This window comes from Acinetobacter sp. ANC_7504 (assembly GCF_056779995.1).
In genome coordinates this window covers 1-115,343 of sequence record NZ_JBWYIZ010000005.1, presented here as the reverse complement: position 1 = coordinate 115,343, position 115,343 = coordinate 1, and the positions used below count along the sequence as shown (strand labels likewise).

Genomic DNA, 115,343 nt, shown 5'->3' with positions numbered 1-115,343 from the left:
TTTGCATCTGTACGTAAACCTGCATGGATGAGGTAATGGTGGATAGCACCCGTTACCATCGCTGCATTGGCTGGTAAGAACCCTTCACGGATTTTCTTATCTGAAATCACCAATAGGGTTTTGCCATCACGAATTGCTTGCGCTGCTTCTTCACAAATACGTGTAATCGCGGCTTCTAGACCTTCAGTCTCTGCATAGTTTAGATCAATATCTGCAATCTCATAGCCCTTACGACCTAAAGTGCGAATTTGATGCATTTTAGAGTTTGACAGTACAGGACTTGAAATAATTAATCGATCCGCATGCTCTGGACCTTGTTCAAATACATTTTGTTCACGACCCAAACATGTTTCTAAAGACATTACGATCGATTCACGTAATGGATCGATTGGTGGGTTAGTTACTTGAGCAAACTGTTGACGGAAGTAATCTGTTACATGGCGTACTTGACGAGACAATACTGCCATCGGCGTATCATCGCCCATCGAACCTACTGCTTCTTGACCACTTTCAGCGATTGGACGTAATAACTGATCTCGCTCTTCAAATGTCACCATAAACATTTTTTGCGCTGCTTTTAAAGCATCGCCTTTTAAGCCTTGATCACATAGATATTCTTCTAACTCAGGGCTGCCTTGGATACGCACTGAATTTTCACGCAACCATTGACGATAAGGACGCATTTTTTTCAGATGATTACTGACGTCTTTAGTATCCAGCAATTTACCAGTGAAAGTGTCAATGACTAAGATCTGACCTGGTCCAACACGACCTTTAGAGACCACATCTTCTGGTTCATAACCCCAGACACCAATTTCTGATGCAAGTGTGATGTAACCATTTTTAGTAATTACCCAACGTGCAGGACGTAAGCCATTACGGTCAAGCATACAAATCGCATGACGACCATCTTGAATCACAAGACCTGCTGGCCCGTCCCATGCTTCCATATGTTTAGAGTTGAACTCATAGAATGCACGTAAATCAGCATCTAAAGTTTCAACGTTTTGCCATGCTGGTGGAACGAGCATGCGTAGTGCACGGAATAAATCCATACCTCCACCAACCAAGATCTCGAGCATGTTGTCTAAACTTGAAGAGTCAGAGCCAGTACGATTTACGATTGGGTTGAGCTCAGTTAAACCAGGTAAGAGCGGGTTTTCAAACTTTGGTGTACGTGCCATCGCCCAGTTACGGTTTGCTGTAATGGTATTAATTTCACCATTGTGCGCTAAGTAACGGAAAGGTTGTGCCAATGGCCAACGTGGCAATGTATTGGTTGAGAAACGCTGATGGAACACTACAATGTGTGATTCCAAACGTGGATCAGCTAAATCTGTATAAAAATCTGCAATCGCTTCAGGCATCATTAAGCCTTTATAAGAGATCACAGTTGAACAAAGTGTTGTAACGTAGAATGAACTATCTTGACTTAATTTTTGTTCAGCACGACGTCGAGCCAAGAATAACTTACGGTTAAACTCAACTTCTTCAACACCCATTGGACAGTTAACAATTACTTGTTCAAAAGCTGGCAAAGACTGCATCGCAATTGAGCCTAATGCTTTATTATTGGTTGGCACTAAGCGCCATGCAATTACACGCAAACCTTCTGATTCGATTTCTTTAGTCAGCACTTGTTTTGCATGTGCAGCAATTGCAGGATCTAGGCTAAGAAAAACTGTACCTACTGCAAAAATTTCACTGAGTGTAATATCACTTAAACGTTTTGCTTCTTCACGGAAGAATTGCTTAGGCATAGCCAACAGTAGACCACATCCATCACCCGTCTTACCATCTGCAGCAATACCACCGCGGTGCGTCATACAACTTAAACTATGAATCGCGGTCTTGACCAAGTCATGACTCGCATCACCTTGCATATGGGCGATTAATCCGAAACCACAGTTATCTTTAAACTCATCCGGTTGGTATAGACCTTTAGCGGGAGCTACAGTATTAGGCGATGGCATGTGCATAGCGTACCCTTCATCAACATGGCCCTCATTGGGCAAAACTTATCTATTCTTCAAATACGATTTCTTTATAAAACAAAGACATGATTCTGTATGTCTTTCGTTATTGAACGTCTTTTCTGATTTAATTTCACAAATGTACGAGACGATTTGCACCCATTTAAAGCAGATCAATTTGACTAAATCGCACACTAAATTAAGGTCTTCGCTCCAAAATAGGGACAATTTACTTAATCAGCGCACCAATAAAAGCAAAATCTATGCCAATATTTATTTATTCCGTGCAAGCGTTTTATTTCAATTATTTTGTCATTATTAACCGAAAAGGCACCAAATTAGAACCACTTTATCGCACCAATGATGTGCAAATTTATTATGCTTTCGTTTAATTTTGCGCCATTTTATACCATTTTAATTAAATGGATCACTAATTTGAGCCTCTTGATTCCGTTTATCCGTATTATTCTTTGAATTATCGCTCGAAATAGGGTCAACATTCGATTGCGAACGTCTCACATCAACCACATTTCCTGACTGATCTTTTCTTGTAATAGTCACATTGGTTGTTGCCTTAGCAGGATCAGCCACAGGGGTTGGCTTAGGACGAACCAGCAATGACTCATCAATCAATGGTACCGCTGCAGGTCGTAATTTAATTTCGTATAATTTTGCAGTTGTTAGTTCTTCAGAACCCATGTCATTGACTTGACCCACAAACTGATTAAAGCCAGCAACTTTAGGCGCTACAGAAGGTGGTAACTTTAAATCCAATCCATTTAAAGTTGTCTTGGCAGCACCTTCCCCCATAAACAGCCCATAACCCAAAATGTACTGTTCAACTTGATCCTCACCACTCAAACGAAAATAAATGTATGGTTTACGATCAGTTTGCTTATTAAGAAAACTTTTAATTACATCTTCATTGGTAACGCGAAATAGTTCGATAAAATAATTATTTTTATTGTCTTGAATAAACTTTGTGCCTCTAAATTCAGGCAAATGGTTTCCTGAAGCCACTTTACGCGCAGTTAATTCCAAAGGTCGCACTTGATCAGTCAGCCCGCCCAAATAATTTGTTGCTGCCACCTTTTCAGGTTGAATCTGGACTTGAGTTTCTTCAATTTGCTTAGACTGAGTAACCAACTCTTTGCTATCAGTCAAAATCCAGAATACAAAAGATGCGACTAAAAACAGTATGCCACCGATCAACCAAATATATTGTTGCGCTGTGCGTGGGGATGAGTGGCGTACCGTCATGAGAAAACCTAAGATTATGCTTGATTACGTAAAATCGCTTGTTTCATTAATTCCACATCAAACTCTTTGGTAATTACTGCTTGCCCTAGCGACTTCAAGAGCACTAAACGTAATTGACCATTCAGGACTTTTTTGTCATGAGACATATATGCCAAAAATTCATCAAGTGGAATTTGAGGACATTTTATCGGTAATTTCGCACGTTGAATGATAATTTTTGTACGTTCAAGGTCAGCTTCTGTGATCCACCCCATTAAATAAGATAAATCTGCCGCCATCACCATTCCCGTCGCCACAGCCTCACCATGTAACCACTCACCATATCCCAGATAAGATTCAATTGCATGTCCAAAGGTATGACCTAAATTCAGTAATGCACGCTCACCCTGTTCTTTCTCGTCATTGGCCACAATTCGCGCTTTGTGTGCACAAGAGCGGTAGACTGCTTCAGCAAGTAATTCTGGATGTTGGGCAACGAGTCCATCCATGTTTTCCTCAAGCCATGCAAGAAAATCAACATCTCCTAATAGGGCATACTTAATGACTTCAGCCAAACCTGCTGATAACTCACGCTCAGGCAATGTTTTAAGTTGCGCCATATCCGCAAGTACGACCTGTGGCTGCTGGAATGCGCCAATCATGTTTTTGCCTAATGAGTGGTTGATTCCAGTTTTACCGCCAACGCTCGAATCGACTTGCGATAGCAGCGTGGTCGGGACTTGAATAAAATACACTCCGCGTTGGAAACAAGCTGATGCAAATCCAGCCATGTCACCAATCACCCCTCCACCCAAGGCAAGCACTGTACAATCGCGGTTAAATCCTGCCTCAAGCAAGGCATCAAAAATTAAATTCAAATGTTCAATATTTTTATAACATTCACCATCAGGTAGAACACATGTCCCAACTTTTTTACCTAAACCTTTCACAGCTGATACATAGTGATCTAAATACAACGGTTTAACCGTTTCATTGGTGACAATCATGACCTGTTGCCCATGAATATAGGGTTCAAGTAATTGTTGCGGATCTAAATCACTACCAATGAAAATAGGATAACGGCGTTCACCGAGTTCAACGAATAAGGTTTGCATGATGTTATAAGCCAATAAAACAAATTTAATTCAATTCTTTTGCGACAATCACATTAAGAATACGTTGTGCCAAATCACGCGCTGCGCCTTGATTCGTTTCAATAATATGATGTGCAACTTCACGATACAGCGGATCACGAATATTCAATAATTCACGTAATTTCTGTTCAGGATTTTCGACTTGTAATAAAGGTCGATTTTTATCACGGTAGGTTCTTTGAAGTTGTATTTCTACGGGAGTATAAAGGTAAATCACAATACCTCGATCTTTTAGATAAGATCGATTAATCGACTGAGTAACTGCACCGCCACCCGTCGCAACAACTAAATTTTGTTTTGATGTTAAATCATCAATTACCAGTGATTCACGATGTCTGAATCCCTGTTCACCCTCTTTCTCAAAAATCCATGGGATGGTCGCCCCAGTTTTTCTTTCTATCTCATGATCACTATCAAGAAACTCTCGATGAAGTAAATCTGCAAGATGTCGACCAACGGTTGTTTTACCAGCTCCCATGGGCCCTACCAAATAAATATTCGGTAGGGTTTCAAACTCTTTGCTTGGCAAGGAGTCACCTATTGAATTGCTTTCATTGAAACTATATTAATTGTTTCTAGTTTGCCTGTCATTAACAATTCTTGGTGTCACAAAGATTAATAACTCACGCTTATTCTCTGTTTTACTGTCTTTTCGGAATAGACGACCAACAGCAGGAATATCACCAAAGAAAGGCACCTTGGTTTGGTTAAAAATCGTTTCTTGCTCGAAAATACCACCTAGCACCACAGTTTCACCGTTGTTCACAAGCACATTGGTATCAATTTGATTTTTATTCAAAATGATTTCCCCATTCTGTGCATAACCTGCTGGTGAATCACTGGTAATGTTCAATTTCATTTGAATTTTACCATCAGGCGTAATACTTGGTGTTACCTCTAAGCTTAACAACGCTTCTTTAAAGGAAGTCGTCGCCGTTGCAGCACCACCTGCAGTTTCAGTGGTTTGGTAAGGGATTTCCTGACCTGAAGCAACTTTCGCTTGTTGCTTATCAGCAGTGAGAACTTTAGGGGTAGAAATAACTTCACCGTAGCCATCAGCTTGTAGTGCCGACAACTCAAGGTCCAGCATAAAATCAGACATATTGATTAAACCAAATGCAATTTTACCTGCAGCCCCAGCCACACCTAAATCCACATTTAAGTTATCAGGACGTTGAATATTATAACGACCATCCTCACTTGGTGATTTTAAATCCCACAGCGTTTGATCACTACCACCAACCAAAAGATCATTATTGGTTGCAACACCTTTCGATACTACCCCCCATTTCACACCCATTTCTTTAGTGAAATCTGTTGTCGCGCGTACAATACGAGCTTCGATCATGACTTGTTTTACAGAAACATCCAATAAATCAATCATCTTGCGAATTTGATCAATTTTTTGAACTGTATCATTAATGATCAATGTATTAGTGCGTGGATCAATTGAAACTGTACCACGTGGACTTAATAATGACCCGACACTGTCCCCCAATGGGTCAGTTGTTGAGTTTGTATTATTACCATTGGATGAACGGCTGTTACGACCTTCAGTAATCAACTTTTCAATATCTTCAACTTTGGCATAGCTCAATTGAATATATTCGGTTTGTAATGGTGCTAATTTCACACTTTGTGCAATGGCTTTCGCCTCTTCTTCTTCGGCTTTAATCAATTCTGGAACAGGTGCAATCCAAATCACGTTTCCGTTGCGACGCTTATCCAAGTTCTTGGTTTTCATTACAATATCAAGCGCTTGATCCCAAGGCACATCTTTTAAGCGTAATGTAATATTCCCTTGAACTGAATCCGAAGTCACCATATTAATGCCGGTAAAATCAGCCAACAATTGTAATACGCGGCGCACTTCAATGTCTTGGAAGTCGAGAGAAATCTTGTTACCTGTATATTTAGGTGTACGATTTTGGCTGCTTAAGCCTTTTTTCTCTTCTGGGCGTTTTAAACTGATCGTTAACTTACCATCTGTTTGATAAGCCATATATTCGAAGCTACCACTCGACTGAATGGAAATTACACCATTCGATTTATCATTATAAGCGTCTACTGTAGAGACAGGCGTGGCAAAATCATTAACGTTTAAACGGCGCACCAAATGCGATGGAATTTTGTTACCGAGGAAACGCACCACAACTTTGCTACCTTGCTGTTGTACATCTACTGGTGTATCTGCTGTTTTTAAATTCAGTACAACTTGTCCCTCACCTGCACTACCGCGCTCAAAACCAATATCTTGCAGTCCTTGTTGTACTGCTTGATAAGCGACAGGTGCTGGCGGTGTATACGCAACAGGCTGCTGATAAACAGGAGCTACTGGAGGTGGTACAGGTGCTGCAACTTGCTGACGAACCACTGGTGCAGGTGGAGCGGCAGGTCTTAAAACCGTAGGCGTTGGTGCAGTTGGTTTCAATACCTGCTGTGCTGCAACAGGAATCACAGGTGTTGGCGTTACAGGTGTCGTTGCCACAGTTGTAGCCGCAACAGGTGTAACGTTATTCGTCAGATTAGGACGTATGACTGGCTTTAAAACACTTGTTTTAGGCGCTGGTTCTGCTGCTTTGGCTTGTGTAACCTCTGGCGCCGCTGGTGTTGCCACTTTCGCAGAGTTTGGATTATTTATTTTTAAAATAAAGGTATTGCCTTCAACACGTGTCGTGTAGCTCCCCTTCTGCGTTAAATTGACAGTTAACCGTGAACGCTGATCATTAGAAATGACTTCCACTGAGTTTGCTTCAGTGGTCGACACAGGTATTTTAGTATTCGCCAGTGTTTGACCTGCCTGCATAAAATCCAAAACGAGTCGAGATGGATTTTCCAATTGATACGACTGTGGCTGTGGAGGTAATCCGTTAAACATGACACGGATTTCTGTTCCTTGACCTGGCACCTGCAAAGGCACAATATTGGTCATCGTAGTTTTAGCCGCCGCTGCCTGCATAACAGCTATAGAAACAGTGGTCATAGCGAATTGACGAAGAAAACGGTTCATATACTGTCGATCCCCACCCCAAAAATTTTGCATACTCTTTTTCATTGTTATTCCTTAACTCGTCTTAACCAACAGGCCCAAGCAACACTAAGCTTCTCGGTCTTTCGATATAACCATCTCGACCATCTGAAACAATTTCAATCAGATCGATTTGAGTCGGCGTTATCTTCACGATGCGCCCTTGGTTCATCCCCATGTAATTACCACGTTGCACACGCTCAATCTCACCATCAGGGGTTTGAATCAAAGCGAGAATCTGGCCATTGTTACGTTTTAAACTTCCTTTGAAGTTTAACGTTTCCAATGCATAGCTTTCTAAAGGCTGTGGTTGACGATTAAAATTAGGATAAACACGTTTACCCGACATGATTCTTAGCTCTGTTGCCAATGAGTTTGGCAAGAATGGACTTCGAAGTTGATGTGCCGAGTAAAGAAAGTTTGGAACTGGATTAAATACAGGTGCCGGTTCTATGGGTAAAGGCGGCTGGCTACGAATATTCGCCATTTCTTGATTGACCGCATCAATACGCGAATCACATCCCACCAAAGTCGTTGCAATAATTAATCCGCACAAAAGCTTAAATGATTTCATTATTGTCCTCCTGCTGGCATATCAGCTGGTGGAACAACCGCTGAACCTACCGTATCTTCAGTCGATGCAACATAACGATATGTTTTGGCTTTTAATGAATAATTGATCAGTGGAATATCAGATTTTTTATCTGTACTTGGCGTCGCTGTAATCACAAAATCATGTAAGGTCACGATACGCGGTAAAGACGCAATTCCACTCACAAAACGCCCAAATGAATGATAATCACCTGTCGTTTCTATCGAAATTGGCTGCTCAATGAAGAATTCTTGAGCCACTTCATTTTCGAGACGGATATTTTTAAATTTGAGCCCTGAATTCACACCTGTTAAGTTGATGTCCTCAACTAAACTTGGAATTTCTGTTTCTTTTGGCAATTGTTGTAATTGCTCATTGAAATTCATTTCCATTTGTTGCAACTGTGCTTGGTATTGCTGCAAATTACGGAGCTTAGAATCCTTTTCTTTAAACTCTGTCAGTAAATTTGCCTCTTGTGCTTTAGCAAGATCAATGGATTCAAGTTTTGGTTTAATCACCAAAAAGTAACCAATAGCACAAACAAATAGGAAAATAAAAATCCAACAGGTAATTTTTACAGACAGTGGCCAACTACCGTAGTTATTGGAGTCCAAAGTATTAAATTGCTGAAAGAACTTTTCAACAGTCATGGACTTCTTTTTAGGTACAGTGACATCTGAATCAAAATCATTTAAATCATTACGACTCATGGTGCACCTCCCACATTATTCGCGTCCATCTCTGATGTCGGTTGAGCAATTGTACCCAAGTCGACAGTCACGATAAATGTACCGTAAGACTCTTCAACTCGAGGGATTACCGAACTTGGTGCTTTTTCCTTCACTTCTGGCGCAGCCAAGAATGAATTCATAAATGCATTTCGGTACCACTGGGAAGCTTCTAAACCACGTAATAACTCTGCTACCGCATTCGGACTTTCAGCTTTACCTTCGATGGTAAATTTATTACCAGTACGGGTAAATTTCGTCAGATACACTGTTTCAGGAACAACACGTACCAATTCATCTACTAAACGCACAGTAACAGGTCGTTGACCTTCAAGACCTTGAATCAGTTTCATCCGCTCAATCACTGCATTTCGACGTTCTTGCAATCCTTCCAAGGATTTTAATTGAACGTCTAAACTTTGATTGGTGCTTACAATAAGTTGGTTTGCTTGTTCTTGGTCTTGCAATTTATGATTCAAGAAGAACCAAGCTGCTAAAACCGATAAAATCGCAAGTAATACCACTGCGATACAGATATAAACAAATTGCTTTTTTCGCTGTTCTCTTAGCTCTTCGCGCCAAGGGAGTAAATTAATTTTAGCCATTAATCAAAACTCCTCAATGCCAAGCCACACGCCACCAATAATGATGGTGCATCATTTTCTATTTTTTTCAGGTCGATTTGAGGAGAAAAGCCCATTTGTAAAAATGGATTAGCAATAGTGACGCGATATCCCAATTTTTGTTGCATCATTTTTGCAAGACCTGGGATATTGGCATTACCACCCGCCAATAAAATATGATCAATCTCGTTAAATTGAGAAGAAGAGAAAAAGAACTGTAATGAACGCGCTGCTTGTTGAATCACTGCATCAAGGAATGGCATTAAAACTTCTGTTTCAAAGTCATCTGGTAAGGTGTTGTCTTTTTTAGCACGCCCAGCTTCATCATAAGATAAGCCATAACGATTTTGCACATCTTGAGTCAATTGCTTACCGCCAAACACTTGTTCGCGCGTGTAAATAATTTTGCCATTTTGCATAACGGATAAAGTCGTCATGGTATGACCAATATCAAGAACACCAACAAGATTTGCACCAATCGGCAATGTATCTGCAAAGACTTCAAAACTACGTTCCAGTGCATAGCTTTCAACATCGGCAACTTTTGGGGTAAGCCCGACCAAATCCAATACTTCAATACGAGAGTCCACGTTTTCAGTACGTGTCGCAACGAGTAAAACGTTCACTCTGTTTGGATTGTTTAATCGCTCAGGAAGCACTTCAAAGTCTAAACTGACTTCGTCAAGTGGGAATGGTATATATTGCTCAGCATCCATACGAATCTGAACTTCACGCTCATCATCGCTCATGTCGGCATCCATCTCGATGACCTTGTGAATCACCATAGACGTAGGCACTGCAAAAGCAGCATTCGTTGATTGCGGATTTGCAATATTAATCGCGCGCTCTAAAGCATCAGCCACGTTATCCTGATTGAGGATGTTTTTTTCAACAACACTCCCATCAACCAATGGACTTAACCCGTAACTTTCAACCCAATAGCGACCGTTTTTAACTGATAGCTCTAATAGCTTAACAGAGGTCGAACTAACATCTACCCCCACTAACCCCTTATTTGGCTTACGATATAGTCTAAGCACAATGCAATTCCTATTATTTTTTTGTCCCCAACAACAGCACAATACAAACTAACTACACTTGGTCTAATTTTTTTGCGGATATAATAACTCAACTAACATTCTGTTAAATGAGAAGCTATACTGACCTTCTATTAGTTTGCCTTTAGCACCTATTAAAACTTACTTGTTATGAAAAAGCTATCTTGTTGTGGACAGATTCACCCTTTTTTTTTGCTGATTATCATTATCTTAGTCACAATTCCAATGGGCTTTTATGGAATGTATCTCTATATTGCACCATCTTTGCCAGAGATGACTGCTTTTAAGAAGGCTCCATTATTAAAACCGCTGCAAGTTTATACAGCAGATAACCAATTAATCGCAGAATATGGTGGCAAACTTTCTGTTCCAGTTGAATATGAGCAAATCCCACAAGATTTTATTCATGCTTTTTTAGCTGCAGAAGACTCTTCTTTTTTTGAGCATAGCGGTATTAGTTTTAAAAGTTTAGGACGTGCAGTCAGTGAATCGATCACGGGTTCTGACATTCAAACTGGTGGTTCTACAATTACCATGCAGGTGGCTAAAAACTATTATTTAACACCAGAACGGACTCTCAAGCGCAAACTCACCGAAATTTTCTTAGCACGTAAAATTGAACAAAAATTATCTAAAGAAGAAATTCTTACTCTCTACGTCAATAAAATTTTCCTCGGTAAAAATGCTTATGGCATCGCCGCAGCAGCAAAAATTTATTACAACAAGAATTTAGACGATCTTTCAATTGCCCAAATGGCAATGATTGCAGGATTACCTAAAGCACCCTCTAAGTATAATCCTGTGGCCAATCCTGAACGTGCGTTAGAACGTCGCAATTGGATTTTAGGTCGTATGCTACAGTTGGGTTATATTAGTCAAATTGAATATGAAGATGCAGTATCAGAGCCTATCGCTTTGGACATGCCTGATCGCGGTATTAACAATAAATTCCCTTATGTCGGTGAAATGGTTCGTTCTGAACTCGTCAAAAAATTTGGCGATCTCGCGATCGATTCAGGATATAAGGTTTACACCACTATTGATTACAATCGTCAAGCCTTTGCCGAAGAAGCAGTTCGTATTGGTTTAGAAAGTTATGACCGTCGTCATGGATGGCGTGGCCCAGAAGCCCATGACAAACCCTTAAAAGACTTTGTACCATTTGCAAACACCTACCCTGCTGAAGTCACTAAAGTTTTAAGTAATTCTTTTGAAGCAACTTTACAAGATGGTTCATCAGTCACTGTTCCTTGGTCTGGCATGTCTTGGGCGAGAAGCTATCGCAATGCCAATAGTGTGGGTGGTGCACCTAGCAATGCCTCACAAATTGTAAAAGTCAAAGATATTGTTCGTCTACGTCCAAATCAAAATCGTAGTATGTGGTCCTTGGTACAGGTGCCTCGTGTACAAGGTCAGTTAATTGCACTTAACCCAAATGATGGTTCCATTGTCGCGATCGTTGGTGGATATAATTTTTATCAATCGAAATTTAACCGTGCACTGCAAGGTTGGCGTCAACCTGGCTCTATTATCAAACCATTTGTCTACTCGCTTGCACTTGAACGAGGTATGACACCGCATACCATGGTTAGTGATAATCCCATTACCATTGGTAAATGGTCACCACGCAATTCTGATGGGCGCTATCTGGGGATGATTCCATTACGTCGGGCTTTATATTTGTCACGTAATACTGTCTCTGTTCGCCTTTTACAAACAGTCGGTCTAGAACGTACTCGCCAATTGTTTATGGATTTTGGTTTGCAAGATGATCAGATTCCACGTAACTACACGATTGCATTAGGAACACCTCAAGTACTCCCTGTTCAAATGGCAACAGGCTATGCCGCAATTGCCAATGGCGGTTTCCGCGTGCAACCTCACTTCATTAGCCGTATTGAGGATGCTTACGGCAAAGTGATTTATCAAGCCAATCCTGAATACGCATGTATTTCATGTATTAAATCTCAGAAGCAAGATACAACCTCTGCTGAAGCAACAACACCAGACGACGAAATTATTGAAGTTACCAATCAGTCTTTAGAGGATAAGCAACCCACTTTAACCGATGAAGAGCGTAGCCAATATCGTCAAGCACATCGAATTTTAAAATCCAGTTCAGCATTTGATATGGCGAATATTTTACGAGACGTAATTCAGCATGGTACTGGTCGCGCAGCATTAAAAATTGGTCGTGGTGATTTAGGAGGTAAAACAGGAACAACCAATGATGCAAAAGATGCTTGGTTCGCTGGCTTTAACGGCAATCTAGTCGCAGTTTCATGGGTAGGTTTCGACCAACCGACTACGCTAGGTCGTCGTGAATATGGGGGTATCGCTGCTCTTCCAATTTGGAGTGACTTTATGGAGAAGTCGCTTGCCAATACACCATATGCTTGGGTAAGTTTAGATAAAAATGCAAAAGCTCCTTTAACTCGAGAACAACGTGGTCGTGTACATACATTAAACCATGAGCAAAAAGATAAAACTCCACCTTTAGCTCGTCCAATTTATCGCCCTGCTCCAGTGGTAGCACCAACGAATGATCGCGATTTTGATGATCTACCAGATACCGATCAACCGTTAACTCCGACGTCGTCGACACCACCGGATATGAATTCAACACCACAAGTTAAACGAGATTCAATCGAAAATTTGATTGATCAAGTTCAATAACCAAAATAATGCCCTCTAAAAGAGGGCTTCTTTTAACTTTTCTTTTTTAAAATATAGATCTGAAACTCTGCACTCAGTTCAAATTTTTCAACTTGCTCTAATTTCTCACGCCGTTCAGGCTTGGCCTTATAAGCATATGGCGTCATTTCGATAAGACACTTTAGGTCATTTTGGTTCAACACCAATGGTGCCTGAATTAAGCTTTCATCAATTAACTCAAAGTGCTCGCTCAACTGCTCTACAAATTTATGTGGCTCATGTGCCTTAACTTCTTCAAATAGTGCTTCTCGCATTTTATATAAATGTTGTGGACCTGGGGTAACAACCATTAAATACCCCGATGGTTTTAATACACGTAATATTTCCGCCTCGGGAATAGGACTAAATAAACTGGTACATAAATCGATAGTCTCGCTTAAAACAGGCAACACAGCCCCCGTACCCACAACCCAAGTGACATTTTGATTTAATTTTGCTGCTACCTGAACTGCAGTTTTAGCAATATCTACCCCTACAACTTGTATCGCTTCAGCTTCCATTGCATTGGTGTAATATCCTTCACCGCAACCAATATCTAGAAGATTTTCAATACGTAATTCTCGTATTTTAGCAACGACAGCTTGCTGTAATGGCGCATAGAATCCCGCTGATAAAAATGACCGTCTAGCTTGAACAGACTCGGGGGTATCCCCAGGATTTTTACTATGTTTATGCTGTACGACATGCAAATTCACATAACCTTGCTTTGCAATATCGTAACTATGATTACTCTTGCAGCGCCATGTTTTCCCCTCAAGCGCCAATGCCTCGCGACAAACAGGACACATCAACAGATTCATCATTTTCTCCAAAAAATTTTAGCGATGAAAAAAGCCGGCATAAGCCGACTTGATCTCATTTGATTCTTGCTTAGCGCAATTTTAAGGTCATTAGACCTAAAACTACCAGCATAATTGTGATAATCCAGAAACGGATGACCACCTGTGTTTCACGCCATCCTTTCTTTTCATAGTGATGATGTAACGGCGCCATAAGGAAAACACGTTTATTTCGCATACGAAGCGAACCGATTTGTAAGAATACAGAAACTGCTTCGACTACAAATACACCCGCCATAATTGCAAATACAATTTCCTGACGTACCATCACCGCAATAGTTCCCAACATCGCTCCAAGCGACAAGGCACCAACATCTCCCATAAATACTTGTGCAGGATGCGCGTTATACCAAAGGAATGCTAAACCTGCACCTATCATTGCAGCACAAATAACAACGAGTTCAGATGAATATTTCACATAGGGAATATGTAAATAATTTGCAAAACGAACATCACCCGCCAAATAAGCAAACACCCCTAGGCCCGCCGCAACCAATACAATTGGCATAATTGCAAGACCATCTAAACCGTCAGTCAGGTTAACAGCATTCGACGCACCGTTAATCACTAAATAAGTGAATATGATAAAACCGATCCCTAAAGGGATTACCGATAAAGGAATTGTAAGATCTTTAAAGAAAGGGATCAGCAAATCCAACATATTCGCAGTGTGTACAGGATTAGTTTGCTGAGTCGCAATTACGTAGAGTGATATCCCTGCACCCAAAGAAGCGACAGATGTCCAAAAAAACTTCTTACGCGCTGGCAAACCTGCATTGTCTTTATAACGGATTTTAATCCAGTCATCAGCCCAACCTACGGCACCAAATATCACCATCACGCCAAGCACAATCCAAACATAAGGGTTTGAAAGGTCTGCCCAAAGTAAAGTTGAAATCCCAATAGAAAGCAAAATAAGGAGACCACCCATGGTTGGTGTTCCCATTTTTTTGGCATGGTTTTCCGGAGCGAAAGAACTTACCGCTTGGCCATATTTTAAAGCTTGTAACTTACGGATCATAACAGGACCAAGAACTAGGCCTATCGTGAGTGCTGTCAAGACACTGAGCAGCGCACGTAATGTTAAATAACGAACCACTTGGAACGAGCTGTGATAGCCGGAAAGTTGTTCAAATAACCATAACAGCATTTAGAGTTTCTCCATCAAATCTGCCATCAACGTTTCCATATGGGTATAACGAGAACCTTTGAATAAGAAACTCATTTTTTGCGGTTGATGTGTTTCGATTAGACTAATTAAAAATGGTAGAGCTTGCTCTTGATTGAGGAAAGCTTGTAACTTTTTCCCGTACTGAGTACTACGTGCGCCTTCCTGTGTTGCTGGTGCAAACTCACCAACAGCAACGACAAAGTTGAGTCCGCGAATCGAAACCAAATCTCGCCCGAGTAAATAATGTTGTTGAGCAGCAGTCGGACCTAACTCACCAATATCCCCAATCACCATGACACGAATACCTTCTTGCTGTGCAAGCACTTCACCCGCTGCACGCATCGACGTCGGATTGGCATTGTATGTATCATCGATAAATAAAAAATCATTTTTTTGAATAAAATTCAAACGCCCCTTTGCACCCACAGCTTGTTCTAAACCCGTGACAATATCATCCAAGCTGATATTTAATGACAATGCAAATGCAGCAGCTGCCAAAGCATTTTGAACATTATGCTCACCAGCAAAAGGTAAATCCACGGGTTGGACACCTACAGGCGTATGTAATTTAAATTGAGCACTTTTTGGATTCAGCTGAATATCTGAAGCATAGACATCGCCACCTTCTCCAAAACTTAAGGTTTTTGTTGTTTTTACACTTTGACGGATCTGGTCTATATAATCATCAGCTGCTGGCACGATCGAAGTTTCTGAAACATGACCATAGATTTCAGATTTAGCTTTACAAATTCCGTCACGCCCACCGAACTCACCAAGATGAGCCGTACCGATATTAATAATACCCGCAACATGAGGTTGAACAAGCTGCGAGGTATAGTCAATTTCTCCTTGATGACTAGCTCCGAGCTCCATCACTGCATATTCATGATCTGGTCGAAGCTCCAATAGCATCATAGGCACACCCAGATCATTATTGAGATTACCTCGCGTGATCAATGTCGGTGCTTTGCGAGCAAGAATACTACCAAGCATTTCTTTAGTCGTCGTTTTGCCACTACTACCAGTCAGCGCTATAACTTTTAATTGCGTATGCTGAGCGCGACGAAATGCACCAAGCATACCTAATGCTAATCTCGTATCTGTTACCACCAACTGATAAATATCGATATCTAAAGGCCGCTCAACAATCGCAATCTGACAGCCTTTTTCAGCCACTTGTTGAACAAAGTCATGCGCATCAAAACGCTCACCTTTCAAGGCTAAAAAAGCATCCCCCAACTCCGCATGACGTGAATCTGTCAAAATACGCTTTACTTCTCCAGTCGGTTTTTTATCATTCAACCAATACCCTTGAGTTGCGGCAACAAGATCAGACAAAGTCCATGGGACAAGTGTCGCAGTACTTGTAGTAGATGTGTGCATAATGATTCCTTAGTCTGCTGGATAAGATGCTGGCTCAGTCGCATGCTGACCCTTAATGGCTGCTTGGACTTCTACCACATCATCAAACCAATGACGAACACCATCAATCTCTTGATAATTTTCGTGGCCTTTGCCTGCAATCACAACAATGTCACCTGCTTTTGCTGTTTTCACTACAAACTTAATCGCTTCACGACGATCATGAATTTCATGAACCTCTCTGTTCGAAAATTCAATTCCAGCCTTCATGTCAGCAAAAATTTGTTCTGGGTTTTCAGTACGTGGATTATCTGAGGTAAGCAATACAACATCTGCATGATCTAAAGCAGCCTGTGTCATTAATGGTCGTTTACCGCGATCACGATCACCACCGCACCCAAACACAGCCCACAATTGCTGTGAAATATGACGTTTTAATGTTTGAAGAACCTGAATTAATGCATCAGGAGTGTGGGCATAATCCACGACAAACAAACGATCTCGATCACGCAATACTTGCATACGCCCTGGCGCGCCTTTTAACTGAGGAACTAAAGCGACTAACTGAGATAAATCTAAACCCGCCTGTTCAACAGAGATTAAGCTCGCAACGACATTTTCAATATTAAAGTGACCTAATAACGGACTATGCACTAAATAGCTTTGGGTCTTGGTCACCAATTTAAAATGAACACCGTCTAAACTATATTGAATCTCTTCAACATGGTAATCCGCGGGTCGAGTGGTGGAATAAGTCAAAATTTTAGGTTTTGCTGGATTTTGCTCCGCCGCTTTGAGCATGATATTTGCGTAAGCATCATCGATATTGATAATTGCAACTTTAAGACTCTCAAACTGAAATAAGCGTGATTTTGCCTCAGCATAGGCCTCTAAAGTCTTGTGATAATCCAAATGATCGCGACTTAAATTACTGTAAGCTGCAACTTCAATTGGCGTTCCATTGAGACGCCCCTGTTCAAGACCATGGGAGCTGGCTTCAATAGCAGCAAACTTAGCCCCCTGCTGAGCATAAGCATGCAATTGATTTTGCATATGCAATGCATCTAACGTGGTATGTGTAGATGCTTCAAGGTGGGGCAAAATCCCATTCCCTGTCGTCCCCATCACAGCACATGGGTACTTACTTAACATCAGTAGCTCTGCAACAAGCCTTGAAATGGTCGTTTTACCATTGGTTCCCGTGACAGCCAATACTCGAAGTGGATTTACTGGCTGTGTCTGTTGCAAATAATCTTTCTGCCATTGTCCCATGAGCATACGCACATTCGGAACGATCAAACTTGGCGTTAAACCTAAGTCTTGTTCTGAAATAATAGCCAAAGCACCAAGATCTAATGCCTTCTGTGCATACTCTGCAGTTTTTTCAGGTTGAGAAAGACTAGTCAAAGCAATAAACACTTGTCCCGCTTCAACTTTACGACTATCTAATTGGAAGCCATTAAATGCTTGTTGCATCCATTCTGCTGGATGATCTACAGCGTAGATTTGTTGAAATGTAATCGACATTCATCACCTATGGAATGGATTTTGGAGTATCTAAGGGTTTATCCAATGGTACGTTTAATAGTCTCAGCGATTCCTGCATTACTTTTGCGAAAACAGGTGCTGAGACAGTACCACCGTAATATGTGCCTTTTGGATTTTCGACCACGACGACCATCGCCAAACGTGGATCACTTACAGGTGCAACACCTGCAAATAAAGCTCGATATTCATTGGTCGAATAACCTTTACGGTCAGCACGTAATTTGTGTGCTGTACCCGTTTTACCTGCAACGCGATAACCTGGTATTTGAGCACGAGTCGCTGTACCGCCTGGTAATGTTGCTGTCTCCATCATTAACAAGACTTGATCCGCAATTTTAGGATCAATCATTTGTTCACCTTGAGGAGCTTCATCCAACTTGTACAAACTTAAAGGAACTTTCTTCCCTTTGTTTGCCAACATGGCATAAGCGTCTGCCAATTGTAGTACCGTGGCATTAAGACCATATCCATAGGACATGGTTGCAACTTCTGAAATATTCCATTTACTTGGCGGTAAGATCAGACCTGGACTTTCACCAGGGAATTTGACAGCCGAACGCTGTCCAAAACCAAGACGCTTATAGAACGTTGGTAAAGTCGGATAAGGCAAAGATAAGGCAATTTTCGCTACACCTACGTTGGAGGATTTTTGAATAATGCCACCTAAAGTAAGCGCTCCATAATTATGTGTATCACGAATCGTATGATTACCGACACGCATCGACCCTGGCGTGGTATTAACGACTGAGTTTGCAGTGTACTTACCACTTTCAAGCGCCATCGCCACCGTTAATGGTTTCATCGTCGAACCTGGTTCAAACGAATCAACTGCACCGCGATTTCGCATTGCATCTTTATTGGATAAACTTTTTTTATCATTCGGGTTATACGACGGCCAACTGGTCATCGCTAGAATTTCACCGGTTTTGACATCGACCGCAATTGCTGTAGCAGAACGTGCATTATTTGCCACACCCACCGCGGTAAGCTCTCGATACATAATGTATTGCAGTCGAGAGTCAATACTCAGTGTAATATTTTCCCCAGCTTCAACTTCTTTAATAACTTCTGGAACTTGAACACGGTTACCATGCTTATCACGTACAATTTTCTGTTCGCCATTGACCCCTGCAAGCCGCTTATTCAGCTGCATCTCCAAACCTTCAATCCCTGTTCCCTCGGTATTGGTTAAACCAATGATTTGAGAGTTGGGTTGTGGTTGTGGGTAATAACGTTTATATGATTTTTCAGAATATACGCCAGCAAAATTGCGTTGTGCTAACAGAGCCGCTTGAGCAGGTGGTACTTCTTTTTTCAATACTAAATAACGTGAACGAGCTCGATCTTGAACACGCTTTTTGAGGTCAGCTCGATCCAGCCCAACTGCATCTGCTAGCTCATCTAAATTCAGGTTTTCCTGTGGTAACTGATTTTTTAATTTTCGACTGGTTGGATTCTTTTTTAACTCTTCAGTAATTTCATCAAAAGTTGCTTTAGTTTCAAAATAATGTTGAGGATCAATCACCACCTTCATAATTGGTGTACTAATTGCCAAGGGAACGCCATTACGGTCGCTAATAACCCCTCGCATCGCACTTAATTTTTCAGTACGTAAAATTTTTGCGTTGGCTTTATTTTGCAAAAAGTCTTTATTCACAATTTGAACATAAAAGGCACGTGCAACCAATACCACAAAAAATGTCAGGACTAAGCCCCACATTAAATAGAAACGCCACATATCTACAGCAACGGTTCTTTTCTGTGTAATGGGCTGCTGTTTTTTACGTGTTTGTTTTGTTTTGCTTTTATCAACCATTCAGCGTGCCTATTGATTTTTCGCGGTTTCAGCAGGAAGTGAAATCACCACAGTCTGTGATGTTGGTGGTGAATACATACGTAATTGTGTCACTGCACGTGTCCCAATCTGTGCAGTCGCTCCAAATGTCTGTTGCTCAATAAGTAGACGACCCCATTCAGCATTAATGTCTTCAAGCTCACGCATATGCGTATTAAATTCACGAAAATCTTGACGATAAGAATAGACCTGATAGACCACCATAAATGCGCTCACCATGACCATAGCGGTTAAAATGCTATAGATCAGTATTTTTTTTCGCACCAAGGGCGTTGCTACAGGTTCCTGTTGTTCTACATCTTTTTCCTTTTTCATTATTCGCCTTTAAAATTTATTCGCTCTGCAACTCGCAACCAAGCACTTCTAGAACGCGGATTTTGTTTCACTTCTTCTTCACTCGCACGTACGCGATCAATTTTTTTCAAACGACGAGTTTCTTTAGGTTTCTGAGGTAAGCCCCAACCATCATCCTCAGCTAAAGTCGACTCTTTTTGAATAAATTGTTTAATAATTCGATCTTCTAAGGAATGGAAACTGATGACCGCTAATCGACCTCCATTATGAAGCATATCCAGTGCTTCAGGTAAAAAAGCATGCACATCTTCTAATTCTTTATTGATTTCAATTCGAATTGCTTGGAATGTACGTGTCGCAGCATGCTTATTCTTTTCCCATTTCGGATGGGCAACTTTTACAATTTCAGCCAATTGACTTGTACTCTCAATATAACCTGCTGCTTTAATCGCTTTCGCAATGCGGCGGCTATATCTTTCTTCACCATATTGAAAAATAATATTCGCTAAATGCTCTTCATCAACTTCAACCAACCATTGCGCTGCAGTTAGGCCTTGAGAGTTGTCCATTCGCATATCCAATGGACCGTCTTTCATAAAGCTGAAACCACGTTCGGCCTGATCAAGTTGTGGCGATGACACACCCAAATCTGCCATAACACCATCCACAGTTTCAACACCACGTTGATTTAAGGCTGTTTTAATATCTGCAAAACTTGCATGAATAATGGTAAATCTTGGATCTTCTTGTTCTAACTGAGCAGCCACAGCCAAAGCCTGCGGATCTTTATCAAAGGCATAGACACGAGAATGTTCATCTAATTTGGACAAGAGAAGTCGAGTATGACCTCCTCGACCAAAGGTGCCATCTACATAAATCCCTGTATTACGCCCACCCAATAGGGCATCTACAGTTTCATGAAGTAATACAGAAATATGCGACATAATAACGTTTCAGAACATCTAAAAATTTAACTGCACATTATTACCTTGTTTTAATAAAGCTCCAAACGACTTTTTGTAGGTAAATTTTACTTTCTATAGGCAAAACCGTTTCATTCACTGGAATGTTCAAATAAAAAAGCCTCACTTGGAGGCTTTTTTATTAATTTTCAATTACTTCAGTATATTAACGACGACTGTTATAAATCTGATCAAAAATCGCACCATTCACAAAATGTGCTTGTTGTGCTTTTGCCCAACCACCGAAAACCTCATCAATGGTGAATGTTTTTAACTTAGGAAATTGTTTTGAGTATTTTGCTAACACTTCAGCATTACGCGGACGATAGAAATGCTTAGCAGCCATCTCCTGACCTAATGGTGAATATAAATAGTTGATATAGCCAGTTGCCAACCATTTATTGCCATTTTTATCTACAGTACGATCAACGATGGCAACAGAAGGCTCTGTCAAAATAGAAATAGATGGATAAACAATATCAAACTGATCTTTGCCCAAGGCTTTTTGAGTGACCAGTGCTTCATTTTCCCAAGTGAGCAACACATCGCCAATTTTACGCTCAGCAAATGTCGTCATAGAAGCGCGCGCCGCAGAGTCCATCACTTTGACGTTATGGTACATCTTGCCAACAAAGTCTTTTGCTTTCGCTTCATTACCACCTGGTTGTTTGAGTGCATAACCCCAAGCTGATAAATATACCCAGCGTGGTAGTCCACCTGTTTTAGGGTTTGGTGTGATGATTTCTACACCCGGCTTAACAAGATCTTGCCAATCCTGAATTTTTTTAGGGTTACCTTTACGCACCATAAAAACAATGGTTGATGTATAAGGTGCAGAGTTATAAGGGAACTCTTTTTGCCATCCTTTATTGATTTGACCCGATTTCACGATCTCTTCAATATCATTTGCCAAAGCCAAAGTGACAACGTCGCCTTTCAAGCCATCAACCACAGAGCGTGCTTGTTTACCTGAGCCACCATGAGATTGTTTAAAGTTGACTTTCACTCCAGTTCTTGACTGCCAATATTGACCAAATGACTGATTAAACTCATCATAAAATTCACGAGTCGCATCATAAGATACATTCAGGAAATCACGTTGTGCTGCTTGAGAAGATACGCTGAACGATAAACCTGTTGCGAGTAAGCCCGCTGTAAGCAAGGCTTTAAATTGAGTTTTCATAGTCAAAAAATCTAGATATACATAATTAATCTAAATATATGAAATAAAATCATATTCATCAATTTAATTTGGACATGTGATTTACGTTATATTGCTACCATTTTTCTTTCAAGATTATGAATTAATTCATAAATCATCTTAAATACAGTCTATATTCAAATATATAGTATTTTATGGATTTCTTATAATTAAAAATGGATAGCATATCGCTATCCATTCACATAAGTTCTAAAAATAGATTATTTTTCTGCTGAAATTTGGTCGTAAATAGCGCCATTTACAAAGTGCGTTTGCTGCGCTTTCGCCCAACCACCAAATACTTTATCGATGGTAAATAATTGTACCTTTGGAAATTTAGTACTGTATTTAGCTGCGATTTTTTCATTACGTGGTCGAAAATTATGTTTAGCAGCTAATTCCTGCCCCAAAGGTGAATACAGATAGTTAAGATATCCTTTTGCGAGATTACGATTCCCATTTCTATCTACGGTTTTATCTACGATGGCAACAGAAGGCTCAGCTAGAATTGAAATTGATGGATAAATAATTTCAAATTTATCTTGCCCCAAACCTTGCGTCGCTAAGAGCGCTTCATTTTCCCAAGACAGTAAAACATCACCAATTCCACGTTCAGCAAAAGTCGTGAGTGATCCACGGGCTCCTGAATCTAACACTTTGACATTTTTGTATAATCGTTTGACTAACTCACGAGCTTTGGCATCATTTCCGGCAGGCTGTTTAAGTGCATAGCCCCATGCAGATAAATAAATCCATCGTGGCGCACCACCTGTTTTTGGGTTCGGGGTAATGATCTCAACACCTGGTTTGACTAAATCACTCCAGTCTTTGATATTTTTTGGATTGCCCTTTTTTACTAAAAAAACAATGGTAGATGTATAGGGTGCTGAATTATTGGGAAATTCTTTTTGCCAATTTTTATTGATATAACCTGCTTTTACAATTTCTTCAATATCATTTGCAAGTGCCAAGGTCACAACATCTGCTTGTAATCCTGTTGCTACAGCACGTGCTTGTTTCCCAGATCCACCATGAGATTGCTTAAATTGCACGTCTTGACCAGTACGTTTTTTCCAAAACTCACCGAAACTTTGGTTATATTCTTGATAAAATTCGCGAGTGGGATCATAAGAAACATTTAAAAATGATGTATTCGCCTGTGCAGTCATACTGAACAACAATGCCCCAATACTCATTGTGCCCAATAATTTATTGAAAAAGTGCTTATTCATTAAAATCTCTTTTTTATTACATTTATGAATTGCACTATATTTTTTATTTACTTCAGTCACAATGTTTTCAATAGACGAATTAAATCATTGTAAATATCTAAATTTTATATACATTTTCTTCATATGAATTGCATTTTTATCACTTATACTCTCTTTAAAATTTACCGCATAACATCATATCTTCACCAAATCTCCATATTTTATTGATAAAAAGAGGCAAAATTTATTTCAGCTACAGGTTGAGTAACTTAAGGATTGTTGAATAACAAATTGTAAGAAAGTGTGATGAATTTGTACTTTTGTGAATTTTATGTTTAAAATGTAAACCTAATTACTCTTACAATAAATTCAAAATAGGGGAAAATTGAAATGAATTTGTGCTATTTACAAGCGTTAAGCTTAACTTTATGTGTTTTTGGTATGAGCCAGACACATGCAGCAGCGTTACAAAACCCTGCTAAATCACTACAAAACTCTAGTGTTGCTGAAAAGTCTTTAACACCTATCGAACGCGCATTGACTCAACAAAAACGTGAACGTGCTGAGAACAAACCTTCTTCAGAGATGGATCAGATTAAAGTGATCACCTCTATTAAGAATGCTCCAACGCAAAACTTCCTAGCATCGCAACACCAACAGTTTTCGCGTTTTTTACAAAGTTTATTTCCTCAGCACACATCTTAAGCACCATTTTTCTCAATCTCCCCAATTGAGCCAAATTTAGCCCAGTCCGATTTAATGAATTAATCATTAAGCCACTGGGCTTTTTGCTATAATAAAACCAATTTTTATTTGATAACTTTTTCTGGCTATGACAGTTCGTACTCGTATTGCACCATCTCCTACAGGTTTCCCCCATGTAGGTACTGCTTATATCGCATTATTTAACCTATGCTTTGCTCAACAGCATGGCGGTGAATTTATCTTACGTATTGAAGATACAGACCAACTCCGTTCAACACCTGAATCAGAAAAAATGATTCTCGATTCATTGCGCTGGTTAGGTTTAAATTGGTCAGAAGGTCCAGATGTGGGTGGCCCTCATGCGCCATATCGTCAATCTGAACGTATGGATATTTATAAAAAATATGCGTTAGAACTGGTTGAAAAAGGTCATGCATTCTATTGTTTTGCCACTGCTGAAGAATTAGATCAAATGCGTGCAGAACAACAAGCACGTGGTGAATCTCCTCGTTATGATGGTCGTGGTCTAAAACATACGCCAGAAGAAGTTGAAAGACGTTTAGCGGCTGGCGAACCGCATGTTATTCGCATGAAAGTACCTGAAGAAGGGATTTGTAAATTTAATGACTTACTGCGTGGTGAAGTAGAAATCCCATGGGCACAAGTTGATATGCAAATTCTGCTGAAAACCGATGGCCTACCAACTTACCACTTAGCAAACGTTGTTGATGACCATTTAATGGAAATCACTCACGTGATTCGTGGTGAAGAATGGATTCCATCTGCTCCTAAACACCAATTGCTTTATCAATATTTTGGTTGGGAAATGCCAGTGCTTTGCCACATGCCACTTTTACGTAACCCTGATAAATCAAAACTATCTAAACGTAAAAACCCAACTTCAATCAATTACTACAAAGATATCGGTGTATTACCAGAAGCATTATTAAACTATTTGGGTCGTATGGGTTGGTCAATGCCAGATGAACGCGAAAAGTTCAATTTGGCTGAGATGATCGAGAATTTTGACATCCAACGTGTATCGCTTGGGGGTCCAATTTTCGATGTAGAAAAACTCAATTGGTTAAACGGGCAATGGATCAAAGCACTTAGCCCTGCTGAGCTTTTAGATACTTTATTGGCGTGGAAGGCAGATCGTGCCAAGTTAGAAGAAATTGCAGCGGCAATTCAACCACGTATTAACCTATTGTCTGAAGCAGTGAATTGGTCAGCACATTATTTTAATCACTTCCCTACACTGTCTAAAGCACAATTCGAAAGTAAAAAGTTATCTGAAGAGCAAGTTCGTCAAAGCCTACAATTTGCAATTTGGCGCTTAGAAAGCTTATTTACTTGGAATAATGACACTGTTAGCCAAACGCTAATGGATTTAGCTGCACAAATGGAAATTAAATTACGTGACTTTATGCCTGCGTTCTTTATTGCCATTGCGGGTTCTACTGCTTCAACGCCAGTGATGCAAACCATGGTGACGATTGGTCCTGATTTGACTTTTGCTCGCCTGCGTCATGCACTCGAAATCGTTGGCGGTCCAAGTAAAAAAGAGCTTAAAGTATGGGAAAAATTGAATGAAAGCTTAAAATTGCCGAAAAATGATGCAGTTGATGAAGCTTAATTAAATTTTTTATTGACGCATGAGTGTTATATCCCTAATATAGCGCTCACACAGATTAAGCACTTAGCTTGATACCTAGATTGCTTTTATAGCATTAACTGTGTTGCCTCATAAGTCCCTATCGTCTAGAGGCCTAGGACATCGCCCTTTCACGGCGGTAACCGGGGTTCGAATCCCCGTAGGGACGCCAAATTCTAAAAAACCACTGACCTCGATCAGTGGTTTTTTTTCATCTATACATTTTTGATTTTAGTTTCGATGTTATAGAATTAAGCAAAAGAAATACGGAGCGCTCATGCAGTACCAATGCCCTAAATGTCAAAGTCGTAAAATTCTTCCTTTAGCAAGTGCCAATGCACCTGCTGTGCGACCAAATATTCCTAAAAGCTTAATCATCCTCGTACCCACTCTATTTTTACTCCTATTATTGGTGATTATTAGCGTTGTACTGATGATTTTTAGTAATGGTGCTGGCGAGACACTTCAAATTGCAACTGTGATCGTATTTTTAATTGCAGTGATAGCGGGTGTGATGTTCTGGAAAGATTTACCAGATTTCAAAATTTCGATGCAAGCCTTCATGCAATCTCAAAAGAAATGGAAATGCCGTGAATGTAATCACGAATGGGAAAATTAATTGTTTATTTTCATCAGTCCTAAAAGCTCATTTGAACTTTTAGGACTTAAAATTAAATAAATTTAAATTTTATATATGAGTAGTAGACAAAACCTTCAAAAGAGCATAATTTAATGAAATAGATCTCATTTTTGCATGGATAAGCAAGGAGAACCATAATGATAATAAAACTATTTCAATCACTATTCTTTGATCTAAAACGTACTCGAACGGCTAATTTATCCAATCTCGAGCCATCCACATCCTTAAACCCTCGAAATCAAATGTGGTTATACCTACGTGATGCATTACGTGGGAATGCTGAAGCACAATATCAATTAGGTCTGAGTTACTTAAATGGTGAACTAGGTTTGGATCGAAATTATCAAATTGCTGAAAAATGGCTGAACCAATCAGCGAATGCTGGAAATGAAAATGCAAAAAGAACTCTACTTCAAGCTTATAGTCTTTTAGCATTTTCATAAAATTAATTCATAAAAAAACCAGCCTGAAGGCTGGTTTTTTTATTAGATGGAATTAACCACCAATTTTGCGATATTTTTGGCGCTTAGCCACTAGATCATCGCCATCGCGTTTACGACGGTATTCTTCGAACTCAGCATAGTTTCCTGTGAAGAATTCTGGTGTTTCACCTTCGAATGACAAGATGTGCGTTGCAATACGGTCTAGGAACCAACGGTCATGCGAGATGACCATTACAGTACCTGGGAATACTAAAATTGCATCCTCAAGCGCACGTAAAGTTTCGATATCCAAGTCGTTCGATGGTTCATCGAGAAGGATAACGTTTGCGCCCATTTGTAGAATTTTCGCAAGTTGTAAACGGTTACGCTCACCACCTGACAATTGACCTACACGCTTCTGCTGATCTTGGCCTTTAAAGTTAAAACGACCAATATATGCACGTGATGCGATTTCATATTCACCAATACGTAAGATATCTAAACCGCCAGAAACTTCTTCCCAAACCGTTTTATTGTTATCTAAGGTGTCACGAATCTGACCCACGTAAGCCACTTTAACTGACTCACCTAGCGTTACCGTACCTGTATCAGGTTGTAATTCACCTGTCATCATACGGAATAGTGTGGTTTTACCCGCACCGTTCTCACCCACGATACCCACGATCGCACAAGGAGGAACAACAAAAGATAAATCTTTGTAAAGTGTACGATCACCAAACGATTTGCTGATGCCTTCAACTTCTACAACCTTGTTCCCTAGACGTGGACCAGGTGGAATGTAGATTTCAGACGTTTCGTTACGTTGTTGGAATTCACGAGAGTTAAGCTCTTCAAAGCGTTCCATACGTGCTTTATTTTTCTTTTGCTGACCTTTTGCATTAGAACGAACCCATTCAAGTTCTTTTTTCAATGCTTTAGCAAAAGATTCTTCTTGCTTCTGTTCTTGCTCTAAGCGGGCATTTTTCTGCTCTAACCAAGAAGAATAATTACCTTGATAAGGGATACCCATACCACGGTCAAGCTCAAGAATCCACTCAGCAACGTTATCCAAGAAATAACGGTCATGCGTAATCGCAACGATTGTACCAGGGAAGTCTTTTAAGAACCGTTCCAACCATGAAACAGATGATGCATCCAAATGGTTCGTCGGTTCGTCAAGAAGCAACATGTCTGGTTTAGACAAGAGCAAACGGCAAAGTGCCACACGACGGCGCTCACCACCTGACAATTTAGTGACATCAGCATCCCAAGCTGGCAAGTTTAGCGCTGCCGCTGCTTGTTCAAGCTGGTTATTTAAGTTATGCGCATCCCAAGTTTGAATAATTGCTTCAAGCTTTTCTTGCTCTTTTGCAAGTGCATCAAAGTCGGCATCTTCAGCTGCATATTCAGCGAAAACTTCATCAAGACGAGCTAATGCATCAAGTGCTTCACGAACGCCATCTTCAACGTTGCCACGAACGTCTTTTGTTTCATCTAATGGCGGCTCTTGCTCAAGGTAGCCGATCTTGATACCTGGTTGTGCACGAGCTTCACCAGAGAAATCTTTATCTACGCCAGCCATAATACGAAGCAAGGTAGATTTACCTGCACCGTTTAAACCAAGAACACCAATTTTAGCGCCCGGGAAAAATGATAAAGAGATGTCTTTAAGGATTTCGCGCTTAGGCGGAACCATCTTAGACACACGGTTCATCGTGTAAATATATTGGGCCACGTAGGACTCCTCTATAAAAAAAACAAAATCCGCTGTAAATACAAATCGCGGACAAATAATTAGGGAGCATTATACGATGAATACGATAAAAACATAAGCCATACGCCCGAACTTGCAAGGAATGTTACAAGTTTATTTTTTCATCAAACTTACCATTCAAAGTGCACAAGAATATGGCTTTTAAATGAGCAACATATGAGAATTTTAGATAACTTTTTCAATATTTTATAAATTTTATAATATGATTAGGGTGCTATATTCTCATTGAACAATTTTTAAACCACAAGAAGATCTCAAAATGACATATAAGGACGAAACCCTCGCCATCCATGCTGGATACTCACCTGAACCAACGACTAAAGCAGTTGCGGTACCCATTTATCAAACGACGTCTTACTCATTTGATAATACGCAACATGGCGCAGACCTATTCGATTTAAAGGTCTCTGGGAATATTTATACACGGATTATGAACCCAACGACTGCTGTGCTTGAACAACGTATTGCAGCACTCGAAGGTGGGATCGGCGCATTAGCACTTGCATCAGGTATGGCAGCCATTACCTATGCCATTCAAACCATTGCTGAAGCTGGGGACAATATCGCTTCTGTATCTACACTTTATGGTGGTACATATAATTTATTTGCACATACGCTACCAAAACAAGGGATCGAAGTGCGCTTCTTCGATTATCAAAATCCAGAAAGTTTACGAGCACTTGTTGATGAAAAAACTAAATTAGTCTTCGTTGAGTCTATTGGTAATCCACTCGGCAATATTATTGATTTAGAAGCGATTTCTAAGCTTGCACATGAACTTGGCATTCCTGTAATTGTGGACAATACAGTTGCTACACCAGTGCTTCAAAAATCTTTTGAATTTGGTGCAGATATTGTTGTTCACTCTCTAACCAAGTACATCGGCGGACATGGTAATTCGATCGGCGGTATCATTGTTGACAGCGGTAAATTCCCTTGGGGTAAATATCCAGATCGTTTTAAAGCATTAAATACGCCCGATCCAAGCTATCACGGCGTGAACTATGTCGAAGCGCTTGGTGAAGCAGCTTATATTGCACGTGCTCGTGTCGTGCCATTACGCAACACAGGTGCAGCGATTAGCCCACAAAATGTTTTCTTAATCCTGCAAGGTTTAGAAACATTAAGTTTACGTATGGAACGTCATACTGAAAATGCTTTAAAAGTTGCTCAATATTTACAAGCTCATCCAAAAGTAAAATGGGTAAATTACGCAGGACTACCTGATCACCCGCAACATGCTTTAGCTCAGAAATACGTTAAGGGCAAACCTTCAGCAATTCTTTCATTTGGTGTACAGGATGGCTTAGCAGGCGGAACTCGCTTTATAGATGCCCTACAATTATTCACACGATTGGTGAATATCGGTGATGCAAAAAGCTTAGCATGTCACCCAGCAACTACAACGCATCGCCAACTGAATGAAGAAGAGTTAAAAGCTGCTGGCGTTTCTACGGATATGGTTCGCTTATCTATTGGAATCGAACATGCTGACGATTTAATCGCCGACCTAGAACAAGCGCTCGCTCAAGTCTAATCTTGATAATGCATTAGAAATAAAGCCTCATGATTGGGGCTTTATCCTCATTTACCATATCGTCTTTTTCAATTATTTTATTCGTATTACCACAATAAAAAATTAGAGCATTTACTCTAATTTTACAATAATTTCATAAACTTATGCCATGGTTTATTTTCATTTTTCCACTATGCTGATTTGTATGACACGCTGAAAAATACGTGTTGCACAATTCATTGCATTTACAGGGAGAATGAAGTGAATAAAAAATTAGAACAGCGTTTTAAAAAACGTGTCCATGGAAAAAATATTCTGATTACAGGCGCGTCCAGTGGTATCGGTTTAACTGTTGCACATCAATTGGCTGCGGCAGGTGCGCATGTATTATTGGTGGCACGAACTGAGGAAACTTTACAACAAGTAAAATATGAGATTGAGCAAAAAGGGGGAAAAGCTGACATTTTTCCTTGTGATTTGAATGATATGAGTTCAATCGATGCTGTAACGCAACAAATCTTCAATAGCGTCACACATATTGATATTTTAATTAATAATGCAGGTCGTTCGATTCGCCGTGCAGTCCATGAGTCCATCGACCGTTTTCACGATTTTGAACGCACGATGCAACTCAACTATTTTGGTGCTGTTCGCCTCATTTTAAATGTCCTTCCACATATGATAGACCGTGAACGTGGACATATTATTAATATTAGTTCAATTGGTGTATTAGCCAATGCTACACGCTTCTCTGCATATGTCGCTTCAAAAGCTGCATTGGATGCATTTAGCCGTTGCCTATCAGCTGAAGTCCATGCGCATAATATCGCTATCACCTCGGTCTACATGCCTTTGGTCAGAACGCCGATGATCGCTCCAACTAAAATATATAAATACGTGCCAGCACTTTCACCGAATCAAGCTGCAGATTTAATCGCTGGTGCTATTGTGAACCGTCCAAAAAAGGTAGCGACTGGTCTTGGAAAACTTGCATCAATTACTTATGCAATTGCACCTGATATTAATAATAAATTGATGTCGATTGGATTTAATTTATTTCCAAGCTCTACTGCTTCTGTCGGTCGCCAAGAGAAATTAAACCTTGTACAGCGTGCATATGCCCGACTATTTCCTGGCGAACATTGGTGATCGAACAAGTTAATTTAAGTACTTTGTGAGATGATCTTGTTACATTTTCACTGTGTGATTTTAATTATTCTTTAAGAATTAAATGCCATGATCAAAACATAAAATAGGAGTTTGTCATGGCTCAAATTTATTTTTTTAGATTATTTTTTCTAGCAGTTGCTGTTTTGATTTTTACTCAAATCATGAGCATGATTATTCAGCAACATTACTCATTCGACACCTTATTACAGCTAGGTTTATTTTTAATTTTGCTTGAGCTGGGATTCAACATAAAACCAGCCGATGCTCAAAATAAAACTGAATTGGATCAACAGCAGATGAATCATGCCAAAGCACCAAAGTCTTATGCATATCATTTGTCAAAAATAGGTTTAGGCACTATTGCATTCAGCTTAATCTTACCGAATCTTCTTTAGTGCTAATCATGATTGGGTTCAAATCTAGGCGTAAAAAAAATTTTGAGATCATTCGTTAGGCGGCAGAGTTATGTTATAAACCTTGCATCTTATTGATTTTATGCTTTGTACTTATGCGTGGTTTAGCTTTAGTGCTGCAATGTGCAGCCATCGCATTTGCGATATTCCTCATTTATCAAGTTACTCTCGGTTTTTATACTCAAGAATTTAAAGTTTTAGACGTAGTCGCAGATGTAGGAACTATTCTCATCTGTATCGATCTTGCCGTATTCTTGTGGCATAGCCGCCAAACTAAAGCTGCCAACCTACAAGACTATGCACAAAAGATCGAACAATCAGTTCCAAAATTCGTAAAAATTTCACGAAAATTAGGTCATCTCGGGATTTTATTGATCTTAACCAGCTGGATTGTCCCCATGATTAATGGATAAATTAAAAACCTCCCATTTGGGAGGTTTTTAATATCACTTACTGATGAAATGAGATCATTTAAGATAAAAAGTTGACTTGACCAGATTTCACATCATAGATTGCGCCAACAATCCCAATCTCTTTACGCTCAATCATGTCTCTTAACGTGTCACTATTTTTAATAATATAATTAATATTATTTCGCACATTTAACACAGTTACGGCATCAATAAAATTGGTTGTAAGTTGATAATTACTCATATCATTTTTGACTGTTTCCGCCGCCTGCATAATCGGCTTCAAAAAATGCTGAACGTTCGGTGTATCTTGTAGTTGACTCAAATCCACTTTTTGCTCAAATAAATGACAAGCAGATCCTACCGCACCACAGTCCGTATGCCCCAATACCACGATCAGTTTTGAACCTTTGGTTTTACATGCAAACTCTAAAGAGCCCACGACTTTTTGACCAGCAATATTTCCAGCAATACGCAAACTGAATAAATCACCGATTCCTACATCAAAAATGCGCTCTGTCGGTGCTCTAGAATCCATACAACCCAACACTGCAGCAATAGGATGTTGCCCTGCATTTGACGTAACTTGAATTTGGCGAGCAATATTATGGTGTAAACGCTGATGATTAATAAAACGCAAGTTCCCGTCTTTTAGCATCTGTAAAACTTGATCAGGACTGAGCTGTTTTTGGAGTTCTTGCGTACTCACATCAAGATCGAGCTCGTCCTCTTTTATTTCAGGATAATGTGCTTTAAAACCTTGTAAATTAACTTTTATCCCCTGCTTTACCGCCACTTCACTTTGAAAGTCCTTAATAATTTGATAGATATCTGGATCAATATAATAGGTATTGGATGCATCGATTAGCACATTTTCATGCGGTTTAACTTTTTCTAAAGCGGTGACGAGTGCGGCACGATTTAAAAAACTTAAATTCGGTGCTAATTCAATACGGGTAAGTGAACCATGCAAGTGTTTTTCATGGATCACACGTACACCACGGTGTAAATGACTCTGTAAGATAATCAATAAACTGATCACTAGACCAATCATGATGCCTTTCAGTAAATCAGTTGCAATGATTGCTACTACCGTGACAATAAAAGGTAAAAATTGTTTCCAACCTTGCGCATAAATCCGTTTAAATAGGCTTGGTGTTGCCAATTTAAATCCAGTCAAGATTAAGATTGCTGCCAATGAAGATAGCGGTATCGCATTGATTAATGGGGTGAGCGCCACCACTGCAACAATCAGTAAAAAACCATGAAAGATTGCAGAAAATTTGGTTTTAGCTCCACTGGTTGCATTCACTGAACTACGAACAATGACTGAGGTAATCGGCATACCACCGATCAATCCTGACATAGAGTTTCCAACACCCTGTGCAAATAATTCACGATTCGGTGGTGATGAGCGCTTTTGTGGATCCATCTTATCGGCAGCTTCTAAATTCAATAGTGTTTCAAGAGAAGCTACCACCGCTAATGTAATTGCACCCGTATAAATTAAACTATTATTCCAATACGAAAAATCTGGAAACTGGAAAATCGTTTCTGAACCAGAAAAGATATTCGGAAGATTAATCAATTGTTGAGGGTTTACTGCATATGGAGAGCCGATTTTCAACATGATAAAGTTAAGAAGTCCAGCAAATATCACCGCAATCAAGGCTGAAGGCAGCGGCAGTTTTTTTAATTTACTACTATCCCACAGTAGGATTAACGCAATACAACTTAGACCAATTAATCCTGAGCCAATATCAATATGACTCAGTACAGATTGAATTGACCATTGATCAATCAAAACAAAGCCTTTGACATCCAAACCAATCAATTTAGGTAATTGACTGATAATCAGTAACAGACCAATCGCGGCAAGCAATCCCAAAATCACATTGGTGGGTACGAAATTTGAGAAAACACCTAACCTAAAAATACCAAATAATATTTGTAAAATTCCAGCTAAAAACAATGTGAACAAAAAGGCTTGATAATTACCTTGTAGTAATTCAATTTGGGTCAATACAATCGCCACTAAGCCTGCAGCGGGACCAGATACACTGATATGTGAGCCACTAAAAAAACCAACAACGATTCCACCAATCACGCCAGCAATAATGCCTGAAATGAGTGGTGCACCTGATGCATGAGCTATGCCCAAACAAAGCGGAAGTGCAACAAGGAAAACAACCAGACCTGAGAGCAAATCACGACTATAAAATCGAGGTTTCAGCTCTTTATTTTGAGATATACTCATGTTTAATTTCTCTTAATTATATGACTTATAAAGTTAAAAATAATTTTGAAGTGAATTGATTATTAAGTTTTTCTTGTTGTTTTATACCATCTTAAAGTTTACATTTAAAATAAATCACCTTGATGTTCTTCATTTATTTAAAAACATAAGCATAAAAAAACCTCCCATATGGGAGGTTTTTTACCTGATTAAAGATTACTTCGAACCTTTAACCCCTGCTTGTAATAATAATGCACCTAAACCACCAATCTTCTGTTCTTGTGGTTTCTGCTGCTGAGGTTTTTTCGCATGTTGTGGGCGATCACCCTGTGGACGTGCTTGCTGAGGACGCTTCGCGTGTGGTTTACGCTCACCACGTTGCTCTTGCTGGCCATGAGTTTCACGACGTGGCTGGCGCGGTGCCTTCGCAGGTGCTTCAGATCCTGCAGGGCGCATCGATAAATTAACACGATTACGTTCCACATCAACTTGTAACACACGCACTTGAACAATTTGCCCTGGTTTCACAAACTTATGTGGATCAGAAATAAATTCATTCGCTAGTTCTGAAATATGAACTAAACCATCTTGATGAACACCAACATCAACAAATGCACCAAAGTTCGTTACATTGGTCACTACACCTTCAAGCTCTAAGCCTTCAGTCAGTTGTGAAACCTCAGTAATGTCATCACGGAACTTCGCTGTACGGAACTCTGGACGTGGATCACGACCTGGTTTTTCAAGCTCCGCCAAAACATCTTGGATCGTTGGTAAACCAAATTTGTCATCAACAAACTCTTCAGGTTTAACCTGACGAATGATTTCAGTATTGCCAATAATATCTTTTACAGTGGTCGCTTTCGCTTCAACAATCTTGTTGACTAAACCATAAGACTCAGGATGAACTGCTGAAGCATCCAATGGCTCTGAACCGTCTTGAATACGTAAGAAACCTGCAGCTTGCTCAAAAGTACGCTCACCTAAGCGTGGTACTTTTTTCAAATCTTGACGATTATCAAAACGACCATTCTCTTTACGGTAGTCTACAATTTGCTGTGCTATAGATTTGTTTAATCCTGCGATGTAACCCAAAATCGCTGAAGATGCTGTATTCACATCTACACCAACTGAGTTCACACAGTCTTCCACTACAGCTTCAAGCGTTTTTGCCAAGCCTGTTTGATTCACATCGTGTTGATATTGACCTACACCAATTGATTTAGGATCAATCTTCACAAGTTCAGCCAATGGATCTTGTAAACGACGCGCAATAGATACTGCACCACGAATCGATACGTCTAAATCTGGTAATTCTTGTGAAGCCAATTCAGATGCTGAATATACTGAAGCACCTGCTTCAGATACAGACACGCGCGTTAATTTAAGATCAGCATGAGCAGCCATCATTTCCGCAACAACAGCTTCTGTTTCACGACTCGCGGTACCGTTACCAATAGCAATTAGCTCAACATTGAATTCACGACATAAACGTGCCAATTCATTGATTGAGCCTTCTTTATCTTCTTTAGGTGCGAATGGATAAATCGTGCTGTGTGCCAGTACATCTCCAGATGCATTCACGACAGCCAATTTCACACCTGTACGGATACCAGGATCCACACCTAAAGTAGTACGTGAACCTGCTGGTGCAGATAAAAGTAAATGACGTAAATTTTCTGCAAATACTTGCATTGCTTCTGCTTCAGCAGCCAAACGCTTTTCTGTCAGAAGTGAATGCTCAATTGTAGGCCGGACTTTGCCGAGCCAGAATAATTTTGCAGTTTGCTTCAGAAAATCTTGACGGGCTTGAGGTTGAACTTGATCAAGATTGTATTCAGTTTCAATGCGCGCCAAAGGAGCATCATTTTCACCATCAACTTTTAGACCGAGTACATTCTCTTGACGTCCACGTAACATTGCCAATAAGCGATGTGATGGAACTTTGTTTAAGTTTTCAGAAAAATCGAAGTAGTCACGGAATTTTTTACCAACTTCTTTTTTCTCTTCACTAGCAACTAAGCTTTTTAACACTGCTGTTTTTGCAAACATCGCTTTAAGCTCTGTCGTGAGTGCAATATTTTGTGCCCAGTCATCAATGAGAATATGCTGAACAGCGTCTAATTGACTCTCTAAATCAGGATAATCTTCATGATTAAATCCTTCTAAAGCTTCTGCAGGTTCAACATTTTCATTATAGATTTTTTCAGCGATTGGGCCTAAACCAGCCTCTTTTGCTTTAAATGATTTACTCGTACGTTTTGGACGATACGGTGCGTAAATTTCTTCTAATGCATTTTTTGTTTCAACGGCATTGACGCGAGCTAACAAATCATCCGTGAGTTTATTTTGTTCTTTCAGTGATTCAATGACCTTTTCACGGCGTTCAAATAAATCACGAAGGTAAGTTAATCGGGTATCCAGTTGACGTAACTGCGTATCGTCTAAGCCTTGAGTTACTTCTTTACGGTAACGTGCAATAAATGGAACACTAGAACCTTCATCAATCAGCTTAATGGCAGCTTCTACTTGGTTTGGACGTACGGCAAGTTCACTTGCCAACTGCTGAACTAAGTCAGTCATCGTGTTAAATTCCACAAGGATAAGGACTAAAAGTTAGTGATTATAAAGACCGAGACTATAAAATCCACAATTGTTTTGAATATTTGCAATGAAATTTTAAATAAAAGTCTCAATTTTTCTAGTTTTATCTCCCAAAGAAAAAGCTTCTGGTGAAGTCTCTGATCAATTATTTGAGTGTAATGCCTCATTGTGTCATCACTTTGACAATGAACTAAAACATTTAACTCTTTCTAATCACTTTATTTTTCTGATTTTGATGTAAATTTTTTGCTTTCAATAGCACTTCAAATTAGCTTCATATTGAATAGCGATTTTATTTTAAATTATTTGCTTAAAAACAGGTCAATACATGTTGTGATTTGGTTTCAGAACACACTTAAAATTGTAATTTTGAGCAATTTGATACATAGTCTTAACAAGAACTTAGGCATTATACTGAGACAAATGACTATTTATAAATACAACTTTTAAGGGAGTGCATCATGAGTTTAGTTGTACCTGCTGAAAATACTGATGTAGTACACAATGACACTGACAGAGTTGAGCGCATTCTGGTCGTCGACGATGATGTGCGTCTTCGTACCCTTTTACAACGGTTTTTAGAAGATAAAGGTTTTGTGGTTAAAACCGCACATGATGCCACGCAAATGGATCGGTTATTACAACGTGAACTTTTCTCGCTCATCGTTTTAGATTTTATGCTTCCTGTAGAAGATGGTTTGAGCATTTGTCGTCGTTTAAGGCAGTCTAACATTGACACGCCTATTATTATGCTCACTGCACGTGGTAGCGACTCTGATCGTATTGCAGGGCTTGAAGCAGGTGCTGATGACTATCTACCAAAACCATTCAACCCAAATGAATTGTTAGCTCGTATCCGAGCTGTACTACGTCGACAAGTGCGTGAGGTTCCTGGGGCACCAAGCCAGAATGTTGAAGTGGTTTCATTTGGTCCTTGGTCACTCGATCTATCGACTCGAACATTGACTCGTGAGGGTCAAGTGGTGACCTTAACTACTGGTGAATTCGCAGTACTCAAAGCATTGGTGCAACATCCTCGTGAACCGTTGACACGTGATAAATTAATGAATTTGGCACGTGGTCGTGAATGGGGAGCAATGGAGCGCTCTATTGATGTTCAAGTTTCTCGTTTACGTCGTTTAATCGAGGAAAATCCGGCTCGTGCACGCTATATTCAAACGGTGTGGGGTGTGGGATACGTATTCGTACCAGATGGTGCAGAATAATTTTTTAAACAATGGACTCCGCCATCAATGATGTCGGGGTCTTTATTTTATGTATTAAACAATTACATGCACTTATTCTTTTTCAGCCCAAACTCTCAGGTTAGACCGTGAAACTTGATCCTATTGACCCACAAAAATTTAATGAATTTGTTGCGTATTCAGAGCGAAAACGAACGAAATGGGAACGCTTTCTTGACAAAATCAAGCCGCGCTCCGCTGCAATGCGAACAACAGTTTTGGTTGTTTTTGTGGTGTTCTTTAGTCTGTTTATGTCACTTTGGTTTTTTTGGAAAACCCTCTATTTACCAGAGATTCAACAGCATGCACGCTACCTTGCGGTTGAACTCGAAATTATCAACAACCCCGACCTTCGAATTTTTCATGGTGACACTGAACTTGATGTTGACACATGGTTAAAACAGCGTGTTGGAATTGAATACGTTACAGACCCTGCTGCGTTCCCCAACCAGCGCGATAAAGTCATTGCTGAATTCTTTACGAACCAAGTTGAAAAACGTTTGGCCAAAGAGCTCGACGTGCCTGAGGTCACCGTCTATTTCCAATTTAAACCTAGCCCACGTATTTGGATTCAAACCCCAGAAATGAACGGGAATTGGGTTCAAGAACCGTTAAAAACTTATGCAAATTATAGCCCCGAATTGATTTTGGCATGGTTTCTTGGCGTACCGCTGATTTCAGCCATGATTATCTTAACTTTAGTGAGACAGCTCAATCGCCCACTACGCCGACTGCAAAATGCAGCAAATAGCTACAGTAAAACTGGAAAAGCCCCCTATCTTGAGACGAACCACGGACCTTTGGAAATCCGCCAAGTCAACCAAGCCTTTAATCATATGATTTATACATTGGAGCTCACTGAACGTGATCGTCAAATTATGTTGGCTGGTATTTCACATGATTTAAGAACCCCGCTCACTCGAATTCGACTGAGTGCTGAAATGATGTCAGATGATGACTTCTTGAAAGAAGGCTTAATCTTTGATGTGGATGATATGGATGCCATTCTTAATCAGTTTATTTCTTACATGCGTGATGGTTCAGATGAAGACCTAAAAGAAACCAATATCAATACCCTTTTGCAAGAATTGGTTATTCAGTTTAAACCCCTGGATATTCGCTTTGAACCAGAAGAACTCCCACTGATTACTGCTCGTTCGCTTTCCCTCAAGCGCTTAATTGGTAACTTAATTAATAATTCTAAGCGTTATGGTGCTGAACCCATTGAGCTAAGTGCGAAAGTCGAGGGAGATCATCTAAAAATTTGTGTTGCTGATCACGGTGATGGAATTCCAGAAGATCAAATTGCAGACCTTATGCAACCTTTTGTACGTGGCAATGAAGCACGTACCATCCAAGGGAGTGGTCTTGGTTTAGCCATTGTAAAACGAATTGTCGATATTCATGAAGGTGAATTAAAAATTCATAATCGTCCTGAAGGAGGTCTTGAAGCTATCATTCTACTGCCCCTTTCAACACCTCAAGTTGCTGATATTTCAACCAATAGCACCTTAGATAAAATCAGGCAAACCATCACCGAACGATTTTGATGAATGGTGAATAGTTGAACGGTTGAATTGGTTTAATTATTCACCACAATGAAAATTAAAAATAAAAAACAATATCTTACGAACCATAATATATCTTTATATCCGCATTTTTTGAAAAAATTAGACCTTAGCCTAACAGGTATGCAAAATGGCTCGCTTGATCGGTACAATCGGTGCCAGATCCAGAATATCAAGAGAAGAGTAAACCATGTCTTTAGATCGCATTCGTTTAGAGTCACTTCATGAAAAAGTCATTTCAGCTGAACAAGCTTCAACGTTTATTGAAGATGGCATGACCGTAGGTATGAGTGGTTTCACGCGTGCTGGTGAAGCTAAAGCAGTTCCATTGGCATTGGTAAAACGCGCTCATACAAACCCTTTAAAGATCACTTTAATCACTGGTGCGTCTTTGGGTAATGACTTAGATAAACAGTTAACTGAAGCTGGCGTATTGGCTCGTCGTCTACCTTTCCAAGTCGATAATACTTTGCGTAAGGCGATCAATAAAGGCGAAGTAATGTTTATTGATCAGCATTTGTCAGAAACTGTTGAACAAATGCGTAATAAACAATTGAAAAAGCCTGATATTGCTGTAATCGAAGCTGTAGCAATTACTGAAGATGGTGGCATCATTCCAACGACTTCAGTAGGTAACTCAGCAAGCTTTGCAATCTTTGCAGAAAAAGTAATTGTTGAAATTAACACAAATTTAAGCCCAGCATTCGAAGGCTTGCACGATATTTATATCCCATCTTATCGTCCGACACGTCAGCCGATTCCACTCACTCAAGTCGATGAGCGTATTGGTACACATGCAATTAATATCGATCCTGCTAAAATTGTTGGCATCGTATTTAACAGCGAATTCCATGATTCTCCATCAACAGTCACTGCACCAGATGATGAGACTCAAGCAATTGCAAACCACTTAATCGAATTCTTTGAAAAAGAAGTGGCTGAAGAACGTCTTCCTAAAAATTTAGGTCCATTACAAGCAGGTATTGGTTCAATTGCGAATGCGGTATTAACGGGTCTTAAAGAATCGAATTTTGAAGATCTCATCATGTACTCAGAAGTACTTCAAGACTGTACTTTTGAATTAATTGATGCTGGTAAAATGAAATTCGCTTCTGGCTCATCAATTACACTTTCTGCACGTTATGGTGAAAAAGTATTCAATAATCTTGAGCAATACAAAGACAAACTTGTATTACGCCCTCAAGAAATTTCAAACCACCCAGAATTGGTACGCCGTTTAGGGATTATCGGGATCAATACTGCGCTTGAATTTGACATCTACGGCAATGTGAACTCTACGCACGTATGTGGTTCAAAAATGATGAATGGTATTGGTGGTTCAGGTGACTTCGCACGTAATGCGCATATCGCAATCTTCGTGACTAAATCAATCGCTAAAGGCGGTGACATTTCATCTGTAGTGCCGATGGCATCTCACGTAGATCACACAGGTCATGACGTAGACGTTCTTGTTACTGAACAAGGTCTTGCTGATTTACGTGGTCTTGCACCGCGTGAACGTGCACGTGCAATCATCGATAACTGTGTTCACCCATTGTATAAAGATGCATTAAACGACTATTTCAATCGTGCATGTGCTAAAGGTGGACAAACTCCTCACCTACTTACAGAAGCGCTCTCTTGGCATTCTAATTTCGAAGAAACAGGTCATATGTTATCTGCACCTGCTGAAGCAAAATCTGCATAAGTATGACTTAAAAAAGCCCTGATTATCAGGGCTTTTTTTATTTCAAAGATTCTAAAATACTTTTAGATCATCATAATAGTTGACATAAACCAATAAAATAGGCAGGATTGAATAAGATACTTAAATGTGAACTGGTTTACATTTTATTAATATTAAATTACACAAAATCACACTTTTATAGCTGAACTTTACACATAATTTAAATATTATTATTTCATAGCAAGATTATGAGTGAACTAATAATAATAACAGCGTACTGTTTCATCAGTTTTCCTTCCTAGATTTCCCCCAAAATCTAGGAATTTTTTTGTCTATATGTTTTACAGAACTCAAGTTTAGTGTCCACATAAAAAACCTCGATATTCGAGGTTTTTTATGTTTGAGACGAATTCTATTTTAATGATTACCTTGAACTTTTTCCTCAATCTCTTCCACACTGGTGTGACGAACATCGTAGCCTTTAGCCATATAAATCACTTGTTCAGAAATATTACGCGCATGGTCACCAATACGCTCTAGAGATCGCAGCACCCACATGACATTCAGAACACGAGAAATATGACGAGGATCCTCAATCATGTAAGTCATTAATGTACGTGTAGCAGATTGGTATTCACGATCGATATCTGCATCAGCCAACAATACTTTTAGTGCTTGCTCTGCATCAACGCGTGCAAATGCATCCAATGCATCATGAATCATTACTCGAACTTGGTTACCGATATGACGTGTTTCCATATAACCACGAGGTGACTCACCTTCTTCACATAGATTTTGGGCTATACGTGCAATTTTAGCTGCTTCATCACCTATACGTTCTAAATCGGTATTGGCCTTGCTCATTGCAATCACCATACGGAGATCACTTGCAGCAGGATGACGGCGTACTAAAATCAAAGTCAAGCCTTCATCAATTTCACGCTCGTAGCGGTTTACCGTATTATCTTGAAATTGGACATCTACAGCTAAATTCACATTTGTATCTAAAAGAGCATGAATGGCATTAGCAACTTGTTGCTCAACCAAACCACCCATCGCCATAAATTTGGTATGGACATCTTGCAAATCTTCGTTAAATTGAGAAGAAATATGGTGGCTAAGTACAGGATTATTAGAGCTCAAAGTCTTATTACTCCACACAACGTGAATGGATTGAAATTTTTGCCATATTAAAGCATATCAATTGTGAATATTTGATGACAAAACAATCAATTTATTCTATTTTTCAACTAACCATGCATTCATTTGACGAAGCTCATTTTCATTCAATTGTCCCACAGAAGCCTTCAACCTCAACACATTCAACACATAATCATATTGAGCATTCACAAAATCTAATCGTGTTGCAAAAGCATTTCTTTGCGCAAGCAACACATCAACCATACTTTTAAGCCCTTCATCATACTGAACTTGGGATGCTTTCGCGACTAATGCTGAAGAATCCATGGCAGCTCTACGCGCTTGCAATGTAGCACTATCCATATCAATTTGTAGGTAAGATTTTTTAGCATCTGTGGTTGCTTTACGTATCGCAGCTTCTAATTGGCGTTCCGACTTTTCAACATTTTTTGTCGCTTTATCAATATTAATTTTAGTTCGTCCACCGGTATAGGCATTCCAGTTCATTTCTACACCCACCTGATCGAACTGTCCATCACTCGATATAGCTGTTTGTGGTGACTGTTCACTATAACCATAAGTGGCTACTGCTTCGACTTGAGGATAAAGCGCCGCTTGCTCTACACGTCGCTGATCATTGGCATATTGACGTTGCAAACGCGCTTGTAGAATTTCAAGATTCTGTTCTTGAGCTAATTTAGTCCATTCACTCATGATATTCGGTACAGGCTTTTGATACTCGAAATCATCACTTAAAACAGCGAGCTTTTCTTGGTAAGGTCCAATCAACTGAGCAAGTTGCTCTTGTGCCAAGATTAATTGAACACCTGTCGCAATTCGATTTGCTCGCGCATTTTGATATTGTGCATTCGCTTCGCTCACATCGCTTTCAGCAACTAAACCTTCTTTGAGTTTGGCATTCATCATATTGAGCTGCTCGAATAATGCTTTTTCTTCTTGAGCGTTAGTGAGCGTTAAAGCCTGTTGACGTAGTACATTAAAATAAGCTTCAGAGACATTTAATATATGTTGTTGCTGTTGCTGTTTTAAAGTGACTTCACTCAGTTGAACTGAGGTTTTTACCTGTTTATATCCCTGCCAAGCATCCATTCTGAAAATGGGTTGTCGTGCAGTAATCGCAATTTGACGAGTGGTCGATGTCGATGCCAACAGGTCAGAACTATTAAAAAAAGGATTCGATTCTGTACTTGAACGATTTACATCTTGGTTTTTACGCGTCACATTTCCTGAAACAGTTACTGTCGGCAGCAAATTACCTTTTGCTAAACCTATATTTAACTGATCAGCCTCATACTGCAAAACGTTGGCTTGCCAATTTGGATCGGTTTGCTTTGCTCGCTCATAGGCTTCAACGAGGTTCAATGCAAAGCTCATCGGGCTAAGCGCAATTAAACTGACTGCAAGTAGAGTTTTTTTCATGATAATGACTTCACAGTACCTTAAGCATTTGAATAACAAGTAATTAGAATAGGATGTTGCAAATATAATCTTTAATTGAGCTTTTTACGTATCAATTTTATTATTTTTTCATTTAATCCGGAGAATTATTTTGAATTATGCGCATTGATGTATGTTTTTCATACATTATTTTAACGCTTGATTGCGAAGCAACTACAATAAATTTCAGTGTACGGTTTTAAAATAAGTGAAAATCTATTTGCGCCTCATTTCACACTTTAACTGTATTTTGATATCTCAATGAAGTCATTTTTGCACACGTTTAAGCCTATTCGTCAATTATTGACTCTTATGGTCGTAAGTCTTGGCTTAACTGCGTGTCAAAAACCGATTTCCGAAGAAATACCTACTGAATCTCCAAACCCAACCCAAAACCAGAACACCACACCTGATCTCAACCTCATTTGTCAAAAACTCAAAAAAGAAATGCTCGCGATAACTGCTCAACGGACTACATTCGCCATTGAGCAAATCAATCAAGATATTCGACTTTGTCTTCCCTTAATGTCCTTTCAGGAACAGAAAGAATTGATCGGTTTGGCAGACATCATGTATAGAAATTTCTTAAGTATAGATCGATCAGCTGATCAGCAAAAAGCTTTTGATTTATATGCTCATGGCCAGTCGCAATTTCCGACGATTCAACAATCACAAATTGAAAAATTACATCCACGAGATCAATATTTACTTCGGCATAAAGGTCAAGCGTATATTGATCTCGTCGATATTAACCACCAAGCAACCTATCAAAGAAACCCATATTATTTAGCACGAGTATTTGCCCCCTATTTCCCTGAAGCAGAACAAGCATTTATGCAAGAACTTGCTGAACAAAATCAGCAAGCACAATTTGAAGATCCTCATTTTCATCTTGAAGCAAAAGAGATTTCTAGACGTGCCCAGTATTGGGAAAATTATCTAAAAAAATATCCTCAAAGCAGTTTCCTTTTAGATGCAGAGTACCTTTATCATTTTTATTCAAATCTATTATTTAAAGGTCTCAACCATGATCCTGTTTCTCATGATTTTGAAGGACGTGTTGAAATTGCACCCGATGCTTTAGCTGAAATCGAACAACTCGCAAATATGAAAAATAGTCGTTTAGCAGATCAAGCGAGACTTTTCTTAAAATTTATCGAACTGGATTCACAACAAAAAAGTAAATTAACTTCAAATCAGACTGATCAAAATCCGCAAGTTCTTATACAGCTAAGTCACTATCTAAACTTAAAAACTGTTGATCTTGAAAATCGTCGTAATTGCTTTAAAGACGCAATTTGTTATGCATCATAGTCTGATGACTTTAATCGGACTTTATATGTTAATATTTTGGCATCGCTTGACGGAGCGCGAGTAATAACTCGCTGAGATCACCTAAAACATTGTTTTGATGGTGAGTACCGTTGAACCTGATCAGGTTAATACCTGCGTAGGAATCAAGCCATCTAAAAACTTTGTTCTAGGTTATTCATTCAGGATAATTCCGCCACCGTTTTTGGTCGTGCTTGATTCGTTGATGTCATTCATAAGGATCATTGCAATGAACCAATTAACGAATCTTTTAAATACAGATCTCTCTGCTCAACATGAGCAAGATGCTCAAGATCTCACCCGCATTTTACCAGCGTCAAAAAAAGTCTATGTTCAAGGTTCTCGTCCAGATATTCGCGTACCCATGCGTGAAATTGCACTCTCCGATACACCAACGGGCTTAGGCGGTGAGTATAATCCTGCCATTTTGGTGTATGACACTTCAGGTGTTTATACCGACCCTGAGATTCAAATTGATTTAAATCGAGGCCTACCAAACCTCAGAGATACATGGCTTGAAGAGCGCGCAGATACAGAACAACTCGCGACATTAAGCTCAAAATTTGGGCGAGAACGTCTTCAAGATATTCGTACAGCTGGCATTCGTTTCGCACATATCCAGAAACCTCGTCGAGCTAAACCAGGACATAACGTTACGCAAATGCATTATGCTAAGCAGGGTATTATCACGCCTGAAATGGAATACATTGCGATTCGAGAAAACCAAAAACAGCGCGAAGGTGTGGATACTCGCCAACATGTTGGTCAAAACTTTGGTGCAAAAAATTTATTAGAAATTACACCCGAATTTGTACGCCAAGAAGTCGCTGCAGGTCGTGCCATTATTCCTGCCAATATCAATCATCCTGAACTCGAACCGATGATTATCGGACGAAATTTCCTAGTGAAAATCAATGCCAATATTGGCAACTCAGCACTGGGTTCATCCATTGATGAAGAAGTGGCAAAAATGACATGGGCAACACGTTGGGGTGCTGACACCATCATGGATTTATCTACGGGTAAAAATATTCACGAAACACGCGAGTGGATTATTCGAAACTCCCCTGTACCTATTGGAACTGTTCCGATTTATCAAGCATTAGAAAAGGTGGATGGAATAGCAGAAGATCTTACATGGGAAATTTTTAAAGACACTTTAATCGAACAAGCTGAGCAAGGGGTTGATTACTTCACGATTCATGCTGGTGTTTTATTGCGCTATGTTCCTCTCACAGCCAATCGCTTAACGGGCATCGTTTCACGCGGCGGTTCAATCATGGCACAGTGGTGTCTTGCACATCATAAAGAAAATTTCTTATACACCCATTTTGATGAAATCTGCGAGATCATGAAAGCCTATGATGTCTCATTCAGCTTAGGTGATGGTTTACGCCCTGGGTGCATTCAAGATGCCAATGACGAAGCCCAATTTTCCGAACTGCGTACATTAGGAGAATTAACCCATCGAGCTTGGGAACACGATGTGCAAGTCATGATTGAAGGTCCTGGTCATGTTCCTATGCATATGATTAAAGAAAATATGGATTTACAACTTGAGGTTTGCAAAGAAGCACCTTTTTATACATTAGGACCATTAACAACAGATATTGCACCTGGTTATGATCATATTACTTCAGCAATTGGTGCAGCCATGATCGGTTGGTATGGAACAGCGATGCTTTGTTACGTAACACCTAAAGAGCATTTAGGTCTACCCAATAAAAAGGACGTCAAAGATGGCATTATCACCTATAAAATTGCAGCACATGCTGCAGACCTCGCCAAAGGACACCCAGGTGCTCAAGTCCGTGATAATGCGCTTTCAAAAGCACGTTTTGAGTTTCGTTGGGAAGATCAATTTAATTTAAGTTTAGATCCTGATACGGCACGTAGTATGCATGATGAAACCATGCCGAAAGAGGCACATAAATCAGCGCATTTCTGTTCGATGTGTGGACCTAAATTTTGCTCAATGAAGATTACCCAAAATGTGCGTGAATACGCTCAAAATCAGCAGTCTGATAACCTAGATCTCAAGTTAAATCAAGAGATTGAATCAGGTCTCAACGCCATGAAAAATGAGTATCATAAGCAAGGACAAAAGTTGTATCAGAAGCTGTAAAAATTAAAAAATCTGTTTTTCTTTAATGCGATCTCAGTTAGGATGAAATAAATTTTTGTCCTAACGTATACGAATGAAAATTCTTGAAAAAGCCACCTACAATAATAAAGATTTTAAGGTCCATTCTCGCGAATCCCTTTATCAAGGATTCATTCGTATAGAGAAAGTGAGCATCACACATCGTTTATTTGGTGAGAATACTTATACCCCAACAATTCATCGTGAATTAGTGCATCGAAAAGAAGCTGCTGGTGTACTCATCTACAATGATGCACTCAAGCGCTTTGCACTGATTGAACAATTCCGAATTGGTGCAATCGATGATCCTATCTCCCCATGGCAACTAGAAATCATTGCAGGCGTATTAGATGGCGATGAATCACCTGAAACATGCATTCAGCGTGAGAGTTTAGAAGAATCTGGTTGTGAAATTCGTAATCTGGAACATTTATTTACCTTCTACCCTTCTGCTGGTGCGTGCGATGAAGTTTTTCATTTGTATGTTGCAGAAGCAGATCTTCCTGAGCAAGGCGGTATTCATGGTATGCCAGATGAAGGTGAGAATATCCAACTGCATATCTTAGCTTATTCAGATCTTGAACCATTATTGGCATCCAAACGATTGTGTAATGCACCTGTCATCATGGCTCTGCAATGGCTCAAACAGCACATTGCCACTATCTCTATAGCGCTGAGGTAATTTATGACGCCTTTAATCAAACAGAATAAAAATGATCAGCTCATTATCCAAATTACCGATACTCATCTCATGGATCATCCTGACACGCCGTTTGTTCAGATAAATCCTGAACAAAGTTTTCATGCAGTGATCAATGATATTTTAAATCGCTATCAAGACATTGATGCGATTATTCATACAGGTGACTTGGCACAGGTACCACATGAGGCAACTTATCAGCGATATTTGAGTTTCATGAAAAATTTGAATATTCCGTTTTATCAAATTCCAGGGAATCATGATGATGCCGAATATTTTCCTTTTGCAGCGCCTGATCCTATACCGGCCGTGTTAACTTTCGAAACGTGGAAAATCGTCCTATTAAATAGTGCTGTGCCCCACAAAGTAGATGGTTGGATTAAAGCAGAACAATTGAATCATTTATCAATGATTCTTCAGGAAACACAGCAGCATCCTGTCATTTTGGCGTGTCATCATCACCCACTTGAAATGAAGTCCAAGTGGATTGATCGACACATCTTAAAAAATTCAGATCAATTGACACAGATCATGGCAGAGTATCAACACATTCAAGCAGTGATCTTTGGACATGTGCACCAAGATTCGTTGAATGTTTGGAAAAATATTCAATTTTTGTCAACGCCCTCTACCTCCGTTCAGTTTAAACCAAAGACTGAAGATTTTGCCTTTGATGACCTTGCACCAGGCTATCGCAGCCTACTACTGAAAACTGACGGTAGCTTTGAAACACGTGTTCATCGCCTACAAAATTTCGCGCAAAATATTAATAAAGAAATTTCAGGTTATTAGCTTTTCTTTTAAAGTGTTTTGGATTAAGTTATCTGTCCGAATGGAATCTGAACAGTCCAAAACAGATATTCATAGCTTTCATCTTTGATAAAAAATCTATATGATGACGCCCCCGATAGCAACAATCTATCGGAAGCGATAAAAACACTTGCATATCACCATATTTTTTGCGTACGCAAACACGCATATGATGAGGAATGCCCTTTATGGCGAATGACAACCAAAATCAAGTCTTGGAAGAAAACAACGTAGTTGCTGAAAAAGTAAAACGCGTGCGTAAGACCAAGCCAAAGACTTCCGAAGGCGGTACTACAGCGAGTCTATTTGGCATCGAGCCTTATCAGCCGAAAAAAAATGAAGAATACATGTCTGAAGGTCAACTTGAGCATTTTCGTCAAATTTTATTGGCATGGAAAGACGAGTTAATGTCAGAAGTGGATCGAACATTAAATACAATGCAAGATGAAAATACTGCATTGCCTGATGTAAATGACCGTGCAACGCAAGAAGAAGAGTTTGCGATTGAGCTTCGTACTCGTGACCGTGAACGCAAGTTAATTCGCAAAATTGAACAATCTATCGAAGCAATCAAAAATGATGACTATGGTTTCTGTGAAACCTGTGGGATCGAAATTGGCTTACGTCGTTTAGAGGCTCGTCCAACAGCGACGCTTTGCATTGATTGCAAAACTTTAGCTGAAATTAAAGAGAAACAAAATAACGGTTAATCATGTTATTTAATAATCCTTCCCTAACCCCTCCTTTGATAAAGGAGGGGGACAACAGGATGGCTTATGTGGGCCGGTTTGCGCCATCGCCAACCGGCCCTCTTCATTTTGGATCACTCATTACAGCTGTTGCAAGCTATTGTGAAGCAAGATCTCATGCAGGCAAATGGGTTGTACGAATTGAAGATACAGACATCCCTCGCATATATCCTGGTAGTGAAGAACATATCTTGTCATGTATTGAAGCTTTCGGTTTCGAGTTTGATGACGAAATTATCTTTCAAAAAGACCGTTTAAACATCTATGAATCTGTCTTAAACGATCTTCAGCAACGTGACCTCACCTATGCCTGCCAATGTACACGAAAAATCTTAGGCTCTAATCATATCTATAGCGGTACTTGCCGCGATTTAAAACTACCACACGATCAACAAGCCATTCGGGTTAAAACATCAAACGAGTTGATTTGTTTTGAGGATCTTTTACAAGGTCAGCATTGCTCTAATTTGACCAATGAATTAGGAGATTTTGTTCTTAAACGTCGCGACGGTATTATTAATTATCAGCTCGCCGTGGTTGTGGATGATTATCTACAAGGAATGACTCATGTTGTGCGTGGTGCTGATTTGCTGGATAACACTGAACGACAAATTTGGTTAGGGCGATTATTGGGCTACCCTGAACTTCAGTATATGCATTTGCCCCTAGCAATGAATAAAGATGGTACAAAGCTTTCTAAGCAAAATTTAGCTGTAGCACTTGATCTCACCCAAGCCCCCCAGCTCTTGAACAAAGCTATTCACGCATTAGGACAAGATCCAGTTGATCTAGATCAACCAAATCGTATGCTTCTACAGGCAATTCAACAATGGGATCGTAAGAAAATTCCAGTTGGCACCACCATACAAGGTGTTTTTGAATAGTGTCCATACAGAATCATGCTTGTTATTCAGCTGAAAATGTTTTTGAATTCCATTTAGATAGATTAATCAGGAGTTCATTATGTTTTTTATTTTTGGGTTAGGACCTAAAACCATCAAAACGGAAAAGGGGCAATTTCTATGCCCAGTCTGTCGTACATATAGCAATTATGAAATTAAACAACAACGCAATTATTTTTCTTTATTTTTTATTCCATTGATTCCACTATCAAAACCCAAATCTGGTCAAGTCACCTGTTTAAACTGTGGCACACATATGCCAACGATGGTGTTGCAGCAAAATAGTACCCCACCATCATCAGATTTGAATGCTTAAGATACAATCGTGTATTTTAAAAGCTAGATACTTCCTTGGCCTGATTCTTTTCTTGGGTTGTTGCTTCAATTTTCAGCATTAAACTGACCATGACAGCACACATAATCAGAGATGAACCACCATAACTAATAAATGGTAAAGTTAAACCTTTAGTTGGGAGCAGCCCCATATTCATGCCAGCATTTACCATAATTTGCAGAACAAAAATAATGCTAATCCCGTAAGCCAAATAACCCGCTCTCAAAAATTGATGCTGAATGGCACGATGCCCTATTCGAATACACGCACCCACCATAAGAAATGACAGTGCGAGAACAACCGTAATGCCCATGAAACCGAACTCTTCTGCCAAAATAGCCAACATAAAGTCCGTATGCGCCTCAGGGAGATAAGACATTTTTTGAATACTATGGCCTAAGCCTACCCCTAACCATTCACCACGTCCAAAGGCCATAAGCGCATTTGAAAGCTGATAACCAGAACCTAAAGGATCTGCCCATGGATTGGTAAAAGACATTAAACGCTCGAAACGATAAGGCTCGAACACAACCAGCACTACAAATGCCATGATAATGGCACCCAATGCAATACCAAACTGGATTAGTGGCGCACCTGCAAGAAAGAACACCCCTAACATCGTTAAGGCAACCACTACCGTTGCACCTAAGTCAGGTTCAGCAATAATCAAACCAACTGTACATAGCATTACTGTTGCTAATCGTGCCAGCCCTTTCACATTATTCCGCACTTCTTCTGCCCGACGGACAACATAATCTGCAGTAAAAATAGCCATCATCACTTTCGCAGCTTCAGTAGGCTGAAAGGTAAATCCTGCGATTCGAATCCAACGCGTCGAACCGTTCACTTCCGAACCGACTAATAACACCGCGACAAGCAATGCCATAGTCATCATCCATAACGGAAATGTGTTATTAAACCAGGTATTTAACGAAACACGATAAACCAAAATTGCTGCGACAAACGCAACCACGATGGATATGGCATGGCGGATGACATAGTGGAATGGATTTTCATGCAATCTTTCTGCGTAAGGCATAGAAGCTGAACCAACCATCACCGTTCCAATACAGAGCAGTGCAATCACACAAAAAATTAGAACATTCCTTGATGTAATTTCACTTGGAATACGTGGTAACCAACGTTGGTAAATTTTATTCACTTTATCAATCGTTGTCTGAGCTGACTCAGCCATATCTTCGTCCTTATTGTTCTTCGTGCAGCGCATTCACACAAGCAACAAATTGATGTCCGCGTTGTGGATAGCCAGTAAACATATCAAAACTTGCACATGCCGGCGAAAGCAATACCACATCATGTTGCTGTGTATTTGCTTGACATAATTTTACTGCTTCTTCTAATGATGTAGCGTGAAGAATTGTGGTTGTGCCTTGAATTGCTTGTTCAATCACTGGCGCATCTTCACCAATGAGTACCGCGAGTTTTGCAAATTCCGTTAATGATTTTCTTAAAGCAGTAAAATCTTGCCCTTTACCTTGACCACCTAAAATGATGGCAACTTTAGCTTTCTGTACTGCGATCGCCGCACCTAAGCCGTCTAATGCTGCTAAGGTTGCCCCAATATTTGTACCTTTTGAGTCGTTATAATAACGAACACCTTGCACTTCTTTGACAAATTCGCAGCGATGTTCCAACCCCTTGAAGGTTTTCAAAGTTTCCAGCATGACCTCTAATGGTAGACCTATCGCTTCACCTAAAGCTAAACACGCAAGTGCATTTGCGACATTGTGTGTCCCTTGAATATACATCTCAGAACTTTTCAATAAACGTTCACGCCCCCTTGCTAACCACATCGTGCCATCAGTATCTCTGAGTACACCATACTGATTCATATCTGGTGCATTGAGCCCAAAACTCTGCATTGGCGTTGCATCAGGTACTAAAGGACGTGTCAAAGAGTCATCCCGATTGAAGACCACTTTCTTGACACCTTGAAAAATACGATGTTTGGCAGTGTGATATCCCATCATATCGCCATGACGATCGAGATGGTCTTCGCTCATATTTAAGACGACAGCAACTTCAGCATTTAAGTTCGATGTAGTTTCTAATTGGAAACTGGATAGTTCTAAGATATATAGCTCTGGATCATCTTTGGTTAAATCTAAGGCTGGACGTCCTAAATTCCCCCCTACAGCGACTTTTTTGCCTGCATATTTCGCCATTAAGCCGATCAAGGTGGTCACTGTACTTTTTGCATTAGAACCTGTTATTGCAACAATAGGCTTTTCAGTCGCACGTCGTAAAATTTGAATTTCACTGACAACAGGAATGCCTTGTGCAAGTGCTGTTTGAATCACTGGCAGTTTAGGATCAAGCCCTGGACTGATAATAATTTCCTCAGCAGACAACAACATTTCTTCGTCAAATTTCCCAAAGCTAGTTTGGACTTCAGGTGGAATTTGATCATGTCCAGGTGGAGAGGTCCTCGAATCTGTTACTGCAACGTGATAGCCTTTTTCATGTAGAAAATTTACCGCAGCAACACCCGAAATTCCGAGTCCTGCGACAACTTTTAATCCACCACGCTGTATTAACATTTCTGCCCCATATTTTAGTCTAATTAGAAACTGCCGAAATGTTAGCACTTTGCTGCTTTGAATGCTTTTTTTGATTTCATAATCTTGACATTATTTTGTGTCCATGCGTAAAAAAACCGCCAATTTAGGCGGTTTTTTTATTGAAGTAAACTACTTCCATTTCACAGCTTGAGGGTTTAACTTGGGTGTTTCCTTGTCTGAAACAGGACAAGCGCAATTTCCGCCACATCCAGCATTCATTTTGGGTTTAAGCCACTTTGATAGTTCCTTCCACCCTTTTCTTTCCGTAGCATCTGACAGTTTCATAAAGACTGAATTTGACGTCTGTGGAAAAACCTTTTTGAATACGACCAATGCACTCCAAAGGACCAATGCCGTAATAATTAGAATTTCAATCATCTCAGTCTCCTCAACTCTTCAGATTTAAGCTAACACGCTGGTCGCGACTTGATAGGTCAAGAACGACATAAAGTACGCTAAACCAAATAAATAGACGGTCATAAAGCCAACTGTCTTCCAAGAACCTGTTTCGCGTCTCACTGTCGCTAATGTCGCCAAACAATGTGGTGCATAAATGAACCAGACTAAAAGTGATAATCCTGTTGCTAAAGACCAGCCCAAATCCCCACCACTACTAATCAGTGATGCCAAGCCTTCCGACATCGCATCCTCATCAACAGCAGACAAAGCATACACCGTGCCTAAAGCAGCAACGACAACTTCACGCGCAGCCATGGCTGGAATTAAGGCAATACAAATCTGCCAATTAAAGCCTAATGGCGCAAAGATTGGTTGCATCAAATGACCTAACATCCCCGCAAATGAATAATCAATCGCAGGTAATGTTGCACCCTCAGGTGGTTGTGGGAATGTGCACAAGAACCATAATAAAATAGAAAGCGCAAAGATGATTCCACCGACTCGCTTTAAAAAGATTTTTGCTCGATCAAGCAAACCAATCCACACATTTTTCAAATCTGGAAAACGATAGCTTGGAAGTTCCATCAATAGCATATGTTGAGATTTATCTTTTTGAAAAAACTTCAACACAAACGATACGATCAGTGCACTCACAATCCCTGCCATATATAGACCGAATAGCACTAAACCTTGAAGGTTAAATAGTCCCCAAACCGTTTGAGAAGGCACAAAAGCTGCAATCAACAACGCATAAACGGGTAAACGAGCTGAACAAGTCATCAATGGTGCAACAAAGATCGTGGTCAAACGGTCTCTTGGATCACTAATAGTCCTTGATGCCATGATTCCAGGAATTGCACACGCAAAACTCGACAGTAATGGAATAAATGCACGTCCCGAAAGACCTGCTTTATACATCAACTTATCAAGTAAGAATGCCGCTCGGGGTAAATAACCTGATTCTTCAAGCACCAAGATAAAGAAGAATAAGATGAGAATCTGAGGCAAAAAGACAACTACACCACCAGCACCCGCGATAATTCCATCAACCACTAAACTATTGAGTAATGGATGGGCAATATTCTCGCCAACAACTTCACCCAACCAGCCAAAGAACGTCTCAATACCATCCATGAAGGGTGCCGCCCAAGCAAAAACTGCTTGGAAAATGACGAACATCATCACCGCTAAACTGAATAGACCAAATACAGGGTGCAGAAAGATTTTATCGAGAAAAACTGAACGTTTATCATCAAATTCAACAAATTGAACGGCATCTTTGACAATCGCTTCAACTTTGTCGTGATCAGATCCTTTCAAACCTGTCAGCTCAGTTTGAGGAACAGCATATTTGCCATGATCTAGCGCATTCATCAGGTTTTCAATACCTGAGCGACGTACAGCAACCGTTTCTACAACTGGAATGCCTAAGCGCTCAGAAAGCTTCTGGGTATTGATTTGCATTCCACGACGGCGAGCTTCATCCATCATGTTAAGCACGAGTAGCATTGGACGACCCAATTGGATCAACTCCAAAACTAAACCAAGGTGCAACTTCAGATTGGTTGCATCTACAACGCATAAAAATGCATCTTGACGACCTTCTTCCGCAATTTTCCCATAAACAACATCACGGGTGATTTCTTCATCTGGACTAGTTGCGTCTAAACTATACGTTCCTGGCAAGTCTAAAACACGAACCGCTTTACCTGAGTTTAGCGTGAAATGACCAATTTTTCGCTCAACGGTTACACCTGCATAGTTACCTACTTTTTGGCGTGTTCCAGTCAAATGATTGAATAATGAAGTTTTACCACAGTTAGGATTACCAACAAGGGCAACACGCAACGCATCGCTCATGCCGACACTCCTTCTATTTCAATTTTTTCTGCTTCATTTTTTCTTAAGGCAAAGCGAGTAAAACCCACTTGAATGAGAATTGGTTCGCCACCAAACAGTCCTTTCGTAATGACTTGTACTTTAGTTCCGGCAACAAATCCTAGCGTTTCTAAACGACTTGCCACCATGTCTGTAGAAGTACCATCTACAGTGCGATGCACTTGCGTAATGATGGCAGATTGTTTGACTTTCAAATCAGATAAACGCACCGTACCTAACCCTAAAAAATTTTGAACAGTATACATACAAATGAGAATTATTACCGCACTCTCATCAAGAATGATTCGCATCTTCTTATAACACATCGACTTGCATAGAAAATTACACTACATTAGATAATCTCAATTAAATCAATCGAATTTCTCAATCGAATATCCCTATGATTAATAAGAAACCTCGAATTCCTACCCCCATTCAAATTCCAGAACAACTTTCGTTCTTACACGGATTTCGGGATTATTTAATCGCTCAGTCTGTTAGTCCGCACACCCGAAATGCTTATCTCACAGATTTAGTCCAATGCAGTACTCTGTTAACCAGCCCCATAACCTTATGGTCACATGATGATATTTCAGATGTACTGATTGAGCTCACCAAACAAGGGAAAAGTCCTCGATCAATTGCTCGCACTTTATCGGCACTTCGGTCTTTCTATAAATTTTTAAGAGAGCAAAATTTAAGAACAGATAATCCTATAGCCGCACATAAAACACCCAAGTTAGGACGAGCGTTACCTAAAGATTTATCTGAGCAAGATGTTGAATCACTCATTCAAGCACCAGATACAAACACAGCGTTAGGCTTGCGTGATCGCACGATGTTTGAAGTCCTTTATGCTTGTGGTTTACGCGTGAGCGAACTGATTAATTTAAGAATAGATCACATCAATCTCAATCAGGGTTTTTTGCGAATTTTGGGCAAAGGAAATAAAGAGCGTTTAGTTCCTTTGGGGCAAATTGCTGTGGAATGGATTGAAAAATACTTAGCAGAAGCTCGCCCCCAACTCCATAAAAGTGCTACAGATTACTTATTCCTGACCCAACATGGCGGGATTATGAGCCGTCAAAACTTTTGGTATGCCATCAAACGTTATGCCCTCCAAGCAGGTATAGCTACAGAGCTATCCCCCCATACATTAAGACATGCTTTTGCAACTCACCTGCTCAATCATGGTGCAGATCTCCGAGTGGTACAAATGCTCCTCGGGCATAGTGATTTATCGACAACACAAATTTATACGCATGTTGCACAAATTCGCATGCAACAACTTCATGCTCAGCATCATCCCCGTGGCTAAGTCATCGATCTGAATTTTGTAGCACTGAGCTATAATTTACGATTTGAGAATATTTTTTGTTATGCTTAGCGCAGTAAAAATAATGCTGAAAACTTTAAAAGGGTTGTTTATGTTATTTACCCGTTCGAAAATTTTATTCGCTTCTACCCTTGCAACGACGCTTTTTATGAGTGCATGTTCCAAATCTGAAGACACGCAAAAATCTGATGGTACTTTAACGGCAACTGCACCAGCAACGGGCCAAGCATCAAATTTAACTGAGCGAAATGCGCAACAACGCTTGATTCAAAAGTTAGAGAAAAATTTTAAAACTGCCAATATCAATGCCAAAATTATCGAGATTAAACCAACCGAAGTACCAAATCTTTACTGGGTCAATTTAGAGGGTATGACTGCGGTATACACTACTGCAGATGGTCAATATATTTTCCAGGGTGATTTACTACGTTTAGGCAATAAAAAAGTTGAAGATATTGGACAATCCTTCCAGTCGGCATTGAGTAAAGGGTTACTGAGCCAGTTAAAAGCTGAAGATCTCATTATTTATCCAGCTAAATCTAAAACCAAACATATCGTTTACGTATTTACAGATATCAGCTGCCCTTACTGCCATAAATTGCATGAACATATGGATGAAATCAATTCCAAAGGAATTGAAGTTCGTTATATCGCATGGCCACGTGGAGAACAATATTTCCCAGCAATGGAAAGTGTCTGGTGTAGTAAAGATCGTAGAACCGCATTTGATCAAGCTATTGCAGGTCAACAATTGGACAATGCCAACTGTGAAAATCCTGTTAAAGATCAGTACCAAATGGGTTTAAAAATGGGTGTAAATGGAACGCCTGCAATTTACAGCTCAGAAGGTGTTTATCTTGGTGGATACATGACAGCAGATGAAATACTACGTAGCTTAAATAACTAATATTTATGAGATAAATTACTGCTTTTTATACATCAATATTTAACTCGATTGACCCTAGAGTCTGCCTCTTTTTTTAGCTATGATCTAGGTTCAATAAAATTTTACATATTTTTTGGAGTGTGACGTGAAACCAGTTCGTCTGGCAATACTCGGTCTAGGAACCGTAGGTGGTGGTGCCCTTAAACTATTACAAGAAAACGCTGCTGAAATTAGACGTCGCACCGGTCGTGAAATTCAAATTACTTATGTGGGTACTCGTCGCCCTCGCCCAGATTTAAATCTTCCAGACTCAGTTAAACAAAGTGCCGACCTTCTTGATATCGTTCGTCAACCTGATGTTGATGTTGTTGTTGAAGTCATGGGCGGTATTCACCCTGCTTATGAAGTCATCAAAGAAGCAATTGTTCATGGCAAACAAGTTGTCACTGCCAATAAGGCGCTTTTAGCTGAACATGGTAACGAATTATTTAAACTTGCTGAAGACAATGCTGTGCAGATCGCCTATGAAGCAGCTGTTGCTGGCGGTATTCCAATTATCAAAGTAATTCGTGAAGGCTTAGCTGCCAATAAAATCGAGTGGCTTGCAGGCATCATTAATGGTACAGGCAACTTTATCCTAAGTGAAATGCGTGAAAAAGGACGTGCTTTTGCTGACGTTTTGAAAGAAGCGCAAGAACTTGGCTACGCTGAAGCAGATCCAACCTTTGATGTAGAAGGGATTGATGCTGCTCACAAGTTAACCATTCTTGCATCTTGTGCATTTGGTATTCCACTTCAATTTGATAAAGTTTTTACTGAAGGAATTGGTAAAGTTACTGCTCAAGATGTGAAGTATGCTGAAGATCTTGGCTTCCGTATTAAGCATTTAGGTATTGCACGTCGTGCAGAAAAAGGCATTGAACTACGTGTTCACCCAACGCTCATTCCAGATGACCAGTTGATCGCAAATGTAAACGGCGTTAAAAATGCTGTTCTCGTACAAGCGAACGCAGTCGGCCCAACTTTATATTATGGTGCTGGTGCTGGTGCTGGTCCAACTGCTTCTGCCGTAGTCGCTGACGTTGTCGATATCGTTCGTGACATTTCTTATACTGAAGACGGTGCTGGAACTATTCCACAATTAGCATTTGAAGCACTCACAGACTTACCAATTCTAAGTCGTGAAGAAATGACAACTGGTTACTACATCCGTATTAATGCTGAAGATCAAACAGGCGTACTTGCTGAAGTTACTACGATCTTGAGTCGTGCAGGAATCAGTATTGATGCCATTATGCAGCAACCTCGCTTAAAAGACCTTATTCCTATCGTGATTCTGACAGATCCTATTGTTGAATCAAAAATGGATGAAGCGCTTTCACAAATTCAAGCATTACCCGTCATCCATGGCGAAATTGTACGAATTCGTTTAGAATCGCTTGATAATTAATCATCTCGGGTAGAGGGTACTGCTGCCCTCTCCAGCTCTACACACAATTGGAACATCATCATGTCTAATGCCAATCGTTACACTGGTTTAGTTGACCGTTATCGCGACCGTTTACCAGTGTCTGCAACTACTCGTGCAATCTCCCTAGGCGAAGGTAATACACCACTGATTAAGCTTGCGAATATTCCACGTTTAATTGGCAAAAATGTTGAAATTTATGTGAAGTACGAAGGCTTAAACCCGACTGGTTCATTTAAAGACCGTGGTATGACCATGGCAGTCACTAAAGCGGTTGAAGAAGGGTCTAAAGCGATTATCTGTGCATCTACAGGTAATACTTCTGCTGCCGCTGCCGCTTATGCTGCGCGCGCTGGTATTAAAGCATTCGTTTTGATTCCAGAAGGCAAAATTGCAATGGGTAAAATGGCTCAAGCAATGATGTATGGTGCGATCACAATGCAAATTCGTGGTAACTTCGATGACGGTATGCGCCTTGTTAAAGAAGTTGCTGACCAAGCCCCTGTAACTATCGTAAACTCAATCAACCCTTACCGTTTACAAGGCCAAAAAACGATTGCATACGAAATCGTTGATGAATTAGGTCGTGCACCTGACTATCACTGCTTACCAGTAGGCAACGCAGGTAACATCACTGCACACTGGATGGGTTATACAGAAGCTGTTGCAAACCAACCTGCGGATCAATTTGAGCAAGTAATTTATGATGCTGAAACTGATCAATTCACTGGTCCTAAACCTGAAGGTTTACCGACGATGGTTGGCTATCAAGCTTCTGGCGCAGCACCATTCTTACGTGGTGCACCTGTTCAAAACCCTGAAACTGTTGCAACAGCAATCCGTATTGGTAACCCACAAAGCTGGAACCATGCGAAAGCGGTAGTACGTGACTCTCAAGGTTGGTTTGATGAATTAACAGATGCTGAAATCTTAGAAGCTCAACGTTTGCTTTCTATGTATGAAGGTGTATTTGTTGAGCCAGCTTCTGCAGCTTCGATTGGTGGTGCAATCCGCGATATTAAAGCGGGCAAAATTGCTGAAGGTTCAGTCATTGTTTGTACTGTAACAGGTAATGGTCTTAAAGATCCTGATACTGCTATCAAACAGTGTTCTGATGCAGTCATGCTTTCAATTGATGCAACGATGGATCAAGTACGCGATTCAATTTTGTCTAATATGTAAGATTGCATGATAAAAAACCCTGCAGATGCAGGGTTTTTTATTTATGGTCTAGATCGCACGTGGTAACTGACTGGTCCAACGCATTAAGCGAACAGCATCATCATTACGAGCTTGAGTATTGCTTGCCCCTAAAAGCACAACTACAGCTGGGCGATTATTCAAAGTCGTATGCATCACCACACAACGCCCAGCCTCATTAATAAATCCCGTCTTTGAAATGTTAATATTCCAGCCACCGTTACGAACGAGAGAGTTCGTATTGTTCGATTTCAACACACGATAACCGAGGTTAAAATCATAGGTTGGCGTCGTAGAAAATTGACGAATAAGACCGTACTGTGATGCGGTACTCACCAAGATGCCCAAGTCCCGCGCAGAAGCAACATTGCGAGGATCTAGACCTGTAGACTCAGTAAATTTAGATGAATGCATCCCTAAGGCACGTGCTTTATTATTCATAGCAGAGACGAAAGCCGCACGACCTCCTGGATATGTTCGAGCCAAAGCCGCAGCTGCAGGGTTTTCAGACTTCATCAAAGCAAATAATAAGGCTTCAGCACGATTCATTGTGTCACCTACACGCAATGTCGAGCTTGAGTTTTTACCACCCGCACCTGCAAAATCAATACTTTGCAGCGTAATATTTTCAGACATATTTAATTGTGCATCTGCAATCACTACAGCTGTCATTAACTTTGTAACAGACGCAATCGGTAGAGCAGTATTCGTGTTCTTACTAAATAAGACCTCACCTGTATTTGCATCCATGACCAATGCTGCACGCGCGTTCACTGAAGGTTGATTACTATAGCGACTATTATCAAGAATCTGAGTAGTTGGTGATGTTGAGGTCGCAGGGCCTGTAGATTTACGAATTGTTGTTGTAATTGTGGTCGTTGCTTGAGGTGTATACTCTTCTGATGAGGAAGTAGAAGCTTTGACACTATCATTATTTAAGAATTGGCTCGCATCTTCAGATGACCAACTGATATTCGCCTGCCCCGGTGCAGAATTAGCATGATTAATTAATTCTGCAAAGCTCAATGAGCTCATAGAGAGTAGTACTGATGTAGTCAGCACATGCATTAGCGTTAATTTCTGTTTTTTCACGATAACTTACTCATCTTACGGAGGCATTTTGCATCATTGCTAATCACCTCAAATATGACTTACATTTAGGTACAAACGTGATTAATATTAAACCACGTGATTATGCACAGTATTTTAGTAAAGATTAGGAATAGCATTGCTATTTTTGTTAGTCCAATGCAAGCAATTTTTGCATCATGTAACAAAAAAGTAAGAATAGATTTCAGAGGAGGTGTTTGTGATCACGGTATTAGTGGTAGATGACCATGAGTTAGTTCGTACAGGTATTTGTCGTATGCTTGAAGATCAAGCAGATATTCAAGTCATTGGTCAAGCAGAGTCCGGTGAAGAAGCCATTAGTCTTGTTCGTCAACACCACCCTAATGTCGTCTTGCTTGATGTGAATATGCCTGGTATCGGTGGCGTAGAAACCACTCGCCGTTTATTACAAACAGCACCTGATACCAAAGTTCTTGCCGTCAGTGGCCTAGCGGAAGAACCCTATCCATCACTACTGTTAAAAGCGGGGGCTCGTGGTTACATCACGAAGGGAGCTCCGATCACAGAAATGGTTCGTGCAATTAATAAAGTCATGCAAGGTGGTAAATACTTCAGTGCAGATATTGCTGAACAGCTTGCGAGTTCTTATTTATCTGATACACAAACTTCTCCTTTCGATGCACTTTCTGAACGTGAAATGCAAGTCGCGATGATGGTTGTGAATTGTATTAGTGCCCAAGAAATTTCAGACAAACTCTTTGTTAGCGTAAAAACAGTGAATACCTACCGCTATCGTATATTTGAAAAATTAGGAATCGATAGTGATGTCAAACTGACGCATTTGGCAATTCGTTATGGTTTGATTAAGCCTTAATTTGATCTGAGTATTCCAATGACGTCTGCTGCTTCAATTTCTATTTACCAAACGATCTACCGTCTTGGAACACTATATTCAAGTTATCGTGTCATTATCGCCTTAAGCTTAACACTCATATTCCTACTGACGATTGATTCTGAACGTTATTTTTATCAATATGAATCAATCTATTTTTACGCTTTACTCCTTTATGTTGCAAGTAGCATCGTACAAACGATCGTTTTAAAATACTTACCACAAGCTATTTATAAACAAATTATCACCTTATTTGCAGTTGACCTGCTCTTTCTAAATACCCTTACTTTTGCACTCGGTGGTCCCAATATCGCAATTGGGTTATTGTTTGTCATTTCCGTCTTTGCAGCAAACTTTTTACTCAGTAAAAACCAAGCCTTATTCATCACATTAGTCGCGGTGATTGGGGTCGTATATCAGCAGTTTTTTGGCAGTTTATTCTCCATTGAAAGTCTAAATAATATTGGTGACAGTGCCTTTCTTGCTTTTTTATTTTTTGTGGTTCATGGCATTGGTCAAGTATCAATACAACGGTTTCAAGTACTCGAATCCGTCAATACACATCAAGCCAATGAACTCTTTAAACTACAAAATATTAATCGCTATATTCTTGAGCAAATCGAAGTCGGTTATCTGGTCTTAGATGATCACTGTAAAATTATCGTCTGCAATCCTGCTGCATATTCCTTACTTGGTATTTCGCCCCTGTACGCTCATGAACAATATAATCTTGCCAACTTCCAACCAGATCTCTATGAAATTCTAAAAAACACATTGGTTGCTCATGGAGAGCGCTTTCAGTTTGAATCTCATCAATCATCCTATACAGTTGATATTCGTGTTCAAAAACTGGTTACGCCTCAACAAGCGCTCACGCTATTAATTTTGGAAGATGCGCAAAAACTTAATCAGAAAGTTCAACAAATGAAATTAGCTTCTCTTGGTCAATTATCAGCCAGTATTGCACATGAAATACGTAATCCTTTAGCAGCAATCGTACAAGCCAATGAACTTAATGATGATTCGGATGAAGAACAAAAACGTATGCTCAATCAAATGATTGCTAAGCAAGCAAAACGTATTGATAAAATCATCAAAGACACATTGGATATGGCAAAGAATAAAAAAACTGCCGGTGTACTGATTCATTTTGAGCAGTTTATGCATGATCTTATTCAACAAGATTTAGCAGATATCAGTTCTCATATCCAATTACAGCTTGAAGCCAATATTGAAGTTTATTTTGATGAAATCCAACTGCGACAAGTTCTGATTAATTTAATTCGCAATGCTATTCGTCATAATGATCCGACCGCAGAGTACATTTTTGTCAGAAGCAGTTGTTCAGAAAATCAAATTTTTATTGATGTTATCGATTTTGGCAAAGGCATCCAACAACATGATTTATCTCAATTATTTCAACCATTTTTTAGTACTGAAACCAATGGAACTGGTTTAGGATTATATTTATCACAAAGTATTTGTGAAGCTAACCAAGCAAAATTGAGTTATATCGAGCAAGAACAGCAAGGTGCATGTTTTCGTATTACATGCCATAAGACAGACGTTTAGATGGATAAGATCAGGTTATGGTAAAGCAACAACCTTTAGTACTTTTAGTCGATGATGAACCTGATTTATGTATGTTGATGCAAATGACCCTTTCTCGGATGGGCATTAAAACGCATATGGCACATCATTTGAAACAAGCGCTACATTTTCTAAGCGAATATAAATACGATGCGTGTATCACCGATTTCAATTTACCAGATGGCAATGGCATCGATTTAGTTAAATACGTCACCCAGCACTATCCGAAGACGCCCATCGCGGTACTGACCGCCTATGCCAATATGGAGTTGGCAATCTCCGCTTTAAAAGCAGGCGCTTTCGATTTCGTCAGTAAGCCCATTAATCAACAACATTTGCATCAATTGCTTAAGAAAGCATTACATACCCCTGCAGTGGATGATGATCTCAATCAGCTTCCACTTGAGGAACAACTGCTGATTGGTGTCTCAGAACAAACTCAACAGCTTCGTACAGCAATCAAAAAAATAGCTCGATCGCAAGCACCTGTCTTTATTACAGGTGAATCAGGGACTGGTAAAGAAATCGTTGCGAATCTTATTCATCAACTCAGTAATCGTCATGATCATGCCTTTGTCGCGATCAATTGTGGTGCGATGAATGAAGACCTGATGGAAAGTGAATTATTTGGTCATATCAAAGGCAGTTTTGTGGGTGCTGACCAAGACAAACAAGGGTTAATTCAAACAGCTGACGGTGGAACATTATTTTTAGACGAAATTGCAGAGCTTTCACTCGCCATGCAAGCTAAATTGCTGAGAGCAGTTCAAGAAAAGAAAATCCGTCCGATTGGCAGTGATAAAGAGCTTGATGTTGATTTTAGGATTGTCAGTGCAAGCCATCAAAATCTTGAGCAATTGGTTCAACAAGGCAAATTTAGACAAGATCTATTTTTTAGAATTCATGTGATGGATTTACGTCTTACCCCACTCCGCGATAGACCCAAAGATATTCCTGTTCTAGCTCAACATTTTATTGATAAAATCAGTAGTGAATGGCGTATTGAAGCCCCTCAACTGTCTCAAGAGGCGATACAATTCCTTAAACAACAACCATTTACAGGGAATGTACGCGAACTTAAAAATATCATCGAGCGTGCACTTACACTTTGCGATGATAAGCTCATAGCCGTCGAGCATGTTAAAAGCCCTTCATTAGGCTTAACATCCCAACCTTTAGCACAACAACCAAATAGTCAAATTGAAGCAACTACTGATTTAACGTCTCAAATACCCAAAGGTTTGCCCGAAGAGGGATTAGAACAATACCTTGAGAAAGTAGAAAAAGAAGTTTTAATTAATGCGTTAAACTCAACGCATTGGAACAGAACCCTAGCCGCCAAAAAATTAGGAATGACATTCCGCTCATTACGATATCGTTTAAAAAAATTTGGTTTAGATACTGAAGATGAATAACTTAGCATCACCCCGATATTGATGATATTTAACGGCTTCTTAACAACAAATCGGCTGCGTGTTGGAGGTAAACCTCCTCCTTCATATCCTGCGGCCAAGGATATTCGATATTAGGGGCTATGCCTTGCCCATCAATCTCGACACCATTCGGTGTTAAGTAATGAGATACTGTCATTTGTAGTGCCGCACCATTTTCAAGTGGAAAGAGTTTTTGCACAACACCTTTACCATAACTCTTTTCACCAATGATTACGGCGCGTTGATGATCTTTCATTGCTGCCGTAAATACTTCTGCTGCAGAAGCCGAACGTTGATTAATCAATACTCCGACTTTAAGCCCTGTAAATTCATGTCCTGGTAAAGCTTGGAATTGTTGATCACCTTCTGAACGGCTACGCGTAGATACAATCAAACCCTGATTTAAAAATAAATCTGCCGTTTCCACAGCAGAAGATAATAATCCACCCGGATTATTTCTTAGATCTATTAAAACAGCTTTGAGTTGTTGGCTATGATGCTCATCGATATAACGTTTTATTTCATTCGCAGTATCTTGCTGAAAAACTTTCACCTTTAATAGTAAAACTTGATTACTCAGCATATGTGCTTGTATATCGGCAACATCTAGTTTTTGATTTCTCACTAAAATAATTGGAGATGAGTTCGGTGATCTTTGTAAACTGATGGTTGATCCAATCGAGCCACTGAGCAAGTCTTTGACTTGATCTTGGTTTAGCAATCTAAGCTCTTGTCCATCAATTTTGTAAAGTGTAACGCCGTTGGCCAATCCTAATTTTGCCGAGTCACTATCGGGATCTAAATTTTCGATCTGCCATAAACCTCGTGAGGTATCAAAGCTAAGATCAAAATCGATACTCGCTAAATCCTCCTCGGTATATTTGAGGAGTTGGCGATAATCTTCTGGAGATAAATAGCGAGAGTAACGATCTAGCCCACTCACCAAACCTTGGATCGCTTGTAAAAATAACTGATCGTCAGTGACTTCAGTGACATAGTTTTCTTTTACTGTACCGTAAATCTGAACAAACTGCTGTATAGATTCAATCGGAACTTCTGAACTGTTAGATGACCAGTCTTCTTCTAAAGGATCAACTGCTGGACCCTTAGATCCAGCAGCGAAAGCATGAACCCCATTCAAACTTAAAGCTAGACCTAACATGAGTTTGAATAACAATGGATTCATACTGAATTCCTTCTTATTTTTAAACTAAAGTCACTAAATTGCGACCTTTCATTTCAGCAGGAACAGGCAACTGCATTAAATTCAATAATGTCGGTGCAACATCTGCAAGCACACCACCCTCTGCAATTTTCGCTTGAGTTGGACCTACATAAATAAATGGCACATGCTCAGTTGTATGTTGAGTATGGACTTGACCACTTTCATAGTCCTGCATTTGTTCAACATTACCGTGATCCGCAGTGATCAACATATGGCCTTTCTTCGCCATCACTGCATCATAGACGCGACCTAAGCTGACATCCACTGCTTCTACTGCTTTAACGGCAGCATCGAATACCCCTGTATGTCCAACCATATCGCCATTTGCATAGTTCACAACGAGTAAGTCAAATTCACCTGAATTAATTGCATTCACTAACTCATCAGTGACTTCATAAGCACTCATTTCTGGTTTTAAATCATAGGTTGCAACATTTGGTGATGGAATCAAAATACGTTTTTCACCTGGATACTCATCTTCACGACCACCACTGAAGAAGAAAGTCACATGGGCATATTTCTCAGTTTCCGCGATACGTAATTGAGTTTTACCTAAATTAGACAGGTATTCACCAATTGAATTGACCAACGGTTCTGGCATATATGCCACCGGCGCATTAATTGTCGCTTGATAGCGCGTTAACATGACAAATTTCGCAAGCTGAGGCACAACTTTACGCTCGAAACCATCGAAGCCTTGTTCAACAAATGCTTTTGTCAATTCGCGAGCACGATCTGCACGGAAATTCATAAAAACAACAGCATCACCATCTTGTACTGCGGCTACATCCCCAATACGTGTTGCTTTCACAAACTCATCTGACTCTTCAGCAGCATACGCTTGTTCGAGACCTTCCACAGCAGACTCAACTACGCGAACAGCCTCACCTTCTGTTAATAAACGATATGCTTGTTCGACACGATCCCAACGATTGTCACGATCCATTGCGAAATAACGACCGATCATCGTTGCGATTCGACCCTGACCTGGATATTGGGCAAATAATGCATCTAATTTCTCTAAAGATGGTTGTGCACTTTTTGGGGGAGTATCACGACCATCTAAGAAAGCATGTAAATAGACTTGAGCACCTCTTTTTAGTGCCAACTCTGCCATAGCAACAATATGGTCTTCATGAGAGTGAACACCACCTTCAGACAACAATCCAAAAATATGTACTGCTTTTTGATTTTCTTTTGCTTTTTCTACAGCATCAACCAATACTTCATGTTTATAGAAATCACCAGTACGGATATCTTTGGTAATACGAGTGAAATCTTGATACAACACGCGTCCAGCACCAAGATTCATATGACCAACTTCTGAATTCCCCATTTGGCCATCTGGAAGACCAACATCTTCACCTGAACCTGAAATCAGACCATGTGGATGATTCTGTTTCATTGCAGTTAAATTAGGTGTTTTCGCTGCAAGAAAAGCATTATCTTCGACCGCTTCACGATGACCCACACCATCCATAATGACTAAAACGTGAGGGATTTTGCCAGCAGTTGCATCCGTCATGATATACACTCTTTTCTGTTTACAAATTAATCAACGTATCTTAACGAATTTTTCATTAAGACTCTATCTGAACACGATGGCTTTGATTGATCTAGACCATCTATTTTTCAATTTAAAAATTCTCTAGCGCGCTCGATATAGCAAATAGCTACCTACCGCAAAGATAAGCACAATTGGCAGAAAAACAAACCAAGCTGGAGATGGTGAATACACCAAACTCGCGTACCCTAAGAAGTCTTGTAGGTAGTAAAAACCAAGCCCTACAAATAACGCAATCACTAAACGAAAACCCATAGACTGTTGCCGTAAAGGGCCAAAAATAAAAGAGCAAGCAATCAGTACGAGTGCCAACAATGCAAATGGCGAAGCCACTTTTTGCCAGAATGCAAGTAAATACGTTTTAGGAACTTGACTATATTCATTCATATAGCGCATAAAACTGATCAATTGGCTTGGAGCTAAATCTTCAGGATCAATCGTCACCATATGAACATATTTAGGTTGAAGCGCTAAAGCAACATCCTGCTGAGGAGTTTGAATCAGTCTCGAATAGCCTTCAGGAAAAATATCCATCTGACTGGCTTCAATTAAAGACCATTGTCCATTTTGTACAAATTGACCTTGATTCGCAGTCAAGACTGACTTCAGACGATAATCTTGATCAAAGTCCATCATCTCAACTTGACGTAACTGCCCTTGCGCATTTGCATAGTCAATATAAATAAATCGTTGACCTTCTCTAGTCCAATACCCTTTGACTTCGCCAAGCTCAGCAACAGAACGACGGTCTTTAATACTTTCCGCCCGCTCATTGGTGTAAGGAATAACATATTCACTGAGTAAAAATGAAAGCAATACCAAGAGCATTGCTGAGCGCATGACCCAACCCACAATACGCCACAGGCTAATCCCTGAAGCGCGCATGACAATCAGCTCACTATTTGAAGCCATTGAACCCAAACCGAGCACTGCACCAATCAATGCTGAAATAGGTAAAATTTCATATAAATATTGCGGTGAAGCCCATAGAACATGAATAAGCGCTTGCCAAGCTCCATATCCTTCTTTCAGGCTGCCTAATTCACCCATATAGGTAAAAAGAATTTGAAGGGCTGATAAAATCGCTGTAGCACCCAACATCGCCAGCGCTGTGGTTTTCGTCACATGTTTTGCGACAATTCGACGTGCCAACATTATGATTTCACCTGCTCAATTCGTTTTTTTAACTTAGGCGCTAGTTTTTGTTTACGCGAGAAAATCGCCGCACCCACTGCATAAACAATCAAGATAGCGGGATAAGCCCAAATACCAATCTCATCTTTACTAATTCTGGTTTTAATCGCCATTAATGCCACAATCAAACTGGCAAAAATTAAGAGTGCAGGAAATAATTTTAAATATCGTCCTTGGCGTGGAGTAACCTCAGACAATGCCGTTGCTAACATCAATGCCACAATCAATGTAAATGGCACAAATATTCTCCAGCCCAATTCACTGGCAACTACAGGGTCTTCACGAGTTTCAATCAACTTCGAAATTGGTAACGCTTCTACATCACCACTTTCGAATTTCGCCTCTTTATCACTTTCAAGACGCAAACGATATGAAGCAAATTCGGTATGACTATATTTCGGACTATCTTGATAAATTTCGTAACGACGACCTTGGGTTAAATCAACAACACTCGCTGTTTCACCGACCATTTCAACACGTGTCGCTTCTTTCGCTAAAATCATGATGTCAGGTTTTTCAGGCTTATCTGCACGCTGATAGAAGAAAATTTCTTTTAAGTTTTTACGATCTTCCGAAAGTGCGCCAGCATAAATGGTATAAGGACCTGAGGAAATAAACTCTTTTGGACGTACCAAATCAAAGCCTGATCGAACCGCTTGGGTCGTCGTAAGCTTTTCAAATTCACGTATACCCCATGGAGACATCCATACCATTAATACCGTTTGAATGGCCAAATAAATGGCTGTGAGAGGTAACAATAAACGAGCCAATTGATTACGACTAACACCACTGCCATTGAGAACCGCCATTTCATGATCTACATACAGTCGGCCAAACACCAACATGAGACCAATGAAAAAACCTAAAGGTAAGATCAATGTCAAAAATTCTGGAAGACGGTAGCCAATGATGCTAAATAAAATACTTGCATCCATTCGACCCTGAGCTGCCACGCCAAAATACTTGATCAAACGCCCACCCAACATGATGAGTGTAAGCAATGAAATCACAACCACAGAGGTAGATACCACTTGTTTGACGAGGTAACGTCTTATAATCAAAGTAATCTTCCAAAATTAGGTTAAATCGGCTAGCGCTAGTTTACCCGAATGTTAAAAATATAAAACCTCATTGAAATTCTATCATTGGTAGTGTTTCAATGGTTTAATGATTTAAACGGTCTCAATAGGCACACAACAAGCATATGAAACTTTCAATTAATACATCATTGGCACAAATTTCAGAAAGCCAACATTTGGTTATTTTAGTCGACTCTGAAAACACCCATGCAGTTAAAAGCAACTATCAAATCAACAATTTAGACAGCCTAACTGAAGCAGCTCAATTCAAAGCAGGTTTCAATGAGTCTTTATCGTTATTGGGTCAAATTGAAAATCAACCGAATAGCATTCTACTTGGCTTAGGTAATGCACAAGAAGTTAAAGCTGCAAAATTAGCAAAAATTGCACAAACTATTATCAAAGCTTCACAAAAAAAATTCAAACAAATCAGTGTTGATATTTCAGCTTTGCCGAATGAATTACACTACTTATTTGCACTTAAACTCACTCAATCTGCTTATGCTTTTGACGAGTTTAAGTCGAAAAAAAATGGCTTTATACTCGAACAGGTTCATCTAATTGCATCAAACTCTACGCTAACGTCAAATCAACTCAACTTAATTCAAGCAATTGAAAGCGGTCAAAACATTGCACGTGATTTAGCAAATCGTCCAGGAAATATTTGTTTTCCTGAATATTTAGCGGATCATGCAATTGCATTGGCAGCAGAATTCCCAGATTTATTGAAAGTAACCGTGCTAGATGAACAGCAAATTGCTGATCTTGGCATGAATGCATTTCTTGCAGTCAGCAAAGGTTCAGATCGCCCTGGACGTATCATTACTCTTGAATATCAAGGTCAACTTGAACAAGCTCCTATCGTCCTCGTGGGTAAAGGAATCACTTTCGATACGGGTGGTATTTCATTAAAACCAGGTTTAGGCATGGATGAAATGAAATACGATATGGGTGGTGCAGCTTCAGTTTTAGGAACCATGCGCTCACTCTGTGAAGCTCGCCTTCCGATTCATGTTGTAGGTGCAATTGCGGCGGCTGAGAACATGCCATCAGGTCATGCAACTCGACCAGGTGATATCGTCACCACGATGAGTGGTCAAACTGTTGAAATTCTAAATACAGATGCCGAAGGTCGCTTAGTCCTCTGTGACACGCTGACCTATGTCAAACGCTTTAACCCAGAACTTGTGATTGATATCGCAACATTAACAGGCGCTTGTGTTGTTGCTTTAGGCTCTGTTTTAACAGGTATGTTCACACCAGATGATGAACTGGCAAATGAACTTTCTCAAGCTGGTGAACAATCATTTGACCGTGTATGGCGTATGCCGGTCTATGATGACTACCAAGAACAGCTTGACTCTCCATTTGCTGATATTGCCAATATTGGTGGTCCAAAAGCTGGTGCTGTTACAGCTGCTTGCTTCTTGCAACGCTTCACACGTGAATATCGTTGGGCACATTTAGATGTTGCTGGTACAGCTTGGACATCTGGCGCAGCAAAAGGTGCAACTGGTCGCCCAGTTCCATTATTGGTTCAATTTCTCGCAAATCGCGTAAATTAATGTCTAAAATCAGCTTCTACTTATTTGAAATGAGTCCAGAACGACAGGTCCAAAGTGCCTGTCGTTTATGTCGAAAAATTCTGCGTAACCCTGCAAAAATATGGATTCATTGTCCAGAATTGAGCATTCAAAATGAACTCGATGATTTACTTTGGAGTTTCGATCCGCAGAGTTTTTTGACACATGGCATTGATGATCAATCAGCAGCTATTTGTATTTCGTCTAAGCTCCCTGAAACTCAGGAATGGATCGTGTTTAATTTTCACATTCATGCACTTGAAGATCCTTCACGTTTCAGTCACATTATCGAAATTATTGAAAACAACGAAGCTGCCAAAGAAATTGGACGAGAGAAATATAAAACCTATCGAAAATTAGGTATCTCACCTCAAACACATAAACTTTAGCGCGTTGTCATTGGAAAAAGGAGAATCACGGTGGCCATTAATGTCGGTCAAGATTTTAAAAAACGTTGGTTGAAAGCGCCAGAAGCGGTTCGCCAAGCTTTTATCGACGACCTTAATCGCATCAGTGATTTACTCGAACCTCAAACTCAACCAGAGCAATGGCTAGACCATGATAATCGTGCCCAGCAAGTGGCTCAATTAAAGGTTGAACAGGCTTATGCGGATGAAAAAGCACGATTAATTGAAGAAGCTCGTATTCGTAAGCAATTGGCTTTAGAAAAATCATTAGCAGAAAAACGTGCACTGCAAGAGGCTTATAATCAAAAGCTTCTACAAGATGAATATCTTAAATTTCAACAACAAACCGATTCGCTCGTACAGTTACGACAAGTGATTGATGCAGAAATCGATGAATATACTGAAAAATACCAAAAAGTGACTACACCCCATCGGGACTTTTCAGGAAACTCTCCCGCGCATTTATCAATTCATCAAGATTTAGATACGATTCGTTTACGTCTCGAGCTTGAAGCTGAAACCATGATTGAAGATGCCGTACAAATTTTTAAATCAAAACTCCAAGCAGCAGCAAAAGAAGAGATCGAACTTATTTTAAAAAATACATCTCTCCCCTCTTAGAGGCTCGAACGGTGGATGCTTAGTGTCATCAAAATGAAACATATTTGTCACACCATGAATGTGATTTAAATGCTCTCTGCGATTTGACGGACATGAGGAAAGTATCACCATGGATCTTTTAAGCAACATCTCTGAACGAATCACTCATTTGAAATCTGGCGAACATGTCACGATCAGTGCTCAAGAACTATTGATTAGTCGAGCAGATTTTCAATCGGTTTTAGTGTATTTAAAACATGAGTCGAAAAAAGGCGACTTTTTAATTCAAGATGAAGTTTTGGTAGAGAATTGGTTTGATCGCACATCACTCACCATTAATAAAATTTAAAAGAGCCCACTGAGGGCTTTTTTTATCAGGTTTGAAGTATCAATTTAAGCAAAAAAATCTAAAACGGCTGAGAATATATTTCCCATGCCATACCCCATACCTAGTAAAAGTGCGATCCAAATCCAAGCACCAATAATATTGTAAAACATGAAACTGCTATAGCTCATATATCCAGAGCCAGCAGCGAATGGAGCAAAAGAACGTACAAAAGGGATAAAGCGCGCAATTAAAATGGTCTTACCACCATGTTTTTCGAAATAAGCATTCGTTTTGGCAATATACTCAGGTTTTAACCAACGTGAGTGGTCGCTAAAATATTTAATACCAAGCCATCGCCCTGTATAGAAATTGAGAATATAACCAAGGACTGAGGCGATAAATAATAACAATCCCATATAGTGCAAATGAATCAACTCAGTGGTCGAACATAAAGCACCGATGGCGATGAGCAAACTGTCCCCAGGTAAAAAAAACATGAAAACGGAACCATTTTCCGCAAATATCACTAAAAATAAAATTGCGTAAATCCATACGCCATATTGCTCTAATAAACTAGGTAAAAGCTGCTCTAAATGCAGTAAAAAATCAATCATTCTGAAGTTCTCTGAGCATGTTGCTTTCTCCTTTAGATAGATTGTATACCTAATTTATTTAAACAAAAAAACAGCCTAAAAATTTAGGCTGTTTTCTATTTTAATCATTTTTTAACGTAAAAAGCCATTCTGTGCTAAAAATTCCATGCTTAATTTAGACTCAGGTTTATGTTCAGCAGCCTTATCCCCAAGCAATAAACGTTCAATATATCGTGCAAGTACATCGACTTCTAAGTTTACTTTAGTCCCGACTTTCCACGTACTAATATTGGTCCGCTCTGCAGTATGAGGAATAAGATTTAAACTCAACACATTGCCACGTAGATGATTGATTGTAAGACTAATTCCATCAACTGTGATGGAACCTTTCTCCGCTAAATATTTTGCAATTTCAGGCGGGGCCGTTACCTCAAAATAGAGTGAACGTGCATCTTGACGTTGCACCGTAATTTCACCAACTACATCTACATGTCCACTAACAATATGACCACCAAAGCGAGTTGTTGGTAACATCGCTTTTTCTACATTGACGGTTTGCCCAACCTTCCAACTCGATAAAGTTGTACGATGAATACTTTCAAGTGACACATCTGCTTCGTACCATTGATTGCCCCATGCAATAACAGTTAAGCAGATGCCATTAGTCGCAATAGAATCACCCAAGTGAACATCAGACATATCAAGATCAGTCTGTATGCGCAAGCGGATATCACCACCTACATTTTGTAAACTTTCGACTTTTCCTAAACTTTCTACAATGCCTGTAAACATAATGGGTACTCTTAAATTTGTTCTATTTTTACCATAAATCCAATTGTTCAGCGACGCCTGTAGTATCAACTCCACCCAATTCAGCATAGTGGTGTAACTGACCAAGTAACTGTCGAATTGGCGGTCCTGATTTTGCGTGCGTGTCGGTAATGACGATAAACTCAAGAACGCGCGCACGCTCAGACTGACGCTGCTTACTCACACGATATCTTGGAACATCTTGAGTCAAAATTGTGACTCGTCCACGCTCTAAATTCGCTTTAAGTAAATCGCCAGCCTCAATATTTCCATCCGTTGAATAACTGGTCAAAATATAGCGTGCATTAATGGTTTGCAAAAGCTTTTCATACGCTTCTTTGGCATGTTTAGAAGAATTGTATGGGCTTGGTCGTTCTTTACGCCAAGCACGGTCGATTCCACTCTTGAAACCCTTAGTATCTGGACTTGGTAAATCTACCTGATCCCATAAAGTCAAAGCATTCAATACATGATAGTTGCTACTATACGCATGCTGATTATAGGGTGGATCCAAATATGCCACATCGACTTCGAAACCGCTCATTTGATTTACTAAATGTTGAGCATCCACACACCACATTTCAGCCGCTGGGCCTGTCAGATTTGAATTTTCACAAAAACGACTTGGGGTCAGCCATAGTAATGATTCAATTCGCTCTAAAGCCGTCTGAGTTTTACCGCCCCAGCCGTGATGGAAACTCTTAAATACGCCTGACGTATTACTCACAAAACTTGCTGAATACAACAAAGGTGCAAGTAAAGCGCTCATTTCAACATCATCAATTGCACCTTGAGCTTGCCAAGTTGCAATTTGTTGACGAATTGCATCAATACGCATGCCATTTCGACGCTTGAAAAATAAACGGTCTCTTGATGGATCATAGATCTCATCATTACGAGGGCAGAGATTGTGTGTCACCCACCCTTTGACTTCAGGCAAGCGATTTAGATAGTCAATTGCTTTCTGATATCCGCCTAATTCTTTAAAAGCAGGAGCTTCAGTACATGACAATATGGCATGATTGAGTGCGTGGCTGTAAGGCTCCCAATCATTCGCTATCACTCGGTAGCCGTTTTGACGAGCCAAACGAGAAACCACACCGCTTCCAGCAAAAAAGTCCGCAAAGATAGGCGCTCGACCTGAACTCGTATTCAAAGTTCCAGTGCTTTCTAATGCCTCAAGAATCAAATGTAATAAACGACGCTTGTTGCCTAAATAAGGCACAAGTTGATTAAACAAATACTCATCTGTCGTACGTGCTGCATGGCGACGTTTATGATAAACCGTTGACTCTGTACTCATAGCGACTCTTGATCAGGGATTAATTTTAAACGGATGTCATCACCTAACTGAGTTACATCTTGAAGTTTAAAACGGAGTTGTTCTGTCATTAGATTAAATTCAGCATTAAACATTGGACGAGCTAATTGACCTAATAGTGTAGGCGCAATATAACTAATCAATTCGTCTACCAAATTTTCCTGCAAAAATGCAGTAGATAGGGTTGCACCAGCTTCCACCATCACATCATAGATTTGAAAATCTTTTAAGACTTTTAGCAATTCAACTAAGGGTTGAACTTCGAGTTGAATCACGCCAAGTTGTGCAAGCTCTGCTCGAAATGGCCCCATGACCATGACAGTATCAGGATTCTCTAACACTTTAGCATCTAAAGGTAAGCGACCTTGACGATCTAAAATCACACGTTTAGGCTGCACAACTCGCTCTAATTCAATATTCGGTAAAGCTCGAACATTCAACTGACAATCATCAGCCAAAACTGTTTCAATGCCTGTGATCACCGCACCAGAAATTGCACGCCAATGTTGAACATCCTGACGTGCCAATTCACCTGTAATCCACTTCGACTCCCCTGAAGCCATTGCTGTACGACCATCGAGACTCGAAGCGACCTTTAAACGTACATAAGGTAATCCCTTAGACATAGCTTTAAAGAAGCCTAAGTTCAAAGGACGCGCTTCCAACTCACAGATCCCGACTTCAACGTCTATACCTGCTTGTTGTAGGATATCCACACCTTTACCAGCAACCAATGGATTAGGATCTGAACAAGCCACTATCACTTTTGCAATGCCCGCTTCGACCAAACCTTTAGCACAAGGAGGAGTACGACCATAATGCGCACAAGGTTCTAATGTGACATACGCGGTTGCACCCTGTGCTTGCTCCCCTGCTTGACGAAGTGCAAACACTTCGGCATGTGGTTGCCCAGCTTGGGGGTGAAAACCTTCACCAATGATCTGTCCGTCTTTGACAATGACACAACCCACATTAGGATTTGGTTTTGTCGAATATTGACCTTGCTTCGCCAATGCTATTGCACGACGCATCCACATTTGATCTTGATCGATCTGTTGTTGCGAGAACTCAGACATTCATAACCTTGAAGTTGAATTTGGGGCGAGATTAATGTTCTTGATCTCGGTGTTGCATTTGTTCGATTTGACGGCGAAATGCTTCTACATCTTGGAAATCTTGATATACAGAGGCAAAACGTACGTATGCGACATGATCAAGGGCAAATAAAGCCTTCATTACAATTTCGCCTATAGTACGCGAACGCACATCACGTTCACCTAGTCGACGAATTTGAAGTTGAATATCACTGACCACCGCTTCAATTTGTTCTTGTGTCACAGGACGTTTTTGTAAAGCATGCATGAGTGAACGACGAAGTTTCGCTTCATCATAAGGTTCGTTTTTACCATCGGACTTGGTGACACGAGGCATCACCACTTCAAAACTTTCAAAAGTAGTAAAACGCTCATTACAACTAATACATTCACGACGACGGCGAATTTGGCAGCCTTCAGCAGCTAAACGTGAATCAATCACCTTACTATCAGCGGCGTTGCAAAATGGACAATGCATAGCAGTTTAATTGAACAAATTCTATTTGCACCAAGTGTATCAAAAAATTCTGCTCATGTTGAGCTTTCATCAATATATAGAAAAAAAACAGCCCCAAAGGGCTGTTTCACACTATATATTGATTATTGTGTTCAATCGTTATTCAACACGCTCACCATGTTGACTTAAATCCAGACCCATACGCTCATCGTCTGACTCAACACGAATACCGATGATTAAATCAATGACTTTTAAGATGATGAATGTCAGGATTGCTGAATAAGCGATTGTTGCAAGAACACCTTCAACTTGTACCCATAATTGGCTTAATACGTTTGTAGGTGCTGCATCGCCCATGATGAATTCACTTGCAAAGAATGCGGTTAGAATTGCGCCAACGATACCACCAACACCGTGAAGTCCAAAGGCATCTAATGAGTCATCCGCTTTCAATGCACGTTTTAATGCTGTAATACCCCAGAAGCATACGACACCACCAATTAAGCCCATCGCTAAAGCACCACCTACTGTCACGAATCCAGCAGCTGGCGTAATCACAACCAGGCCAGCTACCGCACCTGATGCCGCACCCAACACTGAAGCTTTGCCACGAACGACTTTTTCAGTGATTAACCATGAAATGGCAGCAGCGGCAGCAGCAACTTGAGTTACCACCAATGCATAACCTGCTGAACCATTTGCACCTAATGCAGAACCACCATTGAAACCAAACCAGCCGACCCAAATTAAACTCGCACCAATGACAGTCAATGTAAGGTTATGTGGTGCCATTGATTCTTTGCCTAGCCCCATACGCTTACCAAGCATATACGCCGCAACTAAACCAGCAACACCTGAGTTAATATGAACAACAGTACCACCTGCAAAATCAAGTGCACCATCGTTACCTAACCAACCACCACCCCATACCCAATGTGTAATAGGAGCATAGACAACCACCACCCAAATTGCGATAAACGCAACAAAAGCACTGAATTTCATACGCTCAGCAATAGAACCACTGATAATGGCAACGGTAATGATTGCAAATGTCATCTGGAAGATGACAAATAAAATTTCTGGAATTGTTCCACTCAATGCTTCTGTAGTGATACCAGACAACATAAATTTATCTAGACTTCCAATAAAGGCATTACCTTCACCAAAAGCAAGTGTGTAACCAACCACCACCCAAGCGATACTGACTACCGCAGCAGCGACAAAGCTGTGTGCCATGGTACTTAAGACATTTTTTTTACGTACCATACCGCCGTAGAACAGCGCTAAACCAGGAATGGTCATGAGTAAAACGAGTGCAGTTGAAACTAAAATCCAGGCAGTGTCACCCGTATCAAGAACTGCCGCTTCTTCAGCAGGAGCTTCTTCTGGAGCTGCTGGTAATGTTTCAACCAAATTAGAATCTGTAGATGAAGCCTCAGTTTCAACAACTGCAACTTCAGTAGAAGTTGGTTCTGACACTGCTTCTTCAGCCCATGCGACAGAACCACCTAAGAGTGCGCCAGACAAGCTCAGCGCCATTAGCATTTTTTTCATTCGTATCCCCCAACCTAGTTTTTGTGAGTTATTCGCTACTCAGCAAACTTCATGCCAAATTAAACTGCGTCAGCACCAGTCTCACCAGTACGGATACGGATAACTTGTTCTAGATTCGTCACGAAAATTTTTCCGTCACCAATTTTGCCAGTACTAGCTACACGTGTAATTGATTCAATCACTGAATCAACCATTTCGTCACTGATTGCGATTTCAATTTTTACTTTAGGTAAAAAATCAACCACATATTCAGCACCACGATAAAGTTCAGTATGACCTTTTTGACGACCAAAACCTTTTACTTCAGTTACGGTGATCCCTTGAACGCCAATTTCAGAGAGTGCTTCACGCACGTCATCTAATTTGAATGGTTTTACAATTGCTGTTACGAGTTTCATGTTGTTTTCCTTCGGCTTTTTTCACCAGTAAGGTTTTATGTTCAAATTTCATGCCAAACTTCATAATGGTTGGGGATATTAATCAGCCAGCATGAACTTATTTATAACCTATTTTATACGCCTACACGGTCTTATGTTCTAAAAATATTGGGAATTTTGATGGATTTTTTTTATGTTCTTATTGGTTTAACCTATGAAATGTAGTTAACACTAGGGTCAATCTAAAACGGATGTTAAACTTCAATGTTGATGACTTATTATTCGGAAGAACTATGATTGAAACTTTATTACAGGCAATCTTAGAACAGGTTGACCAACCCAAAAAAGATTTAGAAAAAAATGTGAGAGCGTTGTTAAACGAAGCGATTAGTAAAATGGATTTGGTTTCTAAAGAAGAAATTGAGCGTCAGAAAACTGCACTAAACAATGCCAATTTGCGTTTAACAGAACTTCAAACGCAATTAAAATCATTAGAAAGCTTAATTTCCGATCAAAAATAAGCAGCATTGCACCAATACAGTGCTTAAACACAAAGTTAGCGATTAAAAATAAAGCAATTCTAAAAATAATATAATAATGGTTCAATTTTATGTCATTTGCCAAAATTTATACCCGAGGTCTTCTTGGTTTACATGCACCACTGATTGAAGTCGAGGTTCATGTCAGCCAAGGATTACCTTCACTCACTATTGTAGGTCTTCCAGAAGCTGCTGTTCGAGAAAGTAAGGATCGTGTCCGTTCTGCAATCATTAATAGCGGTTTTCAATTTCCAACCAAACGGCTGACGATCAATCTAGCCCCAGCTGATTTACCCAAAGATAGTTCAAGGCTTGATTTACCTATTGCTTTGGGGATTTTAATCGCTTCTGGGCAACTACATGATCAAAATATTGACCGTTTTGAATTTATAGGTGAATTGGCACTCGATGGTCTGTTAAGACCTGTAACTGGAACTTTGACTATCGCAATGGCATGTCAAACCGCAGGTCATGAGTTAATGATTCCTGTGAGTAATTTGGATGATGCAGCCCTTCTTCCCAATTTTGAGGTGTATACAGCCAAGTCATTAAAAGATGTTTGCCAACACTTTGATCAATCGAGTCCAATTCAACCCATATTAGCGAATAAAACGATCCAACCTCAAATAAATCGATTTGATCTCGCTGATGTCAAAGGTCAATTACGTCCAAGACGCGCCTTAGAAATTGCAGCAGCTGGTGGACATTCTATTTTATTTAAAGGCCCGCCAGGCACTGGTAAAACACTGCTTGCCTCAAGATTGTCTGGCATCTTGCCCCCATTAACCAATCAAGAACACTTAGAGGTCGCAAGTATTTACTCCATTGCAAATACACCTTATCAATTTGGTCATCGCCCCTTTAGAGCGCCACATCATACGGCATCCGCTGTGGCCTTGGTTGGTGGTGGATCACACCCTCGACCAGGTGAGATCACCTTAGCCCATTTAGGTGTACTTTTTCTCGATGAATTACCTGAGTTTGACCGAAAAGTCTTAGAAGTATTGAGGCAGCCTCTTGAGTCGAAAGAAATCGTCATTTCCAGAGCATCAAGACAAATTACTTTCCCGGCTAATTTTCAATTTGTCGCTGCAATGAATCCATGTCCATGTGGATATGCCTTCAATCAAGACAGTCGTTGTCAATGTTCACCTGAATCAATTAAGCGCTATCAAAATCGAATTTCTGGCCCTTTACTAGATCGGATTGACTTACATATTGATGTGCCACCTTTACCTCCCCAAGACATGCAAAGCACTACACCGATGGAGAATTCTGAAACAGTCAGAAAACGGGTGATTCAGGCCTATGAGTTGCAAATTCAACGACAAGGTGTGACAAATCAAAATCTAAGTTCTCAACAGCTTGATCAAGTGGCTCAACTAGATGATTCTGCAAAAAAGATTATCGCTATGGCTCAGCAACGTTTGAATTTATCAGCACGTTCTTACCACCGAATCTTACGTGTCGCTCGTACAATTGCTGACTTAGCGAGTTCTGAACATATACAAACAGCTCACTTAACCGAAGCACTCTCTTATCGTAAACAGGAATAAAAAAAGCGACTCAGTTGAGTCGCTTTTTTTATTTGAGTTGAGTTTAGAAGCTATAACCCAATGCTAATACCATTTTATTCTTTAAATTGTTTCCATAACGATCATCACCACCAATAATATAATTCATGCTTGCTGTGACACCTGTTTCCCCTAAAGCTTTACTTAGACCAATATCAAAGTGACGGAAATTAAAACTTTCTGACTCTGGTGTTTCTGCAACATACTTACCGTCTTTTTCATAAACATATAAACCCAAAGCTGTGTCCAAGCTAAAATCGTTTGGTAGAGGATAACTATATGTAGCTTTTAAATATGTGTCTCCAGCGTTCCCCCAACCTGTATCTTCCAACAAAGTTTGAGCAGTTACTCCAACATCTTTGTAATTCAGACCAAGTAATAATTCAAAGCCATCATAAACTGACGTTTCAACGTCATAATAATAGTAATAAGTTGTACCTACAGTAAAACCAGTGTTTTCATTGATTGAACCGTTGTAACCCACATAAAAATTATTTTCCATTGGATTGGTAGTACCGTAAGCATCTGTACCTAACGTAGATGTCCACCACCCTGCGTACAATCCAGAACTATGGCTATAGTCTAATCCACCTTGTAATGTAGCTTCAGTATTTTCAGGAGCTGCCGTATTACCACGCAATATATAACTTGATAAAACACTGATATTACCCGATACAGAATGCGGTGAAGTTGGTGCCTCAGCAAAAGAAAATGTTGATGCAGATGCTACAACTGCTAGACCCAATGCTTGAATTGCTAATTTCATATTTATGTTCCCCCCACATCATGATTAGATGCTTTTTCGGTTTATTTGTTGAACTCATATGTGAATTAGCAATAGCTATGCCAAAGTTAAAGGTGTCTAGATACAAAGGAATTAAAACAACGAGATAAAATAATTTAAAGTAATGATTTTATTAATATATTTATTTAAATTTCTTATTTTTAAAAATATTCAAAGAAATTTTTTGTGATGATCCCCTTGAGTTAAATACATATCTTTTTAGATCACACATTCATTTACAACCTGCCTCATTTTAAGGCTATTTTTTAATCAACTTTAAAGTTGGAGTATCAAATTAGTGCAACACTAAAAGAAAATGATGTCTTAATCACATTAAAATTAAATGAAAATGAACTGAATAAATATCATTCTTATTTAAAATCCTTTATTCATCCTTATTTACTTCTGATGTTACAAAAAAAAACGTGCCAGATTGACTATATTAAATAAAAAAAAGAATATCAGGTTAAAAATAAATATATGTTATTAATAGTTAAATTTAATTTTATAATACTTTTAATCTTTAATAATTCACAACTTAGTTCAATTTATATACTTTTTGCTTATGACTTTAGGTGCGAAATTGTGAATAATAGAGCCAATTTTGTTATACATTACGTATACAAATACTAAACATTAACCATAATCATTTTGTATGAGGCTCTCTCCCAATGCAAAAATTCCAAAAACTAAGCTTAGCAGTTCTTATTCAAACTGCTTTAATTTCTACTGCATTTGCGAGTGAGCAAAGTGAATCAAAGGGCCTAGTCGCTGACGCGGAAGGTTCGGTTTTATTCCGTACTGGTTTTTTAAATCGTGACAAAAAAGATGGTTTAACAAACGATTCAAGTTCTACCGCTCAAACAGCAATAGTAAAATTAGAAACAGGTTTTACTGAGGGCATTGTCGGCTTTGGTGCTGGTATTATCGGTGATGCCTCATTTAAATTAGGCGCAAATAACAATACAGCTAACCAAATGATCCCTGTAGATGATAATGGCAATGCCTATGATCACTGGGTTCGTGGTGGTGGCTTTGTTAAAGCACGAGTTTCAAATACAACCATTACTTATGGTACACAAATTTCAGAAATCCCTGTGATCGCAAGTAACACAGCCCGTTTAACACCTGAGTATTTTACTGGTCTTTCTATTATCAGTAACGAAATAGATAACTTAAGTTTGTATGCAGGAAAATTTACTAAAAATCAATGGTCTAATGATATTAGTACTGATGAGCAAAATTTAGATCGTGCAGTCTATTGGGGTGCTAAATATAAATTTAATGATCAACTAAATTCTTCATACTATGGCTTAGATGTCAAAGACAAATTAGATCGTCATTATGCCAATGTGAACTATACACATGGTTTAAAAAATGATGCATCTTTAAGTTTAGATTTTTCTGGTTATCACACTGATTGGAAACAAGGTGCAGGTTCATCTGACCCACGTATTGACTTCCAAGATTTAAGCAACTCTATCTGGGGTGTTTCAGCAAGTTATAGTAAAGATGTTCACAATGTGATGATCTCGTATCAAGACAATGCTGGAAATACAGGTTATGACTATGCTTATAACTCAGATGGTTTACAAAGTATTTATGTACCAAACTCATATTTATCTGACTTTAATGGTAATGATGAGAAATCTGTTGGTCTTCAATACAACTACAACTTCAAAAATCACGGCTTAGCAGGCTTAAATTGGACGACTGCATTTGTTTATGGTTGGGATATTGATGTTGCTGAAAAAAACACTCCTTCGATAATTGTTGATCAAGCAGAAGAGCATGAATTCTTCAACCAGATCAAATACACCATCCAAACTGGATATCTTAAAGATGCAAGCTTAAGATTACGCCACTCTTATTTACGTGGTAGTGATACGTACAACAACGCTTCTGGCAATTACGTGAGTAATGCAATTGGTTCGACCAACGAATGGCGTATTTGGTTAGACATTCCCGTGAAATTATTCTAATTTTCAACTAAAAAGATCAATAAAAAAACCTGCACTTTGTGCAGGTTTTTTATAAAAGCTAAAAGATCAAAGTTTGTAGCTTTATTTATACATCAGGCAAATTATTTGTTTGCTTCAGCATAAGCAGCAATTGAGCTTAACACTTCTTGTTTAGCAACATCTGCACCTTCCCAACCACTTAACTTGACCCACTTACCTGGCTCTAAGTCTTTGTAGTGTTGGAAGAAATGTTCAATTTGGCTAATCAATAAAGGAGGAAGGTCAGTATATTCTTGAACATCTTTATAGATTGGCGTTAATTTATCGTGTGGTACAGCGACAAGTTTCGCATCAACACCACCATCATCTTCCATATTTAATTTACCCACTGGACGACAACGGATAACCGAACCTGGTTCTACAGGATGTGGTGTAACAACTAATACGTCTAATGGATCACCATCAAGAGATAATGTATTTGGTACATAACCGTAGTTTGCTGGGTAGAACATTGCAGTACCCATGAAACGATCTACGAAAAGTGCATCTGAATCTTTATCAATTTCATACTTAATTGGTGCTGCATTTGCAGGGATTTCGATAATTACATAGATATCGTTTGGTGCATCTTTACCTGCAGGGATATTACTGTAGCTCATAGCAAACTCTTTACTGTCAGTGTTCATTAAAATGGGGTTGATTATAACGCTTTATTCAGCAATCATCATTCGATTATACAAGCTGAAGATGTATTTTAGGTATGGTGTTAGTCTGTTTTTCTTAGAGCAATCGAATAATTAATAAAAGCAATAAGATCGGACAAAGCATTGATAAGAACCAAACAATTGATCTAAGAGTCGCCCAATTACATAAATAACAAATCCCATAGATGATTCGTAAGACGATATATGCCGAACCTAATAAAATCACCAATTGCTGTTGAACAACCATATACTCAGCCATCAAAACTGCCGCAATAAATAATGGCAAACTTTCAAAGCTATTTTGCTGAGCTGCATTTGCTCGAGCCGCTAAGCCTGTGGTTTTAGACATGAATTCACGCGGATTTTGATTATCCTGCCCTTTGAAACCACCTGCAATTTTAGCAATGACTGTAAATAAATAAGGGAGTAAACAAGCAATTAAAATAAGGTAAATAACACCTTCAATACCGTGCATGGATTTCAGTCCAATGATTTAAGCTGGTTTTATCTTAGCATGATGTTTGTGCGATAATTTTAGTTAAATTATTTTGTTTATTAAAATTCTGAGTAATGGCATGACCAATTCTGACCAAAAAAAGTTATTTGATGTTCTCGAGTTACAAAAGCAACATCAAAAACGTGTCGATCGTGTGCTTTATATCGTTCTTCCGATTATGGCTTTCTTGATCAGCGTAATTTGTGCCAATATGAATTGGCAATCGACTCTCGGCACATTACTGGTTCTCATCATCGCCTTTATCGCGGTAGGGATTAAACGAGCAAATAAATGGATCTGGCTGAGCATTATTTCAGTATATAGCTTAGTTGATATTTACTTCAGTTATTCAGGACAGTTACCGAGTTCTGCTGTAGGACGTCATTTAGGTACAATGCTGACATTCACATTTATTATTGCAACAGCGCGACCTTATATCGACCGTTGGCTAATGAAAGAATAAATTAAAAAAAGCGCCTTACGGCGCTTTTCTGAATTTGAATTATTTGCGTAAATCTTTACGAAGGATTTTACCGACATTCGATTTTGGCAATTCATCCATGAATTCAACATAACGAGGACGCTTATATCCTGTTAAGTTTTCTTTCGCAAAAGCTAATACTTCTTCTGTTGTTAATGATGGATCTTTCTTCACAACAAACAGCTTAGGCACTTCACCTGATTTTTCATCAGCTACACCAATCGCTGCAACCTCGAGTACTTTAGGATGTGTTGCAATCACTTCCTCGATTTCAGATGGGTATACGTTAAAGCCTGATACCAAGATCATATCTTTCTTACGATCAACAATCTTGAAGTAACCACGAGCATCCATGATACCGATATCACCAGTACGGAAGAAACCATCTGCGGTCATCACCTTAGCTGTTTCATCTGGTCGGTTCCAATAGCCTTTCATGACTTGAGGACCACGGATTGAAATCTCACCTTGCTCACCTTGTGGAACTTCATTGCCATCGTCATCCAAGACAGCGACATCCGTTAAAGGTAATGGGATACCAATCGTACCGCTAAACTCTTCAGATGCCGGTGGGTTTGCCGTTGCAATAGGTGAAGTTTCAGAAAGACCATAGCCTTCAATAATATTTGTACCTGTGATTTTTTTCCAAGCTGCAGCAGTTGAAGGCAATACAGCCATACCACCACCCATCGCCATTTTTAATTTGCTATGGTCAAGTTGTTTGAATTCTTCATTATGAACGAGTGCGTTGAATAAAGTATTCACTGCTGGGAAGAAACCAGGCTGATATTTGCGTAGCTCTTTAATGACTGCAGGGAGATCACGAGGGTTAGGAATCAATACGTTTGCTTGACCCTTGTACATACCATAAAGTGCACAAACCATGAATGCAAAGATATGATATAGCGGTAATGCACAGAAAATGCGATCGTCGCTCGCACCATCTTGAGCACCAAATTTAGATTGGAAAATACCATCTGCTTGCATTAAGTTTGCAACAAGGTTGCGATGTGTTAATTCCGCACCTTTTGATACGCCTGTTGTACCACCTGTATATTGCAATACAGCAGTGTCGCTCAACGTTGTTGCTGGGCGCTTATAATTTGCAGAACTGCCTTTAGACATCGCAGTCGTGAATTTCACATGTCCTGGGATACTCCAAGCTGGAATTTGCTTACGCACTTTACGTAAAACAAAATTCACGAGTGTACCTTTTAAGGTACCTAACATATCACCTACTGTCGCCACGATCACATGCTTAACTGGCGTTTTACCAAGAATTGATTGATAAACAGAAGCGAAGTTTTCAATAATCACAAGCGCTTCAGTGCCTGAGTCATTCAGTTGATGCTCAAGTTCACGAGCTGTGTAAAGTGGGTTCACGTTGACAAGGACTAAGCCCGCACGGAATACACCAAGTGCCACCACTGGATATTGCAGTACGTTTGGCATCATGACCGCTACGCGAGAACCTTTTGCTAAACCAAGGCTTTGAAGATAGGCTGCAAATTGACGGCTCGCCGTATCAAGTTCATTGAACGTTAATGTTTTATCCATAAAGATAAAAGCATCACGCGAACCAAATTTCTGGAAGTTTCTCTCAAAAATATCAACAAGAGAGGTATTTTCTGGTGGTAATTCTACTGTTTGTGGAATTCCAGTTTTTTGGTATTCAGCGAACCAAATCTTTTCCATAATGCCATATTCTCCAATTAGTAATACTTGGTTTTAAACTCTTATTTTCGATAATGTATTGAGCATCTTATTTAATTTATTGCTCAATAAAGCATCCATAGCCATAAATACATTTCATATATAACGTATTTTGTCGACTAGATGCTAGCTTTATCTTTGAATGAAGAGTTTATTTGCTTTTTGATAACCTCGTGGTAATACCTGCCCTTTTGAAGCACGTTTACCGATGTATTTCAGCAGATCATCACCTTTTAATTTCAATTGTTGTTGTCCAGCAACGACCTGAAGCACATCATCCAAGTTAAGTGTTGTCATAGACACAATGCGGTCCTTTGCATCCAACTGCATCAATTTATTACCTTTTCCTTTATTGAGCATTGGTAATTCTGTCAGCTCTGTCAGTAATAATCGTCCAGAACTGCTGAGTACAGCGATATGTGTACCATCAATTTGTTGCAATGGCATTGCGCTTGCATCATCTGCAAGCGTTAAAAACGCTTTACCCGCTTTAGCATTGGTGTCCAATTGTTTCGCTTGTGTTTTAAAACCATATCCTTTGGAGCTGATCGCTAATATTTCCACCTCATCTTCAGCAATCAGAATTTGTTGGAAATTTACTCCATTTGCTGGCGATAATTTCGAGCTTAATGGTTCACCTAAGCCGCGCGCTGAAGGTAATCCTGTAATTGGTAATGCGTAACTTCGACCAGATTGATCTAATACATACACTTTTTGATTAGATTTACCTTGTGCATGACTTAAATATTGATCTCCTGCACGGAAATTGACTTTATCTAGATCGATCTCATGTCCTTTCGCACAACGAATCCAACCCGCTTCCGATAAAATGACAGTGACAGGATCAGCTGGCATCAAATCTTGTTCACTAATCGCGGTCGCTTCTTCACGCTGAACAATTGGAGATCGACGATCATCACCAAACTTTTTCGCATCTTCTTTTAATTCTGAAATGATCAGATTTTTTAAAGATTCAGGATTCGCCAATTGCTCTCGAATCACGGCTGCTCGAGCTTCAAGCTCTTCTTGTTCACGGCGAATTTCCATTTCTTCGAGACGCGCCAAATGACGTAATTTAAGCTCTAGAATGGCTTCGGCTTGAATTTCATCAATACCGAAATGTGACATTAAGACTTCTTTCGGATGATCTTCCTCACGAATAATGCGAATTACCGTATCAATATCTAAATACGCAATTAAAAGCCCAGCCAGAATATGTAGACGTTTTTCAATTTTATTCAAATGGTATTGCAAACGTCTCGTCACAGTCGTTTTACGAATTTCAATCCATTCCAACAAAATACGACGGATAGATTTTACTTGTGGACGACCATCAGCACCAATCATATTCATATTGACGCGGTAGCTCGACTCGAGATCGGTCGTAGCAAATAAATGGCTCATGACCGCATCTGCATCGATACGATTTGAACGCAAGACAATTACCAAACGTGTTGGACATTGATGATCTGATTCATCTCGTACATCACTTACCAACGGTAATTTTTTTGCCTGCATTTGATCAGCAATTTGGCTGATAATTTTAGAGCCAGAAACCTGATATGGTAATTCACTGATGACAATTTCATTTTTTTCAACCGAATATACCGCACGCATGCGATAACTGCCGCGCCCAGTGCTTTGTAATTTCAGTAATTCATCAGCAGGTGTAATAATTTCTGCTTGAGTCGGTAAGTCTGGACCAGGAATATATTCAGCAACTTTTTCATCAGACAAATTCGGGTTACGAATCAGTGCAATTGTACCCTTAACAACTTCCCGTAAATTGTGTGGTGGAATATCTGTTGCCATTCCCACCGCAATTCCCGTCGTACCATTTAAAAGAATATTCGGTACGCGTGCTGGTAAATTTACAGGCTCTTTTAATGAACCATCAAAGTTATCTTGCCAGTCTACAGTTCCTTGACCTAACTCAGAGAGCAGGACTTCACTATATTGTGATAGTTTGGCCTCGGTATATCGCATTGCAGCAAACGACTTTGGATCATCTGGTGATCCCCAGTTGCCCTGCCCTTCAATAAATGGATAACGATAACTAAATGGCTGTGCCATTAAGACCATTGCTTCATAACAAGCAGAATCACCATGCGGATGATATTTACCTAAAACATCACCAACTGTACGTGCTGATTTTTTGGGTTTACCACTATGCTTTAGACCAAGCTCGCTCATCGCATATACGATACGGCGTTGTACAGGTTTTAATCCGTCACTAATATGAGGCAATGCACGATCCATAATCACGTACATCGCGTAGTTTAGGTAAGCTTGTTCTGTAAATTCTGCTACAGAACGATTCTCTGTCGCTTGGTGCGCAAGGCTTGTCATTGAATCGTGAAATCCTAATGAATGAATAGTTTAAGGGTGTATGCTAGTCTCCCAAACTGCGAAGAACAAGCAAGGTTGGACACTTTGTAAAGATAAAATAACAAAAAAAAGGCCAGTTGGTTTTATTTCATTTTAAACTGGACTTTTTTCTTGTATCCAATTAATTTTATTGAATATACAATAATCAAAACACAACTTTATAACAAATGCTTTTACATACGCTCATCGTATGAACGGAACAAACATGCATAATTACATTCCTTATGATCTTCGCTCAAAATTATTTCAAATTGACCCTAATCTAGATGTTCATTGGCAAACGCGTTTAAAAAATATTTTTAATAGTGTTCCCGCACCAATACAAGGTCTGATCCAGGAACAATTCCTGACTGCGAAGAATATTTACTGGGATCAACATCGACAATCATTCACTTTTAAGGGCATTGTTGGTCTTCAGGATTTAAGCAGTCATTTAATCTCACCGAAAATGCGAACTTTGGCTGAAAAGATCGCAGCCACTTTAGAAACGCTTAAATCATATCAAGACGTAATTAAAATCGCCGATTACTTAGAAACTGTACAAAATCAAATTGATCGTATTGAAACAGAAGAAGATCAAAGTTTTCTTAGAGACAAACAACTCCTACGAAAAACTTTTTTATATGATGCTGCAAATATCATCAAAACACTCGACTTAAATGTTCCTGATAATTGCCGACATTTAACAGCTGAAGAAATTCGTACTTTTATTCTTGAAGTTCATATTAAACATCAAATTTTAGGCTATTGGTTCAAAACCATCCTCCCGAGACAACTGAAGCAAATTAGCCATCCATTATTCCAAGACTTTATTATTCAAGAACAAAAAATTCGTGATTTTGATGTCATTGAAAGCAGTCAGTATTTATATCTGGTCGCGACCATTCATGACTTTAGACAGAACCCATATTCTATCCGCCGCTTTTTAATGGAAGAAAAGCTAGGTCTTGAAGATCGAGTTTACCTAAATGGCGTGGTGTTGGATAAGAAACGTTTAAATGATCCAAGTTATTTAGAACAATTTAAATGGCAAGTCAGTCGAATTATTACGATTCAACGACAGATCACGACTCCTATTTTGGATCTGATGGAAAAATTTCATAACGTCAATTTTGATCTTTTATTACCGTTACTCAAAAAACCGCTCGATGCCTCTGGATTTTCAGTCGAACAAGTCATTAACGAGCGCCTTTTAGATTTCGAAAAAGCTTTAACTCTTGAGATATTGCAACCTTTTCAATATGCACTGCGTCATTCAATTCGTCACCCTGATGAGTTTGATTATTGTTTTATCAGTATGCATCGTCTGTTCTCTGATATTGCGAGTTTTTATAAAGACTTTTCAAGTGAACCCATTATCGCCTTCAATACTCAAGCTCAAATTTTCGAATATAAAATTTTATCCTATTTAAAATTGATGGAAAAAAGACGACATACTATTTTTGTGAGTTTAGATGCAGAGTCTTATGCGGCAAGTCACAGCAAATCTCAAGCAGCGATTGAGCAAGTTAAAACAATTATTGCCGATGCTCTAGACCAACATAAAGTCAATCAAATTGCTTTCAATCAGAAAAAAAGAGAACTCGAAAGCCAATCAAACAAAGGATTCTTTCAAAAAATGTTTGATAAAACTGAAAAGTTAAAATCGGATCTTGAAGCGCTTAAATTGGCTGGAATTAATAATCGACGAATTGCATATTTAGATCTCGTGAAAGTGCCCAAAAAACATGATGAAACGACGGTGTACCTTGAGTTTGAAAGTTTGATTTCAATTAATCAGACTGAGCGTCACTATGCTTTTGTCAATGGCGACAATGGGGTATCAGCTTTGCCTATTTTAATTCAACTCCCTGAAGATAAAGAAAAATTCAATCTTCACCAAGTGTCGAACACATTACATTTTGACTTAACTAAAGCACGTCAAAAATGGGTCTAAAAAAGAGGATCTTAGCTCCTCTTTTTTCACAGATTTACATCCCCATAGACTCAAGTGTCTTACCTTTGGTTTCCTCACCGAGCACCAAGATCACGGCTGCAACTGCCAATAATACAGCGGTAAACATCATAAATACTTGGCTAAATCCATTTGAAGCCACCATCATATGGGTAACCACTAAAGGTGCAACAATCCCACCAATACGCCCAATTGCTGCTGCCCATCCTGATCCGAAAGCACGAATATTTGCAGGATATTGTTCAGGCGTGTAGGTATATAAAACGCCCCATGCACCAAGATTAAAGAATGACATCAAGCATCCCCAGAACATGATCATCGCTACGGTATCAGCTTGCCCAAAGAAATATGCTGATATTGCACACATTGCAATAAAGCCTGAAAGCGTCGCTTTACGCCCTAACTTTTCGACGAGCCATGCCGCGACAATATAACCTGGCAATTGTGCTAAAATCATCCCGAGAACATATTCAAAAGACTGCACAACGGTATATCCCTCTTTGACTAAAAGACTTGGTAACCACGTGAAAATACCGTAATACGAATAAACAATCCCAAACCAAATTAACCACAGCATTAAACTGCGCTTAGCGAAACCGCTTGACCATAACTGACCAAAACTGACATTTGAATGTGTTGAAACTGGTTTCACTTCAATTTTTTCGATGACTTCGACACCACACTGTCGCTCGATTTTTTGCACAATCGCGTGCGCTTCATTAATACGACCTCGATTGATCAAGTAAGGAACAGATTCCGGAACTTTTTTTAGAATGACGAAGACATAAAGTGCAGGCAAACCACCCAATAAAAATGCAACATGCCAGTCAAATTTAGGGATGACAAAATAAGAAACCAGTGCAGCACATAACCATCCTAGCCCCCAGAAGCTTTCAAGTAACACAATAAAGCGACCACGAACATGGGCTGGAATGTATTCACTCACTAAAGTCACGGCAACTGGTAACTGTCCGCCTAAGCCTAAACCTACAATAAATCTAAAGATTAATAACCATGTTAAATTTGGTGCGAAAGCACAAAGAGCTGTTGCTATACTATAGATGACCAATGTCGTAGCAAATACTGCTTTACGTCCGATTCGATCCGCCAGTCCACCAGAGAATACTGCACCTATCGCCATTCCCACAAAGCCGATGGATACAACCCAACCTTTTTCAGCAGGCGTCATTTGCCAGTCTTCAGCCATCTTCGCCAAGATAAAGGAAATTAGTCCAGTATCCATTGCATCAAACATCCAGCCTAATCCAATCACCCACAACAAGGTGTAGTGAAATTTACCAATAGGTAAACGCTGTATTCGTGAGATTAAATCCATAGCATGCTCTCTGTGAGGAGTGATTTAAATACAACCAATGACAATCGCTGTTTTCTCAACACTGCTTTTTTTTATTTTCTAAAGAACCATATAAAAATGACCGATCACATTATCGGCCATTTTGAAAGATGAGTGTAAAAAGTTTAATTTACATCTTTTGATGACGCCGACTGTTCATCATCATCTTTATAAATAAATTTTGGCATTTCAAGGCCAAAGTAAATTGCGATACAACGCAATGTGAAACCAAAAACAAGAGTAGAAATAATGGTGATATCTTGTGAAAAACCGACTTCGATACAGCCCCAATAGAAAATGACCGCAACAAAAGAAATACTGGCATAAAGTTCGCGACGGAAGACTAAAGGCACATCGTTACATAAGATATCTCGTAAAATACCCCCTGAAACGCCTGTCAATACACCTGCCACTGCACAAACCACGAAACCCTGTTCCATTTGAATCGCAATTTGACAACCAATAATGGTAAAACCTATCAGACCTAAGGCATCTAGAAGTAAGAATACCGAACGTAGATGTCGCATCCATTTTGCGATAAAAATCGTAAATAATGCTGCACAACATGTAAGTACTAGATATTCAGGATGTTTCACCCAAGTTAAAGGATAGTGCCCTAGCAAAACATCACGAACTGATCCTCCGCCCAAAGCAGTCACACAGGCAATAATAATGACACCAAACCAATCCATACTTCGTCGACCTGCAGACAAGGCGCCTGTCATCGCTTCCGCAGTAATCGCAATAATATAAATAACGGTGAGTAACATTGCCCTACTTCCAAATGAGGGTTTTTAATGCGCAATATTCTAAGTTAATTAAAAATTAATTCTAGAGAAATCGCGCACAACATTGCTTAAATTTTTTTCCTGATCCACAAATACAAGGCTGCTTCATCGTCACAGTTTGATCTGTCGTTGGGTCTAAAAAATACCACTGTCTATTGATGAATACGAAATTTGAGGTTTCATGATGGACATGTACCTGATCGACATGTTGGTAATGTGCTTTGAATTCAACTTGAGCATGGGTTTTATCCAGACGAGGTAAATGCTGAATAACCTCTAATTTTAACCACTGATTGCTAATCGCCCAATCCCGAATGGCAGCAATGTCTAAATGACTTTGCTGACCTGATGCTGTGGTACTCACAATATAGTCGATTTCATGTTTAGCGAATGCACTATAGCGAGAACGCATGAGCTGTTCAGCACTTTCTGCAACACGCTGACCACGATGTAAAGGTTCACAACAGTGTGTATAAATTCCATGCCCGCAAGGACAATTGAGTTCGGACATCAATATTCCAAAAAAAATAGCACCTAATGAGATGCTATTTTAACTGAGTTTAAATCATTCTGATGGGTCTTGTTTTACGATGGGTACAATATGTACTTTTTCGATTTTATGACCATCCATTGTAACCACCTCAAATAGATACCCTTCTGCTTCAAAGGTTTCTCCATTTTCAGGTAAATGTCCTAAATGGAATAAGATATAACCAGACAGCGTAGAATACTGTTCTGACTCATCAACTAAATCACGATCAAGCAATAATGAAATATGACGAATATCAGTTGAACCCTCGAGCATGAGTGAACCATCCTCTAAGCTTTCAACTGCAGTTTCTATTTCATTTTCGTTCGGGAATTCACCCGCAATCGCTTCTAAAATATCAATCGGTGTTGCAATACCCTCAATGGAACCATATTCATTGAGCACAATCGCCATTTGTAAGGGTGCCTGACGCAATTGATCCATCACCATTAAGACTTGAGCGCTTTCATGGACAATGACAGGCTCTCGAATGTGTTTTTCGAAATTAAAATCGCCTGATTCAATATAGTCATTCAAAACGTTATGCGTGAGCACCACCCCAGCAATATTGTCTAGCTCGCCATGTGCAACGATCAAACGTGAATGTTTCATAGAAAGCACTTGATGTTTAATACTTTCAGGATCGTCATCTAAATCGATCCATTCGAGTTCTGGACGTGGGGTCATTAATGATTTGACTGGTCGCTCAGATAAACCTAATACTCCTTGCAACATCACGCTTTGGTATACCGCATTCTCATCCGAGAACATTTCCTCTACCAACGCTTGGGTAGCCAAAACATCATCCGTATTTGCCGATTGAGCATCTGCCGTTTTTGACTTACCACCCAGCATACGAATGACGGCAGAAGCTGTTTTGAAACGTAAATCAGTCGTTGTCACCGTTTTTTCTTGGTTACGGCGCATCAATTGATTTAAAAACTCAATCAGGACAGAGAAACCAATTGCAGCGTATAGATAACCCTTCGGAATGTGGAAGCCTAGGCCTTCGACAACCAATGAGAAACCGATCATCATCAAGAAACATAGACACAGAATCACCACAGTTGGATGCTTATTCACAAAGTCCATGAGGGCTTTAGAGGCCCATAGCATGATTCCTATCGCAATAATTACGGCGATCATCATGACCGAAAGATCTTTGACCATACCGACTGCTGTAATCACACTGTCGAGTGAGAACACTGCATCCAATACCACGATCTGTACAATGACCATCCAAAATGCAGCATGAACAGGATTTTCTTCTTTAACATGAACTTTACTTTCTAGACGTTCATGTAGTTCTAAAGTTCCCTTCATTAACAAGAAAATACCACCAAAAATCAAAATAAGATCTCGGGCTGAAAACGGATGATCAAAGATATGGAATAATGGATTCGTTAACGTGATAATCCAAGCGATTGACGCCAAAAGGATTAGGCGCATGCCAAGCGCGAGCGTTAAGCCTAAAATTCTGGCTTTATTGCGTTGCTCAGGCGGCAGTTTTTCCGCCAAAATCGCGATAAAGACGAGATTATCAATCCCGAGAACAATTTCTAAAATAATTAAAGTTAAGAGTCCCACCCATGCGGAAGGATCAGACATCCATTCAAAAATCATGAGTTACACTCCCACGTTTCAGGAAGATGGGATTCATTTAAACCAAAGTGATGAGGCAAAGTTATAAATGCAGTATTTAAATTTAGAAAATAAATAATATTTTGTTCTATTGAGCGATGTCGATCACTACTCATATTGATGTATTGGTTGCCGAACAGATTTTCAGTATAGAAAAGATTTTAGTGCAATTCACTATTTTTTCGGTGAATCGAGATTGGCTTTATCAATCATTTTGGAATGAAACTACAAAATATTTCAAAAAATTCTTATTTATCTATACAGTTGTCACCTTTCTTGCTTAGATTAAACTGCATGATGAAGTTCATTTAAAAAAGGTGAGTAAATAAATATGAATACAAGCGTTCTTAATAACACCTTAGAGACCGATACATCAGTTAAATCAAAAGCAACTCAATGCCTTATTGCACTTTATTGTGGTTCTCGTTTTGGCAATAATCCTATTTACCAACAAAAAGCCATTGCTTTGGCTGAAAAAATTGCAAGGCAAGGATTTGGCATCGTATATGGCGGTGCAAGTATCGGATTAATGGGACAAGTCGCAGATACAGTCATTGAAAACAATGGTGAAGTTGTTGGTGTTATTCCTGAATTTATGCTTGATTACGAGGTTGCCCATAATCAGTTAACAGAACTTCACGTGGTAAGAACAATGCATGAACGCAAAGCCATGATGGCTGAACGTGCTAGTGCTTTTGTTGCGCTCCCGGGAGGTTTAGGTACATTTGAAGAAATCTTAGAAATCGCAACTTGGGGACAGTTAAATCAACACCAAAAACCAATGATTATTTATAACGTCAATGGATTCTATAATGCCTTGATTGCACAACTCGATCATGCAGTAGAAGAAGGTTTTCTACCTGCTCAACATCGGGCAAAAATCATCGTATGCGAGCATTCACATCAAATCATCAATGCCATCGCAAACATGAAATGCCCTGAACAATTCGTGGTCTAAATTCGACAAGACTTTAAAGCATTACGCATGACGGGTAAAAAATAAAAGAGCCATATGGCTCTTTTATCATACATCTACACGATCAGGCTCTATTTCAACGTGATTTGATACGTTGCTGTAGTACCACTGACTTCATTCCCTACAATCAGTAAAGGCGTACCCGTTGGAGATTCTTTTGCGGAAACAAAGGTTAATCCTTCAGGACCTAAGTCTCCTGCCTGACCTTCCTCGATATCGGCAGTGGTTGCATCAAGTTTTCGCGAATGAATATATTGCACAAATTGGGGTTGGGCAGGATTGGAGATGTCATATACCATCACGCCTCCAACTCGTTCTAAACCAATAAATGCATAAGTTTTCTGGCCGATTTGACCGATCACCACGCCTTCTGGCTCTGGTCCCTTATTGTCACTACGATTATCGAACCCTGCTTCTTCATGGTTTGCATTAAAGATCTCAGGATGGTGCTGAGCAATATATTGTTCAAAATCATCACCCGAATCCCAAACCAGCTCTAATCCTGTTTGAGCATCATTTTCTGTCCAAATACTGACAGATCGTGCCCCGAAGCTATATAAATGATCGTAAACTAAATTGCCTCGAGCATTGAGTTTAGGTGTGCCATCAGTATTCTTTTGATAACCTTCAGTCCAAGTGATATTCAAACGACCAAGCATCTTGTCTTCACGGCATCCTTTAGTATCGCCATCGATCGCTCCACAATATGCAAAATGCAGAGGATTCAATTCAGCACCTTTCGCCAGTGCTCTTAATTGTGGTGGCAGATCTTCACCTTGCCGTCTGTCGAAACCATCTTTATGGAATAGATGCTTCGCACGCCATTCTTCAACAAAACCCTTTTTAATATTACCTTGAGCATTCGGATTATCCTTCAATCTCTCTCCCCAATATTCAGGATCATCTTCACCCCAAGCACGAGCATCCCCTTCATTGGCAGTGACAATATACGTTTTACCATTGACTTCGTAACTTGAGATCGCATCTGGCATATATAAGCCACGAACATGCTGCCAAGTTTGAATATTGATCTTCGCAAGACCATTTTCACCATCGGCATCACTGACATCTAAACCATGACCTTGTAAGCCATGATCTTTAAAACCGAGCGGATAAACAGCCATGACTTTGGCATTTAAAACATCCACCTTAGCTAAGGCATTATTTTCCTGTAATGCGATCCATGCAATTTTGCCATCTGCGCTGAGTGTGATGTATTCAGGTTCAAAATTTTGCGCTACTGTTGCATTTGGACCATAAATTCGCACACCTTGATCACGTAATAGTTGAGCTTGACTATTAAAGGCTTTGAAGTCAGCTGTTTTTGCAACTGGTTTGTTCAAATTTGAGAGATCAATGATTGAAATCGAACCTTCGGGATCAATCGCATAATCATGAGATGGCTCTCCTTCATTCGCCACCAATAAGGTTTTACCATCTGTACTAAAGGTCAGCATATCGGGTAGAGAACCCACTGGAACTTGGGCAATAAAGCTCGAATCATTGGCATTAAAAAGTGCCACGATTCCTGGATCTGTTTTATCTTTGGCTTGTACAGCCAAGGCAACAATTCCATTTTTTACAGCAACACTATTTACTTCTGAGTCTGTTAAATAAGATTTAGCATCTAAAGAGCCAATCCATTTAGGTTGCTGAGGTTGGCGATAATCAAAAATATCAACCACGCCTTCTTTTGCGTTTACAACAAACAATCTTTGGCTTTGTGCATCATAGGCAGGTATCTCTGCTGCGCTGACCGCAAAACCACGACTTTCTGTACGACTGAGATAGTTGAGTTCAATCGATTCAGGCGTAATATTTGGTACTGATGTGATATTGTTAGTGTCATCATTACATGCCCCTAGCCCCAATGCACACATTGCGATCACAAGTGCGTTAGACTTTAGCTTCATTTTTTTAATCTTCTTATGATGTTGTTGGCAACAACTCTATGACCATGCGATGACAATGCTGTGACCATTAGATTGCAATTTTGTTGCAAATCCTTCGTAAATAAACCACAAGTGATACTGAGAAACTGTTTTAAAATATTAACTTACTAATATGATCCTACAAGATGAGCAGCACAGCACACCAACCCTTACAGCCTGAGTTTAGATTATTGGTGTTTTTGGTTTCGATCGGCTTTTTTATGCAAGGTCTAGACACAACTATCATCAATACTGCGATTCCTGCAATCGCTCATCACCTCAATGAAGATCCTCTACACATGCATAGTGTCGTGGTGGCTTATGTATTGTCAGTCGCAGCCTGTATTCCACTCAGTGGTTGGCTGGCTGACCGATTTGGTGTCCGAAATGTTTATTTTTCTGCAATTATCATTTTCACTTTGGCATCGCTCGGATGTGCATTTTCTTCTAATTTAAATGAGCTTTTATTTTTCCGAGTGATTCAAGGGATTGGAGGTGCTTTACTGCTGCCAGTTGGGCGTCTTGCAATGTTGAAAATCATTCCTAGAACCCAATTCCTTGCAGCCATGTCTCTGATGAGTCTTGCAGGTCTGATTGGCCCCTTAATCGGTCCTACTCTTGGCGGATGGCTAGTGGAGTACGTGACTTGGGAGTGGATTTTCTTAATTAATATTCCTATTGGACTCATTGGAGTTTTTCTCACATTTAAAGCCATGCCAAATGTGACCGAGACCCATGTTGCTAAATTTGATTTTTTTGGCTTCTTGTTATTAGTCATCGCGATGGTTGGCTTAAGTTTAGGGATTGAAAATTTTGCTAGCCCCTATCTTCCACTATGGTGGAGTATTGTTCTTATTGTGTTTGGTTTATCTGCAAGTGCTTGGTACATGGTGCATGCCCATACCCACCAAAATGCTCTATTTCGTGGGAAACTATTCAAAAATCAAATTTTCGCGATTGGTATTGTAGGCAACTTTTTTGCCCGCTTAGGCGGCAATGCGATGCCTTTTCTTATCCCCTTAATGCTACAAGTTGCTTTTGGTTTTGAACCATTTATTACCGGTTTACTTATGATTCCAACGGTATTGGGTTCACTGGCATCAAAACCGATCATTCGCCAAATTATTCAACGATTTGGGTATCGTCGGGTGTTATTAGTCAATACCTGCCTTATTGGCTTATGTATTGCAAGTTTTGCCCTCACCTCAGCCGAAACACCTTTATGGCTAAGAACATTACATTTCTTCATTTTTGGTATGTTGAACTCACTGCAATTTGTTTCTATGAATACGCTAACCTTAAAGGATTTGCCTCAACAAGATGCTAGTAGTGGTAACAGTTTTCTCTCGATGATTATGATGGTATCTATGAGTATTGGTGTAGCGCTTGCAGGTACACTGGTCAATGTATTCACCGCTTATCTTGGTACTGCACAAATGCAACAGGCCTTCCAATGGACCTTAATTTTAATGGGCTCAATTAACATTATTACCATGTTGATTTTTTGGAAAATTCCGAAAGAAATGGATGATGACTAATAGATATGGATTCTAGATACTGTCACTACCATTTACGTTTATTCGCGTTATGATATTAATTATATTTTGCACCAAACTTTAAGTGCTCATGAATTCAAAAAATAAGCAGCATATCTATTCGCAGAAGATTATCTTGTGGACCTCCCTTTTAGGTGCAGCCCTGATCGCACTCATGGTCGGATTATTGAGCTTTTTCTTTTTGCCGTTTCAACCAGCAACAGCTCAAGAGTATCCAATCAAAGGATTTGATGTCTCACATCATCAAAAAGAGATTCGCTGGTCGCAAATTCCAAAAAAGGAATATCAATTTGTCTACCTCAAAGCAACAGAAGGTGGCGACTTTAAAGATCGAAAATTTCAGGATCATTGGCTTAAAGCACGCGAGCATGGTTTTAAAGTCGGAGCGTATCATTTCTATCGACTTTGCCGTGATGGGAAAGTTCAGGCATTAAATTTCATTGATTCTGTACCACGTAAAGAAGATGCCCTTCCCCCAGTCATTGATTTGGAATACGACAGCAATTGCATCAATACCTATAGCAAAGAACAACTGTTATATGAAATCGATGTTATGCACGATTTGCTGCATCAACATTATGGCAAACAACCTATCTTTTATGTTTCTAAAGCCTTCTATAACATCGTACTTGCGGGTGCTTTTACGAATACCCCACTCTGGGTACGTGAATACACCGCTCAACCTGAATTAAAAGACAATCCAGATTGGATCTTTTGGCAATACACCAATAAAGGTAAAATTAAGGGTATTTCTACACCAGTGGATTTGAATGTATTTAATGGCGATCAAAACGACTGGATAAAATTTCTAAAATTAAATCAAATTGAGCCATAAATCTTAAGGAGTCAGTACGTTACAACTAAAGAGATCTAACAAAAAAATAGAGTGCAACTGGGCTCAAGCAAGCGAGTTACGCTTTATAAGGATGACATGATGTCGCTTAAAAAAGGGATTTTAACGGTGATTGGTCTTTTGGCTGTCACGCTCATGGCTGCGTTTTTTTATTTATGGCAACCATCAGGAAAGCTCTCCGAATTTAATCAATGGAAGGCTAAAATAGACCAACCCGTCAGTGAACAAAAATTAAATGTTCGCTTTTTTGGCGTTTCCACATTGCTATTTGATGATGGTAATTCACAAATTCTAATTGATGGTTTTTTTAGTCGACCATCTCTCATGAACATTGCTTTACAACGCCTCTCCAGTGATCAAGCACTGCTTCACAATATGATTCAGGACCATGAGCTTAAACGCCTCAAAGCCATATTGGTGACCCACAGTCACTATGATCATGCTTTGGATATTTCAGTGCTCGGAAGTTCACTCCCAAAAACTCACATCATTGGTTCGTTGAGTACACTAAATATAGCACGAGGCGGCAAAGTGCCTGAGCATCAATTGAAACTGGCTGTGCCTTTTCAAGCACTACAATTGGGTGCATTTCGTATTACGCCTATTCCCTCACAACATACGCCACCTACAGCAGTGAACAATGATTTAGGTGAAGAGATTCTGCATCCACTGCCTCAGCCAGCACGTTTTTATGAGTTTAAAGAAGGCGGTAGCTTTGACTACTTGATTGAGCACAATAATCACAAAATTTTAGTTAAAGCCAGCACAGGTGCGCTTCCTAATCAATTTCAAAAGTTAAATGTAGATGTCTTGTTTTTAGGAATTGCTCAGCTTTCAAAACAATCACCCGAGTTTCAACAACAGTATCTCGCTGAAACCATTGATCAGTTACAACCGAAAGAAGTCATTCCAATTCATTGGGACAATTTCTTTAAACCACTTTCACAGCCTTTAGAGTTTCTACCACGAATAGCAGATCATTCTCCGAAAAGCCTACAACTCGTGATTGATCATGCACAGCATCAAGGTCGAAAGGTGACTTTACTGACGGAGCCTTACGCATACCCAATAATCAGCTCAACGATGCCTTAATTATGGGTTAAAATTAAGGCATCTCATGATTGATTGAACATTTTGCGAAAGATAATTCATATCGATATGGATGCTTTTTACGCTTCTGTGGAGCTTAGAGAGCGTCCAGAATTACAACACTTACCTGTGGTCATTGCATCTCATCACCCACGAGCCGTCGTTGCAGCAGCATCATACCCAGCTCGTGAGTATGGCTTACGTTCGGCCATGTCGATGACACAAGCCAAAAAACTTTGCCCACAAGTGATCGTAATTGAGCCAAATTTTTCTAAATACCAACATGTGTCAGCCCAAATTCATGAGATATTTCAAAAACATACCAGCATCATCGAACCCTTATCGCTGGATGAAGCATATCTAGATGTCACTGAAAATTTACAGCAGATCCCAAGCGCTACTGAAGTTGCGATGCATATTCGTGATGAAATATTTCAGCTTACTGGATTGACCGCCTCAGCAGGCGTTGCACCAAATAAGTTTTTAGCCAAAATTGCATCTGATTGGAATAAACCGAATGGCATTTGTGTGATCAAACCCAATCAGGTGCAACAGTTCATCTATGATCTTCCACTCAAAAAAATCCCCGGTGTAGGTAAGGTCACACAGGAAAAATTAAAAGCTTTGCAACTCGAAACACTTGGGGATTTACAGCAGGTCGAAGAAAACTTTCTCACTCATCATTTCGGAAAATATGGCAAACAATTATTTCTCTATGCTCAAGGGATCGATGAGCGACCTGTTCAAAGCGAACGCCAAAGACAGCAAATTTCTAAAGAAACCACGTTTGATGAAGATCTTTTTTTAAACCAATGTGATCAATTTTGGACTTCACTGCTTTCTCGTGTTTGGCAAAATCTTCAAAACAAGGAAATGATCGCTAGAGGTATCAGCGTCAAACTCAAACTTAAAAATTTTCAAGTTTTACAACACTCTAAAAGCTTTAAACAACCTTTCAATCACATAGAGGATTTGCAACTTGCACTCAAATTATTGTTAATGGAAATGAATATTCCTGATGAATATCAGTTTAGACTCATTGGTGTTGGGGTGTATCAACTTTCAGAAAAACAACAAGACACGCAACTCAATTTATTCGGATTGTAAATTTCGTCTAGTTTTCATGCAAAAGAATAAAATTAAGTCAATTTTTTTCGCCTTTTTTTCCTTTTTAGAGTAATCTAATCGCGCAATACATTTACCCATGTGTCTGCTGAGATGTTGTTAGAAGACCTATATCTAACACATTTGTCCTGTGATTGGCGTGACAATCCATCCGAATATTACAGGGCACTCTAATCTGAATGGGTACAATGTCTTTTTCCTCCAAATATTTCTGATCTCCTCCCATAAAAATAAACTTTCAGAGATACAGCAATTAAACCGAATTCATAGTTCCACTTACCCTATACTTTCTAAATCCTATACGGCATTTCATAATCTATATTTATATCTATAAGGGATGAGCTTTATGTCTGTTCAACGTTTACACGTTCAAAAACGTTTTTCTGAGGTTGCTATTTTTGGTCACTTCGTTCATCTGGCAGGTCAGTTAGCAGAAGATACGTCTCTCGACATTCGTGGACAGTCACAACAAACCTTTGACATTATTGACAGTTTATTGGCTGAAGCAGGTACAGATAAAAGCCATATCATGTCTGTGACAATTTATCTAAAAGATATTGAAAAAGATTATGCAGCATTCAATGAAGTTTGGGATGCATGGGTTTCTGATATTCAAGCTCTACCGCGTACATGCGTAGAGGCTAAACTGTATCATCCCGATGTTCTTGTTGAGCTAACGGTAATTGCCGCGAAACCTTGATAAAAAAAAGCATGCCTGAGCATGCTTTTTTATTTCAAAGATGATTAGCTAAATGCGCGAATATCTGCCAATCGCCCAGCACTATACTTTTCTAATTTATGCTCAATCACGGATTCATCTCCCCATTCAATTGGCATATCCTCAGTGTATTCATCCAAAAAATCACGTCTTAACTGCACATATTCTGGGACAGCATGGTAAGAGATCACTTTGTATCCCGCGGTTTCAAGTAATGCATTTTGAAACTGTAAAGTATGTCCACGTTTGAATGAAAATTTATCTTCTAAACTGACAATGGCAAGAACTTTACAATCCTTATTCATCACCACAAAATCAGCAAACATTGACTCATATTTACGGCGTGTACGCGGTAACTTTGTGGTCAGTAAGGCGTCAAAAGAGACATGTGCCAAAATATGCGCATTTGGCATGATTTCTTTAAGACGATTGAAAGTTACTTGCTGATAGGGGCTAAACACTGCTCTTTGACGGAGCATGCTATCAGAGGGTTGTTGATGCTTTAATCCTTTATAAGCAATGAACAACACCACAGCGAGTATGATCACACTCGCGATGATCATGATATCCATGACTAGTATCCTTATTTGAATTCTTATCGTTAATTTCTTTTTTAAACTACTTCAAAAAACACAACTTTTATTATTGTTTCATTATGCTGATGTTATACATCGCATAGTCCAAGTGAAAAGCGCTTCAGACCAAGCTTATATTAAACATGTTCTGCACTTATTGGCTATAGTTTAAAACATGAACCACATCACACTATTACATAATTGTTGGACAATGATGAAAATTTCATTTGAAGATAATACAATATCACCTGAAATGAAAAACTCAAAACCTCACTAAACTACTAATTTAAATGATTATTTTAAAATAAAAAAGAGACTTACCCAAATCAAGCCCAATATTCCGATAAAATGAGCATCATCGAAAATATTGTATAGAAAATGTTCAAAAAAGGACGCCGCAGCGTCCTTTTGAAAGAAATTATCATTTATGCACGAGACTTGGGTTTGGATTTACCCTTAGGTTTCCCCTCGCCAAAAGGTTTTTTGCGATCTCCAGTCTCACGTGGTGGCAAACCAGTGTGCTGTGTCAAGATTTGACCTTTCTTCGGACGATTATTTTGTCCTTGTGATTGACCACGATTAGCGGTTTGACCCGTACGTTTTTGTGAATCACCAGCGACAGTTGAATTTTTCTTACGTGCAGATTGATATTGACCATCCGTGCCCTGAGGCTGATACGTCGGAATCAAATGTTGCTTAGAATTACCAATTAAGTCCTGACGACCCATTTCTTTCAAAGCTTCACGCAGTAAAGGCCAGTTATTTGGATCATGGTAACGTAAGAAAGCTTTATGTAAACGGCGGCGTTTTTCACCTTTTACAATGTCGACATCTTCAGTATAACGTGCCACTTTCGCAAGCGGATTTTTACCGGTGTAGTACATGGTGGTCGCAGTTGCCATTGGTGATGGATAGAAGGTTTGTACTTGGTCAGCACGGAAACCATTCTTTTTCAACCAAATTGCAAGGTTCATCATGTCGTAATCGGTTGTACCCGGATGCGCCGCAATAAAGTAAGGAATAAGATATTGTTCCTTACCTGCTTCTTTACTAAAACGATCAAACATTTGCTTAAAGCGGTCATACGTCCCAATACCCGGCTTCATCATTTTATTGAGAGGGCCTTTTTCGGTATGTTCAGGTGCAATCTTTAAGTAGCCACCGACATGATGCGTGACTAATTCTTTGACATATTCAGGGTTCAATACTGCAAGGTCATAACGTAGACCCGAACCGATCAAAATCTTTTTAATACCTGGTAAAGCACGAGCTTTACGATATAACTGCGTAAGAGGTGCGTGATCAGTATGCAAGTTTTGACAAACACCTGGGAACACGCACGATGGCTTACGACAGTTCTTTTCAATTTCTGGATCTTTACATGCCAAACGATACATATTGGCTGTCGGACCACCTAAGTCCGAAATAATACCTGTAAAGCCTGGCGCCGTATCACGAATCTTTTCAACTTCACGTAAGATCGATTCTTCAGAACGGTTTTGAATAATTCGACCTTCATGCTCCGTAATCGAACAGAAGGTACAACCACCAAAACAACCACGCATGATGTTCACGGAGAATTTGATCATGTCAAACGCTGGGAAACGCGCATCTCCATAAGATGGATGTGGTAGACGTGCATAAGGCAAGTCGAACACATAATCCATTTCTTCTGTGGTTAGTGGGATTGGCGGTGGATTAATCCAGACATCACGCTCACCATGCTTCTGCACGAGTGCGCGCGCATTCCCTGGATTGGTTTCTAGATGCAAAATACGGTTTGCATGGGCATAAAGCACTGGATCATTGGCAACTTCTTCAAAAGAAGGTAGACGAATCACAGCCAATTCACGTGGTGGCAACTTATGCTTAATCGCCTTAGATGATGGCTGTAACTGCACGATTTGCGTATCTGCATCCAAATTGTCGCCTTCACGAACAATCGGATTGCTGACCACTTCTTTTTGGAAATTCTGATACTGCGTTAAGCTGTTGCCTTTGTCTTTCTCAATTTCACAGCCATCAATATCTTCGGTCATCACATATGGATTGATGATTGGATCAACACGGCCTATGGTATCGACATCATTTGATGCGATCTCAACAAACTTGGCTTTTGCTGCACGGTTATGCTTATTAATAATAAATGCAGTACCACGAACATCAGTAATGTCTGTAATTTTTTCGCCTTTGGCTAGACGGTGCATCACTTCAATGATTGAGCGTTCACCATTACCATACATCAATAGATCTGCTTTTGAATCCATTAAAATAGAACGACGAACTTTGTCAGACCAATAGTCATAATGCGCAATACGACGTAATGAGCCTTCGATACCGCCTAGCAGAACAGGAACATCAGGGAACGCTTCACGACAACGTTGACAATAGACTGTTGCTGCACGGTCAGGACGTTTATTCGGTTGGTTATCTGGAGAATAAGCATCATCTGAACGGATCTTACGGTCAGCCGTATAACGGTTGATCATAGAGTCCATGTTACCTGCCGATACGCCCCAAGCAATATTTGGTTTACCAAGTACACGGAATGCTTCAACATTCGTCCAGTCTGGTTGGGCAATAATACCAACACGGAAACCTTGCGCTTCAAGCACACGGCCAATGATACCGGTTACAAATGATGGATGATCGATATAAGCATCACCACAAACAAAAATAAAGTCACAACTATCCCAACCGAGTTGGTCCATTTCCTCGCGTGACATCGGCAAAAAAGGCGCGGGTTCAAAACAAGACGCCCAATATTTGTCGTAATCAAACAACGCTTTTGGCGCAGTCTGAGCGGTATAAGCAGTAGACATGGCTAGCAATTCTCGGCTGGCAGATGGAAGATCAAAAATTAGATCAAAGATGAAAGCCGATCATTTTACCATGAATTCAACTCAACTTGCTTGATTAAAAAACAATCAAATACAACTGCTTAAATTTTCTATTCATCACTGATGACCTAAGACCTAGTTGTGTACACTTAACATACAACCAAATCTAAACAAAAAATAATATGCATTTAATTTCAGTAACTTGAGCTTAGCAATTGACTCGATTCCTTTACGACTGATGATTTGGGTAATAAACAAAGTTGCTTTTCATTTTTATAGTGTTTGAAAAAAACGAAAGGCGTTTAATCGTGCTCAAAATAATACTCACAACCGTTGCCACCATGATGGCTTTATTAATTTCCAATTTGGCTTGGACTCAAACTAAAATTCCACAGTCTTACCAGCAACAAGCAGCTTGGCAACAATTACAACAAAGACTCCCTTCGAAGTTTCGTATCAATGACCAAAACAAACCACATGAGTACTACTGGAGTTGGAATGATTACCGTGTACATGTCGATGCTTATCCCAATACTAAAGCGCCAGCCAAAGTCATTTTATTACATGGCGTAGGTACAAATGGTCGTCAGATGAGTTTAATTCTTGGGCGTCCACTTGCCCAAAAAGGGTATGAAACCTTCGCATTGGATTTACCCGGTTATGGTCTGACACAATATCCTTCAAAAAAAGAAATTCGTTATGATCATTGGGTGAAATTGGTCAATGATTTTGTGAACGAACAAGCGCAAAAAGATGATCGTCCTATTTTCCTTTATGGACTCTCAGCAGGTGGAATGCTCACGCTACATGTGGCCATACAGAATCAACATGTCGATGGCATCATCGGAATGACGTTTCTCGATCAAGAATTTAAAGACGTTCAAAAAGGAACTATGCGTTTTAGTTCTCTAAGCCCTATTCTTTTGCCAAGTATGAAAGCAGTAGCGCATACCCCTTTGAAGCAAATCACCTTACCTATGTCCTTGGTTTCAAAGATGTCAAAACTCACCAATGACCCTGAAGCCTTACGCATCATGTTGGCAGACAAAACATCTGCAGGTAATAGCATGAGCGTGGAATTTTTAAACAGCTATATGCATTACCAAAAACCATATCCTTTGACTCAGTTTAATCAAGCACCTGTGTTACTGACTCAACCTGAACAGGATCAATGGACTCCTTTAAAATTGAGCCAACCTGTTTTGAAACAGTTGAAAGTACCTTATCGTGTGATGAGTTTACAAAATGGCGGGCACTACCCTGTTGAGCAACCTGCATTAGATCAGCTGGTAAAATACAGTGATCAATTCATTCGTGAAAATTTACAACGCTAAATTGATCTATTGAACGATAAATGAATCACTTAGATTGTTTTGTAAGCATTATCCTACAATCATCTCTTCCATTGTCGGCTATGCATATCAACGACACTGCACTATTCTTAAACCATCAGGAAACAGGAAGTTTCCCAAACAAAAAACAACAATAATAAGTTTGAGCATCAGGACGTGAGGTACGACAGGAGTTATACCTAAAAGCAGCCGATACGAAGAAAAGCCCATCAGGAAGATGGGCTTTTCTTTTTCTTAGACGTAGAATTTTTTAAGCACACTACACGTTGTCACGCTTGTAAAACAATTATTCATCATGCTTTTTCGCTTTCACAACACTTTCATGCATTCCATTTGTTAGTTTTAAAGTGTGTCACGCAACAACTCTGACTGTAATTTCCAAAGTGCAAGCAACTTATGCTGTTCCTACAATACGGAATAGCCTAGTGCAAACGGCTTGCATACAAAATTTTAAAGATTGAGGATGTGAACATGGCAAAAGCTTTATTTATTACTGCAAATTTTGGTGTTGAAAAAGATGAATTAATCAAACCCTTAGCATTTTTAAAATCAAAAGGGATTGAAACCTATCATGCTGCTGAAGAAAAGAAATCTGTTCAGACTGTGGTTGGGGATCAAGAGCCTTCTGATCAAGTTCAACCTGATTTAAGCTTCGATGAAGTCATCGCAAATGACTATGACATCCTGATTATTCCTGGGGGAACGGTGAATGCGGATAACTTGCGAATTCATCCACAGGTTCAAAAATTGATTCAAATTTTTGCTGACCATCAAAAACCAATCGCAGCTATTTGTCATGCGCCTTGGACATTAATTGATGCGCAACGTATCAAAGATAAAAATCTGACGTCTTATAAGTCAGTAAAAATTGATTTAGAAAATGCAGGCGGTAAATGGGTCGATGAAGAGGTGCATCGTTGTAATACTGGCGGTTGGCCGCTCATTACTTCACGTTGTCCTGATGATATTCCTGCATTTAATGAAGCCATTTATAAAGAATTGACGCAGTCTTAAAAGATTAAAACCCCTTTTTAGGGGTTTTATTTTGTATGTTTTACAGACTTTTTAAGTAATCTACGATTTCTTGCTCGCCTGCCATTTCAGCGAGTTCTAATGCAGTAAATTGACCTTTGTAAGCAACATTTGCACCTTTTGCGACTAGCAGTTGTACTACATCTAAGTACCCATTCTCTGCGGCTGCTTGAAGTGCGCTATAACCTTCATCATCAATTTGGTTTACATCAGCTCCGTTGTTTAAAGCTGTTTCAACTTCTGTGATTTCGCCTAATGAAGCCCAATAGATGAGTTCAGGAAGATGAAGTTCGCTATCATCGTCAGGGATTGGGGAGAATGAGTTAAGTTTCATGTCTTGTTCCATAATGAAAAATTCGTTTTTTCATTTAGTTTGAGTAGATAAATATAAGTCTTTCATTTCTGCTGAATCAGACATAAACCATTCTATCATTTCCCAATTATCTAATTCAGTCGAAGCATTACCCATGCTTTTTCTAATTGCCAATAACATTTCAGATAACAAAGAAATCCAGACTGATGTTTGAACTAACACATGCTCAGGGGAATTATCTTTCATCTTGTTATAAGAATAAGCATGCTGCATCAAGGCATTGTAAGCACGAATTACCGAATCATCAGCAACTAATGAAAGCTTAAAAGCAATTTTACGATAGTCTACACTCAGCATTCTTCCGATACTTAATTGATCCTTAGTCTTTCCCTTATATTTTGGATCTGAATTAAAGATAGCATCACTTGTGAACATAATGATGAACGGCTCTAATAATAAATTATATGTTTCAATTCTATCTACATGTAATTTATCTTCTAACTCTTTAATGCGTACTAAATTTTTTAATTCTAAATCTGTATTTTTTTCGACATTATTTTTTATATGCCATCCAACGCCAGTTAATGCTAAAACTAGCAAAGGTGTTAATGTATTACTTAAAGCCACAACATAATCTATCCAATCTTTTTCCATATCAATGATAATAATTTTAAATATTATCATTATATTAGCTCCTGCTACTTTAATAAAAAAGCCCCCTTACGGAGGCTTTTAAATCATTCAATTATTTAAGCTTTGGCAATACTTGGCTGACTTGAACCAATCTTTTCAGATTCACTTTCATTCATAATCAGAGCCACTGCAATTGCGGTAATCAACACAGGTAAACCTACTGCCATAAAGTTAAAATGCGCTGGTAAGTTCATCCCTAATAAGCCACCAATCAAGATTGGACCAACAATTGCTCCCATACGACCAATCGCAGATGACCAGCCAATCCCTGTTGAACGAACTGCCAATGGATAGTACTGAGCTACGTAGCTGTATAACAACATCTGTGAACCAATCGATGCAGCACCTGCCAAGAACACCAAGATGTAAAGTAACAGCATATTCGACTGGAAGCCCATTAAGCTCATCACAATCGCACCCATTAAACCCAAGAACATCAATACAGGTTTTAAATGGTAACGGTCTGCCAAGATACCACCGCCAACGATCCCCACTACCGCACCAACATTCATGACCATCATGAACATTAAGCTATTATCCATTGAGTAGCCCGCAGCCATCATCAATTTCGGTAACCAGCTGCTGAGAGCGTACATGGTTAATAAGCATGTAAAGAATGCAACCCAGAACAACAATGTATTTACAGCGCGACCACGACGGAACAAGCTCACAACAGTTGCCGATTCAGGCTCATCTACTTGATCAAGCTCGAAAGTTGTATCTTTCTCAACTTTTATTTTAGGTTCAATCTTCGCCACAATTTGACGAGCTTCTTCCTGACGATTTTCTTTTACGATGAAAGTTAAAGACTCAGGTAAGAATTTCCAAATAATTGGAAGTAAAAGTAATGGAATACCTGCGATAAAGAACATGATTTCCCAACCAAAACTTGGTGTAAACCATGAACCTAACAATGCAGCCATCACACCACCTACCGCATAACCACTAAACATAGTGGTTACCAAGGTGCTACGCATTTTTTGAGGTGCATATTCTGAGGTCAAAGCCACAAGGTTTGGCATAACACCACCAATCCCTAAACCTGCCAAGAAACGCAAAATACCGAACTCAGTTGGATTGGATGCAAAACCACCCGCAAAGGTTAATCCACTGAATAAAATAATACAGATCATAATGACTTTTTTACGGCCAATCTTATCTGCTAAAGAACCAAAAATCATTGCGCCAAACATCATCCCTGCAAGTGCAGTACTTGCGAGCATGCCTGCTTGAACAGCACTTAAACCCCATTCATCCATCAATAATGGTAAAACTACGCCATTAATTGCTAAGTCATAACCATCAAACAGGATAATGAGTAAACACCAAGCGACAACATTGAAGTGAAATGGTGTGAATTTAGCATGGTCAATAATTTTATTGACGTTCATTGCTTGCTGTGACATTCCTCACCTCCTGTGAGAGATCGTATTTCAATAATCTTTAAGCACGATCCAACCAACTTTGAATTTAATTGTTGTGAGCGACGCATCAAAATCGTGTGCTTAAAGTCTGTGAGGTAAATTTCACATAATTCTGTGTTAATAAAAATTGAACGTTAGTCTAAAATCCAATCAAAATTAGGCTTTTTATCTAAATATCGCATTAGACCAAAGTTAGTTTGACTTATGAAAATCAGTGTTTCCATCATTTTATTGGTGAGTAATGATGATATCTCGCTCAAATACGAATTTATTAAAGTACTTATTTCATTATGATATTTTTCACTTATTTTAATAAAAAACCTCATAGATCAAAATCCATGAGGTCTCGAACAATTAATATAACTTTTTGTCTAATTTAATCTGAATAATTTCATTATCATCTGCAAGTTTTGCATTACGTCCACTTGAACCTGGAAAATTATTGTCATTCAACACTGTGATTAAATCAGGTCCTTCAATCACAATATCTTCAATGGTAAAGAATGGAAAACCGAAACGCTCACCCGTCATAATATCGCCCTCACGTGGCGTACCATATAATAAATTTGGATTCGCAATATCCATTAAATTGACCAAGTCCATCTTATTAACCAACTGCTTCGGTTCATTCAGTTGTATTCGAACTAATTTCTTAAAACCACCAATATTATTTTCAGTATCATCACGCTCAATTACAATACCTTCATTTTGAGTAAATAACTGGAAATCACCAATTGCTGTTGCTTTAGGGTCGAGCTCAAAATAGTAATGGTCATTTGTATATGCTTTTTTAGCAATATCAAATTTTGAAATTAATAAATGTCTTTGCGCATTCTTGCTTAATGGTTTTTCCAGCATTGGATATAAATATTGACCATCTGGAGAAATAGCCATGCCTTCAAATCCACCACTTCTTTGCACGAGCGCATTTTCTATTTCAGCCGCACTTTGATGAAGTTGATTTTGTGGAGATCGAAGCTCCTCTCCTTCTTTTTCAGGATGAGGCAATGCAATCGGAGCACTCTTTAAGACACCATCAGCACTAAAATGCAGTAAAAATGGACCGAATTCATCTCCGATCCAAATATCACCATTTTTATCACGCTGTATAGATTCCGGATCAAAATCAGCACCTGTTAAAAGGCGTTCTGGCGTACTCTCATTGACAATTTTGAACGGTACTAACTTATTCGGATCACGAAGCTGTATATGAGACAGTACTTTAACGTTATTTGAGTTGGTCTTAGCAGTTCTAAAATCTACTGAAATATTATAAAGACGTAATAGGTAGTCTGCTGAGTTATCTTGTGCCCCAAATCCATTATCAGACATTACAAGATACGTTCCATCAGCATTTTTTAATGCCCCAGAAAATCCTTGAACTGGCTGACCTTTAAATGGTGGATAAATACCATTTGCACCTTTAACATAAAGTCCCGAATCTGGTCCATCGGCATAGGTAGCTACATCAAGCTTTGCAAATGAAACAAGTGTAGGTTCCTTTATCTGATTTTGTTGATCTGAGGTAATCTTATCATCAGAATCATTACAACCGCTAAGGGCTAAAAATGACAATACCACTGTGCTTAAAAGTGTCTTGTTCATAAATCCATATGTATCACTTAATTAAGGACTCATGATTAAACGGCATGATGGTGTCATTCCTCTGACAGATCAATGAAGATTTGATGAAGGCTTTTATTATTAGTTTCTCACTATATAAAAATCTTTATCAGTGAGTTCTAAGATACATTTCCCTTTATATTTAATTCTTTATTTCAATTTTTTGATATAAAAAAACACCCCCTTCTATTGAAGGAGGTGTTTAGAATAATGAGCTGGCGATGACTTACTCTCACATGGGTAACCCCACAC

97 protein-coding genes, 1 tRNA gene, 4 pseudogenes and 1 riboswitch (1 of these 103 running past the window's edge) are annotated in these 115,343 nt (G+C 39.5%); of the genes and pseudogenes, 45 read left to right on the top strand and 57 right to left on the bottom strand.

What is annotated here, in order from left to right; all coding sequences use genetic code 11:
* From gltB to AC1M9F_RS07650, 10 genes and pseudogenes are all read right to left on the bottom strand, one after another.
* Positions 1 to 1,973: the beginning of a glutamate synthase large subunit gene (gltB, locus tag AC1M9F_RS07695; protein ID WP_481597471.1), read on the bottom strand. 2,503 nt of this gene lie to the left of the window's left edge; the window shows 1,973 of its 4,476 coding nt (coding positions 1–1,973); its start codon is at positions 1,971 to 1,973; its stop codon lies off the left edge, out of view.
* A gap of 414 nt (positions 1,974 to 2,387) precedes the next feature.
* Complete coding sequence (locus AC1M9F_RS07690) at positions 2,388 to 3,233, bottom strand: hypothetical protein (protein WP_035263987.1); 846 nt, start codon at positions 3,231 to 3,233, stop codon at positions 2,388 to 2,390.
* Positions 3,234 to 3,247: 14 nt separating this feature from the next.
* The gene (gene aroB, locus AC1M9F_RS07685) at positions 3,248 to 4,327 is read right to left on the bottom strand and encodes a 3-dehydroquinate synthase (RefSeq protein ID WP_481597470.1); all 1,080 of its coding nucleotides are present in this window, start codon (positions 4,325 to 4,327) and stop codon (positions 3,248 to 3,250) included.
* A gap of 25 nt (positions 4,328 to 4,352) precedes the next feature.
* Complete coding sequence (gene aroK, locus AC1M9F_RS07680) at positions 4,353 to 4,895, bottom strand: shikimate kinase AroK (protein ID WP_035263975.1); 543 nt, start codon at positions 4,893 to 4,895, stop codon at positions 4,353 to 4,355.
* Positions 4,896 to 4,931: 36 nt separating this feature from the next.
* A pseudogene (locus tag AC1M9F_RS07675) lies at positions 4,932 to 6,662 on the bottom strand (type IV pilus secretin PilQ); the annotation flags it as partial.
* Positions 6,663 to 7,001: 339 nt separating this feature from the next.
* Positions 7,002 to 7,421 (bottom strand): annotated as a pseudogene (locus tag AC1M9F_RS07670) (AMIN domain-containing protein); the annotation flags it as partial.
* A 19-nt stretch (positions 7,422 to 7,440) separates the two neighbouring features.
* Positions 7,441 to 7,968: a pilus assembly protein PilP gene (locus AC1M9F_RS07665; protein WP_481589152.1), complete on the bottom strand. Its 528-nt coding sequence runs from the start codon at positions 7,966 to 7,968 to the stop codon at positions 7,441 to 7,443.
* On the bottom strand, positions 7,968 to 8,696 hold the full coding sequence (locus tag AC1M9F_RS07660; protein WP_481597469.1) for a type IV pilus inner membrane component PilO: 729 nt from the start codon (positions 8,694 to 8,696) through the stop codon (positions 7,968 to 7,970). The genes AC1M9F_RS07665 and AC1M9F_RS07660 overlap by 1 nt, the downstream gene beginning before the upstream one ends.
* Positions 8,693 to 9,319 carry a PilN domain-containing protein gene (locus AC1M9F_RS07655; RefSeq protein ID WP_481597468.1) on the bottom strand — a complete coding sequence of 209 codons (627 nt, stop codon included), beginning with the start codon at positions 9,317 to 9,319 and terminating at the stop codon, positions 8,693 to 8,695. The genes AC1M9F_RS07660 and AC1M9F_RS07655 overlap by 4 nt, the downstream gene beginning before the upstream one ends.
* Positions 9,319 to 10,377, bottom strand: coding sequence for a pilus assembly protein PilM (locus tag AC1M9F_RS07650; protein WP_035263966.1), 1,059 nt, complete (start codon positions 10,375 to 10,377; stop codon positions 9,319 to 9,321). The genes AC1M9F_RS07655 and AC1M9F_RS07650 overlap by 1 nt, the downstream gene beginning before the upstream one ends.
* A 168-nt stretch (positions 10,378 to 10,545) precedes the next feature.
* Between AC1M9F_RS07650 and ponA the strand changes: the two genes are divergently transcribed.
* On the top strand, positions 10,546 to 13,071 hold the full coding sequence (ponA, locus tag AC1M9F_RS07645; RefSeq protein ID WP_481597467.1) for a penicillin-binding protein PBP1a: 2,526 nt from the start codon (positions 10,546 to 10,548) through the stop codon (positions 13,069 to 13,071).
* Between the two features lie 32 nt (positions 13,072 to 13,103).
* Here the strand turns inward: ponA and AC1M9F_RS07640 are convergent, their stop codons facing one another.
* The 9 genes from AC1M9F_RS07640 to AC1M9F_RS07600 form a co-directional block, all read right to left on the bottom strand.
* The gene (locus tag AC1M9F_RS07640; RefSeq protein ID WP_481597466.1) at positions 13,104 to 13,910 is read right to left on the bottom strand and encodes a putative RNA methyltransferase; all 807 of its coding nucleotides are present in this window, start codon (positions 13,908 to 13,910) and stop codon (positions 13,104 to 13,106) included.
* 70 nt (positions 13,911 to 13,980) lie between these two features.
* The gene (gene mraY / locus AC1M9F_RS07635; protein WP_092767279.1) at positions 13,981 to 15,099 is read right to left on the bottom strand and encodes a phospho-N-acetylmuramoyl-pentapeptide-transferase; all 1,119 of its coding nucleotides are present in this window, start codon (positions 15,097 to 15,099) and stop codon (positions 13,981 to 13,983) included.
* Positions 15,100 to 16,503: a UDP-N-acetylmuramoyl-tripeptide--D-alanyl-D-alanine ligase gene (locus AC1M9F_RS07630; protein ID WP_481597465.1), complete on the bottom strand. Its 1,404-nt coding sequence runs from the start codon at positions 16,501 to 16,503 to the stop codon at positions 15,100 to 15,102.
* Between the two features lie 9 nt (positions 16,504 to 16,512).
* Positions 16,513 to 18,009 (bottom strand): UDP-N-acetylmuramoyl-L-alanyl-D-glutamate--2,6-diaminopimelate ligase, encoded by a 1,497-nt coding sequence (locus tag AC1M9F_RS07625; protein ID WP_481597464.1) that lies wholly within the window; start codon positions 18,007 to 18,009, stop codon positions 16,513 to 16,515.
* A 7-nt stretch (positions 18,010 to 18,016) separates the two neighbouring features.
* Positions 18,017 to 19,846, bottom strand: coding sequence for a penicillin-binding protein PBP3 (gene ftsI, locus AC1M9F_RS07620; RefSeq protein WP_035263956.1), 1,830 nt, complete (start codon positions 19,844 to 19,846; stop codon positions 18,017 to 18,019).
* A 9-nt stretch (positions 19,847 to 19,855) separates the two neighbouring features.
* Positions 19,856 to 20,200, bottom strand: coding sequence for a cell division protein FtsL (gene ftsL, locus AC1M9F_RS07615; RefSeq protein ID WP_035263955.1), 345 nt, complete (start codon positions 20,198 to 20,200; stop codon positions 19,856 to 19,858).
* Positions 20,200 to 21,123 (bottom strand): 16S rRNA (cytosine(1402)-N(4))-methyltransferase RsmH, encoded by a 924-nt coding sequence (gene rsmH, locus AC1M9F_RS07610; RefSeq protein ID WP_092767287.1) that lies wholly within the window; start codon positions 21,121 to 21,123, stop codon positions 20,200 to 20,202. Before rsmH ends, ftsL begins: the two co-directional genes overlap by 1 nt.
* A gap of 184 nt (positions 21,124 to 21,307) precedes the next feature.
* The gene (locus AC1M9F_RS07605; RefSeq protein WP_481589159.1) at positions 21,308 to 22,324 is read right to left on the bottom strand and encodes a sulfate ABC transporter substrate-binding protein; all 1,017 of its coding nucleotides are present in this window, start codon (positions 22,322 to 22,324) and stop codon (positions 21,308 to 21,310) included.
* Positions 22,325 to 22,563: 239 nt separating this feature from the next.
* On the bottom strand, positions 22,564 to 23,538 hold the full coding sequence (locus AC1M9F_RS07600) for a sulfate ABC transporter substrate-binding protein (RefSeq protein ID WP_481597490.1): 975 nt from the start codon (positions 23,536 to 23,538) through the stop codon (positions 22,564 to 22,566).
* 405 nt (positions 23,539 to 23,943) lie between these two features.
* Between AC1M9F_RS07600 and AC1M9F_RS07595 the strand changes: the two genes are divergently transcribed.
* The 5 genes from AC1M9F_RS07595 (at position 23,944) to AC1M9F_RS07575 (ending at position 26,995) form a co-directional block, all read left to right on the top strand.
* Positions 23,944 to 24,258 (top strand): hypothetical protein, encoded by a 315-nt coding sequence (locus tag AC1M9F_RS07595; RefSeq protein WP_092767291.1) that lies wholly within the window; start codon positions 23,944 to 23,946, stop codon positions 24,256 to 24,258.
* A gap of 127 nt (positions 24,259 to 24,385) precedes the next feature.
* On the top strand, positions 24,386 to 25,894 hold the full coding sequence (gene gltX, locus AC1M9F_RS07590) for a glutamate--tRNA ligase (protein WP_481589160.1): 1,509 nt from the start codon (positions 24,386 to 24,388) through the stop codon (positions 25,892 to 25,894).
* 114 nt (positions 25,895 to 26,008) lie between these two features.
* Positions 26,009 to 26,084, top strand: a tRNA-Glu gene (locus tag AC1M9F_RS07585).
* A gap of 105 nt (positions 26,085 to 26,189) precedes the next feature.
* Positions 26,190 to 26,531 (top strand): zinc-ribbon domain-containing protein, encoded by a 342-nt coding sequence (locus AC1M9F_RS07580; protein WP_481597463.1) that lies wholly within the window; start codon positions 26,190 to 26,192, stop codon positions 26,529 to 26,531.
* 158 nt (positions 26,532 to 26,689) lie between these two features.
* Positions 26,690 to 26,995, top strand: coding sequence for an SEL1-like repeat protein (locus AC1M9F_RS07575; RefSeq protein WP_051586493.1), 306 nt, complete (start codon positions 26,690 to 26,692; stop codon positions 26,993 to 26,995).
* A gap of 52 nt (positions 26,996 to 27,047) precedes the next feature.
* Here the strand turns inward: AC1M9F_RS07575 and ettA are convergent, their stop codons facing one another.
* A complete protein-coding gene (gene ettA, locus AC1M9F_RS07570) occupies positions 27,048 to 28,709 on the bottom strand; it encodes an energy-dependent translational throttle protein EttA (protein WP_035263944.1) in 1,662 nt (553 codons plus the stop codon).
* A 298-nt stretch (positions 28,710 to 29,007) separates the two neighbouring features.
* On the opposite strand from ettA, the gene AC1M9F_RS07565 reads away from it, so the two are divergent.
* The 4 genes from AC1M9F_RS07565 (at position 29,008) to AC1M9F_RS07550 (ending at position 32,260) form a co-directional block, all read left to right on the top strand.
* The gene (locus AC1M9F_RS07565) at positions 29,008 to 30,285 is read left to right on the top strand and encodes an O-acetylhomoserine aminocarboxypropyltransferase/cysteine synthase family protein (RefSeq protein WP_035263942.1); all 1,278 of its coding nucleotides are present in this window, start codon (positions 29,008 to 29,010) and stop codon (positions 30,283 to 30,285) included.
* 240 nt (positions 30,286 to 30,525) lie between these two features.
* Complete coding sequence (locus AC1M9F_RS07560) at positions 30,526 to 31,413, top strand: SDR family NAD(P)-dependent oxidoreductase (protein ID WP_481597462.1); 888 nt, start codon at positions 30,526 to 30,528, stop codon at positions 31,411 to 31,413.
* A gap of 116 nt (positions 31,414 to 31,529) precedes the next feature.
* Complete coding sequence (locus AC1M9F_RS07555) at positions 31,530 to 31,829, top strand: hypothetical protein (RefSeq protein WP_481597461.1); 300 nt, start codon at positions 31,530 to 31,532, stop codon at positions 31,827 to 31,829.
* A gap of 113 nt (positions 31,830 to 31,942) precedes the next feature.
* Positions 31,943 to 32,260, top strand: coding sequence for a hypothetical protein (locus AC1M9F_RS07550; RefSeq protein WP_092767300.1), 318 nt, complete (start codon positions 31,943 to 31,945; stop codon positions 32,258 to 32,260).
* 58 nt (positions 32,261 to 32,318) lie between these two features.
* Here AC1M9F_RS07550 and AC1M9F_RS07545 read toward each other — a convergent pair whose 3' ends face one another.
* Both AC1M9F_RS07545 and AC1M9F_RS07540 read right to left on the bottom strand, forming a co-directional pair.
* Positions 32,319 to 34,514: a bifunctional SulP family inorganic anion transporter/carbonic anhydrase gene (locus AC1M9F_RS07545; protein ID WP_481597460.1), complete on the bottom strand. Its 2,196-nt coding sequence runs from the start codon at positions 34,512 to 34,514 to the stop codon at positions 32,319 to 32,321.
* A 195-nt stretch (positions 34,515 to 34,709) separates the two neighbouring features.
* Positions 34,710 to 37,076 carry a Tex family protein gene (locus AC1M9F_RS07540; protein ID WP_481597459.1) on the bottom strand — a complete coding sequence of 789 codons (2,367 nt, stop codon included), beginning with the start codon at positions 37,074 to 37,076 and terminating at the stop codon, positions 34,710 to 34,712.
* A 482-nt stretch (positions 37,077 to 37,558) separates the two neighbouring features.
* On the opposite strand from AC1M9F_RS07540, the gene ompR reads away from it, so the two are divergent.
* From ompR to AC1M9F_RS07525, 3 genes are all read left to right on the top strand, one after another.
* Complete coding sequence (gene ompR, locus AC1M9F_RS07535) at positions 37,559 to 38,323, top strand: osmolarity response regulator transcription factor OmpR (RefSeq protein WP_035263934.1); 765 nt, start codon at positions 37,559 to 37,561, stop codon at positions 38,321 to 38,323.
* 107 nt (positions 38,324 to 38,430) lie between these two features.
* Positions 38,431 to 39,891 (top strand): ATP-binding protein, encoded by a 1,461-nt coding sequence (locus tag AC1M9F_RS07530; protein ID WP_092767308.1) that lies wholly within the window; start codon positions 38,431 to 38,433, stop codon positions 39,889 to 39,891.
* Positions 39,892 to 40,099: 208 nt separating this feature from the next.
* Entirely contained in the window at positions 40,100 to 41,617 is a 1,518-nt protein-coding gene (locus AC1M9F_RS07525) for an acetyl-CoA hydrolase/transferase family protein (RefSeq protein WP_481597458.1), read from the top strand.
* Between the two features lie 396 nt (positions 41,618 to 42,013).
* Here the strand turns inward: AC1M9F_RS07525 and phoU are convergent, their stop codons facing one another.
* Both phoU and abuO read right to left on the bottom strand, forming a co-directional pair.
* Positions 42,014 to 42,739, bottom strand: coding sequence for a phosphate signaling complex protein PhoU (phoU, locus tag AC1M9F_RS07520; protein ID WP_035263928.1), 726 nt, complete (start codon positions 42,737 to 42,739; stop codon positions 42,014 to 42,016).
* Between the two features lie 96 nt (positions 42,740 to 42,835).
* Positions 42,836 to 44,176: a multidrug efflux outer membrane protein AbuO gene (gene abuO / locus AC1M9F_RS07515; protein WP_481597457.1), complete on the bottom strand. Its 1,341-nt coding sequence runs from the start codon at positions 44,174 to 44,176 to the stop codon at positions 42,836 to 42,838.
* Between the two features lie 279 nt (positions 44,177 to 44,455).
* Here abuO and AC1M9F_RS07510 point away from each other — a divergent pair, with 279 nt between their 5' ends.
* From AC1M9F_RS07510 to AC1M9F_RS07480, 7 genes are all read left to right on the top strand, one after another.
* The gene (locus AC1M9F_RS07510) at positions 44,456 to 45,508 is read left to right on the top strand and encodes a hypothetical protein (RefSeq protein ID WP_481597456.1); all 1,053 of its coding nucleotides are present in this window, start codon (positions 44,456 to 44,458) and stop codon (positions 45,506 to 45,508) included.
* 40 nt (positions 45,509 to 45,548) lie between these two features.
* Positions 45,549 to 45,668: riboswitch (TPP riboswitch) on the top strand.
* 87 nt (positions 45,669 to 45,755) lie between these two features.
* Positions 45,756 to 47,651: a phosphomethylpyrimidine synthase ThiC gene (gene thiC / locus AC1M9F_RS07505; protein ID WP_481597455.1), complete on the top strand. Its 1,896-nt coding sequence runs from the start codon at positions 45,756 to 45,758 to the stop codon at positions 47,649 to 47,651.
* Positions 47,652 to 47,724: 73 nt separating this feature from the next.
* Positions 47,725 to 48,351 carry an NUDIX domain-containing protein gene (locus tag AC1M9F_RS07500; RefSeq protein ID WP_481597454.1) on the top strand — a complete coding sequence of 209 codons (627 nt, stop codon included), beginning with the start codon at positions 47,725 to 47,727 and terminating at the stop codon, positions 48,349 to 48,351.
* A gap of 3 nt (positions 48,352 to 48,354) precedes the next feature.
* On the top strand, positions 48,355 to 49,161 hold the full coding sequence (cpdA, locus tag AC1M9F_RS07495) for a 3',5'-cyclic-AMP phosphodiesterase (RefSeq protein ID WP_481590437.1): 807 nt from the start codon (positions 48,355 to 48,357) through the stop codon (positions 49,159 to 49,161).
* Positions 49,162 to 49,367: 206 nt separating this feature from the next.
* Complete coding sequence (dksA, locus tag AC1M9F_RS07490) at positions 49,368 to 49,889, top strand: RNA polymerase-binding protein DksA (RefSeq protein ID WP_035263919.1); 522 nt, start codon at positions 49,368 to 49,370, stop codon at positions 49,887 to 49,889.
* 59 nt (positions 49,890 to 49,948) lie between these two features.
* Complete coding sequence (gene gluQRS, locus AC1M9F_RS07485) at positions 49,949 to 50,812, top strand: tRNA glutamyl-Q(34) synthetase GluQRS (protein ID WP_265734071.1); 864 nt, start codon at positions 49,949 to 49,951, stop codon at positions 50,810 to 50,812.
* 79 nt (positions 50,813 to 50,891) lie between these two features.
* Positions 50,892 to 51,146 (top strand): zinc-ribbon domain-containing protein, encoded by a 255-nt coding sequence (locus AC1M9F_RS07480; protein WP_481597453.1) that lies wholly within the window; start codon positions 50,892 to 50,894, stop codon positions 51,144 to 51,146.
* A gap of 16 nt (positions 51,147 to 51,162) precedes the next feature.
* Here AC1M9F_RS07480 and ftsW read toward each other — a convergent pair whose 3' ends face one another.
* From ftsW to AC1M9F_RS07455, 5 genes are all read right to left on the bottom strand, one after another.
* The gene (ftsW, locus tag AC1M9F_RS07475; protein WP_035263915.1) at positions 51,163 to 52,359 is read right to left on the bottom strand and encodes a putative lipid II flippase FtsW; all 1,197 of its coding nucleotides are present in this window, start codon (positions 52,357 to 52,359) and stop codon (positions 51,163 to 51,165) included.
* A gap of 10 nt (positions 52,360 to 52,369) precedes the next feature.
* A complete protein-coding gene (murD, locus tag AC1M9F_RS07470; protein WP_481591487.1) occupies positions 52,370 to 53,725 on the bottom strand; it encodes a UDP-N-acetylmuramoyl-L-alanine--D-glutamate ligase in 1,356 nt (451 codons plus the stop codon).
* 150 nt (positions 53,726 to 53,875) lie between these two features.
* Entirely contained in the window at positions 53,876 to 54,124 is a 249-nt protein-coding gene (locus AC1M9F_RS07465; RefSeq protein ID WP_481597452.1) for a DUF6587 family protein, read from the bottom strand.
* 24 nt (positions 54,125 to 54,148) lie between these two features.
* Positions 54,149 to 56,005 carry a ferrous iron transporter B gene (feoB, locus tag AC1M9F_RS07460; RefSeq protein ID WP_481597451.1) on the bottom strand — a complete coding sequence of 619 codons (1,857 nt, stop codon included), beginning with the start codon at positions 56,003 to 56,005 and terminating at the stop codon, positions 54,149 to 54,151.
* Positions 56,002 to 56,253, bottom strand: a complete 252-nt coding sequence (locus AC1M9F_RS07455) for a FeoA family protein (RefSeq protein WP_481591514.1) — start codon at positions 56,251 to 56,253, stop codon at positions 56,002 to 56,004. The genes feoB and AC1M9F_RS07455 overlap by 4 nt, the downstream gene beginning before the upstream one ends.
* Positions 56,254 to 56,423: 170 nt before the next feature.
* On the opposite strand from AC1M9F_RS07455, the gene xerD reads away from it, so the two are divergent.
* The 4 genes from xerD to thrC all read left to right on the top strand — a co-directional run bounded on the left by xerD (position 56,424) and on the right by thrC (position 60,895).
* Positions 56,424 to 57,341 carry a site-specific tyrosine recombinase XerD gene (xerD, locus tag AC1M9F_RS07450; RefSeq protein ID WP_481597450.1) on the top strand — a complete coding sequence of 306 codons (918 nt, stop codon included), beginning with the start codon at positions 56,424 to 56,426 and terminating at the stop codon, positions 57,339 to 57,341.
* Between the two features lie 109 nt (positions 57,342 to 57,450).
* The gene (locus AC1M9F_RS07445; protein ID WP_481597449.1) at positions 57,451 to 58,266 is read left to right on the top strand and encodes a DsbC family protein; all 816 of its coding nucleotides are present in this window, start codon (positions 57,451 to 57,453) and stop codon (positions 58,264 to 58,266) included.
* A gap of 124 nt (positions 58,267 to 58,390) precedes the next feature.
* A complete protein-coding gene (locus tag AC1M9F_RS07440; protein ID WP_035263907.1) occupies positions 58,391 to 59,695 on the top strand; it encodes a homoserine dehydrogenase in 1,305 nt (434 codons plus the stop codon).
* A gap of 60 nt (positions 59,696 to 59,755) precedes the next feature.
* Entirely contained in the window at positions 59,756 to 60,895 is a 1,140-nt protein-coding gene (gene thrC, locus AC1M9F_RS07435; protein ID WP_092767330.1) for a threonine synthase, read from the top strand.
* Positions 60,896 to 60,943: 48 nt separating this feature from the next.
* Here the strand turns inward: thrC and AC1M9F_RS07430 are convergent, their stop codons facing one another.
* Complete coding sequence (locus AC1M9F_RS07430) at positions 60,944 to 62,005, bottom strand: serine hydrolase (protein ID WP_481597448.1); 1,062 nt, start codon at positions 62,003 to 62,005, stop codon at positions 60,944 to 60,946.
* A gap of 217 nt (positions 62,006 to 62,222) precedes the next feature.
* Here AC1M9F_RS07430 and gacA point away from each other — a divergent pair, with 217 nt between their 5' ends.
* From gacA to AC1M9F_RS07410, 4 genes and pseudogenes are all read left to right on the top strand, one after another.
* Positions 62,223 to 62,858: a response regulator transcription factor GacA gene (gacA, locus tag AC1M9F_RS07425; protein ID WP_092767334.1), complete on the top strand. Its 636-nt coding sequence runs from the start codon at positions 62,223 to 62,225 to the stop codon at positions 62,856 to 62,858.
* Between the two features lie 18 nt (positions 62,859 to 62,876).
* Positions 62,877 to 64,448 (top strand): ATP-binding protein, encoded by a 1,572-nt coding sequence (locus AC1M9F_RS07420; RefSeq protein ID WP_481597447.1) that lies wholly within the window; start codon positions 62,877 to 62,879, stop codon positions 64,446 to 64,448.
* Between the two features lie 17 nt (positions 64,449 to 64,465).
* A pseudogene (locus AC1M9F_RS07415) lies at positions 64,466 to 65,594 on the top strand (sigma-54-dependent transcriptional regulator); the annotation flags it as partial.
* A 107-nt stretch (positions 65,595 to 65,701) separates the two neighbouring features.
* Positions 65,702 to 65,881, top strand: a pseudogene (locus tag AC1M9F_RS07410) (helix-turn-helix domain-containing protein); the annotation flags it as partial.
* Between the two features lie 28 nt (positions 65,882 to 65,909).
* Here the strand turns inward: AC1M9F_RS07410 and AC1M9F_RS07405 are convergent.
* From AC1M9F_RS07405 to lptF, 4 genes are all read right to left on the bottom strand, one after another.
* Positions 65,910 to 67,085 (bottom strand): S41 family peptidase, encoded by a 1,176-nt coding sequence (locus AC1M9F_RS07405; protein WP_228143113.1) that lies wholly within the window; start codon positions 67,083 to 67,085, stop codon positions 65,910 to 65,912.
* Positions 67,086 to 67,104: 19 nt separating this feature from the next.
* Positions 67,105 to 68,649: a 2,3-bisphosphoglycerate-independent phosphoglycerate mutase gene (gpmI, locus tag AC1M9F_RS07400; RefSeq protein WP_035263895.1), complete on the bottom strand. Its 1,545-nt coding sequence runs from the start codon at positions 68,647 to 68,649 to the stop codon at positions 67,105 to 67,107.
* A 123-nt stretch (positions 68,650 to 68,772) separates the two neighbouring features.
* Positions 68,773 to 69,843, bottom strand: a complete 1,071-nt coding sequence (gene lptG / locus AC1M9F_RS07395) for an LPS export ABC transporter permease LptG (protein ID WP_481597446.1) — start codon at positions 69,841 to 69,843, stop codon at positions 68,773 to 68,775.
* Entirely contained in the window at positions 69,843 to 70,943 is a 1,101-nt protein-coding gene (gene lptF, locus AC1M9F_RS07390) for an LPS export ABC transporter permease LptF (RefSeq protein ID WP_035263893.1), read from the bottom strand. Before lptF ends, lptG begins: the two co-directional genes overlap by 1 nt.
* Before the next feature lie 143 nt (positions 70,944 to 71,086).
* Between lptF and AC1M9F_RS07385 the strand changes: the two genes are divergently transcribed.
* From AC1M9F_RS07385 to AC1M9F_RS07370, 4 genes are all read left to right on the top strand, one after another.
* Positions 71,087 to 72,526 carry a leucyl aminopeptidase gene (locus tag AC1M9F_RS07385; protein WP_481597445.1) on the top strand — a complete coding sequence of 480 codons (1,440 nt, stop codon included), beginning with the start codon at positions 71,087 to 71,089 and terminating at the stop codon, positions 72,524 to 72,526.
* Positions 72,526 to 72,933, top strand: a complete 408-nt coding sequence (locus tag AC1M9F_RS07380) for a DNA polymerase III subunit chi (protein WP_481597444.1) — start codon at positions 72,526 to 72,528, stop codon at positions 72,931 to 72,933. The genes AC1M9F_RS07385 and AC1M9F_RS07380 overlap by 1 nt, the downstream gene beginning before the upstream one ends.
* 30 nt (positions 72,934 to 72,963) lie before the next feature.
* Entirely contained in the window at positions 72,964 to 73,572 is a 609-nt protein-coding gene (gene blhA / locus AC1M9F_RS07375; protein WP_481591495.1) for a cell division protein BlhA, read from the top strand.
* A 109-nt stretch (positions 73,573 to 73,681) separates the two neighbouring features.
* On the top strand, positions 73,682 to 73,900 hold the full coding sequence (locus AC1M9F_RS07370) for a hypothetical protein (RefSeq protein ID WP_481597443.1): 219 nt from the start codon (positions 73,682 to 73,684) through the stop codon (positions 73,898 to 73,900).
* Positions 73,901 to 73,944: 44 nt separating this feature from the next.
* On the opposite strand, the gene AC1M9F_RS07365 is transcribed toward AC1M9F_RS07370, so the two are convergent.
* The 7 genes from AC1M9F_RS07365 to glnK form a co-directional block, all read right to left on the bottom strand.
* The gene (locus AC1M9F_RS07365) at positions 73,945 to 74,493 is read right to left on the bottom strand and encodes a VTT domain-containing protein (protein WP_180028159.1); all 549 of its coding nucleotides are present in this window, start codon (positions 74,491 to 74,493) and stop codon (positions 73,945 to 73,947) included.
* A gap of 111 nt (positions 74,494 to 74,604) precedes the next feature.
* Positions 74,605 to 75,264: a riboflavin synthase gene (locus AC1M9F_RS07360; protein ID WP_092767353.1), complete on the bottom strand. Its 660-nt coding sequence runs from the start codon at positions 75,262 to 75,264 to the stop codon at positions 74,605 to 74,607.
* 28 nt (positions 75,265 to 75,292) lie between these two features.
* On the bottom strand, positions 75,293 to 76,585 hold the full coding sequence (locus AC1M9F_RS07355; protein WP_481597442.1) for a DNA adenine methylase: 1,293 nt from the start codon (positions 76,583 to 76,585) through the stop codon (positions 75,293 to 75,295).
* Positions 76,582 to 77,679: a bifunctional diaminohydroxyphosphoribosylaminopyrimidine deaminase/5-amino-6-(5-phosphoribosylamino)uracil reductase RibD gene (gene ribD, locus AC1M9F_RS07350; protein ID WP_481597441.1), complete on the bottom strand. Its 1,098-nt coding sequence runs from the start codon at positions 77,677 to 77,679 to the stop codon at positions 76,582 to 76,584. The genes AC1M9F_RS07355 and ribD overlap by 4 nt, the downstream gene beginning before the upstream one ends.
* A gap of 31 nt (positions 77,680 to 77,710) precedes the next feature.
* A complete protein-coding gene (gene nrdR, locus AC1M9F_RS07345) occupies positions 77,711 to 78,175 on the bottom strand; it encodes a transcriptional regulator NrdR (protein ID WP_092767359.1) in 465 nt (154 codons plus the stop codon).
* A 138-nt stretch (positions 78,176 to 78,313) separates the two neighbouring features.
* Positions 78,314 to 79,708, bottom strand: a complete 1,395-nt coding sequence (locus AC1M9F_RS07340; RefSeq protein WP_035263878.1) for an ammonium transporter — start codon at positions 79,706 to 79,708, stop codon at positions 78,314 to 78,316.
* Positions 79,709 to 79,767: 59 nt separating this feature from the next.
* Entirely contained in the window at positions 79,768 to 80,106 is a 339-nt protein-coding gene (gene glnK, locus AC1M9F_RS07335; protein WP_004650081.1) for a P-II family nitrogen regulator, read from the bottom strand.
* A gap of 272 nt (positions 80,107 to 80,378) precedes the next feature.
* Between glnK and AC1M9F_RS07330 the strand changes: the two genes are divergently transcribed.
* Positions 80,379 to 80,606: an accessory factor UbiK family protein gene (locus AC1M9F_RS07330; RefSeq protein WP_092767430.1), complete on the top strand. Its 228-nt coding sequence runs from the start codon at positions 80,379 to 80,381 to the stop codon at positions 80,604 to 80,606.
* Between the two features lie 89 nt (positions 80,607 to 80,695).
* Entirely contained in the window at positions 80,696 to 82,180 is a 1,485-nt protein-coding gene (locus tag AC1M9F_RS07325; RefSeq protein WP_092767363.1) for a YifB family Mg chelatase-like AAA ATPase, read from the top strand.
* A gap of 43 nt (positions 82,181 to 82,223) precedes the next feature.
* Here the strand turns inward: AC1M9F_RS07325 and AC1M9F_RS07320 are convergent, their stop codons facing one another.
* The gene (locus AC1M9F_RS07320) at positions 82,224 to 82,964 is read right to left on the bottom strand and encodes a TorF family putative porin (protein ID WP_481596094.1); all 741 of its coding nucleotides are present in this window, start codon (positions 82,962 to 82,964) and stop codon (positions 82,224 to 82,226) included.
* Positions 82,965 to 83,653: 689 nt separating this feature from the next.
* On the opposite strand from AC1M9F_RS07320, the gene AC1M9F_RS07315 reads away from it, so the two are divergent.
* Positions 83,654 to 84,964, top strand: a complete 1,311-nt coding sequence (locus AC1M9F_RS07315) for an OprD family outer membrane porin (RefSeq protein ID WP_481597440.1) — start codon at positions 83,654 to 83,656, stop codon at positions 84,962 to 84,964.
* A gap of 101 nt (positions 84,965 to 85,065) precedes the next feature.
* Here AC1M9F_RS07315 and ppa read toward each other — a convergent pair whose 3' ends face one another.
* A complete protein-coding gene (gene ppa / locus AC1M9F_RS07310; RefSeq protein WP_005233448.1) occupies positions 85,066 to 85,602 on the bottom strand; it encodes an inorganic diphosphatase in 537 nt (178 codons plus the stop codon).
* Positions 85,603 to 85,723: 121 nt separating this feature from the next.
* Complete coding sequence (locus AC1M9F_RS07305) at positions 85,724 to 86,122, bottom strand: MAPEG family protein (RefSeq protein ID WP_035268067.1); 399 nt, start codon at positions 86,120 to 86,122, stop codon at positions 85,724 to 85,726.
* A gap of 100 nt (positions 86,123 to 86,222) precedes the next feature.
* Here AC1M9F_RS07305 and AC1M9F_RS07300 point away from each other — a divergent pair, with 100 nt between their 5' ends.
* Positions 86,223 to 86,606, top strand: coding sequence for a hypothetical protein (locus AC1M9F_RS07300; RefSeq protein ID WP_035268065.1), 384 nt, complete (start codon positions 86,223 to 86,225; stop codon positions 86,604 to 86,606).
* Between the two features lie 39 nt (positions 86,607 to 86,645).
* Here the strand turns inward: AC1M9F_RS07300 and AC1M9F_RS07295 are convergent, their stop codons facing one another.
* Positions 86,646 to 88,319 (bottom strand): long-chain-fatty-acid--CoA ligase, encoded by a 1,674-nt coding sequence (locus tag AC1M9F_RS07295; protein ID WP_179998903.1) that lies wholly within the window; start codon positions 88,317 to 88,319, stop codon positions 86,646 to 86,648.
* A 150-nt stretch (positions 88,320 to 88,469) separates the two neighbouring features.
* Positions 88,470 to 90,686, bottom strand: coding sequence for a DNA topoisomerase IV subunit A (gene parC / locus AC1M9F_RS07290; protein WP_481597439.1), 2,217 nt, complete (start codon positions 90,684 to 90,686; stop codon positions 88,470 to 88,472).
* Positions 90,687 to 90,930: 244 nt separating this feature from the next.
* Here parC and AC1M9F_RS07285 point away from each other — a divergent pair, with 244 nt between their 5' ends.
* Positions 90,931 to 92,661 (top strand): hypothetical protein, encoded by a 1,731-nt coding sequence (locus tag AC1M9F_RS07285; RefSeq protein ID WP_481597438.1) that lies wholly within the window; start codon positions 90,931 to 90,933, stop codon positions 92,659 to 92,661.
* Positions 92,662 to 92,695: 34 nt separating this feature from the next.
* Here the strand turns inward: AC1M9F_RS07285 and niaP are convergent, their stop codons facing one another.
* The 4 genes from niaP to AC1M9F_RS07265 form a co-directional block, all read right to left on the bottom strand.
* Complete coding sequence (gene niaP / locus AC1M9F_RS07280) at positions 92,696 to 94,015, bottom strand: niacin transporter NiaP (protein WP_481597437.1); 1,320 nt, start codon at positions 94,013 to 94,015, stop codon at positions 92,696 to 92,698.
* 143 nt (positions 94,016 to 94,158) lie between these two features.
* Positions 94,159 to 94,803, bottom strand: a complete 645-nt coding sequence (locus AC1M9F_RS07275) for a trimeric intracellular cation channel family protein (RefSeq protein WP_035268119.1) — start codon at positions 94,801 to 94,803, stop codon at positions 94,159 to 94,161.
* Positions 94,804 to 94,864: 61 nt separating this feature from the next.
* Positions 94,865 to 95,332, bottom strand: a complete 468-nt coding sequence (locus tag AC1M9F_RS07270; protein WP_481597436.1) for a YchJ family protein — start codon at positions 95,330 to 95,332, stop codon at positions 94,865 to 94,867.
* A 54-nt stretch (positions 95,333 to 95,386) separates the two neighbouring features.
* Positions 95,387 to 96,973 (bottom strand): TerC family protein, encoded by a 1,587-nt coding sequence (locus AC1M9F_RS07265; protein ID WP_035268121.1) that lies wholly within the window; start codon positions 96,971 to 96,973, stop codon positions 95,387 to 95,389.
* A 349-nt stretch (positions 96,974 to 97,322) separates the two neighbouring features.
* Here AC1M9F_RS07265 and AC1M9F_RS07260 point away from each other — a divergent pair, with 349 nt between their 5' ends.
* Positions 97,323 to 97,949, top strand: coding sequence for an LOG family protein (locus AC1M9F_RS07260; protein WP_481591504.1), 627 nt, complete (start codon positions 97,323 to 97,325; stop codon positions 97,947 to 97,949).
* A gap of 89 nt (positions 97,950 to 98,038) precedes the next feature.
* Here AC1M9F_RS07260 and AC1M9F_RS07255 read toward each other — a convergent pair whose 3' ends face one another.
* On the bottom strand, positions 98,039 to 99,880 hold the full coding sequence (locus tag AC1M9F_RS07255; RefSeq protein WP_481597435.1) for a choice-of-anchor I family protein: 1,842 nt from the start codon (positions 99,878 to 99,880) through the stop codon (positions 98,039 to 98,041).
* Positions 99,881 to 100,044: 164 nt separating this feature from the next.
* Here AC1M9F_RS07255 and mdtD point away from each other — a divergent pair, with 164 nt between their 5' ends.
* The 5 genes from mdtD to AC1M9F_RS07230 all read left to right on the top strand — a co-directional run bounded on the left by mdtD (position 100,045) and on the right by AC1M9F_RS07230 (position 105,221).
* Positions 100,045 to 101,436 (top strand): multidrug transporter subunit MdtD, encoded by a 1,392-nt coding sequence (mdtD, locus tag AC1M9F_RS07250; RefSeq protein WP_481597434.1) that lies wholly within the window; start codon positions 100,045 to 100,047, stop codon positions 101,434 to 101,436.
* Between the two features lie 88 nt (positions 101,437 to 101,524).
* A complete protein-coding gene (locus AC1M9F_RS07245; RefSeq protein ID WP_481597433.1) occupies positions 101,525 to 102,289 on the top strand; it encodes a glycoside hydrolase family 25 protein in 765 nt (254 codons plus the stop codon).
* 99 nt (positions 102,290 to 102,388) lie between these two features.
* Positions 102,389 to 103,399: an MBL fold metallo-hydrolase gene (locus AC1M9F_RS07240; protein WP_481597432.1), complete on the top strand. Its 1,011-nt coding sequence runs from the start codon at positions 102,389 to 102,391 to the stop codon at positions 103,397 to 103,399.
* A 42-nt stretch (positions 103,400 to 103,441) separates the two neighbouring features.
* The gene (gene dinB, locus AC1M9F_RS07235) at positions 103,442 to 104,503 is read left to right on the top strand and encodes a DNA polymerase IV (RefSeq protein ID WP_481597431.1); all 1,062 of its coding nucleotides are present in this window, start codon (positions 103,442 to 103,444) and stop codon (positions 104,501 to 104,503) included.
* A 364-nt stretch (positions 104,504 to 104,867) separates the two neighbouring features.
* Complete coding sequence (locus AC1M9F_RS07230) at positions 104,868 to 105,221, top strand: RidA family protein (protein WP_481597430.1); 354 nt, start codon at positions 104,868 to 104,870, stop codon at positions 105,219 to 105,221.
* A 44-nt stretch (positions 105,222 to 105,265) separates the two neighbouring features.
* On the opposite strand, the gene AC1M9F_RS07225 is transcribed toward AC1M9F_RS07230, so the two are convergent.
* Positions 105,266 to 105,811, bottom strand: a complete 546-nt coding sequence (locus tag AC1M9F_RS07225; RefSeq protein ID WP_092767397.1) for a DUF2726 domain-containing protein — start codon at positions 105,809 to 105,811, stop codon at positions 105,266 to 105,268.
* Positions 105,812 to 106,239: 428 nt separating this feature from the next.
* A complete protein-coding gene (locus tag AC1M9F_RS07220) occupies positions 106,240 to 108,636 on the bottom strand; it encodes a YgiQ family radical SAM protein (RefSeq protein ID WP_035268131.1) in 2,397 nt (798 codons plus the stop codon).
* Between the two features lie 326 nt (positions 108,637 to 108,962).
* Between AC1M9F_RS07220 and AC1M9F_RS07215 the strand changes: the two genes are divergently transcribed.
* Entirely contained in the window at positions 108,963 to 109,988 is a 1,026-nt protein-coding gene (locus AC1M9F_RS07215; protein ID WP_481597429.1) for an alpha/beta fold hydrolase, read from the top strand.
* A 489-nt stretch (positions 109,989 to 110,477) separates the two neighbouring features.
* A complete protein-coding gene (locus AC1M9F_RS07210; protein WP_481597428.1) occupies positions 110,478 to 111,020 on the top strand; it encodes a type 1 glutamine amidotransferase domain-containing protein in 543 nt (180 codons plus the stop codon).
* A 40-nt stretch (positions 111,021 to 111,060) separates the two neighbouring features.
* Here AC1M9F_RS07210 and AC1M9F_RS07205 read toward each other — a convergent pair whose 3' ends face one another.
* The 4 genes from AC1M9F_RS07205 to AC1M9F_RS07190 form a co-directional block, all read right to left on the bottom strand.
* Positions 111,061 to 111,372, bottom strand: coding sequence for an ankyrin repeat domain-containing protein (locus AC1M9F_RS07205; RefSeq protein WP_092767432.1), 312 nt, complete (start codon positions 111,370 to 111,372; stop codon positions 111,061 to 111,063).
* 30 nt (positions 111,373 to 111,402) lie between these two features.
* The gene (locus tag AC1M9F_RS07200) at positions 111,403 to 112,035 is read right to left on the bottom strand and encodes a hypothetical protein (RefSeq protein WP_481597427.1); all 633 of its coding nucleotides are present in this window, start codon (positions 112,033 to 112,035) and stop codon (positions 111,403 to 111,405) included.
* A gap of 65 nt (positions 112,036 to 112,100) precedes the next feature.
* The gene (locus AC1M9F_RS07195; RefSeq protein ID WP_481597426.1) at positions 112,101 to 113,450 is read right to left on the bottom strand and encodes an aromatic acid/H+ symport family MFS transporter; all 1,350 of its coding nucleotides are present in this window, start codon (positions 113,448 to 113,450) and stop codon (positions 112,101 to 112,103) included.
* A 372-nt stretch (positions 113,451 to 113,822) separates the two neighbouring features.
* A complete protein-coding gene (locus tag AC1M9F_RS07190) occupies positions 113,823 to 115,073 on the bottom strand; it encodes an esterase-like activity of phytase family protein (RefSeq protein ID WP_481597425.1) in 1,251 nt (416 codons plus the stop codon).
* Positions 115,074 to 115,343 lie beyond the last annotated feature (270 nt).

Bases quoted from the DNA above. Each gene is read 5' to 3' on its own strand.
- AC1M9F_RS07690 (WP_035263987.1), bottom strand. From the start codon at position 3,233: ATGACGGTACGCCACTCATCCCCACGCACAGCGCAACAATATATTTGG.
- aroB (WP_481597470.1), bottom strand. From the start codon at position 4,327: ATGCAAACCTTATTCGTTGAACTCGGTGAACGCCGTTATCCTATTTTC.
- AC1M9F_RS07665 (WP_481589152.1), bottom strand. From the start codon at position 7,968: ATGAAATCATTTAAGCTTTTGTGCGGATTAATTATTGCAACGACTTTG.
- AC1M9F_RS07660 (WP_481597469.1), bottom strand. From the start codon at position 8,696: ATGAGTCGTAATGATTTAAATGATTTTGATTCAGATGTCACTGTACCT.
- AC1M9F_RS07655 (WP_481597468.1), bottom strand. From the start codon at position 9,319: ATGGCTAAAATTAATTTACTCCCTTGGCGCGAAGAGCTAAGAGAACAG.
- ponA (WP_481597467.1), top strand. From the start codon at position 10,546: ATGAAAAAGCTATCTTGTTGTGGACAGATTCACCCTTTTTTTTTGCTG.
- AC1M9F_RS07640 (WP_481597466.1), bottom strand. From the start codon at position 13,910: ATGAATCTGTTGATGTGTCCTGTTTGTCGCGAGGCATTGGCGCTTGAG.
- mraY (WP_092767279.1), bottom strand. From the start codon at position 15,099: ATGCTGTTATGGTTATTTGAACAACTTTCCGGCTATCACAGCTCGTTC.
- AC1M9F_RS07630 (WP_481597465.1), bottom strand. From the start codon at position 16,503: ATGCACACATCTACTACAAGTACTGCGACACTTGTCCCATGGACTTTG.
- AC1M9F_RS07625 (WP_481597464.1), bottom strand. From the start codon at position 18,009: ATGTCGATTACATTTCAACAAATCTACGCTGTAGATCATCCAGCAGAA.
- ftsI (WP_035263956.1), bottom strand. From the start codon at position 19,846: ATGGTTGATAAAAGCAAAACAAAACAAACACGTAAAAAACAGCAGCCC.
- ftsL (WP_035263955.1), bottom strand. From the start codon at position 20,200: ATGAAAAAGGAAAAAGATGTAGAACAACAGGAACCTGTAGCAACGCCC.
- rsmH (WP_092767287.1), bottom strand. From the start codon at position 21,123: ATGTCGCATATTTCTGTATTACTTCATGAAACTGTAGATGCCCTATTG.
- AC1M9F_RS07605 (WP_481589159.1), bottom strand. From the start codon at position 22,324: ATGAAAACTCAATTTAAAGCCTTGCTTACAGCGGGCTTACTCGCAACA.
- AC1M9F_RS07600 (WP_481597490.1), bottom strand. From the start codon at position 23,538: ATGAGTATTGGGGCATTGTTGTTCAGTATGACTGCACAGGCGAATACA.
- AC1M9F_RS07595 (WP_092767291.1), top strand. From the start codon at position 23,944: ATGAATTTGTGCTATTTACAAGCGTTAAGCTTAACTTTATGTGTTTTT.
- gltX (WP_481589160.1), top strand. From the start codon at position 24,386: ATGACAGTTCGTACTCGTATTGCACCATCTCCTACAGGTTTCCCCCAT.
- AC1M9F_RS07580 (WP_481597463.1), top strand. From the start codon at position 26,190: ATGCAGTACCAATGCCCTAAATGTCAAAGTCGTAAAATTCTTCCTTTA.
- AC1M9F_RS07575 (WP_051586493.1), top strand. From the start codon at position 26,690: ATGATAATAAAACTATTTCAATCACTATTCTTTGATCTAAAACGTACT.
- AC1M9F_RS07565 (WP_035263942.1), top strand. From the start codon at position 29,008: ATGACATATAAGGACGAAACCCTCGCCATCCATGCTGGATACTCACCT.
- AC1M9F_RS07555 (WP_481597461.1), top strand. From the start codon at position 31,530: ATGGCTCAAATTTATTTTTTTAGATTATTTTTTCTAGCAGTTGCTGTT.
- AC1M9F_RS07550 (WP_092767300.1), top strand. From the start codon at position 31,943: ATGCGTGGTTTAGCTTTAGTGCTGCAATGTGCAGCCATCGCATTTGCG.
- AC1M9F_RS07545 (WP_481597460.1), bottom strand. From the start codon at position 34,514: ATGAGTATATCTCAAAATAAAGAGCTGAAACCTCGATTTTATAGTCGT.
- AC1M9F_RS07540 (WP_481597459.1), bottom strand. From the start codon at position 37,076: ATGACTGACTTAGTTCAGCAGTTGGCAAGTGAACTTGCCGTACGTCCA.
- ompR (WP_035263934.1), top strand. From the start codon at position 37,559: ATGAGTTTAGTTGTACCTGCTGAAAATACTGATGTAGTACACAATGAC.
- AC1M9F_RS07525 (WP_481597458.1), top strand. From the start codon at position 40,100: ATGTCTTTAGATCGCATTCGTTTAGAGTCACTTCATGAAAAAGTCATT.
- abuO (WP_481597457.1), bottom strand. From the start codon at position 44,176: ATGAAAAAAACTCTACTTGCAGTCAGTTTAATTGCGCTTAGCCCGATG.
- AC1M9F_RS07510 (WP_481597456.1), top strand. From the start codon at position 44,456: ATGAAGTCATTTTTGCACACGTTTAAGCCTATTCGTCAATTATTGACT.
- thiC (WP_481597455.1), top strand. From the start codon at position 45,756: ATGAACCAATTAACGAATCTTTTAAATACAGATCTCTCTGCTCAACAT.
- AC1M9F_RS07500 (WP_481597454.1), top strand. From the start codon at position 47,725: ATGAAAATTCTTGAAAAAGCCACCTACAATAATAAAGATTTTAAGGTC.
- cpdA (WP_481590437.1), top strand. From the start codon at position 48,355: ATGACGCCTTTAATCAAACAGAATAAAAATGATCAGCTCATTATCCAA.
- dksA (WP_035263919.1), top strand. From the start codon at position 49,368: ATGGCGAATGACAACCAAAATCAAGTCTTGGAAGAAAACAACGTAGTT.
- gluQRS (WP_265734071.1), top strand. From the start codon at position 49,949: ATGGCTTATGTGGGCCGGTTTGCGCCATCGCCAACCGGCCCTCTTCAT.
- AC1M9F_RS07480 (WP_481597453.1), top strand. From the start codon at position 50,892: ATGTTTTTTATTTTTGGGTTAGGACCTAAAACCATCAAAACGGAAAAG.
- ftsW (WP_035263915.1), bottom strand. From the start codon at position 52,359: ATGGCTGAGTCAGCTCAGACAACGATTGATAAAGTGAATAAAATTTAC.
- murD (WP_481591487.1), bottom strand. From the start codon at position 53,725: ATGTTAATACAGCGTGGTGGATTAAAAGTTGTCGCAGGACTCGGAATT.
- AC1M9F_RS07465 (WP_481597452.1), bottom strand. From the start codon at position 54,124: ATGATTGAAATTCTAATTATTACGGCATTGGTCCTTTGGAGTGCATTG.
- feoB (WP_481597451.1), bottom strand. From the start codon at position 56,005: ATGAGCGATGCGTTGCGTGTTGCCCTTGTTGGTAATCCTAACTGTGGT.
- xerD (WP_481597450.1), top strand. From the start codon at position 56,424: ATGATTAATAAGAAACCTCGAATTCCTACCCCCATTCAAATTCCAGAA.
- AC1M9F_RS07445 (WP_481597449.1), top strand. From the start codon at position 57,451: ATGTTATTTACCCGTTCGAAAATTTTATTCGCTTCTACCCTTGCAACG.
- thrC (WP_092767330.1), top strand. From the start codon at position 59,756: ATGTCTAATGCCAATCGTTACACTGGTTTAGTTGACCGTTATCGCGAC.
- AC1M9F_RS07420 (WP_481597447.1), top strand. From the start codon at position 62,877: ATGACGTCTGCTGCTTCAATTTCTATTTACCAAACGATCTACCGTCTT.
- AC1M9F_RS07405 (WP_228143113.1), bottom strand. From the start codon at position 67,085: ATGAATCCATTGTTATTCAAACTCATGTTAGGTCTAGCTTTAAGTTTG.
- gpmI (WP_035263895.1), bottom strand. From the start codon at position 68,649: ATGACGGATGCAACTGCTGGCAAAATCCCTCACGTTTTAGTCATTATG.
- lptG (WP_481597446.1), bottom strand. From the start codon at position 69,843: ATGTTGGCACGTCGAATTGTCGCAAAACATGTGACGAAAACCACAGCG.
- AC1M9F_RS07385 (WP_481597445.1), top strand. From the start codon at position 71,087: ATGAAACTTTCAATTAATACATCATTGGCACAAATTTCAGAAAGCCAA.
- AC1M9F_RS07380 (WP_481597444.1), top strand. From the start codon at position 72,526: ATGTCTAAAATCAGCTTCTACTTATTTGAAATGAGTCCAGAACGACAG.
- AC1M9F_RS07370 (WP_481597443.1), top strand. From the start codon at position 73,682: ATGGATCTTTTAAGCAACATCTCTGAACGAATCACTCATTTGAAATCT.
- AC1M9F_RS07365 (WP_180028159.1), bottom strand. From the start codon at position 74,493: ATGATTGATTTTTTACTGCATTTAGAGCAGCTTTTACCTAGTTTATTA.
- AC1M9F_RS07360 (WP_092767353.1), bottom strand. From the start codon at position 75,264: ATGTTTACAGGCATTGTAGAAAGTTTAGGAAAAGTCGAAAGTTTACAA.
- AC1M9F_RS07355 (WP_481597442.1), bottom strand. From the start codon at position 76,585: ATGAGTACAGAGTCAACGGTTTATCATAAACGTCGCCATGCAGCACGT.
- ribD (WP_481597441.1), bottom strand. From the start codon at position 77,679: ATGTCTGAGTTCTCGCAACAACAGATCGATCAAGATCAAATGTGGATG.
- nrdR (WP_092767359.1), bottom strand. From the start codon at position 78,175: ATGCATTGTCCATTTTGCAACGCCGCTGATAGTAAGGTGATTGATTCA.
- AC1M9F_RS07340 (WP_035263878.1), bottom strand. From the start codon at position 79,708: ATGAAAAAAATGCTAATGGCGCTGAGCTTGTCTGGCGCACTCTTAGGT.
- glnK (WP_004650081.1), bottom strand. From the start codon at position 80,106: ATGAAACTCGTAACAGCAATTGTAAAACCATTCAAATTAGATGACGTG.
- AC1M9F_RS07330 (WP_092767430.1), top strand. From the start codon at position 80,379: ATGATTGAAACTTTATTACAGGCAATCTTAGAACAGGTTGACCAACCC.
- AC1M9F_RS07325 (WP_092767363.1), top strand. From the start codon at position 80,696: ATGTCATTTGCCAAAATTTATACCCGAGGTCTTCTTGGTTTACATGCA.
- AC1M9F_RS07320 (WP_481596094.1), bottom strand. From the start codon at position 82,964: ATGAAATTAGCAATTCAAGCATTGGGTCTAGCAGTTGTAGCATCTGCA.
- AC1M9F_RS07315 (WP_481597440.1), top strand. From the start codon at position 83,654: ATGCAAAAATTCCAAAAACTAAGCTTAGCAGTTCTTATTCAAACTGCT.
- ppa (WP_005233448.1), bottom strand. From the start codon at position 85,602: ATGAGCTACAGTAATATCCCTGCAGGTAAAGATGCACCAAACGATATC.
- AC1M9F_RS07305 (WP_035268067.1), bottom strand. From the start codon at position 86,122: ATGCACGGTATTGAAGGTGTTATTTACCTTATTTTAATTGCTTGTTTA.
- AC1M9F_RS07300 (WP_035268065.1), top strand. From the start codon at position 86,223: ATGACCAATTCTGACCAAAAAAAGTTATTTGATGTTCTCGAGTTACAA.
- AC1M9F_RS07295 (WP_179998903.1), bottom strand. From the start codon at position 88,319: ATGGAAAAGATTTGGTTCGCTGAATACCAAAAAACTGGAATTCCACAA.
- parC (WP_481597439.1), bottom strand. From the start codon at position 90,686: ATGACAAGCCTTGCGCACCAAGCGACAGAGAATCGTTCTGTAGCAGAA.
- AC1M9F_RS07285 (WP_481597438.1), top strand. From the start codon at position 90,931: ATGCATAATTACATTCCTTATGATCTTCGCTCAAAATTATTTCAAATT.
- niaP (WP_481597437.1), bottom strand. From the start codon at position 94,015: ATGGATTTAATCTCACGAATACAGCGTTTACCTATTGGTAAATTTCAC.
- AC1M9F_RS07275 (WP_035268119.1), bottom strand. From the start codon at position 94,803: ATGTTACTCACCGTTATTTATATTATTGCGATTACTGCGGAAGCGATG.
- AC1M9F_RS07270 (WP_481597436.1), bottom strand. From the start codon at position 95,332: ATGTCCGAACTCAATTGTCCTTGCGGGCATGGAATTTATACACACTGT.
- AC1M9F_RS07265 (WP_035268121.1), bottom strand. From the start codon at position 96,973: ATGATTTTTGAATGGATGTCTGATCCTTCCGCATGGGTGGGACTCTTA.
- AC1M9F_RS07260 (WP_481591504.1), top strand. From the start codon at position 97,323: ATGAATACAAGCGTTCTTAATAACACCTTAGAGACCGATACATCAGTT.
- AC1M9F_RS07255 (WP_481597435.1), bottom strand. From the start codon at position 99,880: ATGAAGCTAAAGTCTAACGCACTTGTGATCGCAATGTGTGCATTGGGG.
- mdtD (WP_481597434.1), top strand. From the start codon at position 100,045: ATGAGCAGCACAGCACACCAACCCTTACAGCCTGAGTTTAGATTATTG.
- AC1M9F_RS07245 (WP_481597433.1), top strand. From the start codon at position 101,525: ATGAATTCAAAAAATAAGCAGCATATCTATTCGCAGAAGATTATCTTG.
- AC1M9F_RS07240 (WP_481597432.1), top strand. From the start codon at position 102,389: ATGTCGCTTAAAAAAGGGATTTTAACGGTGATTGGTCTTTTGGCTGTC.
- AC1M9F_RS07230 (WP_481597430.1), top strand. From the start codon at position 104,868: ATGTCTGTTCAACGTTTACACGTTCAAAAACGTTTTTCTGAGGTTGCT.
- AC1M9F_RS07225 (WP_092767397.1), bottom strand. From the start codon at position 105,811: ATGGATATCATGATCATCGCGAGTGTGATCATACTCGCTGTGGTGTTG.
- AC1M9F_RS07220 (WP_035268131.1), bottom strand. From the start codon at position 108,636: ATGTCTACTGCTTATACCGCTCAGACTGCGCCAAAAGCGTTGTTTGAT.
- AC1M9F_RS07210 (WP_481597428.1), top strand. From the start codon at position 110,478: ATGGCAAAAGCTTTATTTATTACTGCAAATTTTGGTGTTGAAAAAGAT.
- AC1M9F_RS07205 (WP_092767432.1), bottom strand. From the start codon at position 111,372: ATGAAACTTAACTCATTCTCCCCAATCCCTGACGATGATAGCGAACTT.
- AC1M9F_RS07200 (WP_481597427.1), bottom strand. From the start codon at position 112,035: ATGATAATATTTAAAATTATTATCATTGATATGGAAAAAGATTGGATA.
- AC1M9F_RS07195 (WP_481597426.1), bottom strand. From the start codon at position 113,450: ATGTCACAGCAAGCAATGAACGTCAATAAAATTATTGACCATGCTAAA.
- AC1M9F_RS07190 (WP_481597425.1), bottom strand. From the start codon at position 115,073: ATGAACAAGACACTTTTAAGCACAGTGGTATTGTCATTTTTAGCCCTT.